General features: G+C 42.7%; 114 protein-coding genes, 1 tRNA gene, 4 pseudogenes and 1 riboswitch. Of the genes and pseudogenes, 22 read left to right on the plus strand and 97 right to left on the minus strand.

Annotation, left to right across the window (positions count from 1 at the left end; translation table 11 throughout):
• Positions 1-240 precede the first annotated feature (240 nt).
• The 3 genes from AB5706_RS11625 to AB5706_RS11635 all read right to left on the minus strand — a co-directional run bounded on the left by AB5706_RS11625 (position 241) and on the right by AB5706_RS11635 (position 3,915).
• Complete coding sequence (locus AB5706_RS11625; RefSeq protein ID WP_368366098.1) at positions 241-1,461, minus strand: serpin family protein; 1,221 nt, start codon at positions 1,459-1,461, stop codon at positions 241-243.
• A gap of 108 nt (positions 1,462-1,569) precedes the next feature.
• The gene (locus tag AB5706_RS11630; RefSeq protein WP_368366099.1) at positions 1,570-2,031 is read right to left on the minus strand and encodes an NUDIX domain-containing protein; all 462 of its coding nucleotides are present in this window, start codon (positions 2,029-2,031) and stop codon (positions 1,570-1,572) included.
• 96 nt (positions 2,032-2,127) lie between these two features.
• Positions 2,128-3,915, minus strand: coding sequence for an aminopeptidase P family protein (locus AB5706_RS11635; RefSeq protein WP_368366100.1), 1,788 nt, complete (start codon positions 3,913-3,915; stop codon positions 2,128-2,130).
• Positions 3,916-4,048: 133 nt separating this feature from the next.
• Positions 4,049-4,145: riboswitch (THF riboswitch) on the plus strand.
• Positions 4,146-4,396: 251 nt separating this feature from the next.
• Between AB5706_RS11635 and folE the strand changes: the two genes are divergently transcribed.
• The 4 genes from folE (at position 4,397) to folK (ending at position 7,245) form a co-directional block, all read left to right on the plus strand.
• Complete coding sequence (gene folE, locus AB5706_RS11640; protein WP_187565518.1) at positions 4,397-4,954, plus strand: GTP cyclohydrolase I FolE; 558 nt, start codon at positions 4,397-4,399, stop codon at positions 4,952-4,954.
• A complete protein-coding gene (locus tag AB5706_RS11645; RefSeq protein ID WP_195700139.1) occupies positions 4,951-5,448 on the plus strand; it encodes an HD domain-containing protein in 498 nt (165 codons plus the stop codon). The genes folE and AB5706_RS11645 overlap by 4 nt, the downstream gene beginning before the upstream one ends.
• Positions 5,449-5,487: 39 nt before the next feature.
• A complete protein-coding gene (gene folP / locus AB5706_RS11650) occupies positions 5,488-6,297 on the plus strand; it encodes a dihydropteroate synthase (protein ID WP_148462230.1) in 810 nt (269 codons plus the stop codon).
• 114 nt (positions 6,298-6,411) lie between these two features.
• Positions 6,412-7,245: a 2-amino-4-hydroxy-6-hydroxymethyldihydropteridine diphosphokinase gene (folK, locus tag AB5706_RS11655; protein ID WP_294425739.1), complete on the plus strand. Its 834-nt coding sequence runs from the start codon at positions 6,412-6,414 to the stop codon at positions 7,243-7,245.
• 212 nt (positions 7,246-7,457) lie between these two features.
• On the opposite strand, the gene AB5706_RS11660 is transcribed toward folK, so the two are convergent.
• The 10 genes from AB5706_RS11660 to AB5706_RS11705 all read right to left on the minus strand — a co-directional run bounded on the left by AB5706_RS11660 (position 7,458) and on the right by AB5706_RS11705 (position 19,575).
• The gene (locus AB5706_RS11660) at positions 7,458-7,982 is read right to left on the minus strand and encodes a hypothetical protein (RefSeq protein WP_173719453.1); all 525 of its coding nucleotides are present in this window, start codon (positions 7,980-7,982) and stop codon (positions 7,458-7,460) included.
• A gap of 122 nt (positions 7,983-8,104) precedes the next feature.
• Positions 8,105-8,956 (minus strand): hypothetical protein, encoded by an 852-nt coding sequence (locus AB5706_RS11665; RefSeq protein ID WP_118581483.1) that lies wholly within the window; start codon positions 8,954-8,956, stop codon positions 8,105-8,107.
• Positions 8,957-8,995: 39 nt separating this feature from the next.
• Positions 8,996-9,622 carry a response regulator transcription factor gene (locus AB5706_RS11670; RefSeq protein ID WP_173716186.1) on the minus strand — a complete coding sequence of 209 codons (627 nt, stop codon included), beginning with the start codon at positions 9,620-9,622 and terminating at the stop codon, positions 8,996-8,998.
• Complete coding sequence (locus tag AB5706_RS11675) at positions 9,570-10,913, minus strand: sensor histidine kinase (protein ID WP_270432310.1); 1,344 nt, start codon at positions 10,911-10,913, stop codon at positions 9,570-9,572. Before AB5706_RS11675 ends, AB5706_RS11670 begins: the two co-directional genes overlap by 53 nt.
• On the minus strand, positions 10,910-12,577 hold the full coding sequence (locus tag AB5706_RS11680; protein ID WP_195700144.1) for a histidine kinase N-terminal 7TM domain-containing protein: 1,668 nt from the start codon (positions 12,575-12,577) through the stop codon (positions 10,910-10,912). Before AB5706_RS11680 ends, AB5706_RS11675 begins: the two co-directional genes overlap by 4 nt.
• A gap of 185 nt (positions 12,578-12,762) precedes the next feature.
• Positions 12,763-13,539 (minus strand): DUF4428 domain-containing protein, encoded by a 777-nt coding sequence (locus tag AB5706_RS11685; protein ID WP_368366101.1) that lies wholly within the window; start codon positions 13,537-13,539, stop codon positions 12,763-12,765.
• Positions 13,540-13,600: 61 nt separating this feature from the next.
• Positions 13,601-14,416, minus strand: a complete 816-nt coding sequence (locus AB5706_RS11690) for a hypothetical protein (RefSeq protein ID WP_118581471.1) — start codon at positions 14,414-14,416, stop codon at positions 13,601-13,603.
• Between the two features lie 324 nt (positions 14,417-14,740).
• Positions 14,741-18,283 (minus strand): pyruvate:ferredoxin (flavodoxin) oxidoreductase, encoded by a 3,543-nt coding sequence (nifJ, locus tag AB5706_RS11695; RefSeq protein ID WP_148462236.1) that lies wholly within the window; start codon positions 18,281-18,283, stop codon positions 14,741-14,743.
• A 202-nt stretch (positions 18,284-18,485) separates the two neighbouring features.
• The gene (locus tag AB5706_RS11700; RefSeq protein WP_118581465.1) at positions 18,486-18,899 is read right to left on the minus strand and encodes an RrF2 family transcriptional regulator; all 414 of its coding nucleotides are present in this window, start codon (positions 18,897-18,899) and stop codon (positions 18,486-18,488) included.
• A 154-nt stretch (positions 18,900-19,053) separates the two neighbouring features.
• Positions 19,054-19,575: a shikimate kinase gene (locus AB5706_RS11705; RefSeq protein ID WP_148462237.1), complete on the minus strand. Its 522-nt coding sequence runs from the start codon at positions 19,573-19,575 to the stop codon at positions 19,054-19,056.
• Between the two features lie 296 nt (positions 19,576-19,871).
• Between AB5706_RS11705 and AB5706_RS11710 the strand changes: the two genes are divergently transcribed.
• Positions 19,872-21,512, plus strand: a complete 1,641-nt coding sequence (locus tag AB5706_RS11710) for an ABC-F family ATP-binding cassette domain-containing protein (RefSeq protein WP_118581462.1) — start codon at positions 19,872-19,874, stop codon at positions 21,510-21,512.
• Positions 21,513-21,666: 154 nt separating this feature from the next.
• Here the strand turns inward: AB5706_RS11710 and AB5706_RS11715 are convergent, their stop codons facing one another.
• The 47 genes and pseudogenes from AB5706_RS11715 to AB5706_RS11935 all read right to left on the minus strand — a co-directional run bounded on the left by AB5706_RS11715 (position 21,667) and on the right by AB5706_RS11935 (position 57,169).
• A complete protein-coding gene (locus tag AB5706_RS11715; protein WP_148462238.1) occupies positions 21,667-22,497 on the minus strand; it encodes a hypothetical protein in 831 nt (276 codons plus the stop codon).
• Positions 22,498-22,721: 224 nt separating this feature from the next.
• Positions 22,722-23,204 (minus strand): Cys-tRNA(Pro) deacylase, encoded by a 483-nt coding sequence (gene ybaK / locus AB5706_RS11720; protein ID WP_118581456.1) that lies wholly within the window; start codon positions 23,202-23,204, stop codon positions 22,722-22,724.
• Positions 23,205-23,949: 745 nt separating this feature from the next.
• Complete coding sequence (locus AB5706_RS11725) at positions 23,950-24,741, minus strand: N-acetylmuramoyl-L-alanine amidase (protein WP_173719455.1); 792 nt, start codon at positions 24,739-24,741, stop codon at positions 23,950-23,952.
• A gap of 31 nt (positions 24,742-24,772) precedes the next feature.
• A complete protein-coding gene (locus AB5706_RS11730; protein WP_202030786.1) occupies positions 24,773-25,111 on the minus strand; it encodes a ribonuclease in 339 nt (112 codons plus the stop codon).
• A 4-nt stretch (positions 25,112-25,115) separates the two neighbouring features.
• Positions 25,116-25,373, minus strand: a complete 258-nt coding sequence (locus AB5706_RS11735; RefSeq protein WP_173719456.1) for a hypothetical protein — start codon at positions 25,371-25,373, stop codon at positions 25,116-25,118.
• A 97-nt stretch (positions 25,374-25,470) separates the two neighbouring features.
• Positions 25,471-25,731, minus strand: coding sequence for a hypothetical protein (locus AB5706_RS11740; RefSeq protein WP_173719457.1), 261 nt, complete (start codon positions 25,729-25,731; stop codon positions 25,471-25,473).
• A gap of 30 nt (positions 25,732-25,761) precedes the next feature.
• Positions 25,762-27,270 carry a tail fiber domain-containing protein gene (locus AB5706_RS23115; protein WP_472515481.1) on the minus strand — a complete coding sequence of 503 codons (1,509 nt, stop codon included), beginning with the start codon at positions 27,268-27,270 and terminating at the stop codon, positions 25,762-25,764.
• A 45-nt stretch (positions 27,271-27,315) separates the two neighbouring features.
• Positions 27,316-27,666, minus strand: a pseudogene (locus AB5706_RS23120) (collagen-like protein); the annotation flags it as partial.
• A gap of 1,191 nt (positions 27,667-28,857) precedes the next feature.
• Positions 28,858-29,802 (minus strand): annotated as a pseudogene (locus tag AB5706_RS23125) (phage tail protein); the annotation flags it as partial.
• Positions 29,803-29,816: 14 nt separating this feature from the next.
• Entirely contained in the window at positions 29,817-30,269 is a 453-nt protein-coding gene (locus tag AB5706_RS11750) for a hypothetical protein (protein ID WP_173719565.1), read from the minus strand.
• A gap of 11 nt (positions 30,270-30,280) precedes the next feature.
• Positions 30,281-31,039: a phage distal tail protein gene (locus AB5706_RS11755; RefSeq protein WP_173719566.1), complete on the minus strand. Its 759-nt coding sequence runs from the start codon at positions 31,037-31,039 to the stop codon at positions 30,281-30,283.
• The gene (locus AB5706_RS11760; protein ID WP_368366103.1) at positions 31,036-37,308 is read right to left on the minus strand and encodes a phage tail tape measure protein; all 6,273 of its coding nucleotides are present in this window, start codon (positions 37,306-37,308) and stop codon (positions 31,036-31,038) included. The genes AB5706_RS11755 and AB5706_RS11760 overlap by 4 nt, the downstream gene beginning before the upstream one ends.
• A 468-nt stretch (positions 37,309-37,776) precedes the next feature.
• On the minus strand, positions 37,777-38,163 hold the full coding sequence (locus AB5706_RS11765) for a hypothetical protein (RefSeq protein WP_173771009.1): 387 nt from the start codon (positions 38,161-38,163) through the stop codon (positions 37,777-37,779).
• A gap of 9 nt (positions 38,164-38,172) precedes the next feature.
• Positions 38,173-38,757: a major tail protein gene (locus AB5706_RS11770; protein ID WP_173771010.1), complete on the minus strand. Its 585-nt coding sequence runs from the start codon at positions 38,755-38,757 to the stop codon at positions 38,173-38,175.
• Positions 38,758-38,760: 3 nt separating this feature from the next.
• Positions 38,761-39,108 (minus strand): phage tail protein, encoded by a 348-nt coding sequence (locus AB5706_RS11775; protein ID WP_173771011.1) that lies wholly within the window; start codon positions 39,106-39,108, stop codon positions 38,761-38,763.
• Positions 39,105-39,530: a hypothetical protein gene (locus AB5706_RS11780; RefSeq protein ID WP_173771012.1), complete on the minus strand. Its 426-nt coding sequence runs from the start codon at positions 39,528-39,530 to the stop codon at positions 39,105-39,107. The genes AB5706_RS11775 and AB5706_RS11780 overlap by 4 nt, the downstream gene beginning before the upstream one ends.
• The gene (locus tag AB5706_RS11785) at positions 39,527-39,874 is read right to left on the minus strand and encodes a hypothetical protein (RefSeq protein ID WP_173719572.1); all 348 of its coding nucleotides are present in this window, start codon (positions 39,872-39,874) and stop codon (positions 39,527-39,529) included. Before AB5706_RS11785 ends, AB5706_RS11780 begins: the two co-directional genes overlap by 4 nt.
• Positions 39,864-40,151, minus strand: a complete 288-nt coding sequence (locus AB5706_RS11790; protein ID WP_173771013.1) for a phage head-tail connector protein — start codon at positions 40,149-40,151, stop codon at positions 39,864-39,866. The genes AB5706_RS11785 and AB5706_RS11790 overlap by 11 nt, the downstream gene beginning before the upstream one ends.
• Positions 40,152-40,161: 10 nt before the next feature.
• Entirely contained in the window at positions 40,162-41,403 is a 1,242-nt protein-coding gene (locus AB5706_RS11795) for a phage major capsid protein (protein ID WP_368366104.1), read from the minus strand.
• Between the two features lie 27 nt (positions 41,404-41,430).
• A complete protein-coding gene (locus AB5706_RS11800) occupies positions 41,431-42,249 on the minus strand; it encodes a head maturation protease, ClpP-related (protein ID WP_173771014.1) in 819 nt (272 codons plus the stop codon).
• Position 42,250: 1 nt separating this feature from the next.
• On the minus strand, positions 42,251-43,510 hold the full coding sequence (locus AB5706_RS11805; RefSeq protein WP_368366105.1) for a phage portal protein: 1,260 nt from the start codon (positions 43,508-43,510) through the stop codon (positions 42,251-42,253).
• Positions 43,511-43,512: 2 nt separating this feature from the next.
• Positions 43,513-45,279: a terminase large subunit gene (locus AB5706_RS11810; protein ID WP_173771016.1), complete on the minus strand. Its 1,767-nt coding sequence runs from the start codon at positions 45,277-45,279 to the stop codon at positions 43,513-43,515.
• Positions 45,276-45,758, minus strand: coding sequence for a phage terminase small subunit P27 family (locus AB5706_RS11815; RefSeq protein ID WP_173718553.1), 483 nt, complete (start codon positions 45,756-45,758; stop codon positions 45,276-45,278). The genes AB5706_RS11810 and AB5706_RS11815 overlap by 4 nt, the downstream gene beginning before the upstream one ends.
• Positions 45,759-45,856: 98 nt before the next feature.
• Positions 45,857-46,219 carry an HNH endonuclease gene (locus AB5706_RS11820; protein WP_233456074.1) on the minus strand — a complete coding sequence of 121 codons (363 nt, stop codon included), beginning with the start codon at positions 46,217-46,219 and terminating at the stop codon, positions 45,857-45,859.
• A gap of 161 nt (positions 46,220-46,380) precedes the next feature.
• Positions 46,381-46,452: transfer RNA gene (locus tag AB5706_RS11825), tRNA-Ile, on the minus strand.
• A 107-nt stretch (positions 46,453-46,559) separates the two neighbouring features.
• Positions 46,560-46,985 (minus strand): DUF1492 domain-containing protein, encoded by a 426-nt coding sequence (locus AB5706_RS11830; protein ID WP_173773930.1) that lies wholly within the window; start codon positions 46,983-46,985, stop codon positions 46,560-46,562.
• A complete protein-coding gene (locus tag AB5706_RS11835) occupies positions 46,957-47,271 on the minus strand; it encodes a hypothetical protein (RefSeq protein ID WP_368366106.1) in 315 nt (104 codons plus the stop codon). The genes AB5706_RS11830 and AB5706_RS11835 overlap by 29 nt, the downstream gene beginning before the upstream one ends.
• Positions 47,272-47,294: 23 nt before the next feature.
• Positions 47,295-47,504 (minus strand): hypothetical protein, encoded by a 210-nt coding sequence (locus AB5706_RS11840; RefSeq protein WP_173773932.1) that lies wholly within the window; start codon positions 47,502-47,504, stop codon positions 47,295-47,297.
• The gene (locus AB5706_RS11845; protein ID WP_368366107.1) at positions 47,497-47,706 is read right to left on the minus strand and encodes a hypothetical protein; all 210 of its coding nucleotides are present in this window, start codon (positions 47,704-47,706) and stop codon (positions 47,497-47,499) included. The genes AB5706_RS11840 and AB5706_RS11845 overlap by 8 nt, the downstream gene beginning before the upstream one ends.
• A 127-nt stretch (positions 47,707-47,833) precedes the next feature.
• On the minus strand, positions 47,834-48,379 hold the full coding sequence (locus AB5706_RS11850) for a hypothetical protein (RefSeq protein ID WP_173773933.1): 546 nt from the start codon (positions 48,377-48,379) through the stop codon (positions 47,834-47,836).
• A 197-nt stretch (positions 48,380-48,576) separates the two neighbouring features.
• Positions 48,577-49,026, minus strand: coding sequence for a hypothetical protein (locus tag AB5706_RS11855; RefSeq protein WP_173771025.1), 450 nt, complete (start codon positions 49,024-49,026; stop codon positions 48,577-48,579).
• A 1-nt stretch (position 49,027) separates the two neighbouring features.
• Positions 49,028-49,273, minus strand: a complete 246-nt coding sequence (locus AB5706_RS11860) for a hypothetical protein (RefSeq protein WP_173771026.1) — start codon at positions 49,271-49,273, stop codon at positions 49,028-49,030.
• Positions 49,263-49,541 carry a hypothetical protein gene (locus AB5706_RS11865; RefSeq protein WP_173771027.1) on the minus strand — a complete coding sequence of 93 codons (279 nt, stop codon included), beginning with the start codon at positions 49,539-49,541 and terminating at the stop codon, positions 49,263-49,265. The genes AB5706_RS11860 and AB5706_RS11865 overlap by 11 nt, the downstream gene beginning before the upstream one ends.
• Positions 49,538-49,855 carry a hypothetical protein gene (locus AB5706_RS11870; protein ID WP_173771028.1) on the minus strand — a complete coding sequence of 106 codons (318 nt, stop codon included), beginning with the start codon at positions 49,853-49,855 and terminating at the stop codon, positions 49,538-49,540. The genes AB5706_RS11865 and AB5706_RS11870 overlap by 4 nt, the downstream gene beginning before the upstream one ends.
• Positions 49,852-50,187 carry a hypothetical protein gene (locus AB5706_RS11875; protein WP_368366108.1) on the minus strand — a complete coding sequence of 112 codons (336 nt, stop codon included), beginning with the start codon at positions 50,185-50,187 and terminating at the stop codon, positions 49,852-49,854. The genes AB5706_RS11870 and AB5706_RS11875 overlap by 4 nt, the downstream gene beginning before the upstream one ends.
• A 34-nt stretch (positions 50,188-50,221) precedes the next feature.
• On the minus strand, positions 50,222-50,653 hold the full coding sequence (locus AB5706_RS11880) for a single-stranded DNA-binding protein (RefSeq protein WP_173771030.1): 432 nt from the start codon (positions 50,651-50,653) through the stop codon (positions 50,222-50,224).
• Positions 50,650-51,480 (minus strand): hypothetical protein, encoded by an 831-nt coding sequence (locus AB5706_RS11885; protein ID WP_173771031.1) that lies wholly within the window; start codon positions 51,478-51,480, stop codon positions 50,650-50,652. The genes AB5706_RS11880 and AB5706_RS11885 overlap by 4 nt, the downstream gene beginning before the upstream one ends.
• A complete protein-coding gene (locus AB5706_RS11890) occupies positions 51,467-51,760 on the minus strand; it encodes a hypothetical protein (RefSeq protein ID WP_173771032.1) in 294 nt (97 codons plus the stop codon). The genes AB5706_RS11885 and AB5706_RS11890 overlap by 14 nt, the downstream gene beginning before the upstream one ends.
• 11 nt (positions 51,761-51,771) lie before the next feature.
• Positions 51,772-51,930 carry a hypothetical protein gene (locus tag AB5706_RS11895; RefSeq protein ID WP_368366109.1) on the minus strand — a complete coding sequence of 53 codons (159 nt, stop codon included), beginning with the start codon at positions 51,928-51,930 and terminating at the stop codon, positions 51,772-51,774.
• A complete protein-coding gene (locus AB5706_RS11900; RefSeq protein WP_368366110.1) occupies positions 51,927-54,002 on the minus strand; it encodes a ParB/RepB/Spo0J family partition protein in 2,076 nt (691 codons plus the stop codon). Before AB5706_RS11900 ends, AB5706_RS11895 begins: the two co-directional genes overlap by 4 nt.
• Entirely contained in the window at positions 54,002-54,808 is an 807-nt protein-coding gene (locus AB5706_RS11905) for a ParA family protein (RefSeq protein WP_173771035.1), read from the minus strand. The genes AB5706_RS11900 and AB5706_RS11905 overlap by 1 nt, the downstream gene beginning before the upstream one ends.
• Positions 54,809-54,826: 18 nt before the next feature.
• The gene (locus tag AB5706_RS11910) at positions 54,827-55,051 is read right to left on the minus strand and encodes a hypothetical protein (RefSeq protein ID WP_173773936.1); all 225 of its coding nucleotides are present in this window, start codon (positions 55,049-55,051) and stop codon (positions 54,827-54,829) included.
• Entirely contained in the window at positions 55,041-55,466 is a 426-nt protein-coding gene (locus tag AB5706_RS11915) for an RNase H family protein (RefSeq protein ID WP_173773937.1), read from the minus strand. Before AB5706_RS11915 ends, AB5706_RS11910 begins: the two co-directional genes overlap by 11 nt.
• A 19-nt stretch (positions 55,467-55,485) precedes the next feature.
• Entirely contained in the window at positions 55,486-56,247 is a 762-nt protein-coding gene (locus AB5706_RS11920; RefSeq protein WP_173773938.1) for a rolling circle replication-associated protein, read from the minus strand.
• A gap of 169 nt (positions 56,248-56,416) precedes the next feature.
• Positions 56,417-56,638, minus strand: a complete 222-nt coding sequence (locus tag AB5706_RS11925; RefSeq protein ID WP_173718572.1) for a hypothetical protein — start codon at positions 56,636-56,638, stop codon at positions 56,417-56,419.
• A gap of 21 nt (positions 56,639-56,659) precedes the next feature.
• The gene (locus AB5706_RS11930) at positions 56,660-56,863 is read right to left on the minus strand and encodes a hypothetical protein (RefSeq protein ID WP_173771040.1); all 204 of its coding nucleotides are present in this window, start codon (positions 56,861-56,863) and stop codon (positions 56,660-56,662) included.
• Positions 56,864-56,986: 123 nt separating this feature from the next.
• Positions 56,987-57,169: a hypothetical protein gene (locus AB5706_RS11935; RefSeq protein ID WP_173771041.1), complete on the minus strand. Its 183-nt coding sequence runs from the start codon at positions 57,167-57,169 to the stop codon at positions 56,987-56,989.
• Positions 57,170-57,284: 115 nt separating this feature from the next.
• On the opposite strand from AB5706_RS11935, the gene AB5706_RS11940 reads away from it, so the two are divergent.
• The gene (locus AB5706_RS11940) at positions 57,285-57,443 is read left to right on the plus strand and encodes a hypothetical protein (RefSeq protein WP_173771042.1); all 159 of its coding nucleotides are present in this window, start codon (positions 57,285-57,287) and stop codon (positions 57,441-57,443) included.
• 178 nt (positions 57,444-57,621) lie between these two features.
• Here AB5706_RS11940 and AB5706_RS11945 read toward each other — a convergent pair whose 3' ends face one another.
• Complete coding sequence (locus tag AB5706_RS11945; protein ID WP_173771043.1) at positions 57,622-57,768, minus strand: hypothetical protein; 147 nt, start codon at positions 57,766-57,768, stop codon at positions 57,622-57,624.
• Between the two features lie 106 nt (positions 57,769-57,874).
• Here AB5706_RS11945 and AB5706_RS11950 point away from each other — a divergent pair, with 106 nt between their 5' ends.
• Positions 57,875-58,036, plus strand: coding sequence for a hypothetical protein (locus AB5706_RS11950; RefSeq protein ID WP_173718578.1), 162 nt, complete (start codon positions 57,875-57,877; stop codon positions 58,034-58,036).
• Here AB5706_RS11950 and AB5706_RS11955 read toward each other — a convergent pair.
• Positions 58,001-58,354 (minus strand): hypothetical protein, encoded by a 354-nt coding sequence (locus tag AB5706_RS11955; protein ID WP_173718579.1) that lies wholly within the window; start codon positions 58,352-58,354, stop codon positions 58,001-58,003. The two genes, AB5706_RS11950 and AB5706_RS11955, sit on opposite strands and share 36 nt — an antisense overlap.
• A gap of 51 nt (positions 58,355-58,405) precedes the next feature.
• The gene (locus tag AB5706_RS11960; protein WP_173718580.1) at positions 58,406-58,567 is read right to left on the minus strand and encodes a hypothetical protein; all 162 of its coding nucleotides are present in this window, start codon (positions 58,565-58,567) and stop codon (positions 58,406-58,408) included.
• A 116-nt stretch (positions 58,568-58,683) separates the two neighbouring features.
• Here AB5706_RS11960 and AB5706_RS11965 point away from each other — a divergent pair, with 116 nt between their 5' ends.
• On the plus strand, positions 58,684-59,349 hold the full coding sequence (locus AB5706_RS11965; RefSeq protein ID WP_313720404.1) for a DUF4145 domain-containing protein: 666 nt from the start codon (positions 58,684-58,686) through the stop codon (positions 59,347-59,349).
• 326 nt (positions 59,350-59,675) lie between these two features.
• Positions 59,676-60,056 carry a helix-turn-helix domain-containing protein gene (locus AB5706_RS11970; RefSeq protein ID WP_243881927.1) on the plus strand — a complete coding sequence of 127 codons (381 nt, stop codon included), beginning with the start codon at positions 59,676-59,678 and terminating at the stop codon, positions 60,054-60,056.
• Between the two features lie 14 nt (positions 60,057-60,070).
• Here the strand turns inward: AB5706_RS11970 and AB5706_RS11975 are convergent, their stop codons facing one another.
• A complete protein-coding gene (locus tag AB5706_RS11975; protein ID WP_255610567.1) occupies positions 60,071-60,196 on the minus strand; it encodes a hypothetical protein in 126 nt (41 codons plus the stop codon).
• Positions 60,197-60,448: 252 nt separating this feature from the next.
• Between AB5706_RS11975 and AB5706_RS11980 the strand changes: the two genes are divergently transcribed.
• The 3 genes from AB5706_RS11980 (at position 60,449) to AB5706_RS11990 (ending at position 62,792) form a co-directional block, all read left to right on the plus strand.
• Positions 60,449-61,162, plus strand: coding sequence for a type II toxin-antitoxin system PemK/MazF family toxin (locus AB5706_RS11980; RefSeq protein ID WP_368366111.1), 714 nt, complete (start codon positions 60,449-60,451; stop codon positions 61,160-61,162).
• A 204-nt stretch (positions 61,163-61,366) separates the two neighbouring features.
• Positions 61,367-61,564 (plus strand): hypothetical protein, encoded by a 198-nt coding sequence (locus AB5706_RS11985; RefSeq protein WP_173771048.1) that lies wholly within the window; start codon positions 61,367-61,369, stop codon positions 61,562-61,564.
• 163 nt (positions 61,565-61,727) lie between these two features.
• Positions 61,728-62,792 carry a tyrosine-type recombinase/integrase gene (locus AB5706_RS11990; RefSeq protein ID WP_173771049.1) on the plus strand — a complete coding sequence of 355 codons (1,065 nt, stop codon included), beginning with the start codon at positions 61,728-61,730 and terminating at the stop codon, positions 62,790-62,792.
• A gap of 208 nt (positions 62,793-63,000) precedes the next feature.
• On the opposite strand, the gene AB5706_RS11995 is transcribed toward AB5706_RS11990, so the two are convergent.
• Both AB5706_RS11995 and AB5706_RS12000 read right to left on the minus strand, forming a co-directional pair.
• Complete coding sequence (locus tag AB5706_RS11995) at positions 63,001-64,011, minus strand: GGGtGRT protein (protein WP_368366112.1); 1,011 nt, start codon at positions 64,009-64,011, stop codon at positions 63,001-63,003.
• A 27-nt stretch (positions 64,012-64,038) separates the two neighbouring features.
• On the minus strand, positions 64,039-64,731 hold the full coding sequence (locus tag AB5706_RS12000; protein WP_118581434.1) for an iron-sulfur cluster assembly scaffold protein: 693 nt from the start codon (positions 64,729-64,731) through the stop codon (positions 64,039-64,041).
• Positions 64,732-65,002: 271 nt separating this feature from the next.
• Here AB5706_RS12000 and AB5706_RS12005 point away from each other — a divergent pair, with 271 nt between their 5' ends.
• On the plus strand, positions 65,003-65,746 hold the full coding sequence (locus AB5706_RS12005) for a TraX family protein (RefSeq protein WP_173771050.1): 744 nt from the start codon (positions 65,003-65,005) through the stop codon (positions 65,744-65,746).
• Between the two features lie 59 nt (positions 65,747-65,805).
• On the opposite strand, the gene AB5706_RS12010 is transcribed toward AB5706_RS12005, so the two are convergent.
• Positions 65,806-65,988: a DUF6783 domain-containing protein gene (locus AB5706_RS12010; RefSeq protein ID WP_373131805.1), complete on the minus strand. Its 183-nt coding sequence runs from the start codon at positions 65,986-65,988 to the stop codon at positions 65,806-65,808.
• Here AB5706_RS12010 and AB5706_RS12015 point away from each other — a divergent pair.
• Positions 65,905-66,231, plus strand: a pseudogene (locus AB5706_RS12015) (DUF6783 domain-containing protein); the annotation flags it as partial. The gene AB5706_RS12010 and the pseudogene AB5706_RS12015 overlap by 84 nt on opposite strands.
• 18 nt (positions 66,232-66,249) lie before the next feature.
• On the opposite strand, the pseudogene AB5706_RS23130 reads toward AB5706_RS12015, so the two are convergent.
• The 4 genes and pseudogenes from AB5706_RS23130 to selD form a co-directional block, all read right to left on the minus strand.
• Positions 66,250-66,669, minus strand: a pseudogene (locus AB5706_RS23130) (LbetaH domain-containing protein); the annotation flags it as partial.
• 61 nt (positions 66,670-66,730) lie between these two features.
• On the minus strand, positions 66,731-68,791 hold the full coding sequence (locus AB5706_RS12020) for a DNA topoisomerase (protein WP_173771052.1): 2,061 nt from the start codon (positions 68,789-68,791) through the stop codon (positions 66,731-66,733).
• Position 68,792: 1 nt separating this feature from the next.
• Positions 68,793-69,548, minus strand: a complete 756-nt coding sequence (locus AB5706_RS12025) for a formate/nitrite transporter family protein (RefSeq protein ID WP_118581426.1) — start codon at positions 69,546-69,548, stop codon at positions 68,793-68,795.
• A gap of 88 nt (positions 69,549-69,636) precedes the next feature.
• Positions 69,637-70,785 (minus strand): selenide, water dikinase SelD, encoded by a 1,149-nt coding sequence (selD, locus tag AB5706_RS12030; protein ID WP_226837910.1) that lies wholly within the window; start codon positions 70,783-70,785, stop codon positions 69,637-69,639.
• On the opposite strand from selD, the gene AB5706_RS12040 reads away from it, so the two are divergent.
• Positions 70,784-70,993, plus strand: a complete 210-nt coding sequence (locus AB5706_RS12040; RefSeq protein ID WP_373131804.1) for a DUF6783 domain-containing protein — start codon at positions 70,784-70,786, stop codon at positions 70,991-70,993. The genes selD and AB5706_RS12040 overlap by 2 nt on opposite strands.
• Before the next feature lie 28 nt (positions 70,994-71,021).
• Here AB5706_RS12040 and AB5706_RS12045 read toward each other — a convergent pair whose 3' ends face one another.
• The 7 genes from AB5706_RS12045 to AB5706_RS12075 form a co-directional block, all read right to left on the minus strand.
• Positions 71,022-71,216, minus strand: a complete 195-nt coding sequence (locus AB5706_RS12045; protein WP_368072622.1) for a DUF6783 domain-containing protein — start codon at positions 71,214-71,216, stop codon at positions 71,022-71,024.
• A 27-nt stretch (positions 71,217-71,243) separates the two neighbouring features.
• Positions 71,244-72,329, minus strand: coding sequence for an aspartate-semialdehyde dehydrogenase (asd, locus tag AB5706_RS12050; RefSeq protein ID WP_118581417.1), 1,086 nt, complete (start codon positions 72,327-72,329; stop codon positions 71,244-71,246).
• A 223-nt stretch (positions 72,330-72,552) separates the two neighbouring features.
• Positions 72,553-73,932, minus strand: a complete 1,380-nt coding sequence (argH, locus tag AB5706_RS12055; protein ID WP_118581414.1) for an argininosuccinate lyase — start codon at positions 73,930-73,932, stop codon at positions 72,553-72,555.
• A gap of 290 nt (positions 73,933-74,222) precedes the next feature.
• Positions 74,223-74,882 (minus strand): epoxyqueuosine reductase QueH, encoded by a 660-nt coding sequence (locus tag AB5706_RS12060; protein WP_173716235.1) that lies wholly within the window; start codon positions 74,880-74,882, stop codon positions 74,223-74,225.
• Positions 74,851-75,732 carry a phosphatidylserine decarboxylase gene (locus AB5706_RS12065; RefSeq protein WP_173771053.1) on the minus strand — a complete coding sequence of 294 codons (882 nt, stop codon included), beginning with the start codon at positions 75,730-75,732 and terminating at the stop codon, positions 74,851-74,853. Before AB5706_RS12065 ends, AB5706_RS12060 begins: the two co-directional genes overlap by 32 nt.
• 177 nt (positions 75,733-75,909) lie before the next feature.
• Positions 75,910-76,548: a CDP-alcohol phosphatidyltransferase family protein gene (locus tag AB5706_RS12070; protein WP_330386377.1), complete on the minus strand. Its 639-nt coding sequence runs from the start codon at positions 76,546-76,548 to the stop codon at positions 75,910-75,912.
• 24 nt (positions 76,549-76,572) lie between these two features.
• Positions 76,573-77,607: a lysylphosphatidylglycerol synthase transmembrane domain-containing protein gene (locus AB5706_RS12075; protein ID WP_179988298.1), complete on the minus strand. Its 1,035-nt coding sequence runs from the start codon at positions 77,605-77,607 to the stop codon at positions 76,573-76,575.
• A 145-nt stretch (positions 77,608-77,752) separates the two neighbouring features.
• On the opposite strand from AB5706_RS12075, the gene AB5706_RS12080 reads away from it, so the two are divergent.
• Together AB5706_RS12080 and AB5706_RS12085 are read left to right on the plus strand one after the other, a co-directional pair.
• Entirely contained in the window at positions 77,753-78,520 is a 768-nt protein-coding gene (locus AB5706_RS12080) for an ABC transporter ATP-binding protein (RefSeq protein WP_173771054.1), read from the plus strand.
• A complete protein-coding gene (locus AB5706_RS12085; protein ID WP_173771055.1) occupies positions 78,513-79,211 on the plus strand; it encodes an ABC transporter permease in 699 nt (232 codons plus the stop codon). Before AB5706_RS12080 ends, AB5706_RS12085 begins: the two co-directional genes overlap by 8 nt.
• Positions 79,212-79,318: 107 nt before the next feature.
• On the opposite strand, the gene AB5706_RS12090 is transcribed toward AB5706_RS12085, so the two are convergent.
• From AB5706_RS12090 to AB5706_RS12165, 16 genes are all read right to left on the minus strand, one after another.
• Positions 79,319-79,816 carry a GNAT family N-acetyltransferase gene (locus tag AB5706_RS12090; protein WP_173716238.1) on the minus strand — a complete coding sequence of 166 codons (498 nt, stop codon included), beginning with the start codon at positions 79,814-79,816 and terminating at the stop codon, positions 79,319-79,321.
• A 14-nt stretch (positions 79,817-79,830) separates the two neighbouring features.
• Positions 79,831-79,893 (minus strand): DUF6783 domain-containing protein, encoded by a 63-nt coding sequence (locus AB5706_RS12095; protein ID WP_368072623.1) that lies wholly within the window; start codon positions 79,891-79,893, stop codon positions 79,831-79,833.
• A 54-nt stretch (positions 79,894-79,947) separates the two neighbouring features.
• Positions 79,948-81,516 carry a recombinase family protein gene (locus AB5706_RS12100; protein WP_368366113.1) on the minus strand — a complete coding sequence of 523 codons (1,569 nt, stop codon included), beginning with the start codon at positions 81,514-81,516 and terminating at the stop codon, positions 79,948-79,950.
• The gene (locus tag AB5706_RS12105) at positions 81,513-81,635 is read right to left on the minus strand and encodes a hypothetical protein (RefSeq protein WP_255610631.1); all 123 of its coding nucleotides are present in this window, start codon (positions 81,633-81,635) and stop codon (positions 81,513-81,515) included. Before AB5706_RS12105 ends, AB5706_RS12100 begins: the two co-directional genes overlap by 4 nt.
• Before the next feature lie 169 nt (positions 81,636-81,804).
• On the minus strand, positions 81,805-82,041 hold the full coding sequence (locus AB5706_RS12110; RefSeq protein ID WP_118581393.1) for a hypothetical protein: 237 nt from the start codon (positions 82,039-82,041) through the stop codon (positions 81,805-81,807).
• Between the two features lie 63 nt (positions 82,042-82,104).
• Entirely contained in the window at positions 82,105-83,475 is a 1,371-nt protein-coding gene (locus tag AB5706_RS12115) for a DUF4832 domain-containing protein (RefSeq protein WP_173771057.1), read from the minus strand.
• Positions 83,472-84,143, minus strand: a complete 672-nt coding sequence (locus AB5706_RS12120) for a DUF4956 domain-containing protein (protein ID WP_118581390.1) — start codon at positions 84,141-84,143, stop codon at positions 83,472-83,474. The genes AB5706_RS12115 and AB5706_RS12120 overlap by 4 nt, the downstream gene beginning before the upstream one ends.
• Positions 84,144-84,249: 106 nt before the next feature.
• Positions 84,250-84,978 carry a polyphosphate polymerase domain-containing protein gene (locus tag AB5706_RS12125; RefSeq protein WP_173771058.1) on the minus strand — a complete coding sequence of 243 codons (729 nt, stop codon included), beginning with the start codon at positions 84,976-84,978 and terminating at the stop codon, positions 84,250-84,252.
• Positions 84,968-86,773: a CotH kinase family protein gene (locus AB5706_RS12130; RefSeq protein ID WP_294432643.1), complete on the minus strand. Its 1,806-nt coding sequence runs from the start codon at positions 86,771-86,773 to the stop codon at positions 84,968-84,970. The genes AB5706_RS12125 and AB5706_RS12130 overlap by 11 nt, the downstream gene beginning before the upstream one ends.
• Positions 86,760-88,229, minus strand: coding sequence for an exopolysaccharide Pel transporter PelG (pelG, locus tag AB5706_RS12135; protein ID WP_173771059.1), 1,470 nt, complete (start codon positions 88,227-88,229; stop codon positions 86,760-86,762). The genes AB5706_RS12130 and pelG overlap by 14 nt, the downstream gene beginning before the upstream one ends.
• A complete protein-coding gene (gene pelF, locus AB5706_RS12140) occupies positions 88,210-89,634 on the minus strand; it encodes a GT4 family glycosyltransferase PelF (protein ID WP_173771060.1) in 1,425 nt (474 codons plus the stop codon). Before pelF ends, pelG begins: the two co-directional genes overlap by 20 nt.
• 84 nt (positions 89,635-89,718) lie before the next feature.
• Complete coding sequence (locus AB5706_RS12145) at positions 89,719-91,560, minus strand: DUF2194 domain-containing protein (protein WP_202030769.1); 1,842 nt, start codon at positions 91,558-91,560, stop codon at positions 89,719-89,721.
• Positions 91,536-92,441: a hypothetical protein gene (locus AB5706_RS12150; protein ID WP_173735151.1), complete on the minus strand. Its 906-nt coding sequence runs from the start codon at positions 92,439-92,441 to the stop codon at positions 91,536-91,538. The genes AB5706_RS12145 and AB5706_RS12150 overlap by 25 nt, the downstream gene beginning before the upstream one ends.
• A complete protein-coding gene (locus AB5706_RS12155) occupies positions 92,438-94,552 on the minus strand; it encodes an NAD-dependent epimerase/dehydratase family protein (RefSeq protein ID WP_173735152.1) in 2,115 nt (704 codons plus the stop codon). The genes AB5706_RS12150 and AB5706_RS12155 overlap by 4 nt, the downstream gene beginning before the upstream one ends.
• 331 nt (positions 94,553-94,883) lie before the next feature.
• A complete protein-coding gene (locus AB5706_RS12160) occupies positions 94,884-95,609 on the minus strand; it encodes a hypothetical protein (RefSeq protein ID WP_173735153.1) in 726 nt (241 codons plus the stop codon).
• Between the two features lie 295 nt (positions 95,610-95,904).
• Entirely contained in the window at positions 95,905-96,645 is a 741-nt protein-coding gene (locus AB5706_RS12165) for a DUF3825 domain-containing protein (RefSeq protein WP_173735154.1), read from the minus strand.
• A 300-nt stretch (positions 96,646-96,945) separates the two neighbouring features.
• Here AB5706_RS12165 and AB5706_RS12170 point away from each other — a divergent pair, with 300 nt between their 5' ends.
• The 4 genes from AB5706_RS12170 (at position 96,946) to rfbD (ending at position 101,237) form a co-directional block, all read left to right on the plus strand.
• Entirely contained in the window at positions 96,946-98,142 is a 1,197-nt protein-coding gene (locus AB5706_RS12170) for a MerR family transcriptional regulator (protein WP_173735155.1), read from the plus strand.
• A gap of 195 nt (positions 98,143-98,337) precedes the next feature.
• Positions 98,338-99,234: a glucose-1-phosphate thymidylyltransferase RfbA gene (gene rfbA / locus AB5706_RS12175; RefSeq protein ID WP_118581363.1), complete on the plus strand. Its 897-nt coding sequence runs from the start codon at positions 98,338-98,340 to the stop codon at positions 99,232-99,234.
• 27 nt (positions 99,235-99,261) lie between these two features.
• Entirely contained in the window at positions 99,262-100,281 is a 1,020-nt protein-coding gene (gene rfbB, locus AB5706_RS12180; RefSeq protein WP_021926781.1) for a dTDP-glucose 4,6-dehydratase, read from the plus strand.
• Between the two features lie 14 nt (positions 100,282-100,295).
• Positions 100,296-101,237, plus strand: coding sequence for a dTDP-4-dehydrorhamnose reductase (gene rfbD, locus AB5706_RS12185; RefSeq protein WP_173718598.1), 942 nt, complete (start codon positions 100,296-100,298; stop codon positions 101,235-101,237).
• A 151-nt stretch (positions 101,238-101,388) separates the two neighbouring features.
• Here the strand turns inward: rfbD and AB5706_RS12190 are convergent, their stop codons facing one another.
• Genes AB5706_RS12190 through AB5706_RS12200 form a run of 3 tightly spaced genes read right to left on the minus strand, consistent with a single transcriptional unit; the run spans position 101,389 to position 105,153 of the window.
• Positions 101,389-102,366 carry a TMEM198/TM7SF3 family protein gene (locus AB5706_RS12190; RefSeq protein WP_173735157.1) on the minus strand — a complete coding sequence of 326 codons (978 nt, stop codon included), beginning with the start codon at positions 102,364-102,366 and terminating at the stop codon, positions 101,389-101,391.
• Between the two features lie 21 nt (positions 102,367-102,387).
• Complete coding sequence (locus AB5706_RS12195; RefSeq protein WP_173769532.1) at positions 102,388-103,632, minus strand: transglutaminase domain-containing protein; 1,245 nt, start codon at positions 103,630-103,632, stop codon at positions 102,388-102,390.
• A gap of 9 nt (positions 103,633-103,641) precedes the next feature.
• A complete protein-coding gene (locus AB5706_RS12200; protein ID WP_173769531.1) occupies positions 103,642-105,153 on the minus strand; it encodes an AAA family ATPase in 1,512 nt (503 codons plus the stop codon).
• A 53-nt stretch (positions 105,154-105,206) separates the two neighbouring features.
• Between AB5706_RS12200 and AB5706_RS12210 the strand changes: the two genes are divergently transcribed.
• Positions 105,207-105,280, plus strand: a 74-nt coding sequence (locus AB5706_RS12210; protein WP_368357444.1) for a DUF6783 domain-containing protein, incomplete at its 3' end; no start/stop codon positions are given.

Here is a 105,280-nt window from a genome sequence, read left to right on the forward strand (position 1 = left end):
ATTTCAGAAGCAATTCCTTGCGACAGCTTGTTTACTATACCACTGCCGCAAGGAATCGTCAAGCACTTTTTACAAAATCTTACAAAAATCTTTTAGATTTTTTCGCAACAATCTCCATATTGCAGCCCAATAAAAAACTCAATCTGAAAAGTCCTATCATAACAAGTACGCCATAATATACATCAAATATATTTTCTTTCATTTTTTAATTAAATTGTTTTCATAATGAAAGAATTTCTGTCACTGTAACGTTAGAACTTTTCCCATAAACAGCACTTCCTCATTTGCACTGTCGTAGATCAGAAATGCAAATGGCCGTGTCAGCTCAACATCTTTTATAATCGGATCCGTATCCATTGCAGACATGCATTCCATTGTCACTGCAGTCACAGCGGCAGCCTTAGTTCCATTTTCGTCTAGTTCCAGCTTTGTTTTCTGTAAAACAGAACTGACATGAACCGCTTTATCTGCAATGCCTGAAAAATCAGCATCGTCTGAAAAAACATTCTCAAGTCCTATTCTGCTGAGGATATCACTTAACTCAGCGGTTGTTTCAAAATTCAACTTAGGCATTTTACAGTTAACTTCATCGTATTCCGGTTCTGATTTCAGAAGTCCTTCAATATCCAGCTCATCAAGAGTAAAATCTCCTTCTGCTTTCGGCAAAATTCCAATGAAGCTCAGATTATTTGCATAATATTTTTCAAATGCTGTTGCCGCATCATTTTCATAGTAATTATCACCGATGCTTGTCATGTACTTTGTTTCTTCGTTATCGCCGAATTTTTCTTTTTCGTCAGAAACATCCCATGGATCCTGGGACCATCCGGATTCAAAATACAATGAATTGGTGAGACACAATTCACTGTTTTCATTAAGCATGTCAGGTTTCATAATTTCCGGAATCAGCCCATCTGTATTTTCATTGCACCATGCATTAATAGTGTTGCATGTGTTTTCTTTATCAGAAAAATCAAGAATTTCAGCCTTTGCTTCAAAATTATCTTCTGCATTTTTTTGAAATTGTTCCTGCAGAGTCAGTCCCCGATTTACCCATAAAGCATCTGCAATTTTTAATTTCGATGTATAACCATAATTTTCGTCTTCTGTATTATAGCTTTTAATTACATTCATATACTTTCTGGCATATGCTGCAAAATCATCGGTTCCTAAATATTCATTTAATGCGTTTTTCGTTTCGCCCTTGGCACCCTCTGCAAGCATACCAAGAGCAAAGTTAAGGCTTGTGGGGCTGAACATTATATTGGAATCCTGATTTTCTTTGGCTATTTCATCTGTAAGGTTAATAGAATTCTGCAGATTAACTGATTTATCAAGATCAATGTTCTTTTCAGCTGCATTTAATTCTGCGTGACTGGCTGTGGCAGCATATACATGGATTGGAGGAGCCATGGTTGTCATGAACGTCAGTGCTCCAGCAAAAAGTTTTATTTTATTCATGTATAACCTCCTTGTACGGTCGATGAAGTCCTTTTTGCAAAGGTTTTCTGCAAGTTTCTGTTTTATTTTAACATATTTGTTTCTTCTTTCTGTTATATTAATTTTCATTTAGTATAAGCGAATTTCCGTATTTACAAGCATTTCTCCCTCATATTGTAGTTTAACAGAGAAAAAACGTTTTTCCTCTGAAAGAAGCAGGTTCAGAAAAACTTTATCACCTTCCCATGTAGGAAGCTCTGGCACTATTTTCTTATCAACCCAGCATAGTTCGCCTTCATTGCATTCAATCAGTTCCCCGGTATATCCATCGGCTGTAAATACACACATAAGCTCAGATTCACATTCGCTGTTTATAAAGGTTACCAGGCCACGAAATTTGTAGGAAATAAGTGTGAGTCCTGTTTCTTCTTTTACTTCACGCAGAAGACATTCTTCAGGGGATTCCTGATCTTCTGTATGTCCACCTACACCAATCCATTTGCCTTTATTTATGTCATTTTGCTTTTTTACTCTGTGAAGCATCAGATATTTGTCATCGTTTTCGATATAGCATAAAGTAGTTATTGTCATTTATTCTCCTTCCCGCAGGCGCTGCTTTTTTCTGTGAAATATAAAACAGGGGCGATGCATATCAGTTTTATACATGCCCCTGTTTACTGTTTTAAATCAGATTTCGCGTGTAGCTTCTTTCAGCCATTCTTTTTCCTCTTCTTCCAGATATGGAGAAATCTTTTTATATACCTGTGCATGATAATTATTAAGAAGTGCCCGTTCCTGCACAGTCATCAGCTCGGGAACAACAGCATCCAGATCAAACGGTACCATAGTCAGATGTTCAAAGCACATAAACTGGCCAAATGAGGTTTTCTCTGCTTTTTTGCATACAAGCAGGTTTTCGTGGCGGATTCCATATTGGTTTTCCACATAGTATCCAGGCTCATCTGATGTGATCATACCCTCTTCCAGTACTGCATTATCTCCCTGAATAATTCTCCAGCGGAAGCTGTTTGGTCCTTCATGAACATTCAGAAGATAACCAACTCCATGTCCTGTTCCATGATTAAAATCCTGTCCCATTTCCCATAACGGACCACGCGCCAGATAATCCAGATTTACACCAGTACAGCCATAACGGAATTTGGCATTTCCAAGGTTCAGCATGCCACGTAAAACAGCGGTAAAATATTTCTTCTGCTCGTCATTCACAGAGCCCATAACAATTGTGCGGGTGGTATCTGTAGTACCTTCGTAATAGTGTCCGCCTGTGTCTGCCAGAAGGAAATTGCCAGGCTCAATGGCAATATCTGTCTCTGGTGTTGCAGAATAATGGTTGATTGCAGCATGAATGCCATAAGAAATAATGGGGTCAAAGCTGTTGTCGATAAAGTTCTCCTGCTGGGCACGGAAGCTGTACAGCTTCTCTCCTGCGCTTAACTCTGTCATTGTAATTCTGCCAACATTTTTCTTTAGCCAGCAGATGAATTTGGTAAGCGCAACTCCGTCTTTGATATGAGCGATACGTTCATTTTCTACTTCTACTGGATTTTTAATTGATTTTGGAAGAAAAGTCAGGTTGGCTTCATCCAGAATCGTTACTTCCTTCGGAATACTGTTTACCAGACGACAGTTGGCTTTCTTTTTACAAAGAAGAACTGTCATGTCTTTCTCAAATGTTTTTACATATTCATAAATGCTGTCATAGGGCAGAATGGTTACGCCATCCTTAGATAATGCGTCCAGAATTGAAGCCGAAAATGCTTTTTCATTTGCAAACAGCCTGATTTCTGTTTTTGTCATTATCAGATAAGAGAGAACAACCGGACAGCAATGTACATCGCCGCCACGAATATTCAGCAGCCATGCAATGTCATCCAGAGAAGTCAGTACAAATCCATCTGCACCTTTCTCTTCCATTGATTTACGGATTCTTGCACATTTGTCAGCACGGGATTCGCCTGCCCATTTTACATCCAGTTCCATAACCGGTTTACAGGAAAGTGCCGGACGATCTTCCCAGATTTCTCCTACCAGATCAGAATCCGTCTGAAGAGTGGCTCCTTTTTTTGCAAGAAGTTCGGTCAGTTCATCTGCTTCTTCGGCGCTGACGGTTCTTCCGTCAAAACCAAGGCACATTCCCTCGCCTAATTTTTCTTCCAGAAACTGGTGCACAGTGGGAACATCTGGTTCTCCCATTTTAAAAAGCTCTACACCCGTTCCCTCCAGCTGTGCGGCCGCCTGGATGAAATATCTTCCATCTGTCCACAATCCAGCCATATCCTGCATGATGACTGCTCTGCCGGCAGATCCGGTAAAACCTGTAATATATTTTCTGCACTTAAAGTATTCTCCTACATATTCAGATGCATGAAAATCATCTGTGGGAACAAGATAGGCATCTATTTTCTTCTCTGCCATTACTTCCCGAAGTGCGGTGATTCGTTCTTTAACTGTCATAAAACTGACTCCTTCCAGTGAATTTTGTCTATTCCTATTATAATATCCACGTTACCCTTTCGCAACCTGTTTAAGAAAAAACACTTTTCTATTCCCAAAAGACGTGATATACTAACTTTCGAAATGAATGATATGCAAAATAGGATTTTATGCGTCAAGTGTTCGGTGAATGGGGAGTTGTCACTGAAACGAAAAGCACGTCTTACGGTATATTATCCGCACCCGTTGCAAGCACTATAAGAGGGATATCTCATATTGTGTCAGAGCCTGCCTGAAAGGGATTTTCTACAAGACGCACGTTGCGATTTGTGGAAACGTTTTTTAACAGGCTCAAGGGAATGTTTTCGACATACATTCTATCACAATTGGAGATATCCTTTTTTGCGTATTAAGCAGGCAGATATTCGAATTCGAAAATCCTTCCCCGGTTTTATCAAAAAAGGATAGTCTCCGCAATCAAATACAAAGGAGGTTATTTTTAATGGTTGACAAACAAAAAGTAGAACAGGCCATCCGCCTGCTTCTGGAAGGAATCGGTGAGGATATTACCCGGGAGGGACTGATTGATACTCCCGACAGAATTGCACGTATGTGCGAGGAAATTTACGGTGGTCTCGATCAGGAAGCAGATCCCCATTTACTGAAGCAGTTTCCAGTAGAAAATAATGAGATCGTATTGGAAAAAGATATTACTTTTTACTCTATGTGCGAGCATCATCTGATGCCTTTTTATGGTAAGGCGCACCTGGCTTATATTCCCGATGGAAAAGTCACAGGATTAAGCAAGCTGGCACGTACGGTAGAGGTTTATGCCAGAAGACCGCAGATCCAGGAACGCCTCACAGTACAGATTGCGGACGCTCTGGAGCGTGCCCTCTCTCCGAAGGGAATTATGGTTATGCTGGAAGCAGAACACACCTGCATGACCATGCGAGGCGTTAAAAAGCCAGGAAGCAAAACAATTACGACTGTAACCCGCGGAGCCTTCAAAGAAGATAAGGAGCTGCAGAAAATGTTCCTTTCCATGGTCGGAAAATGAGCAGTTCTTTTTCTGAAACAAACCGTATTTCTTTAATCTGGCGGCATCCCCTTTATCAAAAGCACTGTAAGAAAATACAGGAGCTTGAAAAAGATCGTATTTTCTGCAGACATACGCCGGAACACTTTCTGGATGTTGCCAGGCTGATGTATATTTATTCTCTGGAAAACAAGCTTAATCTGTCCAGGGAAATCATTTATGCCACTGCTCTTCTTCATGACATTGGCCGTGCGCAGCAATATCTGTCGGGTATTTCTCATGACATTGCAGGAGCTGAAATAGCCGGAAAGATTCTGGCAGATCTGCATTTTACAGAGCAGGAAAAAGAGGAAATATTATCTGCGATCAGTCAGCACAGGACGGATGGATCTGATAATGTGTTGGCTATGCTGCTATATAAGGCTGATAAAAAGTCCAGAAATTGTTTTTCATGTTCAGCAGCTTCAGAATGTTACTGGCCTTCTGAGAAAAAAAATCTGACAATTGAATATTAAGCCTTCTAAAAAATCTAACAGAAAGGATGGTTTCTATTTATGAAAATTGGAAATCGTTTTTTTGATACACAAAATCACACTTATATAATGGGAATTTTAAATATTACTCCTGATTCTTTTTCCGATGGCGGGAAATGGAATCATTTAGATGAAGCTTTGCGGCATACAGAAGCCATGATCGCGGATGGTGCGGATATTATCGATATTGGCGGGGAATCTACGCGTCCCGGACACACGCCGGTCAGTGCAGAGGAAGAAGCTCAGAGAGTTTTGCCCGTTATCGAAGCGGTCAGAAAACGTTTTGACATTCCCATTTCTGTAGATACCTTCAAAAGCAGCGTGGCAGAAAGTGCGATTCAGGCCGGTGCAGATCTGGTCAACGATATCTGGGGATTAAAATATGATTCTGAAATGGGAGCTGTAATTGCCAAATATGATGTTGCATGCTGTCTCATGCACAATAAGTCCAATACAGAATATAACAATTTTCTCATTGATATGCTTTCTGAGACACAGGAATGTGTCAATCTTGCAAGAAAAGCAGGAATCAAAGATGAGAAAATCATTCTCGATCCAGGGGTTGGATTTGGAAAAACATTTGAGATGAATCTGGAAACTATGAATCATCTGGAGCTTTTTAAGAATCTGGGCTTTCCGGTTCTTCTTGGCACCTCACGCAAGTCGATGATCGGACTGGCACTTGATCTGCCTGTAGACCAGCGTGTAGAGGGAACACTGGCTACCAGTGTAATTGGTGTGATGAAGGGCTGTTCTTTTGTGCGTGTTCATGATGTCAAGGAAAACAGACGCGTAATCCAGATGACAGAAGCAATTTTGGGTTGTAATTGAGAGTAAAGAGGACATTCGCAATCCGCTTCGCTACTTGCTCATGAACGCAGTCGCGAAGCGACTGCGTTCAAATTCCTCAAAATTGTAAATAGCCAACAGAAAGGAACAACTGTTATGGATAAAACCAGATTTGATAAAATAGAAATTAAAGAACTGGAAATTTTTGCCAACCATGGTGTCTATCCGGAAGAAAATGTACTTGGACAAAAATTTGTTATTTCTGCCACCCTCTTTACCCACACACGTCAGGCCGGGTTAACGGATGATCTGTCTGCTTCTATCAATTACGGAGAAGTCAGCCACATGATTACAGATTTCACCAGAAAACATACTTTTAAGCTTCTGGAAGCACTTGCAGAAAATCTTGCAGAGATGCTGCTCGACTCTCTTTCCGATCTGGAACAGATCACACTGAAAATTGAAAAGCCCTGGGCTCCTGTTGGTCTTCCACTGAAAACCGTATCTGTGGAAATCACAAGAAAATGGCATACTGCATACATTGCTTTTGGCTCTAATATGGGAGATAAAAAGCTGTTCATCGACAATGGGATACGTGGTTTGAAAAAAACAAAAGGATGCCGGATAGAGGCCGTTTCTGATTATCTTGTAACAGAACCTTATGGTGTTACCGATCAGGATGAATTTCTGAATGGAGTTTTGAAAATGCGTACCCTTCTTTCACCGGAAGAATTGCTGGAACGTCTTCATCAGCTGGAACAGGAGGCAAACCGGGAACGTATTATTCACTGGGGTCCTCGTACTCTGGATCTGGATATTCTCTTTTATGATCAGGAAATCATTGATACTGCAGATCTTCACATCCCCCATCCGGATATGCAGAATCGTGACTTTGTGCTGGCTCCTATGAACCAGATTGCCCCTTACCTCAGGCATCCTGTACTAAATCAGACAATTTCACAGCTTTTAAATATTCTTCTTTGCCGCTAAACGAACATGTCGCCTACCGGCGACATCACATATGAAAGTCAGCTGTTCCGCGCCTATGACGCTCCCACAGCTGCCGACCGCATTCGTAATCCGTGCTATCACGCCACCGTACGGTTCCGTATACAGCGGTTCAACCAACTTAACAAGTGACAATCTAACATTGGGGCTGCCGGAAAACAGGCAGCCCCTTGTGTAATAATTCGCATCTGCTGTCAAGAAGTGAGACGCTGTCCGCAATATTCACAGTTGCACAGGCGGCCTTTTATTATCTGATTCTTTGCACCGCAGCTGGGACAGGTAACTGTAATATAAATCTTCTCATTCACACGTCTGTTTGGTGCAGTAATCAATATATAATTTTCTTCTCTGTCTATCTGAATATTTCGAATATACCCTTTGGCAATCATTTTTTCCAATTTCCTTACAGCATCTTTTCCCATCTCAGTCTCAAACTTCTCAAATGAGAGCGTGCTCTGGGCATAAGATTCAAACCAACAGGCTATTTCTCTGGCTTTTTTCTTCTTCAATGCTTTCTGGATTTCCCGGAAGGTGGGATACAAAAATAACAATCCCAGTATAATCTCCGTTGCTGCCATTCCCCAGCGTCCTTCACCAATATATTTCTCTGCTGCGCCAATAGCTCCCAGAGTAAAAAGTATACAGAAGCCACAAAGAACCCATTTCAGTTTTCCTAACACTCCTGTTTTTTTATTCTTTTCTGTTAAAAAATCATTCATGTCTGTTTCCTCTTTCCCCAATTAATCAATCTCCGTTATATACGAAAGCCTGTTTAAAAAATCATTCCTGCAATCTGCACGCCCTGATGAATCTTCTGTCAGCATATACCAAAATCCGTCTGTCAGCCAGCTCCCAGCAAAAGCCACGCATCGCCTAACGGATCGTAATAATAAACCACATTATCTCCTGCCGCATAATATTTTTCTTTTGTAAAATGTTCCTCATGATCTGTCCCTATAACAAATACCGGACAGTTTCTTCCCTCAATATACTCCTCCGTACCGGTATACCACAGGGACATTCCAAGACCAAGGTAATAACTAACTTCGTCTGTTTGCGCAATCAAGTCCCTGGCAATATTTATATCCAATGAATAATCATACTCTGATTGATACTCATCCCAATCATAATATATTGAAAAATCATAGCAGTAGGCTTCCGCTGCAAGGTGTCCATCCTTTAGCGATACCATAGGATGGTATTGCACACTCATATTCTGCTTCTGCACAGAAACCATTACATTGGAAAAAATCTCGCTCATATTGCAGCGCAGGATAATGACTTCATTTTCCTGCCCCATATACCATGGATTGTTCAGATCTTCCAAATATTCCCCTTCTTCCGTAACCTGAGTCGGATAAATACTGATCTTACAATCAAGTCCTGGAACAATAGCATAGATTTCATAACCTCCTGCATCAACAACAGTTCCATCCTGCAAAAAAGGATAAGCCGCAGCCAATTCTTCCTGCCTGGTATATTCAAGTATCTCTGATGTATCTGCATTTTCATAAGTGTAGCCCAGAAATGCCATTCCAGCCTGGCATTCATTTTCTCTGATAATGTCTTGCAAAATTGCCAGATTCTCTTCTGCCCCAGAAGTTTGGGCAGATACTTCTCTCACACATTCACCGTAGTTACTAAAAGAAAACAGTACTGCGCAAACACATACAGCAATAGAAAATTTTTTCATACTTTTAGCTCCTTCCTGTCAGAATATGCCTATGCCTTTCTATTTCAGTGTGGTTACAATCAATTTACTTTCCAACGCAGCTGCTATCAGATCTTCCTTGCAGCTATATCCTGCCTTGTCAATCATTTCCTGAAAATTCCATCTTACCCCGGAAGTCGAACAATCCATTTTCCTTGCAATCTCCGAATAGGACATCCCATGAATATACAAACGCAGCATCTCCAGTTGTCTTGGACTGATATCACCGCTTGTGATCCAGTTAAGTTCCACCTTTGGCGTTATATCCGGAAATACACGCTCACCATTTAAGGTTCTGTAAATCACACTCCGTATATCCTCTTCACCGTGATCTTTATACCAGAGACTGTCCGCACATCCGCTTTTTGCTCTTTCCAGCACCTTGGGATCGATCAAAGACGTAACAACCAATACCTTTGTATATGGGTACTTTTCCCTGATCATTTTTCCGGCGCTCAGCCCATCGTGATTATGAAATGTCTGAACATCCATGATTACAAGATCTATTACTGAATAATCACAGATTTTTACAGCTTCACGGGCATCCGAAATTGTCTGAACATGTCGAAATTCCGGATCCTGCATAAGAATATATTCAAAATACTTCTGCATGATCTTCTGATCTTCTACTATCAGTACACGTACCATCCAAACTCATCCTTTCTGTCAGCGGCATCTTCAATATCAGACAAAACTCAGGGACAAATAAAATTTGCATTGTGCAGTTCATTGATTCGGCTGCTTTTCTCAGTGCAGACAAACCACCGCCTTCTTCCGCATTTTTTTCAGGCGCATCTCCATCATTGGTGATCCGGATGTTGTATTCATTTGCATATTTGTCTATCTTCACAAAAACAACATTGCCGTGGGCATGTCTGGCACAGTTTGTCACACATTCACGGATTGCTCTGTCTGCCAGAACTCTGTAAGATGGATATAAAGGAAAGTTTCCGCTGATCTGAACCGAAATCCCAAGCTCCTCTGCATGTTTAATCGTATCCTCATACAGCTTTTCCATACTCTCTACGGCAGAGCCGGTAAGAATATAAACCAGATGCTTCAATGCAGACAATTGTTTATCCATTTTGTCCTGATTTTCTTTTCTCTCCAATATTCTGCGTATTGACAGAAGACTTCGCCCAAAATTATCATGGACTTGCATTTTCATAGCAAGTGTTTCCTGCTCTCTGATTTTATCACCGATTTTTTCGTACATTTCCTCCAGCTTATGATTCAGGATTTCCAGCTTTTCATTGTTTGCCCTGATCTTTTCACTATTATAGTAAATTTCTGATACATTAACTGCTACTGTCTGCAGATATCCTGCACAATCCGGCTCCTGCAGACGATATTCCTGAAACATCCAGACAGAATCATCTGGAAAATAAAACACGTTACTGTCGCTGCTTAATCGGATAAGTCCTTTTGATATAATTTCATTGTCCATTGCTTTTCGCAATGTATCATAATCCTGCAGATAAGCCCCCGTCATCATTCTGCACAATTCCTGCATCTTGGTATTACACAAAACAATCCTTCCAAGCGAATCCGAAAAGCATACTCCACACGGAACGTCATCCACAGCTTCATTCACAGACCAGTACGACAAGGAATGATTATATTTGTATCTCTCCTTCCAGATTGCCCAACAAAGATAAAATGTCAATGCAACAATCCCTGCTGCTAAAATACTGGCCGGATAATCCTGGAGCATTGGCTGATATGCACTTTCTCCAATACTATATCTATGCTCATTCATCAAAGAAACCATAAGAGCAAAAGAAACTGCAAAAACAGTTATTGTCGTTATCACTTTCTTTTTCCCGGAAAAACAGGTGATTCTTAGCAGAAAGAGAATAAGTTCCAAAATCAGGCAGATTTCCAGAAGAATCATCAGAAAATTCTGCATTGCTATGCTGCATTCTACAAAACTATTCATCTGCCGCCTCTCTTTCTGAATATGCTGCACCCAACAAACCATTCTTTTTCATCTTCCTGCTGCACTTTAAGGTCCGGTCTTTCTGACATTAAGCCGCACAGATCTGCCTCTGATGCAATGTGAACGGAAATCCGAAGATCATCATCAATCTGCGACACACGGTAAAACATAGACTGCATCACATCAGATAGCCGTTCTGCAAGCCATTCAAAGGTATCATAGCATTTTAGTATATCCTCTGCATTCAGCTGAATATCTCCATTTTCCACATAATAAGCAGCCCGGATCCTGCATAATTTTAAACTGTCACAGGATTCTGCAAGACTTTGCCTGAGATCTTCCATAGTAAGCACATTTCCATCTGATGTATATTGTGTCAATACCAGATTTTTTCTCCGCTTCAAATATGTACCAATAACTACAATTTTACCGAGAAGCAGATCATATCGTTCCCTTGATTCCGTCCTTTCCAGTTCATCCATCAACTGCGACAGCAATTCCAGCTGTCCGGCAGTCTGATTCTGTATCATGTTTAACAGCCGATTCTGTTCTTCTGTTTTTCTTCGCTCCGCTTCTTTCTCATAGGTTTTCTGCAGCAGTCTGTTTCTAGCAGTCAGTTCTTCCTGCTGTTCCCGAATATCCTGATATTGATCCAGCAATATTGAAATATCTTCTGACCAAAACAGATGTCCTCCCCTTATGGGAATATGGTTGATCCGGATTCCCTGTTCCTGCACAGATGATCTGTGAATGATCATTGTACGCATTTCAGGAGAAAGCTTGGGAAAATCACCGGAATGATAATAACGCTGAAAAGAATCATCTGTAATCTCTGCGTCCAGCCCTCCTGAAGTCTGAAATAATTCAAAATATCGATTGTTTGTCTGTATCAATCCGCATACTATACAGCCCTGATAAATTGCTGCCATTAAAAGACAACACACTGCTGTCATATCCCCTGCAAGGGTTTGGATGAAAGACAAATGAAATATATTTCCAACATTCCATCCCAGAAGCAATATTCCTGGAATGACTGGCAGCCAAAACTGTTTCTTTCCCGGAATCCTGCTTTTTCTGATCAGAATAATTTCCATTCCTGTCAGACAACTCAGCATCCACCCCTGAATCACTGCAAAAAGAATACCATAACTATAATCCCTATCCGAAAATGGAGGCTGTTTAGAAAACCGAAACACCAGCTGATGCAAATCATTTGTAAAAACACTTATGATCAATACTGCCGCCACAGTCAAAAGAATTATGATTTGTCTGACCGTTTTTTCTTCATCTTTTTCAACAAAAAACAATGCTGCTGACAGACCTAAAACAGGGATCAAGATCATCGGAATATAATACAGATACCAACATATATGTTCTCCAAGAGGTTCATGAAAAATATGAAATTTCACTGTTCTTACAAAGAACCAGAATACCATCAGACAACCAATTGCAGTCAGACATCTGCGCATTTTTTTATATACTACATGCTTTTCCAGATAGATTACCCAGGCACAGTACAGCCCCAGGTAAATACAATTGCGGCACTGGTCTGCAAAATTTCTTGCAAAAGTATTTTTCGGTCTTACCAGCCTGCAGAAATAAGCCAGAAGCACGCTTATCAGAATTACTCCATACGACAACATCCTCTTTTTATTATATGTCATGAAAATTCCTCTCTCATTGTATACTTTTATAACAAGTATACTATAAAGCTCTGTTTTATTATATAGTTTTTAGAGAAATTGTCAATTTTCAGAGTTTTCCGATTATTGGTCACTGGTTTAGAATGAACAATAACCCTATTATCACGAACAGAGTGAACAATCATGTCCACTCTGTTTTTCATTACTTAAAACGGTCTTGGCTGACCACAATATTCGCAGAACCTTCCCACATTCTCTGCACCACACTGGCATCTCCACGATCCGCTATCAGGACGCATTCCCGTGTTCATGTTCATTCCAGGCTGCATCCCTGTGTTCATGCTCATTCCAGGCTGCATCCCTGTGTTCATGCTCGTTCCAGGCTGTATTCCGGCATCATTTTGTGTCAAAGCCGCAATGATCTGATGTCCAGTCTGCTCCACTTCCATCAATTCGTCTCTCTTTTCACTGCTTATGGAAAAAGTATTCAGACGAAAATCCATATCGTCAAACCAGGGAGTGTTAACCTTAATGCGCATAGTATAATCAAACTCATAGTCATATATTGGCGGCTGATAGCTTACTGTCTTTCCATCCTTTGTATAGGTTTTCTCAATCTGTTGTCGATCCACCTCTACTCTACACTGTACAATAGCGGATAAAGGAACTATATCCGGATTTTCATTGACATCCAGTTTTCGTGCAACAGTAAAATTTCTCTTATGATCATCAATGAAAACAGTATAATTTCTGGTACTGATCTGACGGGTTATGCCAAAATCCATTACTGCCTTTTTGTTATTTTCACGATATTCCAATTGACGTTTTATATCCTCTACCGTACTGTGCCGCCGTTCCTCAAACCATGGTGATAATTTTTGGGCACAGTTTTTACATAGATTTCCGTCATCTAATTTTCGATTCCCCAGTAAACCTATTTTTTCTCCGCAGATATCACAGATTTTCTTATCAAATAATCCCATAGCTTTCCTTTCTTTTCTGCCGCACCAGAATCATGCAATTCTGGTGCGGCAGTATTTTACACTATTCTACAACATCTATTTTGTCAAAATATGTCTTTACGGAGAAGTCCTCCCCATCTGTTTCAGAAGTTTCTTCTTCACTGCCATCAGACTCCGGTTCAAAACACAGTTTTCCATCATCTAATAAACTGAGCCTCATAGTATCACAACTGAAAAGCATAGTTCCAGCCTCATCTCCCGCTGCAGTTTTCAATACCAGAATATTTCCATCCATTTCTCCCTGGAGTTCAGCTCTGCCCTCTTCTCCGCTTTCAATTACGATAAGCTCAGACTTATCTTCCTGAATAGACAACATCATCTCAAATCCGGTCAGTTCAGAATTGACAGGCATCTGCATTCCAAATGCATCCATCAAAGTGCAGATCCATTCTCCTTTGAAATCCTCCATGGTCGGGTTTTCCACCGGTTTGCCTGGTACATATGGCTCATACTCTTCCTTTTCCTGGCTTAGGATCATTGTCGTTCCATCTGCAGTTATCGTTATTTTGCCATCAGCATACTCACATTCTACCGTTTGATCGCTATAAGTCATCAACAATTTATCATTTTCTATTTTCCACTCTGATTGATCTGCCTCTGGTTCTTCCCCACTGTAGGACGTTATGGTTTCCATCTGACCGCCTTCTTTAATATCCACGGTCACTTCCATTCCCATTACTCCTGGATGAAACAAAATGTCTCCACCCATGGAAAGCTCATTTACATACCAGGTTCCAATAACATCCTTTTCTTCAAGTGCATAAGCATTCACGCTCATCAGGCCTGTCATTAAGACTCCAACTGTTCCAGCCACCCACAGTCTCATTTTTTTGTTCATAAAAACATCTCCCTTCTTGTTATTATCGTGTTTTTTGTTATTTTCATTATACGTGAATGCTTTCCTATTTGCACTAGCACTTCTGACAGTAACTGAACTGATCGGGTACATCGAATATTAAGCAACCGCCATATTGACTTGTCTGATTTTTCATCTGCTGCGCCTACGTCAGTCACCGTAGCCACCCAGAATTTAATCCACACAAGAAAAGCCTGTGATACCACCCTTTTCAGGCAGTATCGCAGGCTCACTTTACGCTACGACATAATAAACATTACATGTTTATATTATATATTTATAATGCGGACTTGCCGCGGGTAATTCTTATTCCTCTGTTCCGTACAGAGTGATCAGCTTCTGCAGATACTCGTATCTTGCCTTAGCCTCGGACTGGTTCTTAGCGAACAGTCTGGCAGCTTTCTCAGGATTCTGACGCTGTAAGGAGTTGTAACGAACCTCACCGTTCAGGAATTCCTGATAATCTGTCATATCCGGTGCTTTGGAATCAAGGCTGAACTTGCTTCCCTCAGCAGCTGGATTGAAGCGGAAGTTGTGCCAGTATCCACACTTAACAGCAAGCTCTTCCTCTGTCTGAGCTTTTGACATACCTTTCTTGATACCATGGTTGATACATGGAGCGTATGCAATGATAAGGGATGGTCCCGGATAAGCCTCTGCCTCTGCAATTGCTTTGATAGCCTGGTTGAAGTCAGCTCCCATAGATATCTGAGCAACATATACATAACCATAGCTCATTGCGATAGAAGCCATATCTTTCTTCTTGGTCTCTTTACCGCCAGCTGCGAACTGTGCGATCGCACCTGTAGGTGTAGACTTGGAAGACTGTCCGCCTGTGTTGGAGTAAACCTCTGTATCGAATACCATAACGTTGATGTCACGTCCGCTTGCGAGAACATGGTCAACACCACCGAATCCGATATCGTAAGCCCATCCGTCACCACCGAAGATCCACTGGGATTTCTTAGCAAGGAAGTCTTTCTGTGTAAGAATGTCTTTTGCCTTGTCGCATCCGCAAGCCTCAAGAGCTGCAACCAGTTTCTCTGTTGCTGCACCGTTGGTAGCACCGCATGCGAAAGTATCCAGCCATTCCTGACCAGCAGCTTTAACGTCTGCATTGTCACCGTTAGCTACAACATCTTCAATTTTTGCTTTCAGGCCATCACGGATAGCTTTCTGAGCAAGAAGCATACCATAACCGAACTCAGCATTATCCTCAAATAAGGAGTTGCCCCATGCAGGACCCTGTCCCTTAGCATTTACGGTATATGGTGTAGAAGGTGAGGAGTTACCCCAGATAGAGGAGCATCCTGTAGCGTTTGCAATGTACATTCTGTCACCAAACAGCTGGGTGATCAGTTTTGCGTAAGGTGTCTCACCACATCCAGCACAAGCTCCTGAGAACTCAAGAAGCGGCTGTTTGAACTGGCTTCCCTTAACAGTTGTCTCTTTGAATTTAGCGATAACGTCTTCTTTAACCGGAAGAGTTACACCGTAATCGAAGTATTTCTGCTCTCCCATGTTTGCTTCAAGGTTTTCCATAGCAAGTGCCTTAGCACCTTTCTTGCCTGGGCAGACGTTCGCACAGGAACCACATCCTGTACAGTCAAGAGCGGATACAGTCATTGTGAACTGATACTCATCTTTCATACCAGTCATTGGTAATGTCTTGATTCCCTCTGGAGCATTTGCAGCCTCTTCAGCTGTAAGAGCTACCGGACGGATAACTGCGTGCGGGCAGACATAAGCACATCTGTTACACTGGATACAGTTCTCCGGATTCCATACAGGGATATTTACAGCGATACCACGTTTCTCGTATGCAGCAGCACCGGATGGTGTAGTACCGTCAACATAATCTTTAAATGCAGATACAGGCAGTGTATTACCTTCCTGAGCATTAACCTTAGCCTGGATGTTGTTAACGAAATCAACAACTTCCTGACGTCCTTCTGTAGCGTGAGTCATATGAAGACCCTCGTCTGCAGCATCTTTCCAGCTCTCTGGAACCTGAATCTCAACAACCTGCTTAGCACCAGCATCGATAGCTGCCCAGTTCTTCTGAACAACGTCATCACCTTTACGTCCGTATGTTGCTTTCGCAGCAGCTTTCATAAGCTCGATAGCCTGCTCCTCCGGAATGATTCCGGTAAGTTTGAAGAATGCGGACTGAAGGATTGTATTGATACGTGTTGGTCCCATGCCAGTCTCGATACCGATCTTAACACCGTCGATGGTGTAGAATTTGATACCGTGGTTAGCGATGAATGCCTTAACCTGTCCTGGAAGATGTTTCTCAAGACCTTCCATATCCCATGCACAGTTCAGAAGGAATGTACCGCCGTCAACCAGTTCCTGTACCATGTTATATTTGTTCACATAGGACGGATTGTGGCATGCTACAAAGTTTGCTTTGTGGATCAGGTAGGTAGATTTGATCGGTTTCTTACCAAAACGAAGGTGGGACATTGTAACACCACCTGACTTCTTGGAGTCATAATCAAAGTATGCCTGAGCGTACATATCTGTATTGTCACCGATGATCTTGATGGAGTTTTTGTTAGCACCTACAGTACCATCAGCACCAAGTCCCCAGAACTTACAGTTTGTTGTTCCCTCTGGAGTAGTTACAAGCGGAGCGCCTGTCTCAAGAGAAAGGTTTGTAACATCATCAACGATACCAAGAGTAAATTTCTCTTTCTCAGTATTGTCATAAACAGCTACGATCTGAGCCGGTGTTGTGTCCTTTGAACCAAGTCCGTAACGTCCGGTGAAGATCTTAACGCCGTCAAATTTGCTGTTCTTAAGTGCAGCAACAACATCAAGATACAGAGGCTCGCCCTGAGCTCCTGGCTCTTTCGTTCTGTCAAGAACTGTGATCTGTTTAACTGTCTCAGGAATAGCATCGATAAGAGCCTGTGCGCAGAATGGTCTGTAAAGACGAACTTTAACAACACCAACTTTTCTGCCAGCTGCCATTAAGTAGTCGATTGTCTCCTCAATCGTATCATTTACAGAACCCATAGCTACGATAACGTGCTCTGCGTCTGCTGCTCCATAGTAGTTGAACAGCTTGTAATCAGTACCGATCTTAGCGTTAACTTTGTCCATGTACTCCTGTACGACTGCCGGAAGAGCATCGTAGTATGGGTTACATGCCTCTCTTGCCTGGAAGAAGATATCCGGGTTCTGAGCGGAACCTCTCTGACATGGATGGTTCGGATTCAGTGCGTGATCACGGAATGCCTGAATAGCGTCCATATCTGCCATATCTTTCAGGTCTTCATAGTCCCATGTCTCAATCTTCTGGATCTCGTGAGATGTACGGAATCCGTCGAAGAAATTGATGAATGGAACTTTTCCCTTGATTGCTGCAAGATGTGCTACCGGAGTAAGGTCCATAACTTCCTGTACGGAAGACTCACACAGCATTGCGCAACCAGTCTGACGACAGGCCATAACATCGGAATGATCTCCGAAAATGGAAAGTGCGTGGGAAGCAAGTGCACGAGCGGATACGTTGAATACACCCGGAAGCTGCTCACCAGCGATCTTGTAAAGGTTCGGGATCATCAGTAACAGACCCTGGGATGCTGTATAGGTAGTAGTAAGGGCACCAGCTGCAAGAGATCCGTGTACTGCACCAGCAGCACCAGCCTCAGACTGCATCTCTGTTACCTGTACTTCCTGTCCAAAGATGTTCTTTCTTCCCTGGGTTGCCCACTCGTCTGTAGCCTCAGCCATAACAGATGAAGGGGTGATCGGGTAAATTGCAGCTACATCAGAAAAAGCGTATGATGCATGAGCGGCTGCATGGTTACCATCCATGGTTTTCATCTTTCTTGCCATAGTTTGTTTTTCCTCCTTAAAGGTATGATGAAAATAATATTTCTAGACACAATGTGTCTAAAAGTCCATATGACATTATAGCATAATCTTCCAATGATGTCTATTTTGATTTTTGTACATTATCACATACAAAGATTACCAGAAAGCAGAAAAAAAGCCAGCCAGATACTCCTTTATGGAGTCTGACCAGCTTTTTAGCATATTACATTTCCGGCATGAGAACTTCCTGAAGGGATTTTCTCTTAAGCATTTCCCACACCCCCTGCTGAATCTCACAGAGTTCTCTGTGCATGTAGCAAGGAAGATGATCTCCTTTTCCATCTGTTGGACACTCATAACCTGAAGCCATACATTCTATAATGAACAAATCCGGGTCAATAGCCTTATATACGTCAAACAGAGTCAGTTCACCAAGTGATTTATTCATGGCATATCCACCATGGACTCCGCGATATCCTTTCACAATACCGGCTTTCTGAAGTTTCTTTAGTATCTTATAGGCAAAGGGAGCGGTAATGGATTCCTTCTCGCAGATTTCATTAACGCTAAGGCGAGTTTCCCCTGACAGTGCCCGAAGAACTCTTGCTGCGTAATCGCACTCTCTTGTAATAAACATGTCTGTACCTTCTCCTTACTGGACACAAATCATACTGATTCTTATATTATGTCCTTTTTCTTCTATTCCCCTCCCAGTATGTTCAAATTATAGCAATTTTCAACTTCTATTTCAATAGTTTTTTAATTTTTTTAACATTAATTTCACACTATTTTTAGTTATCGACTGTTTTTAGACGTTTATTTATTTCCAGGCAGATTTCTTCCGCTGTCCGATTGTCTGTTTTTATAACAAAGTCTGCAGCAGCTTCATACTTGGGACGCCTTGCCTCCATCAATTCTTTTATGTATTCCGGATTCATATTTTTTTCCAGAAGAGGTCTGTTGTGGCTGCCTTTCACTCTTTCGTAAACAGTCTCTGGTTCTGCTGTCAAAAGAACAATCGTTCCATTCTTCTTCATCTCATCCACATTGCACTGACGCATTACAGTTCCTCCGCCACACGATACTACGATATTATCCATGGCAGAAATTTTTTTTACAAGTTCGGTCTCCAGATTCCGAAAATATTCTTCCCCTTTTTTTTCAAAAATTTCTGGAATGCTCATTCCCTGTTCCTGAACAATCTGCTCATCCATCTCAATTTTGTCAAAACCGCATACCTCATGCAGGCAATTCAGGATCATACTTTTACCGGTTCCCATAAAACCGGTAAGATATATCTGTTTCTTCGGCATAATTTTTCCTCCAGTTGAATGCCAGGGAAGCAGCACCGTACACCACCTTTTAGAAAAAACTTCCGGTGCTTTTATTCATTCTGGCATTATATTCAGCCATTATAACAGCGGCTTTTTTTTTTGTAAAGTCTAAGGTTTTTGGATTTTGTGAGTTTTCTCCATGTTTCTGCTGTAAAACAGCCTTTAAACAAGAAATAATTGTTGCAAATTTGCCAGTTTACGATAAAATGAAAATCGGCTATACTTATCATTATATGTGTATTTATAAGGATAACGTTTTAATATAGGAGGAAAATATGATTTCAGCAAACAATATTACTTTGCGAGTTGGAAAGAAAGCTCTTTTCGAAGATGTTAATATCAAATTTACAGAAGGAAACTGCTACGGACTTATTGGCGCCAACGGTGCAGGAAAATCTACATTTCTGAAGATTCTTTCCGGTCAGCTGGAGCCTACCAAGGGCGACATTGTGATCACACCAGGACAGCGTCTCTCTTTTTTACAGCAGGATCACTTCAAATATGATGCCTATACAGTTCTCGACACTGTAATTATGGGTAACCTTCGTCTCTATGAGATCATGAAAGAGAAGGAAGCCATTTACGCCAAGGAGGATTTTACCGACGAAGACGGAATCCGTGCCAGCGAGCTTGAAGGTGAATTCGCAGAGATGAACGGATGGGAAGCAGAATCCGATGCTGCTACTCTTCTGAACGGTCTTGGAATTGACACTGAATTCCACTATGCACAGATGGCTGACCTGACCGGTAGCATGAAGGTCAAGGTTCTTCTTGCACAGGCACTTTTCGGAAATCCTGACATTCTGCTGCTGGATGAGCCTACCAACCATCTGGATCTTCCCGCGATTGAGTGGCTTGAAGAATTCCTGATCAATTTTGATAATACTGTTATCGTGGTATCCCATGACCGTTACTTCCTGAACAAGGTTTGTACACAGACTGCTGATATTGATTATGGCAAAATTCAGCTGTACGCTGGTAACTATGATTTCTGGTATGAATCCAGCCAGCTTCTGATCAAGCAGATGAAAGAAGCAAATAAGAAAAAAGAAGAGAAGATCAAAGAGCTCCAGGAATTTATTTCCCGATTCAGTGCTAACGCTTCCAAGTCCAAGCAGGCAACCTCCCGTAAGAGAGCCCTTGAGAAAATCCAGCTGGATGACATGCGTCCTTCCAGCCGTAAATATCCATACATTGATTTCCGCCCGAACCGTGAAATTGGAAATGAAGTTCTCATGGTCGAAAATCTTTCCAAAACAATTGATGGCGTGAAGGTTCTGGATAACATTTCCTTCACTCTTGGACGTGAGGACAAGGTTGCTTTCGTTGGTGCCAATGAGCAGGCGATCACTACTTTCTTCAAGATCATCACTGGAGAAATGGAACCGGATGAAGGTAATTACAAATGGGGAATCACTACCACCCAGGCTTATTTTCCCAAAGACAATACTCAGGAATTCGATAACGATCTTACGATCACAGACTGGCTGACACAGTATTCTGAGATTAAGGATGCCACTTATGTACGTGGTTTCCTTGGACGTATGCTCTTCCCTGGTGAGGATGGTGTGAAACGTGTCCGCGTACTTTCCGGTGGTGAGAAGGTTCGCTGCCTTCTTTCCAAAATGATGATTTCCGGTGCCAACATCCTGATTCTGGATGAGCCTACCAACCATCTGGACATGGAGTCCATCACTGCATTGAACAATGGTCTGATCAAGTTCCCGGGGGTAATTCTTTTCACCTCTCATGATCATCAGTTTGTTCAGACAACTGCAAACCGCATCATGGAAATTCTTCCAAATGGTACTATGATTGACAAGATCACTACTTATGACGAATATCTTGCAAGTGATGAGATGGCTAAAAAGCGCCATGTCTTTGAGATTACTGAGGAAGACGCTCAGGATAATTAAAACGCGTTTGAAAAGTCTTTCCGCAAGATGTACGACACAGATTTTCCAAACACATTCTTAAAAATCTCCTCCTGCCAAATCAACTGACAGGAGGAGCTTTTCGTAGATATTGCTATTTACTTTTCTAGAGCGTATTTGAAAAAGAGTTCAGGGTTTATTTACTGTTTCCTGCATATCCGCTTACCGTAATATAATCAGACGGATAGTAATACGTCACATTGCCTTTCTTCGTGGTCAGAACACCTGTATAGGATCTTCCGGCAGAGCTCTGTGGAATCAGCATAAAATGATACTTGGTTCTTCCATTGGTAGTCAGATATTTTCTCTTATAGAGTTTGCCGCCCTTCTTATTGGTGTAGCGTCTGAATGCCACATACTTGGACTTGAAGCTGTAATTTTCATAAGAGGTTGTATTCAATCTACGATTAATGTTAGCGCCCTTCTTAGCTGCAACAATTAATGGTAAAGTAGAAAGATTGCTTCCGGTTCTTGTCATCTTGATCCACTGACCTTTCTTGATGGTCCTTGTGTTCTTCAGTGGACTATGGCTGGAGCTCTGGTATGCTGCTGTAAGCTTGCTCTTAGCATTCGGTGAGGTAATTTTCACGCTAAGCTTCACAGAACCTGATGTAACCTTAAGGCAGGCGATCATTCCCTGATTGGAAGAGGTGCTGCTCTTAATGTATGTGTTGTTAATGATCTGGCCGGAATCTGTTCTGGCGCCCTTCAAAGCTTCTGCTTCTCCGCCATATGCATATACAATATCATATCTGGTGCCGGAACTCTGCGGCTGAATGCGGTAACTGTAATTCGTAATCGCATTTGACTGAATATTGGTATTCAATAAATGAATACATCTGCCTGCTTTTACTGTGATCGGTTTAAACGATTTAGTTGCCGCTGATACCGGCAAGGTACAAAGCATGGTCATAGCAGCCGCTGCGACCCCGATCAATAGTTTCTTAAACTTCTTTCCTTCTCTCATAAATCCTCCTTGCTGCTCGTCTGGCGAGCTTAATATTATACATTTGCTGGTGGCTTTTGCTTACCGAACCCTTATCAGGAACACTTTATCATTTGTTTCTGATTCGCACTGCCGACTGTGCCAGAGTGTGTTTGAAAAAGGCATTTGACATATAGCAGCATGCAGTGTTTTCTTTATAAATATTTTAGCATATTTCGCTTTGTTTTCTGTAAAATATATGTTTCTTACTCTTCTGCTGTGATTGCAGCCAGTTTGCCGCCTGTCACTTTCAGAAGATCCGCTACCGGCACTTTCAAGGTCAGGCCGATTCTCCCCCCGCTTACATAAATTTCCTGAAAATTTCCTGCCGAAGCATCAAAAACCGTGGGAAAAGGTTTCTTCATTCCAATAGGGCTGCAGCCACCGCGAACATAGCCTGTGATCTTCGTAATATCTTTCACATGGATCATATCAACTGCCTTCTCTCCTACTGCTTTGGCAGCTGCCTTACGATCCACTTCTTTCTCAATCGGAACTACAAATACATAATATCCGCCGCTTTTCCCTTCCATCACAAGCGTTTTAAAGGACTGCTCATAAGGTGCTCCTGTAATATCCGCACAATGGATTCCATCAATAAATTCATCACATTCATAAGCAAGTGTTTCATACTTTACCTTCTGTCTGTCCAGCATTCGCATTGCATTTGTCTTTGCTTCTTTTGCCATTTCGGGTCAACCTCCTGTAATGTATTGGCATAGTAAAGTTTTACCATAGAATTATGTTTTCGTCAATGGAATCTGTCGGGCTGATTTTGCCCCAGAAAAAAAGGAGGGCCAGGACTTATCAAAAAGTCCTGGCAAGTATGAAAAAGAAAATATGATCTATACGATTAAAAAGGTTATCGCCTTTGTTTGATTATTAATATACCTGGAATCTGTGATGAAATTGTGAGGGAGATTTGATGGGTTTGTGAAAATTTCTGTGAGTAGAAGTCAAATTTTAGCACCCACATTATATATTATGCATTCAGAATTTCACCCACATTTTGCCCATACGGAATTACTTATGTGAACAGGACGTGGGCAGGGTCTGCGTGTTGACTTTGCGGATAAAAAATGAGCACCCTGTATTTTGTACAGAATGCCCAATTTCATTGCTACATAGCAATTATAGTTTATTCAATTATTAGAACTTACCAGCCTTAGCAGCTTCCTCAACAGAAACTGTAGTGCCTTATTTTAATGGGTTTTCGCGATTTTTGTTAGCTACCAGTATGTTACGTATTCATTTTTGTATTATTCTATACAGCTTCAACCATGTCATTTTATATAAGAAGAAAAGCCCTCACTCTTCTGCGGGCAGCTGCATGATTGTAAGGACTTTTTCTTATTTGAGGGATATATTTAATGTACCAGATTCTTTCCCATCTGTCACGCACTATCGTGCGAGATAGTACGACGAATTTCGACATTACAGGCTCTTCACCAATACCTGGAAGTCTACTGCCTTCAGTTTCTTTACCACCTTATTGGCAGCCTTCTTTGTTCTGTATGTGCCGACCTGGACACGGTATGGGACGGAGCCGGCTACTTTGCGGATACTTGCTGAAAACCCCTTTTTCTTAAGTACTTTCACCATCACATCTGCATTTTCTTTTGTTCCGTAGGCTCCAGCCTGGATGTAATACTTTGCTTTCGGTTGCGCCGGCGCAATTGTGATCGTTTTTCCCAGAATGCCCTCTGCGATCAGCTTTCCGTGAGCATCCATACCAAGTTTTTTCGCTTTGGCATAATCGTCCTTGTTATCACAGAAGAAAGATTCTACCAGGACAGCTTTTGCCTTGGTCTTTCTGGTCCAGTACAGTCCGGGACGTTCTTCAGCTCCTCTGTCATGCCAGACAGTGCCGAGCTTCGCACTGATCCGCTGGGCTTCCGGAAGACCATTTGCATTGTAACAGTATGCTTCGCAGCCATATGCCTCTCCATTAAAGGCATTCAGATGAAGCTGGACTGACAGATCATAGTTCTGTTTATTCTCTTCTTCAATGAAATACTTGATTTCATCATTCAGGGAATGCAGCTGACCTTCCGGAGCAATACACAAGGTTGCCTCATGTCCTGCTACCTTAAGCCATTTGCACACATAGGGCGCCAGTTCTTTGTTGTATTTATATTCATTCACACCACCCTTGCTAGTACCATCTGCAGATGAGATGACGCCACCGCCATAGTTCGCGTGACCTACACAGATAAAATATTTCATGTCAAAGTTCTCCTTTCAAAAATGAGAGCGATCACTCGCCCTCATATTTTTTGTACTTTGTCTTATCCCAGATTGTCTTTACTCTTTCCCAGCCTCCAGTTGCTACCATATAAATCACGAATGATGCAATAATTGCAGCAAACACATAGTACCATTCAATCACAATTTTAAAATATTCGCAAAAAGCAACCATTGTAGCAGTGCATACAATAAAGGATGTGATAAGAGCAACTGCACTGGTTGGTAATTTTTTGAACCACGGTAGGTCTTTTATTGCCTGCACAATAAGAGACACCACAAAGGCCATCAAGCCAAATGCGATCAGAGCATAGGTTACATAGTTCATAATTTCATTTACATTAATGTTCATACAGTTAATCCTCCTTATGATCATGTTCCAAATCTGCAATTCTATGATTTGCTACCCGAATCTGTTCTTCTGATACAGCCATCCTCTGTTCCAGATTATAAGTTCTCTCTATGGTGTTGTTGTGCTTATCCACTCTTTTTGTAAGCTCTTCCAGCTTGTATTCCATGAGCGCCCTCGTCTTTTCATTCTGGCTATGATTGCTGATCAGACACACTATCAGCGTTACTGCTGCCGATATTGTAGAAGAAATAATTACTTCCATATATGTCCTTTCTCCAGCATTGCGCCGGCGCAATTTTGTAAAAAAATAAGACCTAGTATGGTCTCGCTCTAATTCTCATATTTATTTTCTTCTCCAATCACTCTTCTGTACTGTCAACCTGTCCTTTGTTTGCTATCATCTCGTCCTGCATAGCATATGCAAGCTCCTCGAACTCGTCACGGTCTTTACGGCACTGCGTACGGTTCTCTTTCCGTAACTCCTGGTTAGTGGTAGACTGCTGAATATACATAGTTTTTGGGTTAGCCTCACTGCAAGATGCGGTGTAGGTCTCCACTGTTACTCCGTTGATAACGGACTGTCCTGATAAGTTGATAGATTTAGATGTTGTTAATGCCATGATATTATCCTCCTATGAATAAAGTTTTCTTTAAAGTTCTTCATTTTCTTTTTCTAGCTTATCCACTCTTTGATTGAGCTCTTGCATTGCTTTTACAACATACGCAAGCAACTGCAAATTATTGACAGATTTATAATATGGATGTCCGTCAACTTCTCCGCCTCCATCGACAAGGTTAGGGTCAAGCTGTTCGAGTTCGTCTGCTATAAAGCCAATCTTGTATTTTTTATGAGAATCTTTTCTTTCAAAAGAATGAATTTGCATTGCTTCAATAACTTTTGTTGCGTCTTGTACTTCGGCGTCTCTTATATCGCCTTTTAGTCGAATATCAGAAAGAGCTGCACTACATGCTCTTCCGAGACTAAACCATTTCCATGAACCATCAAGTCTGGTTTGAATCCAAATTGACCCAGCGTATGAATCTCCGTGATAGATAAAAGCTCTACCTCCAGCCACTTGATCGCCAAGATAAACTCCTACAGCAGTCTTCGAACCTGAACCTCCCACATTGAACCCAACGTAAATGTTTCCGAAATTTCCATCAATTGCCAGTGGAATCATTCCATTGTTAGCTTTATAAAAGCTAAAGAAATTTTCATCACCTGTACCTGTTGCCGCACCAAAGCGCCAGTCTACCGAATCTCTATTGGACTGATACTCATATGTTGTATTTATTATGTTGTTACTCTGAATATAACCACCAATGGACATATTGCCATTGGTGGTTATACCTTTTCCGTTATATGCCCGAATCCAATCGGAATCCGTCATATACCAGCCACCACCATAATCCTCACTATACCATCCTGTAGTACCGCGCGATCTAAACCAATTAGATGCATATATGGTATTAGTATTCATGTCTGCAGTCGCAGTTATTGTTTTTCCCTGCACATTGCCAGTAGTGGTAATATCGCCACTGTATAAACTCAGATCACCATACATCGTGACCGTCTTATCAAAAAACTCGAATCCGGCGCCACTTTGTATAGATGTTCCAGTTCCCATTTTTCCTAATTTGATAGACGATCCATCAAAATATAAGATTTTCTGACTGTTTGTGCCGTTAAATATAGAGTATGACTGATTTGCAGTAATCTCTCTAGCAACTATTTTAACACCAGATATAGAACCGGATGCCTCGATGTCTTTTGCAAACAAACTGACAACGTCAATTTTATCAGCGGTAACCGAACCAGCCGCAATTTTTTCAGTTGTTATAGAATTAGCAGCCATTTGAACAGCGGTAACCGAACCAGCGTACAATCGTCCGCCATTAATATAAGTACGATCGTTGTTATAACACCAAGCGGCTATACCCATATCAACAGAATTTGCAAGGGTGTATGCGTCATTCCATGTACTCCATTGCGTATCACTAATACCGATTCGCCATAATTCACGACCATCAATCTTTGCAGTCTGCTTAGGATATCCGCCGGAAGCATCTCGCCATGGCACGCATGTTATTAAAAGACAGAAGTTTTCACCAGTTAGACCAATCGTATTTGCTAATTTCAACTCATTTACTGTGGTCATCGGGAAATTTTGTATATACCAAAGCGGCGTTTGATTTGTGCTTCTAGTGTCTTTGACGTCAAGTCCATCGCCTTTAGGACCTTGAGGCCCCATAGCACCAGTGGCACCGGTCGGTCCCGTGGCACCAGTTGGTCCCTGAGGTCCGGTCGGCCCCTGGTTACCCTGGGGTCCTTGAGGACCTGTCGCTCCGGTATCTCCTTTTGGGCCAGTTTCCCCTTGTATGCCCTGATTACCCTGTGGTCCTTGCGCTCCTGTATCGCCCTTCGCGCCCTGAGCTCCAGTTGCGCCGGTATCACCCTGGGGTCCTTGCTCTCCAGTATCACCTTTCTCTCCTTTTTCACCTTGGGGTCCCTGTGGTCCAGCCGGTCCGGTAGCTCCACCAGCACCATCAACACCCATCCTGGTAGCGATATAGCCTACGGAGGTGGTTGCGTCTGAATATAAGGTGGTCTCTTTTGTCCAGAGATACTGTCCCTGTGGTACGTTAGGCATTGAAGTTAGCCATTCCCCTGTAGGAACATCTGTCATGCTAGTACCAACCTGGTAAGTGTATGTGGTTCCAACAATGGACTTAACGTTATTAACCTTAGTGTCGATCTCAGTAATTGCGCTCTCTACAGTCTTCTTACTCTTACCAAACAAAATATCGCCAGCACTAATTCTCAGGTGAAAGTTCCCGTCATCGCCTTTATAGAACTGAATATACTCATTCGTATCGCCAAATCCTACCTGGCCATCTGAGCCGAGATAGAATCCTCTGGTGGTATTGAGCGCAGAAGTCTTAGCTCCGGAATATATGCAGTCGTGTCCGATATGGTTTCCACCGATGTCAGCACCAAAAGCTACCAAGTCGGTCACCGCCACTTTATCTGCTGTGATACTCTTGGCCTGGATAACAGTACCGTTCAAACTGTTATAGTCAGTCTGCTCCGAAGTTACTCCTGATCCGTTGGTATTAAGCTTGTAGTAAAGGCCATCTTCCCCCTTAATGACCAGCTTATCTGCCTTGATGGTGTTACCCTCGATCAGATCACCTTTGATAGTTACACCGACCAATTCGCCAGTAATAGTCTGGTCGCCGACCACTACATTCTTAATCAAGCCAGATTCTGAATAGAATTTCTCCATAGCCGCTATGCCAATATTGGAGAAATCAATGCTTGCGTATTTCAAATCAGCGTCTGCGGCGTTAATCTTTTTTACATCCAGCTCATTGATTAACGCTTTGTTAGCCGCCAGTTCATCCGTAACGGTACTCTCAAATTCCGCGTATTTAGACTTAATGCTGGTAGTTTCTGCCTCAAGTGCTTTCAGACTTTCAATGGTGGCAAACTTAATATCAGCCTCTTCTGTCTTGATATAGTTTGACTCGATCTGTCCTACCGCCAGTTTCAGTTCTGATAAGCTCCCGTCCAGAGTATTGTACAACCCCTGCAGATTTCCCACCGCACTGCTGCCATATACACCCTCGTCAAAATGCAAAATATCCGATACATTGATAGTCCCCGTGTACCGTCCATCATCACTGATTACGGTGTTAATAATTTCCTGGGCGGCCTGGAGCTTCTCCCTGGCCTCTTCGAATGAGGGAAGCTTATTGGCCAGTTCGCACTCATCTTTGGTATGGTCCTGTGGATATTGTGTAAGCTTGATGATCCGCTGCTTTTCCCGGATCCCGGTGGCGGCATCGATCAGGGTGATTGTATCTCCCAGGGAAAAAGAAAAATCATCGTATCCAGCTCTTTGTTTGGCCAGATCAATAATATCAGCACTGTATGATACTTCCGGCTTTGACAGATCTTTCAGCTTCGCTTCTGCATCCTCTTTCATGGCTGCAGCATCTGTATAAGATTCGTCTTTCCAGATGTAGGTCTTCACCTTATTCGTGTACTGGTAATTTTCCAGGTAATTCTTCCCATCGTTCACGGACTCGATGGTAAGCCCGTCCTGGCCAATAGGGATAATTCTCGTATAATAGTCGTAGGTGCTGCCCTTCCTCTGTAACCGTTTCAGGTTAAGCCCTGTGAGGAAAAAGTTCCCTTTATCCTGGCCAACCTGATCGTAAAAGGATACTGTCTTTTTCTTGGTATCATAAACGACTTCACACATAAATGCAGTACACAGCTTCTGAATTACTCCAAGCGTATTTGTCTGCAATATCCCTGCATTTCTTTTCTTGGTTACGGTACATTCGCCAACCGTCCAGCCGGATCCAGCCAGAGCAAGCTTGGCCGCATCTTCTATTGTGGAATCCGTAATGCCAAAGGAGCTCCAGGGCTTCGCCTCCAGTTCTTCCAGGTTCAGTACCGCAACAAAGGAGAGGAATCCATCTGTGCTTACACTCTTTTCTTTTACTACATACTCAGCATCCTGAGTCTCAATATAATACTCTTCACAGATTTCATGATGTCTTGCCATGTATGTAAAAGAAAGAGTCTGATCGCCAGTTGTAACGTCGCTCGCAACCTTCAGATCCTTGTATTTGACAATATGCCCTATGGCATTGTGGTTCGTATCATATATCTTAAGCATAGGGCCGCCTCCGTTTAGTCTTCAATCATAAACATAAAAATGCCTAATTCCCAACTTCCAATATCAAGCCCATCAAATTCTTCCAGGGATACCTTATGCACCTCAAAATCCATTTCCAGTCCCAGAAGTTCCTGAATCTTTTGGTTGAGCTCTTTTACACTTTTTCCTTCTTTAAGAATGATATCCACATTTCCGGGGGCTCTCTTTTCCTGTTCAGCTCGCTTTTTTTCCTCTTCAATTGCCTTTTCCTCCTGTTCAAGATCCCGGTATTCTTCCATTAACTCCTTACGGGTATCTTCATAAGGTTTTAATGCGTTAAGCAATAAGTTCGTGTTTTTATTAATGGCATAGCTCAGTTTTATCTTTCCAGATAAAATTTTCTTTCCATCTTCTTTATAAATCTGTGCTTCTTTTTCCTGAAAAAGTTTTAATCCGTTATAAGCGTTTAACATTTCCTGGTTTGTCATGTTTTTTCCTCCTACATAAATCTTGGTCTATATTTCACAGTCATGTCTGTCCATGTGCTGTCTAAGGTAATCCTTGTTTCCCCTGGTAAAAGGATCGGCAGGCTCCAAATATCAACATCTGCTGCTTTGTTAGCCCCATTTTCTGTAATCTTCCCACTTTCTCCGTCTAAAATCACAGTACTGTTAGCAGTAAGGCTTCTTATTACCACCCGAAGGTTTTCTCCTGTATCTAGATTTCGGTTTATTCCAGTTATTGTCAGCTGTTCCATTCCCACCTTTGGCGTAATCTCTACCATACAAGGCGTCCGGATGTTCCCAGGATTTGTAACTACTGTCTCCAGCATCCCGGAAGCGGACTCCGAAAACGGTGAACCGTTTGGCTGTTCAGCAAACTCATAGCAGGAAAAATCAACGGTGAGCTTGCTCAGCCTGTTGGATGTCACCTTCAGACGGGCAAGCGGGTTTTCTGTAAAATCATGCTTGCTCATAAACCCGCAAAACTTGTGATCGAACTTATCCAGTTCCAAGGTGACCGACTCGGACATCATATGGGAAAGCAGGGTGCTGCAATTCTGCAAGATCTCATTTCGATCAGAGCCGTATACCAGGAAGGTGATCCGTATTGTCTTCCACCCGATTGATCCATTAATGAAAAACGGCAGTGGGCTTCCCCTCTGCCATTCGCTTTCATTTTCAATATCGGAAAATCCCGGAGTCACGTTCCACTGTTTGGCCTGTGCTCCGGATATGTCCCAGCCATTTATATTCATCTCAGACGCCCCCTTGTGTATCTTGTGGCTGCCATTTCATTTTTTATGTTCATGTCTTCCCTGAGTTCTCCGACCAGCTTATCTTTATCCATGAATACTTTTAAGTTCTTCATGGAGCTTGCCATGTTCTCCATCATGGACTCCATCGTACTCATCATGGAATCCATTTTGCTCAGTATTTCGGAGTTATCACTTCGATAGCTTCCTGATAACTTCGCCTGGTGCTCTGACTGCTGCTGAATCAAACGGTTAAGTTTCTCGACTCCAGCCGCTCCTACCTCCAGGGAAGATCTGGATTCCAGGAACTGATCCGGATTCATGGCAAAATTATAAAGGTTTTCTGCTCCCTGTGGGTTAATTACCTTGTCCCCGGTGAGCATGTTCTGCATGATCGCGCCATCGGACTTACGGAGAACATATTCCTGGGCGTTATTTTCAAATAACCACGCCAGCTGATCCTCTATGACGTTTTGAGTACCGGTCTTCAGGCCGTTCTTTTTCATAGCGGCCAGAATTGCTTTTTTCTGCGCTGATGTAGGCTTTTTGTCGGCTTCCACGCTAAGAGCATCCGCAATCTTTTTAACTGTGGAATCGTTGACGCTCCGGCCGTAGTTCTTAACAATGTACTGCCACAGATCCGAATGCTTCTTTTTCTCAGCATCTGATACTGATTTCTTATGGGCTTTACTTGCATTGATCAGCTTTTGTACTTCTGTAATTTCTGCCGGTTCTTCCGCTACACCTGCGGTCACGGCCTCCAGCTCTGCTTTTTGCGCGGGCGCAATTTCAGATGTTGTCCCAGAGGAAGCTGAGCTTGAAGAAGCAGTGCTGGATGTATCTGTTCCACCGGATCCAGAAGAGGCCGTGCCAGATGCAGTGCTGCCATTCGGAGTTACATTTACGTCAAGCAAAGTTCCACCTGTGCCAGCTTTCTGAATGCCAGCGATCAGGTTACCTACAATATCCTCACCAATCTGGCCAGCCTGTTCCACCAGGGACTGCAAGCCGGTAGATAGTCCCTCATTTAGTTTCGCAACAGCCGAAGCATTTTCAGCTGCCAGATCATCCAGCTGCTTCTTATAGTCTTTCTTGGTGTCACTTATCTGCTGGTCAATAGCATCCCGCGTAGCCTGTGTATCTTTTTTTGCCTGCCGGTCTGCTATCTCCTGCTTTTCTTCCCAAAGCTTGTTAAATTCATCCAGCTGCTCTGCAGTCATCTGATTCAGGCTGTAAATATTGGCGGTTGCTTCTGGTCCTGCGTCTTTCAGTTCCTGCAGCAGCCCCTCTGAAAGTCCCTTTCCGCTCAGTTCCTGCAACTGGGTTTCCCACAGTTTCAGTCCCTCAACCTGGGTATTCATATTGTAAATCAGACGATCTGCAGTATATCCGGAAGCATCCCAGGCATCATAGTTATTCATGGATGAAAGGATGTCTTTCTTCCGATCAGCTATGGCACTGTCCCTTTTTTCTTCCAGATCCTGTATGGTCTCATTTAGTTCTTTTTCAAGCTTTTCCCGCTTATCATTGTAATCTTCATCAAGCTGCAGCTTTTCTTTTTCGTAATCTTCTTTGGCTTCCAGGTACTTTTTATCTGCTTCTATGCGCTCATCCGTACCGGCTGTGAACTGTTTTCTGGCAATATCCCAATATTCCATCTCTGCCCTGGCGGACATGGAATAATAGGTCTGGTAGGTCTCCAAAAGGGATTTCTGTACTGAAGCCTGGGTCTTTGCAGCTTCCTCTCTGGCTTTGGCTACCTCTTCCTGCTTCTCCTGCTTTTCCTCGTAGATCTGAGTGTCCAGTTCCTGGATCTTTTGTGTTGCTTCATACCAGGCATCAGTTCCGCTCTTTAAATTCTTTCGAACGGTGGTCCAGTAATTTTTCTCCTGGGCTAAAGAGGCAGCATGTAATGTCTTGTACTTTTCCAGCCGTTTTTCAGCAGCACTGAGGACTTCAGAATTATAAGTTTCTGCGTCCTTAGTAGTTTTCTTTTGATTATCTCCGGATCCGGTAACTTTTTCTTTGGATACGCCAAAATTGTTCTTTATACTGCTGCTCAGTGCCTTGCTGATCGTGGAACTGCTGTCAAGCTTATTAAGCTGAGAGGTTGCCTGTTTATAGGCTGTGGATCCTTTCACAGCTGTATCACGTATCTGCTGCCAGTACCATTTTTCATTGTCCAGAGAAACTTCATGGCTCTTATTGTATTGCTTAAGCCAGCTGGTGGCGTTTTTCAACACAGCCTTTGACATTTTTCCAGCGGCTGCAGTTGCTACCTTTGTGTTTTTAGTTATACCAGACGCAGTACCTGCAGGTAACTGATAGCCGACTTCTTTCTCAAATTTCTTTGATGGAGAATGGATCTCTGCTGCTGCCTTGGCTGCGGCAATACCTGCATTGATCATTCTTATTGAAGCGCTGATGACCTGGGACTGGCCTGCTGATATACCTTGCGCTACACCAGCAGCCGCGTTGTATCCTGCAGTGTAAAAGCTATTCTGATAGGTTCGAACTGCGGCCGCTGCCTGACTCGCCATTGTTCCGGAAGCGCTGATCGCGCCACTTTTTCCAGAATTTATACCAGTCTGATACTGCTGAGCGGCTACTGTTCCGGCTTTCTCATATTCGCCTTTTTTCTCTTCGGCCGCCTTCGCTCCGGCAGACGCCATCTCGCCACCAGCCTGTTCAACGCCAGACTGCTGATCTTTAATTGAATTCTGGGTTCCTTCTCCTACAGCAGTACCAACATCTTCACCTGCAGACTGTGCATCTGCTGCCTGCTGCTGGATCAGTGCCAGAAGCTCCTGCATAGCGGATACTGCCTGCGTACCACCGGCATCAATTCCTGCCTGGATTTCTTCCGGAATCTGGATACCCGCTTTATTGGCGATTTCTGCCACGCCCTGGATTGTTCCTTCAATAGTCCCGTTCAGCTGATCTATTGCCTGCTGAGGGGTTATCTCACCGCTTGCAATTCCATCTGCAAGTCCCTCTGGGATCTGTACACCACATTCCTGCGCCATCTGTACGGTCTGCATGAGGGATTCCTGGGTGGCTGCTGGAAGCTCAGCCCAGCCTTCCACTGCTGAAGCAACGGCGTTATCAATGGACTCGCGCAAATCAGAAAAATCAATATCTGAAGAACCAAGATCTCCCATTGCCATCTCATAGGCGGTCTTATTAGCTGCCATTACAGTTGCTGTATCTTCTGATATATCCATGGCATCAGTCCACTTTTTGGATATGCCTTTCAACTGTTCTACGCCGTACTCACCCTGATTGTCCAGAGTCCATACCATGTGCTGGAGCATATTAGCCGCATCAGTTCCTTGCTCCTGGATTGCCTGGATAAACTCTGCGGAAAAGATTGCTTGCCCGCTCTCATCTGTGGCTTCTTTAAGACGCTGGAGATTCTGCTGATAGTTCTGGATTCCATCAACCCAGGACTGCAGGTTTTCGTTCATCTGTTCTGTGGTGATATCATCCCCACCATCGAATTTATCTGCAAAACTGATTTTATCCTGCAAATCAGCTTTTATAGATTCCATGGTGGAATTGTATTCATCCAGGATCTGGCGCATGGCTGTCTTGGCAGCGTCCGCAGCTTCCTGGGAACGTTCCATAGTTTTGTTGAACCCTTCCAGGGCTGTGCCAGCTCCTGCTGCCGCCAAGCCGGTTGCTTGGATTGCATCAGCATTATCTTCTTGTGCCTTTGTATTGTCTTCTGTTGATTCAGTATTATCCTTTTTTACTTTTGTAATGTTTTCTGCACTTTTGGCATATCTTTCCTGTTCTTCCGAGCATTTATCAATTGTTTTTTGATTTTCCTCAATTGCTTGAGAATATCCTTCCATTTTCTCTGCACAATCAGCTATGCTCGTAGCTGCTATTCCAGTTGCATCACCATATGCTACTGTTCTTCCATCAATACCATCCAAACGTGAATCCAATTCGCTGCTACTATCGCTTAGATGTTCCATAGCATAATTAAATTCATCCTGTGTTATTGCACCTTTTTCCAATGCCTCTGTATAAAGTTTTGTTTTCTCTGTTGGAAAATCAATATCAACTTGATAGCTTGGATCTACACTGGCCTTCTGTCTTTCCTCTTGGAGCTTTACAATTAATTCTCTCTCTTTTTCCAAGAGTTCCATTCTATCTTCAGTGATTTTTTTCTGTTCCTGTGCTTTATCCAGCTGTACCTGTGCCGCTAAAGACTCATTGATTAAATCCTGTGTGGCTGCAATTACCGCCTGTTGGATTGCTGTTTGCTGATAGTTTTCTACCAGTTTTTCCAGCTCATCATTAGTTACACTCAGTTTATCATTTTCATCATCATAAGCACCAGCCAGTTCTGGAATGGACTCTGACAGTTTATCTACGATAGCCGCCATTTCCTGTTTCTGAACAGCTGTACGGTCTTCGACATTATTCAGTGCTTCCAGTCTGTCAGCCAGAGCGCCTACATTTTCCACGGAATTCAGGGTTCCGGTAAACTGATCGTCAATCGCCTGTACATTATCAGCTACTTTCTGCGAAGACTGTATGACGTCATCATACATCTCTTCCATTGCATCTTTCTGAGGCGTAATCGCGTCTGTCAATCCAGACACAACATCCGTGAGTAATTCCACGCCGTCCTGTAAGGGACCTGAAATGTAATCATACACTGCAATTCCCAGTCCCTCTGTGGCAGAGCTAAGCTCTGTCAGTTTACCCTGCAGGTTATCCTGCATAGTATCTGCCATATCAGAAGCCGCACCTGAACAATTTCTCAGGCTTTCCTCATAGCCAGCCACCTGATCAGCTCCGGTATTAAGAAGCATGTTCAAGCCTTTAATGGAGTCAGATGTAAATGTAGCCATAAGAGCCGCCTGCTTCTGGGCATCTCCCATTCCATCTGTAGCAGACTCTACATCTTTCAATACATCCGTCATGTCACGGAAATTTCCGTTAGAATCCATTACGGTAACAGAAGTATCACCAATGGCGATCTTTCCATCTTTCATCTTGCTGGTCAGATCTCTCATTATAGCAGCAAGAGAGGTACCAGCTTCACTGCTCCGGAGTCCGTTATTTGCCAAAGCCTCCAGGAAAGAGGTTGTAGTCTCAATGTCCTGACCGGCGGCATTCATGTTGGCGCCACAGTTCTTGTATGCCTCGCCCAGCTCTGCTGCTGTAGTAGAACTGTTTGCTTGTGCATATGCCATCATATCTGCTAAATGGGTTGACTGTGAAGCTTCCAGATTAAAAGTACTGATATTGTCTGTAACAATCTGGGATGCATCTGCCAGATCCATATTGGAAGCGGCTGCCAACTGTAGAACGCCATCAATTCCAGAAAGAGTCTGGTTTACAGACCATCCGGCCAGGGACATATTTGTCATCGCGCTGGCTGCTTCCGTTGCAGAGAATTTCGTACTACTTCCAAGGCTCTTTGCCTTATTTTCCAGTGCTTCCAGCTCTGATCCGGTTGCTCCAGAGATAGCCTCCACTTCACTCATTCCAGCTTCAAAGGAACTTCCGACTTCCACCACATACTCTGCTGCTTCCTTTGCCTTATCACCAATTGCCGAAATAGCTTCTCCTGCAAGTTCCAGGCCCTTTGCGGCTAAAGCTTCTCCAAAACCTTCCTTCAAGCTTTCCCCAAACTCTTTTGTGGTGCTAATCACAGTCGTTGTTTCTTTTCCGTACTCATTTATACTCTTTGCACATTTATCTGTAGCATTTTGTGCTTCCTGCAGATACTTCTCATTCTGTTTTAAAGCCTGGTTATTTTTTTCTATATCATTCTCGGCGTCACTAACTTTTTTAGACCAGTCCGATACTTTTCCTTCACACTTCTGGCACTCCAATCCCTGTTTTTCAACAGCCTTCTGAAGGCTTTCCACTTCCTTTGACTGCTGCTGATACTCTTTTGTACCATCCTTTCCAGATTTCTGCATGTTTTCCTGGGCTTTTTCAGCCTCTTTCAATGCCTTGGAAAGTTCTTCATATCTCTGCGCCGCTTTCTGCGATACCTTCTGCGCATTCTCCAATCCTTTTTTCGCAGACTCCGCCCTTTTCTGATAACTCTCAGTCTGCTTTGACAGGTTTTCCTGCTTTTTAGTCAGAAATTCAAGAGAATTGGCATTTTCCTTATATTCTGTGCTGAGTTTTTTCAGTTCAGAATTTAGCATTGCACTTTCTTTTTTCGCATTTGATACACCCTGTGAAAATTGTCTTTCTCCGTCCAGTGCAAGTACAATTCCAATTTTCTTTCCTGCCATAGTTAGTCCTCCCAACAAAAAATCCACATAAAAAGAGCACCTCAAACTGAGATGCTCTTTTTACATGGATTTTTATTTATACTTATTTCTTGGATATTGGGACTTCTTCAATGTGGGTTTTATACACCACCGGTGATGTAACCCATTTGATAAATTTCTTTATCAGAGCCCCTATCAGTATTGCTAATAATAACAATACAAACAATATTACCAACAACATATGCCACCCACCTTTCTGCTTTTCTTAATTATAATCCGCAGCTCTGTAAAATTCAATATCATTTAACAGAGCTGTGAAAGAAAATCAGAAAATGGTGTCCAAATTTAACTCTTCGTCCTTTTTTCTTAATCCGTTATAATCCAGGTACTCATTATAGATTAAATAAAATTTTCGTAATGTCATGCCAAACACTTCTTTTTCACTATAATTAAGCACTTTACACCCAACATACAGCAACCGGGCTACGTTTATAGCCCGGTCTTCTGGTTTGGGTCTTCTTCCTCATCCTCTTCAGAATCCTCACTATCCGGATTTGGCATTGAAAAGCCATATGCTTCAAGCAAAGTAATAGCAAGTTTCTGCATTTCAGCCGGTTTTATAAGACCGTCAATGGTTTCTACTTTTACTTCCTTACCTGTATCTACAGTGAGAAACGCAGCTACAACACTATAAAGTGTTTTTATATCTTCCGAATCGGTTTTATAATCCGCCACTCTCGCAATTGCCGGCATAATATTCACTAATGCCTTATTACAGGTTTCCTGAATTGCTTCAATTGCTCCGATGGTGAACAGGATATTGTATTCCTGTCCACCGATGGTCACTGGAGCTCCGGTTGGTCTCAAATCACTCATACGATCTCCTTACTCAATACCTACCTGTTTGTTCAGCCATGCCTTAGCCTCAGCTTCAGTATTGAATACAAGTTTTTTGCCAACAGACATTTTTCCATTGACTTCTACCGGATATGCCTTTCCTTCGATGGTAGCAGTCTGGAAGTTTGTGGTGTCACCTTTTGTCTCAGCATTTTCTGTAGGCTCGCTATGCTGAACTTTGTAGAGCCAAATTACAGTAAAGCTGGTAACTCCGTTTTTCTTTCTACGCTTATAGAATCCAACTCCAAAGAATGGAGCCTCATCTTCGGTTCCAATCTCAATGCTTTCCGGAGTACCCTCCCCACCAGAACTACCAGCTGCTGCCTTAACATATGTATGTCCAAGCAGTTTTGCCTGGTTTTCCAGAGACAGATCATCAACACCAAGAGAAGTGCCCATGTCCTTCACGGATTTATCAGTCTCTGCTATTCCATCGTCCGCCCAAAGATCAGCATCATTTTTATTTGGGGTTCCTGTAAAGTTAATTGCCTTTGCAAGAACAAATCCATCTGCATATTTGTTTCCCTCTGTCCATGTTGCTGCAACTGGATATTTCATACCAATATGTGCCATGTGTTATTCCTCCATATCATAATCATTTTCAAATTCACATTCGAATACAATGTGTCTTGTTTTATTATCAGGTTCCATCAATACGGTTACATCAGGATACGTTCCACCCTCTTCCAGGATCGCCCTGCGAATTTTTCTTTTTGCTTCCAGGTAATCCTTAGTTGATGGCAGGAAATAATGAATCTGCATTGAGGATATATCCTCTATAGGCTGATCGTCCGCGAATAGTTCTGCACCATCCTTCACATAATTAAAGGTAATATACTCGCTATTTCCACCGCCAAAGAAATCTGATGTCACCGGAATGCCAAGAGGCTTCAACGCTTTTATTATCTTTTGATTTATTGTCATAGCTTGTCCACCTCCGCGCCAATTACCTCTTCCATAACCTGCATTACTGCATTTTCGCTTTGTGCTACTGCTGCCGCGCGTACAGGTCTTGGCTCCTGGCCGTGTGATCTTACACCATATTCCAGATAACCCATTTTTTCAGCATTTCTAAGACCATTTTTATCAGTTCCATTGGGTTTTACCACAGCAAACACTCCGAGACTATTGTCTCTTGCGTTTGTAGCAGCTATGGAAGCTTCCAGTTCGCCTGTTGAATACGGTTTTCCGTATTTATCCCTTCTGTTAGCTGCGGATCTGATCTGTGTTTTCAGGTTTTTTTCGACAATTGGGGCGGCCTTATTCACTGCTTTTTCAGCCATTTCATAAGGATTTGCCAGCTTATTCAACATCTCTTCAACATCTTCAAAACCTGTTATCGTCATCCTTGCCATTGTCCTACCTGCGCTTTTCCACGTTCACGCATCTGACAAGTCAGCTGCACCTTCATGGATTTATTTTTCTGATATCTGCGCTTTATATCATAAATTTCACCTGTAGACTCATCCACCAGGAATGATTCTCCAGAATAATTACACGCCATGATCTCAACAACCTGGTCTGCGGTATAACCATTCTGTTTCGCAAGAACCTCATCATCCCTGGTACTGTCGCGGAAATCTGCCGGAATACCACCGATAAATTCATATGTTTCCTCCATCATGATTCCATTATCATTTATCGTTGGATCATTTTTCTTTACCGGCAGCGAAATACTTTTATTCCACATCCAGGTCACTTCCTTCCAGTGTCATGCGAAAAACTTTTTTTCGGTACAGATCCAGATACATTCGAGTATCTGAGCGGTCATTTCCAAGATATGCCTTTACATATAAAGTCACAGCTGTAAGGACTCTCGGATCATCCGTATCCTTCTTGAGAATATCAGGAGGCACACCGGAGGTCTTCATGTCCTCCAGTGCATCTTCGATGTAATCGCTGATATCCTCGTTATACACTTTAACTCCTTCTGCAATTCCACATCTTTTTTTTATTTTTTCCAGCATTTATTCACCATCATTTCTGCAGAAGATAAGCATTTACAAATGCCTCTTTATCCCTTATCTTAACGTCTTCTCGTTCGATAGCACGATAAATAGTCAGATCTTCCGCGAATGCATTAAGGTCACCGATTGAAGCAATATTGGAAGTCATGATTGTAGTCTTTGCACGGTCAAAGCACCAGATACCTTCCTCCAGATCTCCGATTATAACCGGAATCTTTGTCGCACTGGCCTCATAATAATTTGCAATGTCCTGTTTTTTCGGCTCATCAACTGCTGTATATACCTCTTCCACTTTTGTGTAATAAGTTTTTTTGGCATTTACATCAGTATCTGCCGTTTGCTCATATGTCACTGTGCTTGGTAAATCCCCTTTTGGGATTACCTCAACCGGTACGAATGTACCACCGACCGCAAGTCGCGACTGCATGGTATCTTTTGGATCCGGTGCAAGAAGGTATCTTCCAGTAGAATCTTTTAATGTATCTAAATACTGTAATCCATCATCATTGGTAATGATTCTGGAAGACTGCTTAAATGCGGATCCGAGGGTAACATTGAGAACTTTTTTAATATCATCCAATCCGTTTAATTCTACTTCTTCTTTGGTCTTAATCTGACCCATGATTAGATTATTCTCAGTTACTCTTGCCTCATCTCCAATCCACTCAATAAGTGTAGAAGCGATATTTGCATCACTGTCAGCCAGGAGCTCATTGGTCACTGGGAAATACCCTGCATATTTACCGATTTCATAATCAATACGCTCAAACTGTGGAGTATTTTTTGCACCAATCTTACCGCCTTCACCAACTTTGGTGAATCCAGTCTGCTGAGAGCGCTTTTTAAATGTTCTGGAACCCTTTTCAGTTTTGACAGATTCTTTACGGACCAGCTGGCCTAATGAAAACTTGGACTCTTTGTATTTGTTGATTCTGGTCTGGATATCCTCTGGAACAGTATAGCCTCCATCTGCTTTTGAGCCTTCACTCATGGAATTCTGTACGTGGAACCCTGCTCTGGCAGCCTGTGCAAACTCTGCCGTAGAATCTTTTGGTGTTCCTGCAGGAATCTTACTCTCCGGCACGGCTGCTCCATCGTCCAAGTCTTTCAGAATATCAAATTTATCCTGAAGCTCTTTCAGTTCATCTTTAGCTTTTTTTGCTTCTTCCAGTTTTCCTTCATTGGCAAGGTTCTTAACTTCATCTTTTTTCGCGTTAATCTTCTCCAGAAGGTCTAATAATTCTTTGTTCACGTCTTTTTCTCCTTTCAAAAAGGGAGATCAAACACCATACCGGTCAAGATCTCCCAATAATTCAGCCTTTATCTTTTCTTTTTCCAGATTTCTCTGATTAGCCTCTTTTGCTTTGATTTTTTCCATAACTGCATCTGCAATAGCGTCAATATCCAGAGTTTTATTTTCCGGTTCTTCATGCTGCTTTAATGCTTTTGGGGTCTTTGAATACTCATCAAAGTAATTACTTGTACAAGCTGCTGCCTGTACACTGTCCTCCACTTCAAAATCAAAATAATCAGTGGTATCACTTCCGACCATCCAGGTCTCTTCGTTGATCAGATTATTGATTTCCTCTTCTGTAACCCCTTCTTTGGTCTTCGACATGTATGTCTGCAGGATTGCTTTCTGGCAAATATCCAGAGTATCTGCATCTTTTCTCAGCTGATCTGCGTTCATACTGGTAAAAAAGTAACCATTTGTAGGCTTATGAATCATAAAGGTTCCATTTGCCGGAATCACAATCCGATCACCGGCACATGCAATCACAGAAGCAATACTGGCCGCAATACCATCAATATAGGTGGTAATCCTGGCATTATTGCGTTTCAACATGTTATAAATGGTAATTCCGGCAAATACAGATCCACCTCCACTGTTTATGTGAAGGTTAATCTCCTGTATGTCTTCCAGATTTTTCAGGAAATCTGAAATATCAGAAGGACAGGTATCATCATCACTCCATTTTCCCCAGTCATCAGATACGATATCTCCAAAAATATTCAAATCCGCTGAGATTTCTGTCTGATTACAGATTTCCATCTTTCCCACATTCTTTTTCTGATTTTTCAGCAGTAATACTGGCATTCTACTCACCTCCTTTGGTGTACTGTGTTCCAACTTTTTCAAGCGGAATATAATTTCCATTCACAATCAGCTTATCGCCGTCTGGATCATCTGGCATATCCAGATATCTTCTCGCTTCATTTGGCCTGTATATTCCATTGTTCACAGCATCTTTTAACATTTCCATCTGTGTCTTTGTATCAGTCCTCAAAATCGCTTTTTCATTAAACTTATAAAAATATCCAGCTTCTTCCTCCTTCAAGCTCAGTACCTTGGCATTGATTTCTTCTTCATACATTTTTAATCTGTACAAAGCAGTATCAACTAAAAAAGCCAGCTGCTGAGTTTCACTGTTTGAATAGCTGGATTTTTCATAATTGTTGATCTGATTTGGCTTAATACCGAATGCTCCGGCGATCTGAAGTGCAGAATACTTCTTCAGTTCAAAGAACTGTGCATCCGTAAGTGTCATTTTCAATGGAGTAAGTTGTAGTCCGATTGGGACAGGTATTACCCTACCGGCGTTTTTGGGACCAGACAGCTTATCTGCAAATTTTTTCTGCAACGCTTTTATCTTGCTTTCTTCCAAGTCTCCGGCATACTGCAAAGCCATGCTTGCGCTTAGTCCCTGACGATAAAGGTTATTCATAAAATTCTGGCTTTCCAATGCACCTCCTACGGTATCCTGGAGAATTTCCCTCACAGATTTTCCCATAATTCCATTTAAGGAATACCAGGTTTTAAAGTGCATCACCTCACTGGATCTGAATAAATACTGTTCACCAGTCTTTGGATCATTGTACTGATAGTACAGCTTTCCTTTTCCCCCAAAAACTCCAACGTCATCCATGTATACGGTCACACAATTTGCCTGCATCGGCCAGAGATCCAGAACTTTATAATGTCCTCCATATTTTTCTCTTTCAAAGGTACCACGCATCCAGATATAACCATTTCCATAATGCTGACAATTCATCTCTGTAGTGGTCCACAGAGTTGTCGGTGTCATTATTGTATTTGGCCGCACAGACAAAAGTCTGGTTATCTTGGTCGGCTCTGCTCTGATTCGGCCTTTAGGCGTTTCCTGATAGTACTTTAACGGAACTTTTCCCATGGTTTCACTGAGCATTTTCAAACAGGTATAATAAGTTACCTCTTTCTCAACATCCGGATTGGTTCCAGTTATTCCCAACCATTCTTTCAGCTCATCATCATCATCCATGTATACCGCTGGCCGCGTCAGCACATTCCATGCATTTTTTAATCTATCTAATATCCTCATTGTTACCAGTCACTTTCCAAAAATCGATCTATTCCCTCCTGGTAGCTGGATCCGAATTCGTGATACATTGCCAGCTTAAATCCACACAAGGTAGAATCCACAGGGTCAATTCTTTTTGTTGTAGCATCTTTATCTATCTTAATCAGTCCCTGATTGGTTTTGATCACTGCATTGCTCATTGCAAAGTTCAATACAGGATTGTATTCATACAGTATATTTCCACAATATACCTGCTCACGGAATCCCTGAGTAGCTTCATTCAAGTGCTTGTGGCTCTGGAAAACTTCCTCCACTATGTATCCTTCGTTTGAAAGATCCATCATCAGCTTGCTGGCATTTGCCGGATCGAAGCACAGGCATTCAATGTTCCAGTCATTTTCTGCACATGTATCCAGAACATATTGCATTACTGCATTCTGATCCACAATCGGAGTATCTGTCACTGTAATAAAGCCCATCCTTTCCCATGCATCATAATCCACTTTATCTTTTGCCTTTCTTTCGGCCAGTTTTTCCCGGTTCGGAATAAAAGAGTGGGAATACAATATGTATTTCACAATTTCTTTTCCAGTCTGGTCAAACTCGCCTGATAGAAAGGGAATTACGAATGTAACAGATGTAAGGTCTATTTTGGCCGACATATCAAATCCTACATAAACACTCATTCCATGAGTATCAATAGGGATTTTATCAACCTGGCAGGCCTTCCACTTCGCCATGTCCATATATCCGTTTTCTTTTGCCTGAACCCAGATATTTAACATTTTGGTGAGAAATGCCGTCATCTTTTCCGGTATTTCTTTGGCCACTCTCCAGGCTGTGCGGATCTTATCCGCACCATTCTTATAGCTCATCCTAATTGGATTTGCTTTTTTCCAGATGTTTTCATCTTCAAGGTTTCGGATATCATCCTTGTAATCCTCCGGATCCACTTCGCAGATATCCACCAGATACTCCTCATTTTCCACATCCACATCTGGATCCAGGATCTTAGAGCAGTACTGATATTCCTGGACGTAACAGGGATATGTAAGATCCATCCCTGCAGTGGTAATAATCATCAGCAATGGCTCTTTGGTATTTGCACCAAGCCCAAGGTCATAAAATTCTGTAGTCTTGTGCTGATGGTATTCATCAAGAATCAGTCCGGCTGGATTTGTTCCATCTCCATTCTGGCCATCCTCTTTCGACAATGCCTTTATGAAGCTTCCAGTTTTTCTGTGTATTACAGCATCCCTGGTAATTTTAAAAAGAGGTTTCAGCGGAGATTTATTCAGCATGAGCTTAGCCTCATTCAGAATAATTTTCGACTGATCCCTCTTTGTTCCAGCAGTGTAATATTCATAATTTTCTTCATTCCTGGTGGCCATCACCGATATTTCATAGAGGGCCACACCTGCTTCCATCTGGGACTTGGCGTTTTTTCTTCCCACCTCAATAAAAGACTGCTTGAACCTTTTATAGCTGGTAAGATCTTCGCGCCATCCGTAGAGCTGGCACAAGTTAAACTTTTGCCAGTCCGTCAACCTGATTGGCTGCCCTGCAAGGTCACCTTTTGAGTGACGGAGCATAGCAAACCAGTCTACAATTTTTGACGCTTCCTCTTCATCCCAATGATAAGGCCATACATTAGCCTGTACATTTTTTGCATCCTCTTTCTTGCAATCCTGAAGGAAACGTATACAGGCCCATTTATGTTTCTTTCCTGATATTTCTTCCCCGGCCAGACAACGGTTGGCGTAATCTATCAGTTCTTCTTTGATGGTCATATGTTGCCAAATTTATTTGTGATGGCTTCCCTTGTCTTATCAGACTTCACTGCTGCGGCTTTCAGTCTGGCGTCAATAGTGAGTCCACACAGGGAAGCAAATTTTCTCATTTCCTCTGCATATGTGCGCTGGATATCAACCATTGGATTTTTCACCACAATAACGCCATTCCTGGTCTCGCGATCAATGTAATAGGTCTGATCTTTCAATATCTCTGTAGCCTTAACATAATTTGCAAAAGCATTACAGTAGCCGCCTAAGTTGTTACGGTCCAGGTTCCCGATCAGATTGATTTTTTCCAATTCCTTAACGATCCTGCGCCACTCTTTCTTGGCCACATTGTCAATCAGCCAGGTGGGAGGACGTTTTAGTTGATTTTTGTCTGTAGTCACACTGTCTTCTTCTGCTTCCCTGGTCTGCATTGTGATCACAGTAAGATTTCCCCGCTGCTCTGTCAGCGGCTTCCTCGGCCTTCCCATTCATCCTTCCCTCCTTCCTTTGCCAACTTTTTATGAGTATTTAGAATTTTGCGCAAGCTACAGGGCAGGCGGGGACGACGGCATTTCCTGAAAACTTTTCAGACCGCCCCTCCCGTCTGTGTATAAAAATCCACAAGCATTTTTGCAAGCTTTTTTTCCATCACTGGTCTCTCTTTTTTATACATCTGCTCAATTTTTGAATGTGTATCGTGATGTAATGGCATCAGATTCTGCTTATCGCATCGTTTATCCCATGCTTCTTTTAACGGAATAATATGATGCACTGTATCTGCTGCCAGGATTACTCCTTCCGTCATGTAGACATACACATCAATCCCGCAAGCACTGAGAATATCAGATCTTGTCAGCTGCCATTCCCTTGAATCATAAAATGTTTTGCTTTTCTGATTTCTGGCATTCTGATCATATATCCGATAGCGTTCTTTATCTCTTTGTTTCATGCAGGGACACCTGCTGCCGGACGGAATTCTTTTTCCGCACCTGCCACATCTCTTATATATCATCTTTTTCTCCAATAAAAAACGCCCGGCCGTGCCTGCCAGACGTTTGTGGAAGTATGTATGAGTCAGTATTGTACCAAATATCGGCGGTACTAACCGAGTCGGAACAGATGGAACCGAACCACCGACACGCTGGATATAAGCCAGCTGCTCTACCACTGAGCTATGTTCCGATATACCTGCCAAGCCATAGTGCCTGACAAGTAAGGGTGCAACCGATTGATATTTGATTCATCCATCTGAATCTATTATAGTTATAACACGAATCAAGTATACCATTCTATACCATCTTAAAATTCTTCAATGCTGATGAATGCAGCCTATGTACCTGTGTCCATCCATAGCCCATCTCTGTTGCTACATCATCCCATTTTAAGTCCTTTATATAGCGTAAGCGCAGAACTTTCCGTTCATCTTCTGAATGCATTTTGCGGATCTGATTTTCAATCTTCCGATATTGTTGAACTTTTTTTAACCGTTCTTTCTTTAACAGTTCAATCTGCTCATCCAGTATTGCAATATAATCAGACAAATCAGATTGACTGCTGCCCTTTGGCATACCATCATTTACTACAGAAGGGAACATCTTATCAGCTCTTAATCTTTTGATTTCTTCCAGGATGTCCCGCTCTCTTTTGACTGCTCTCTGATATGATTTTAAATATTCCTTTTTCTTTTCATTTTCTTCCTGCAATCTCCTGTCCATCGGTATCACCTCCTGTTTTCAGCCGTTCCAGTTCCCAGTATGTAGGTGATCTGGTTATGCCGTTCGGTAATTGTAATTGCACTACATGGGGATATAATGCTTTTATCCTGGCTTTCACCTTTTGGGTGATGATCTTCCCGTCACCAGAAGCATAACTGGTTTGTATGATCTGAATAATATCCCCTCTTTTGATTCCATGTTTCTCTTCCAGTCTTCTCTGCTGTCGCTCCCATTTCTCTGCTTCAGCTATCGCCCACTCAGCTGTTGGGTCTTTATATTTTTTCATGGTTCATTACAAGCTTTCACCTCCTACAAGTCTGCCAGTTCCTTTTCATATATTTCTTTTCGCTGCCTTAACCATTCTGCAAGATCATTCTGGAATCTTTCTGACTGTCCATCATCAGTTTTTGGAGAAACAACTTGTACCCAATGATGTTTATTATGTTCTTCCAGGATCCGCGTAATACTTTTAACATCCCGCTCCAACTCTTTTGCCTTTTGTAATGTGTCCTTATCCATTCCGCAATTCCTCCAGTTCTGAAAAATCCCATTCACGCGGTAGTGTGGATCCGCAATGGCTAATCATGGCGCAGCGTACACAATGTGGGTGTTCTGCACAGTACCTGCTTACTGTCTTTATTGCCCACAGCAGCTCTTGATTTGTGACTGCTGCCTGCTCTGCATTAATATTTTCCTTCGCTATTTTCTTTCCCCTACTCATGTATCATCATTCCTCTGCTTTTTCTGTTTTTTTATCGCACATGACGCCCATAGTAATACACCAAATGCTCCAAGCACAGTTCCAATGCCAAATGCTATTAATAAATCAACCATTTTTGATTTCCTCCTCAATGTCCGCTCCGCAGCATACAAAACAGCAACTCTGTCATGGATTTTATTCTTATACCCTGCCTGCATGGCAATACGATTTCCAGCTTCCAGTTTCTGTCCTCGCTTAATGGTGTGGGATCTTTAAATTCTTCCGCTGCTTCTCCCCAGAACGGAATAGGAACCATAACTCCGTAATAAATTGATGAATCTGGGTGTTTTTCGCGCATGTAATTAGCAAATTTACCACTTCTAAAATCTGGCTGAATTTCTTTGTAACACTCCATCGTAGTTACTATATAGTTCTTTTCTCCAAAGAAATTCAAACCATTACCGCTATAAACATCTTCCTTACAACTTTTGATCTCATAGCAAGTGAATATGCCTTTTTCTATTCCGGATACAGAGTATTGATTTGCCGGGCAAAACTCCATATAATCCACTCGTTTTGCCTTTGATGTCCATGGATCAATGCTAACCTCGCTGGCCCAGTGCGAACCAGCTCCACCAATACGGGTAGCTACAAGTAGTTGGCCAAGGAATTTGGTTGTTTCTGCTCTTGTCATTTTCTCACCTCGTTTTAAGGAATTTGGACATTATGCTTTTTCTCCACTGCTGCCATGGTTGCGTTTCCCATTTACTGCAGCTATGGTCATCTCTGATCCAGATTCCTTTCTTGTCACAGAGGAGATCGTCATTGTGCCTGCAGGTCTTACAGGTTCTATCTTCCATCTTGCTATTCATTTTCCATCGCCCCTCGCACCTATTCCCTGTTAAATCCCATTTCTTCATAAATGTTATAATTTGCCAGGTCCTCAAACTCTACATCAATGTCCATTTCCTTATGTGCAAGCTCATAAGCCTTCGCAACTCCAATCCGGTCTACATAATCCATTGCTGCTTTCCAGTTCTTTAGGAATTTTTTGTTTGCTTTTGTAAATCCCCATGAAAACTTAATCGCATACAGGGAAATGATTATATTTGTTATGGTAATATAGTCCTCTGCCCGCTCCAGTTTCTCCTGAGCTTCTCTGATCACAGCGTCTGTTACAGCTTCTGTTTTCTGCTGTTCCATCCTTTTCAAGTATGTTTGCAATATAGAAGCCTGCTGCCCGGTCATCCCTGCTACCTGTGCCACTGTTAGATTAAGGTTCAATGGAACCTGACATTTTTCCTGCATCTTTGCCTGGCGCCTTCTTTCTGCTCGGGTCATACTATTTCACCTCTTCATCAGCAGGCATTACAAATATTCTGATCTTCTCCGGATGCCGGACTGCCACCTGGATTCCGCAGAGTACATGGACTGCTTTGGCTTCTGTACTGTATCCACCAAGAATATCTCCTTCCTTTTTGTCCTTAGTATGTAGCAGGATCTGAAAGGATCCATCTGGCAGGCGGACTGTCGTAGTTACTTTCCCAGTTATGTCTACCAATTGACCACTTTGAGTTCTAATTTTCACAGTTCTGTTTCCTCCATTCTGACAATATCCTGGTTGTATTTACAAGATTATCTGTGTTTTCCTTATATGCTTGTTTTCTCTCAATTCCCAGAAGTATTTGATTGAGTTTCTCCACCTCTGTTTTTGGAATTTCAAAGGAAAAATTAAGGTTGTATGGATTTCCCTTTGGCTTATAGCGTGTTATTCTGCACTTCAATAATTTCAACCATTTGGGCGGATTCTCATGCCAAAGCTCTTTATATTTCTTTTTTCGGATTCTTTTATTCATATCTGTCCCTTTCCTGAAGCGGGGTACAAATCGTCCTCCACTTGTTTTGCTTTACCACTTCTAGCTCTCTTTATAATCTGCAGCCTGGTCAGATCATACTCCAATAGTAGTTTTCGATCCTTCTCTTTACTAAGCTCTACATCCACCGGTCCGATCCGGTATTTTCCCGCTACTTTTCGGCCTTCCATGGCTGCAAGATATAGACTGTCAACCGTCCTTCCAAGAAACTTTGAGGCTTCTTGTATTGATATTGATGGTTCAACTACTTCTCCCTCTATTGTTGTAATCTCATACAGCTTTTTTCTTGCGCTCATAGCCAGTTTCTCCCGAAGATCTTCCGGAACTGTTCCCTGCTACCAATCTGGCTCTCAAAAGCTTCCTGTCCCTGTCTGTGAAGTTCATCCATTACCGCTTTATCCCTATGCACAGCATGTTTACCTGTCGCATGGCATTCCAGGCACAAATATACTTTTAATCCATATTTCTCTGATAGTGTCCGATTCGGACCACCAAATATGTGATGTTCTTGAGTCTGGCCACACCTGCTGCACATGTAACATCTTCCTTTTCGGCTTCCGAGAATGCTGGCCGGATGGGACATCCTTTTTTTCTTCGTTTCTTCTTTTGGAAATTTAAGTCCGTTCATATTTTTCCTTCTTTCATCTTGTCCGAGTCGGACATTAACTAAATGGCAGTTCCTCTTCAATTCCATCCGGGATATTCATGAAACCATCAGGTCCCACATCTGGTGATTGTTGTGGAACATTCTGCTGACTGCTGCCAGATCCAGAGCCTTTGCTTTCTGCAAATTCCTGTTCTTCTACAACAACCTCTGTCGTATAAACTTTCTGTCCATCACGGTTGGTATAACTTCCGGTCTGAATACGACCTGCGATTGTAATCTTCAATCCTTTTCGGAAGTATTTCTCCACGAACTCGGCAGATCTGCCAAATACTACACAAGGAATGAAGTCTGCTGTTGCATCTCCATCTTTTCTGATTTTTCTATCTACTGCCAGCGTGTATCTGGCAATTGCCAATGAATTTTCCCCTGAGGTGTATCTCACCTCTGGATCTCTTGTTAAACGTCCCATTAAAATTACTTTGTTCATCTCTTAGCTCTCTCCTTCCATATTGCGTTCGCCTCCTCTTTGCATCCTCTTTCCATGTAATAATCGTACAGGAACTCTTTCTGCGCTTTTGTGTACTCTCTGACCGAATTCTTTGTCGGATAAGCAATTCCCTGGCTCGGATTGTGTAAGAGAACCCACCCTCTTTCGACGAGCCAGTCTCCTGCTCCAATCAGACCAACATTACATTTTGTCTGCAAGTCAATATCTCCGTCCATTGCTTCCTCCGGGAATTTTTCGTTCATATAATTCTGCGCCCAATCCTGATGCGCTCCCCATTCCACTCCATGAAAAGTTCCGTTCGGTTCTAACCATCCATAGTCCTCTGTGATGTGATCTTCTTTATCCATCATTCGTGCCATGAAACTGTCGAGCGCATCCTGCTGTCTATCCTCCGCAGTCTCTTCTCCAAGTTCCTTTCGTATTGCTCTTTGTGTGCTTTCCGACATGTGGCCCATTGCTACGTCCCATCGTTCGACCATGCGCCGCAGGTTCTCCTCTGCTTTCTTCCGCCTTTCGATTTCTTTCCAGATGTTCATGCTCCGTGGCATCTGTTCTTCTTCTCCCGGTTCGTATATTCCGAGATGATATGTACCTGCTGTCGTACTTCCCTTCAGAGCGGCGCGGCCGAGCAGAATGTCCTCTGCATATCTTCTGATCTGTGCCTCCGGTGTATCTGTTCCGGTCATGCTGTCCATCAGAATTTTCATTACAGTCTCATAGCTTTTCTCGCCTGTGTAAAACCACTCCCTTGTAATCTCTGTAATAAATTCTCCATTAATATCAAATACCAAATTACCCTCTTTCATTTTTCTTTCCTTTCATATTTCTCTCATTCAATTCCACACCTTTCACGATTTCAAGTGCTTCTGTAAGATTAATCATTTGAACATGTTCTTTCCCTTGTTCATCAAACTCATAATAATCACTCGCTTTATCTAACTGCTTCACAACCTTGCCCACATCAAAAGCTGTCGGCTGGCTGTCAATTAATTCGCACAAAGCATTAGCTTTCTCAGGTATATACCCATTCCTTATTGTCATCGCTGCTACCTGCTTTTTAAACAGCTCAGCATCAATCAGTCTCATATTCTTCACACTCACCGTTCTTTCCAGTCAGGCTGCCATTTTCTGCAGCTGTAATCATCTTCTACCAGTATGCTCTTCCGATCACACAGCCCATTATCATTATCCTTGCAAGTCTTATATGTTCTATTTTCCTGTTCTCTGGCCTTACGTCTCATTTCTGCCCTGTTCATTTGCTTTCCCTCTGTACTTCCTTTAAGAATTCAACCAATTCGCTTTCACTATTTGGGAATTTATTGTATCTTCCATGCTGTGTCCATTTAGGTATTCCTGATTTTCTTTCCGGTTCAGGTCCTCCGATCAAATGCATGTAATATGATTCTGTATAATCTGATACCCACTGGCTATGAACAGTATCCCGACCATATTCTTCTGCAATAAGTCTTGCACCATTTGCAAAATCATATTTGTAGTATCTGACGCCAATATGTTCATCTGTATACCAAAGACCCCAATCCTTATAATTTCTCAGCCATTCTTTTCTCTGATCATTATTTCTCATCACCGGAAGTGGCAACTGCTCCATGACGCTCTTTCCGTCATCTATATTTTCATCATCCAGACAATCTCTCACCAGATTCTTGATCATTCTGAGCCCACCGGCAATGAGCTGATATTTCAATATCGTTTTTCCCGGAATTCCCTGATCAGCCACTGAAAGATAGTTTTTCAACTCTTCTTCGGCATCTTGCAGAATATCATCCATTGCAATCATTGATGGAACCGGAATATCTTTAAGCTCCGGTGGCCAAGCTTCCGGTATCAGTTCTATTATCTGCTGCTTTTCGTCCACTATTTTCTTGTTTTCCGCTGCGTTTTCGCAGCGTTCGCAGTTGTCCGAATCGGACATATCTGATTCTTCAATAACAGAATCTTCCGGTACTATCCGTTTTTGATATTCTGCTGCCATGCGTTCTCTTGATACGTAGCAGACTTTTTCGCCCTGTTCATCGTAAAATACGAAATCATCTTCCTTTGGTCTTTGCACTGCAGCGAATTCCGTTCCCATTACTCTGAAACGCCTTGTATTACCTGGTCCCATGCCTTTATATGCATTTTCCAGGAATACATTTATCATCCTTGCTATGTCCGGCAGAAATACTTCATTTGCATCATAGTATGGACATTCTTTTTGTGGTTCTGGCATAGGTGCAAGCTTCACCGCTTTTTGTTTCTTTCCATACTTCTCTATCAGCGTTTCAGCCAACTGCTGCCATGTAATCAACTTTTCATCCCCACTACCAGGATTAAACAGGATTCCATTTGATTTTCCCTGATAATTCAAATATCCATTTCTAATCCGCACATCATTGTATATAATGCTGAGCATATAAATGGACATGTTCTTATCCCTCTTCTGGATTCGTTCTGTTGTTGATTTCTTTAAGCTTTCAAAGAATCGTTCGATCTGAATGTCAACATCAATTACCGTTCCATCTTCCGGCGGTCTTCTTCGTCCAATTACTTCATCAAGTGTCAGCTGTCCAGGAATCTGACGTCCTACTTCCTGTTTTTCTTTCAAAGCTTTAACCTCTGGTAGCGTAATTGTTTCATTCTTTTTGTACAACCCCAGAGCCTCATCCTGGTGTTTTTCATCCAGATCTGTCAGTTCCCTTGCCACAGATATATTGATGTTTCCATTTCGAAACTCTTGCATGAACTCCTGACTTAATTTTTTCTGGATTGCATGATATCTTTCTAACTGTGTCCCCGATGTTCCAAGAGTTGCCTGTACCATGCTTCTGGTTGTTCCCTGCAGGTCAACCAGATCACGAAGCTCCTTAATTACCTCTTCTGTGATAAGCGCCTCCTGCATTTTCTCCCAGTCACTTTTTTCACGGAACCGGTTCGCCTGGATGATTCCCAGCTTATTGATCAGCTGTTCCACTTTTCCATCTTTATCTTCTGGGAACTTTTCTGTATTCAGATTCACTTTGGTATATTTACAGTTAATCTTCCGGAACTCTTCATGCCCCTCTTCCACCAGCATCCTGCAGCACATTGTCCTACAGTGCCCTGATATGATCCTGTCTTTACCATCCACGTCCTCAATCAGAACGTCCTGCATAACCCCGAATAAAAGAATTGAGTTCTTCAATCCCTGCAGTTTCTCCGGATCTGTGGAATAGAAATTATCTTTCGACGGCTCCAGTTCAAACACATCCCGATACACTGTATCACTGATATTCTCAGTCTCCGTGGACTTTTTACGATTATTTACCATGTCGGCCAGATTGAATGCCATCAGGCTTCCCTCCCTTCCGTCCATTTGTCCATCATAACTCCTGCTGCCACCAGATACTCTTTCACCAGGCATTCATAATCTTTTGCGGCTAAAGAACGCGCGGAATACAAAGGGATAGGTTTTCTTGCATAAGTACTCTCTGATACTTTTCTGGAATATCTTATCTTCGTCTTAAGCATTGGATATCCTGCTGCCTCTATCATTTCTGTTCCCTGTGCCTGTGCAAGGTTGTTTTTGTCATATTTTGTGATAAAGACCCAGTAATTTTTCAATTCTGGGTTCAGTTCCTCTTTTGTATAACCAATCTGATTCACCAATTCCGGAAGCCCTTCCGTTGTGTTATCATCAATTTCTACCGGAATCAAAACATCATCACAGGCTGTCAGAGCATTGATCGTTGATACGTTGATATCCGGTGCATTGTCAATTATGCAGAAATCATACTGATCAGCCACACATGCCAGTGCATTTTTTATCCTATACTGCTGCGGTCGTGTCTGATCGAACATTACTTCCTGGTTAGCCATCAAAAGACGCATATTTGCCGGCAATACATCCATGTTATGGAATTCCGTATGTCTGATCAGTTTTTTCATCCAGTCTTCCGGGTGTCTTGCGGTCATGATCCGATCTATTCCTTCTCCATCCTGTGTTCTGCAGTTCAATCCTCTCGATGCATCTCCCTGCTTATCGTTATCCACAATAAGCACTTTATTCCCCTGGCTTGCCAGAATATAGGCAACACTATTGGTGGTAACGGTCTTGGCCACGCCACCCTTTAAATTAATCACTGCAATTGTTCTCATACTCTTCCTCTTTTCTTTTTATTTTTTCTTATGTGCCCTATTTCTCAATTTTCTGTCTGCTCTTTCCATCCAATCAGGCTTCCCACCTTCCGGTTCATTATCAAAATAGATTTCTCCATCATCATCTCTGTAATAGTGAAAATGCATACCTGCTTTTGTTATTGTTCCAAGATATGTCATTGCCCTTGGATCCTGTTCTGTGCGCAGACTCCATCCTTTTCCCCACAATTCTTTAGTTTCCACGTTTTATCATCTCCTCCTGGAGCCATTGCGAATATGAATGTACTCCGGCCAACGAAGAAACTTTCAATTTCAACCGGTTAATTACTTCATACACCTTTTTCCATTCATCTGCATTTTTGATATCTTTTCCCTTTGTATCTTTAAAGGCATCTGCTGCCAGATCTGAGATTCTCAATACTCTGGATGTCACGAAGGTATCTCTGGTATATATGCAAATCTCACATGTAGAACGAAATCTCGAAAGGGCTTCTATAAGTGCCTGTAAGTTACACTGATGATATGTACTACTACTATTTCCGAAACCTTCTCTGGTCTCAGTCCTGCCAGCGTACACGGCTTCTATTACATATCCGTATCTGCGCCGAACTCTTGCCTGGCACTGTTTATCTGTTTCCAGATAAATATTGACTTTCACAGCTTGATTCCCCCTTTCTTTAAATTCGTCTGTTCAATCTGATCAATGTGTAATGGCGGTAATTGTACCCAGTTACCGGATTTTTCCCCTCAAAGAGCTCTGCTATGTAGTAGCCTTTCTTAGGCTTCACTTTCTTAGGCCAACGTTTCAGCTCCTCTGGCTTTGGCTCTGGAAGCGGCATGTTCCTGGAATGGCTGTAGTTTGCTTCACTAAGTCTGGGCTTTGCCAGGGTTCCGTCTTTTTTCTTTTCCCTGGTTTTCTCATCCTTGGTGATGTAATCAGCCAGCTTCTGGAAATCCTCTTCCGGGCACTTACTCTTCCTGATCTGAGTTACATATACTCCACCATAGGGCCAAGCCCTTTCAACAAGACTTGCCGTATTTCCAATATCGTTGATAATACAATGTATATGCCAGGCTCCCTTCGTCCCCCGCTCAATGTTCCGGATCCAGAAGAGCACCCTGCCTTTTTTCCTGTAAATCTTTCTTAGCTTGTCCATCATTTTCAAAAACTGCTTCTTGGCAGTGTCCATATCTGGAGGTCTGTTCTCTGGCTTGTATGTAAATGTCACCCACAGATCACCTGGTGAAAAATATTCCATCAGTCTGAGTCTTGCCCTCTTGGATTTATTCCAGGCGTTTACTCTCTGAACATCTTCAGGAGTGAGCTTTCTCTTAGGCAGTCTCTCCTTCCCCTTAGCTCCATACTTGCCATCATGATTCTCTTCCACATACAGGATATCCTTCTTCTGCAGATACCAGGTTTTACGCTTTGTTTTCATACCAAAAGGCTCCTAAGTTTAATATCTTAATCGAGTACTAAACAGGGGAATTTCACCCCTGATTTTTCTTACATTCTTGACTTTTTAGTGGCCCAATGATATTATGTAATTGGTTGATTACATATGGACCTGAGTCGATGCGCCCCTTGCATCGGCTCTTTTCTTTAGTTTACATAACTTTCTTTTTTCTGATCTGTTCCAGCTCTTTTTCAACATCTTTTCCGCTGTATTCTGTCAGAAGCTTTCCAGAGATGTTATAAGTCCACTTGGTGGACATCTTAATCGCTATTCCAATCGGCAGTTTTCCCTGCTGCATCGCAACACGTACAAACTGCGGGGACGTGTTGAGAATTGCAGCAGCTTCAGTTGTCAATATTTTTCCTGTGTTCATTTTTCGCATCCTGCTTTCTTATTATTCCATTGATAAATCCGTAATCGGTACATTTGAAATAACCTCTGATTGATCCTGCTGCCCCCATGTGATTTCGATTGTCATATGAATGCTCTTTCTGGTGTTTTTCACCTGTCTCTCCATTTTTCTAATGAGTTTGCTCAAGAAGCCATCCTGCAGTGCTATCTCATGAGGTATTTTGCATACGATTTTTATATGTTCCATCTTTACACCATCCTTTTCTTCCCATCACTTTTAACCAGCAGCTTTCGCTATAGCCAAAACTAATGCGATTATTGAAATTACTAATGAAATTGTTTGTAGCTTCATTCCAGGCTGTTTCTGAAGCTATAAAAAATCTTCGTAGCTAATTTTGACTAATTCACCAACTTTTGTGTCCTGTGCGATTTTTCTTTTTACATAATCTAAAATCGCATAGGATTGCTCTACAGATATTTCTTTTTTATGGAACATCTCAATTATTGCTTCACATATTTCATAGTTCTGTTTTTCTGCAAGCATAAATCCCATCTCATACCTCGCTTCCCTGTTACTTTTCCAATTACATTGACTTTTTATTTCTTTTCTCCTATTCTTTAGGTACAGGGCACTGGCATGCCCGAGTATTATGAAAGGAATTCTTTATATGACAATTCACGAAGTCATTGATCTGTTCAGTCACGAAATGATCAACGAAATCTATCACTCCTCCGCTGACGAACTTTCCAAGGATGAACTTGTCAATGCAGTACATGAAGTTGCTTCTACTGTCTTGAAAACTTATGAAGCGCAAACCAAGAGATAAGCAGCATGGCAGTTATTCTTATTGCAGTAAGGGTAACTGCCATTTTGGTTATTGCTTCTTTTTCTTCTCTGACAAGCTTTTGCGTCTGCTTCCAGATTCTGTCATCGTGATATCTTACAAATCCTTCAAGTGCAAATCTCCTGTCTCGGTCACTTTCCATCTTTTCACCTCGCTTCTGTTATCCTGCTTTCTGGGTTTCTACTTCCATTGCATCTCTGGCTCTCAGGAGTTCTGAGTTATTCTCCATCAACTTAAGACTTACAATATCCATCTGTTTCAGATTCTGTACGATTACTGTGATACGCTCTTTCTTTTCTTTGGTCATATTTTTCGCCTACCTTTCTGTCAAACTTGACTTTCTTTTTATTCTCTCCTATTCTTTAGGTACAGGGCACTGGCATGCCTGAGTATTATGAAAGGAGCAAGCTACCATGGATAAAAAACAAGCGCTTAAATCTATAGAACACTTTACTGAAGCTTCTCTTTCTGCCGTCTATGATGGCAACGCACCTGCTACCAAGTCTGATCTTCAAAAACTCAGATCCGACATTGCGCAACTAGCTAAAGAACTCTTGGATGCTTTTTCCAAGTAGTGTCTTTCCCCTGTTCTTTGGAGCAGGGGTAATTTCTATCATGCCAAGTGCTTCCAGACTTTTATAGCTATCTACAATTTGCATCTGAGCTACTCTCATATTTCCCAAGATCTTATCCATTTCAAATCCATCTACCTCAAATTTCTTTTCAATACTCCCATCTGCTGAATATTTGAATTTAATTTCTGTCAGAGTACTAAGCTGTCCTGCAAGATCTATTATTTTATTTTTCTTTTCTTCAATGTTCTCTAATGTTTTCTCTATTTCTCTGACATCTTTGATTTCTCCTGCATTAATTCTAAATCCAAATAATTTCATTTCTTTCTCACCTCGCTTTCTTTTTCGTTTGAATACAGTATAGTTGCTTCTTTATCCAGCTTTCTTTCCATCATCTTTTATACTCATAACCGCTTCCAACATCATCCCGAACACAGTTCGCTGACTTCCTTCATCCAAATAAGGAGCCATTTTAATAATGTTGTCTAAAGGATTATCTGTCATGTTGATTTCTGGGATTGTTTTAACTTTCATTCTCTCGCCTCTCTTTCTCATGTTGGTTATAAATGTAGCATTGACTTTTTTCTCTTTTTTCTTATTCTTAGATTATTAGGTACTGGCATGCCTAAATCTTACCTAAGGAGGTTTTTATGAAATTCATTACTAAATCTGCATCTTCCTTCTACTCTTCCTTTTCGTTTAAATATCAAAAGCCTGCAATCTGTCCGCATTGTGGTTTTGGAACTGACGCTATTGTGAAAGAAAATAATTATTATTCTTTCAATGATGGCCGTTTGCTCACATCTGTTTGTGAATGCACTGCCTGTCATAAATTTTTCTTTTTCGCCTGCGAAAACCCTGGAACAAATACAGATGATGCTCCAATGGTCTGTATGTATCCTTCTACTCAAATTGAGCCATACAAAAACGAAAATTTAGCCGCTATATCAGAACGTTTTATTGACATGTACAACCAGGCATTGCAAGCTGAATACAATCAAAATTTCGAATTAGCTGCTATAGGTTTCCGTTCCTCGCTTGAAATTTTGGTAAAAGATTATGCAATACAAGAACTTGGAGAACCCGCTGAAACCGTTGCTAAACAATCCCTTTGTAACGCTATTGCTACATACCTTCAGCAAGCAGATCTTGTTAATACTGCCGATGTTGTCCGTATCCTTGGCAATGATTACACTCATTACAAAAGAAAATACCCAGAGCATGATTTTGTGCTTCTAAAAAAATATATGGAGATCTTCTTATCTCAAATAGAAGTCAAATACATGATCAAACATCCGCCGGTTGCTCGTTCTTAGTTGTATGCGAATCTCTTTCAGCTAACAATTGACCTTCCAGGCTCCAATACTGTACAACCTGTCTGGATAGATCATCCAGTGTTCCTTTCCCTCTATTACTTTTTGTTTCAATTACTTGTATAACTCTTGCACTGTCAGTGCCATTTGGTCTGACAGTGCTTTTTTTACCTTCCATGTCTTCTCACCTCGCTTTCATTTGTTCCTTACATAGACATGATAGTGCATTAAATGGTTTTTGTCAATATTTATTTGTCTATTTAATGAACTTTTTTATTGACTTTGTAATCAGAGGGTGCTATATTGGATTCATAAGAAAGGAGGAAATAATGATGACGCAAGGCGAACGTGTCAAAAAGGTTCGGAAAGCCCGTCAACTTACTCTCGAAAAATTCGGTGAGCAAATTGGTTTAAAAAAGAACACTATGAGCGCAATCGAAACTGGCCGCAATAGTTTGACTGAAGCTAACGTACTCTCCATCTGTCGGGAGTTTGGTGTAAATGAAGTTTGGCTCCGAACTGGGGAAGGCGGGGATGACAATATGTTCACTAAGATGGATGAGGATGACCGCTATTCCATTAATCTTGGAAAGCTCAGTAAAACAGAAAACCAAATGGCAAGAAATATGCTGAATGCTATTGCAGAAGCTTCTCCAGAGAAGTTAAAACATATCGAAGAATTTATGAAAGCTTGCCTGGGCATAGAATAAGAAAAGAGCCAACCTCAATGGTCGGCCCCTATCATGGTAATTATTATTAAGTAGATCCGCCTCAGAACGGATTCTTCTTTAATCAAGTTTACCAACTCAATTATTTTGCCCTTGTACTCTTCTTTATCATTCTTCATCATATGTATAACCCCTCCGTTCTCGTTTGTTCGAACGTTTGTTTGTTTTTAATATACACCATTTATATTTGAAGTGCAATATATTTCACAAACATTTGTTCGTTCAGCATTATCTTTTATACTTATTATACGATAAACAGAGGGATTAATTTGCTTCGGCGTTTTAATAAAATCTAACCCTAAGGAGGTGGTCGATTGTCTCGTCCTATAACCAAAGAGGATGTTATCCAAAACAAAAAGAAGGCCATAAGATCCATGAACAACATACTTGAAGCGTTAATCAATGATTCCTCTAATAAACATTTGAAGAAAGCTGATTTAATTTCTTATTGGCTGCAGAGCTATGCCGAGTTCATCCGTTTTGAGGAAAAATTTAATCCATCAAAACTATTGGCGTATACACGTGGCGATATTATTCGTGTTAATTTTGGTTTTCGCGTGGGTGCCGAATTAGGGGGCTTGCACTATGCTGTTGTATTGGATAAAAAAAATCCTCATAATGCTAATACTCTCATGGTTGTCCCTTTATCTTCCATTAAGCCAAATAAGGCAGTTCATGAGCGTGATTTGTCACTTGGTACTGAATTTTATAGCCTTGTATCTACTAGATTTGGCCGACAACTGATTGATGCCAAAACCAAATTAAGCGAATTTCGTTCACTCTATGAGGTTTTTGCAAAAATACCAGAGTCTCAACAAACGGCAGAAGTAACAAATGCTTTGAATAATCTCACAGAGCAAATAGGAGAGCTTGAAAAGACAATCTTTTTGCTAGAAAGAGATAAATTTGAAATTGAAAATATGAAAACAGGAAGTATTGCGAAAATTGAGCAAATCACTGCAATTAGCAAAATGCGTATTTATACTCCCAAAAAGGCGGCTGATTTCTTATCCGGTATCCGTCTTTCAGCGAACACAATGTCTCGCATTAATAAAAAAATAAAAGAATTTTATATTTTTGATGAATAAGTCTTGACTATGAGGCATATACTGAATTATAATAACTTCACAAAACAATTGTTTTGTATAATTGCGCCTACAGGGCATTAATAGAAGATTGAAGTTATTATTGTGAAGACCTCGTAGAAATACGGGGTCTTTTACGTTATAAACAAAACCGCCTCAGTGTTACCTGCGCCAGAGTGGCACATTTTTTGAAAGGATGTGATTATCATGCTCCAGGCCTCATTACGTGAAAGCAAACTTCTGTTGAATAATCATGTTGATGCTCCTGAGTACTGGCATAATAAAATCGAGGAAATAGAGCCTGATGAAGTCGATCTAATGTTATTAGATGAAATCCGTAAGAATCCTGAGTGTCACGAATTTGTTTCTCAGGAAGAGCTGATGAAAGAACTTGAAATGAACTAAATAAAAATCGCCCCAGTGTTACCAGCACCAGAGCGATCTGTTGAATAATTTGCAGTGTAAAGAAAACTGCTATAATCATTCCATAGCAAGATTATTATAGCACTTTTCTTTACACCTGCAAAGGTGTATTTTTTATACTCTTTTTTAGAAGAAAGGTGATGTTATGAAACTTCCAAATGGATTCGGATCTATATATAAACTATCTGGCAAACGACGGCGGCCATGGGTAGCTGCAAAAACCTTCGGATGGCAATTTGATGAGGAGGGACAACGAATCAAACAGAAGAGGCAAGTAATCGGATATTTTGCTACCCGGCAGGAAGCTATGACCGCCCTGGTACAATACAATGAAAATCCTTACGATCTGGATTCTAATAAAATAACTTTTTCTGAAGTATACGAAAAATGGTCGGACAAGTATTTTCCAACTCTGGGTAATCCCTCCAGTATCCGAACAATCACTGCGTCCTACAAGTACTGTTCTTCCCTTTATGATATGCGAATGAAAGATATCCGAGTCGAGCATCTGGAGGGAGCTATCAAGGATGCTGATGTTGGATCCAGCACCAAAGGACGAATGAAGAGCCTCTTTAATCTCATGTACAAATGGGCTATGAAACATGATCTTGTGGATAAAAACTATGCTGCTTTATGCGATGGTGTGAAACGAGAACGTCCGAAGATCGTCCGCATTCCTTTCTCTGATCAGGAAATTACAGCTCTTATAGAGCATCCTGAAATACCATTTGCAGATATGATCCTGATCGGGATTTATTCCGGCTGGCGTCCTCAGGAGCTGGCAGTTCTGAAAATTGCAGATGTGGATCTGGATAACATGACATATACTGGCGGACTGAAAACCGATGCTGGCCGTAACCGTCTAGTTCCAATTCATCCACTGGTTGCTGATCTAGTTCGTAAAAATTACGAAAATGCAGTTAATATGGGAAGCGATTATCTTTTCAATGATCCAGACGGCCAACAAGGCACTCACCTTACATATGATAAATATCGCGGACGCTTCAAAAAAGTCATGTCCAGGCTTGGAATGGATCACAAACCTCATGACACCCGACATACTTTTATTACAAAAGCCAAAGATGTGGATATGAATGAATACATTTTGAAAATGATCGTTGGGCATGAAATCGCTGATATCACAGAAAAAGTTTATACCCACCGTACTGTGGAAGATTTGAAAAGAGAAATGGAAAAGATAACAAAATGATTAGCAGCAGGCATTGTCCTGCTGTTTTTTCGCGGTAAAATTGTTAGCTACGTGTTAGCTACGTCTGTTAGCTACTTGTTAGCTACTTGTTAGCTACCGTCATTTTTTCATGTGTTTTCATACTGTTTTGAGCAAATTTCCGAAAACTAAAAAAATGCCGTAAACTCTTGAGTTTACGGCATTTTCAACGCTTTTACACTTTATGGAATTAGAACTTACCAGCCTTAGCAGCTTCCTCAACAGAAACAGCTACAGCAACAGTAGCACCAACCATCGGGTTGTTACCCATTCCGATAAGACCCATCATCTCAACGTGAGCCGGTACGGAAGAGGATCCAGCGAACTGTGCATCAGAGTGCATACGTCCCATAGTATCTGTCATACCGTAGGAAGCAGGACCTGCTGCCATGTTGTCTGGGTGAAGAGTACGTCCTGTACCACCGCCGGAAGCAACGGAGAAGTATTTTTTACCCTGCTCGATACATTCTTTCTTGTATGTACCTGCAACCGGATGCTGGAAACGAGTCGGGTTAGTGGAGTTACCAGTGATGGAAACACCAACGTTCTCGTGATGCATGATAGCAACACCTTCCTGAACATCATCTGCACCGTAGCATTTTACAGTAGCACGAAGTCCGTTTGAATATGGCTTCTCATAGATTACGTTTAATTTAGCTTCTTTGTAATCGTATTTTGTCTCAACAAATGTGAATCCGTTGATACGGGAAATGATCTGGGCAGCATCTTTTCCAAGTCCGTTCAGGATAACACGTAATGGTTTCTGACGTACTTTGTTTGCTTTCTCAGCGATACCGATAGCACCCTCAGCAGCTGCGAAAGACTCATGTCCTGCTAAGAAACAGAAGCACTCGGTCTCTCCCTCAAGGAGCATTTTACCAAGATTTCCATGTCCAAGACCTACTTTTCTGTGGTCAGCAACAGATCCAGGAATACAGAAAGCCTGAAGTCCTTCTCCGATAGCTGCAGCAGCGTCAGCAGCTCTCTTGCAGCCTTTCTTGATCGCGATTGCAGCACCTACTGTGTAAGCCCATGCAGCATTCTCAAAGCAGATCGGCTGAATTTTCTTAACCTGGTCATATACATCAAGACCAGCGTCTTTTGTGATTTTCTCAGCTTCTTCGATAGAGCTGATTCCATAGCTATTTAATACAGAATTGATCTGAGCAATTCTTCTCTCATATCCTTCAAATAATGCCATTTCTGTTCGTCTCCTTTCGCTTGTGGCTTACTCTTTTCTTGGGTCAATAATCTTAACAGCATCAGCTACACGGCCATACTGACCTTTTGCCTTCTCCCATGCAGTGTTAGGATCATCACCTTTTTTGATAAAGTCAGTCATTTTTCCAAGAGAAACGAACTGATATCCGATTACTTCGTTGTCTTCGTCAAGAGCAATACCTGTTACATAGCCCTCTGCCATTTCCAGGTAACGAACTCCTTTTTCCTTGGTAGCGTACATTGTACCAACCTGGGAACGAAGGCCTTTACCAAGGTCCTCAAGACCTGCACCAACAGCAAGACCGTCATCAGAGAAAGCACTCTGAGTACGTCCGTAAACGATCTGAAGGAACAGTTCTCTCATTGCTGTATTGATTGCATCACAGACAAGGTCTGTATTTAATGCTTCAAGAATTGTCTTACCCTGAAGAACCTCTGCTGCCATAGCTGCAGAATGTGTCATACCGGAGCATCCGATTGTCTCAATAAGGGCTTCCTCGATTACACCATTCTTAACATTTAAGGACAGTTTACAGGCACCCTGCTGAGGAGCACACCAGCCTACACCATGTGTAAAACCAGAGATATCTTCAATTTTCTTTGCATGGACCCACTGGCCTTCTTCCGGGATCGGAGCTGGCTCATGTTTTGCACCCTTAGCTACTGGGCACATGTTTTCAACTTCAGTAGTGTAAATCATTTTAAGACTCCTTTCAGTGTTGATTACTTAATCGTTGTTAAAGACCTAACAACCTAGTGTTATTTTCTCACAAAATTCTTCATTCGTCTAGTCATATTTTGCAAAATTTACGAAAAAATTGTCGGTACCATTTATTGGACTTGTCTTGTAGAAATTTTATTTTCATGATAAACTACATAAGAACATTCCGATCACAGCTGCTGCCCGGAACTTTCATAGCCAAAAGTATCCAGCAATACTCTATATTCAGAACAGGAGGACTTACATAGATATGTCATTGCAAACTTCAACTTCTTTTATGCCCGAAAAACTGAGAATCCTAAGCGGAAGTGCCCTGAAGATGCTGGCTATGGCGATTATGCTGATCGACCATACCGCTTCTTTCCTTCTGCGTCACTACCCGCCAGCCATTGCGCCCTGGTTTCAAATAGGCAGCACCACTTATTCCCTATACCGGGTAATGCGTGACGTGGGGCGTGCAGCTTTCCCTATTTTCTGTTTCCTGCTTGTGGAAGGGTTTCTTCACACCCACAACCGCTTTAAATATGGAAGAAATCTTCTGATTTTCGCCTGTATTTCAGAAATTCCATGGAATTTTGCACAAAATGGCACTCTGCTGTATCCAGATAAGCAGAACGTTTTTTTCACCTTATTTCTGGGATATCTTGCATTCTGCCTGGTCGAACACTTTGAAAAAAATGCTTCCATGCAGCTTGTCTGCATGTTGTTGCTTCTTGCAGTCTCCTATTTTCTCAAAGCAGATTACGGATATAAAGGCTTTGTATTTCTCCTGATCATGTACTGGCTGCATCAGCACAAACCTGCACAGGCAGTTATTGGAAGCTACTGGCTGATCTATGAATGGAAGGCTTGCTTTGCTTTTATTCCTTTGAATATGTACAATGAAAAACGGGGATTTATTCAGGGGAAATGGGTAAAATATCTCTTCTATGCTTTTTATCCGGTACATATTGCTATACTGACCGTAATCCGCAAGATGTGGTTTGGAATTTAGAACAGCTATGATATAAAAATTATTTATGGACATGTCCAGAAAAAACGGCTTGACAGAATTCATTTTCTGCCAAGCCATTTTATTATACTAGAGCCTGTTTGAAAAATCATTCCCGCAATCTGCACGCCCCACTTTGCGGGAGATTTCACCCGAATTCGGTTGCCGTAGCCCGCTACGGCGCCCTCATCCGGGCGAAATCTCCCACAAATTGTGACGCACATCTTGCAGAAAGCCTTTTTCAAACACGCTCTAGTTTAATTCTTTGTTACAATCTCGTCTTTATTCTTATAAATGCTGTTTGCCGGAACGCATCCACGTACTGGAGAAAGCGGATAAATGTTAGTGTTTCTTCCAATCACAGTTCCCGGATTCAGAACCGAACCACAGCCAACTTCTACATGATCTGCCAGCATGGCACCAAACTTCTTAAGTCCTGTCTCAATCTTCTCCTCGCCGTCTTTTACAACAACCAGTTTCTTGTCTGACTTTACATTGGAGCAGATGGAACCTGCACCCATATGGGATTTGTAACCCAGTACAGCGTCTCCTACATAATTGTAATGGGGAACCTGCACATTGTTAAAAAGGACTACATTCTTAAGCTCTGTGGAGTTTCCCACTACACAGCCCTCTCCTACAAGAGCTTTGCCGCGGATAAATGCACAGTGGCGCACTTCTGTATTCTTGCCGATGATGGCTGGTCCGTTAATGCAGGCGGTAGGTGCAACCTTGGCAGATTTCGCAATCCAGATATTCCCCTCCAGATAGTCATATTCATCTGGATCCAATGTTTTTCCCAATTTCACAATGAAATCACCAATCTCCGGAAGAACTTCCCACGGATAGGTTTTCCCCTGGAAAAGCTCTCCTGCGATGGTCTGGGTCATATCCAGCATGTTTGCGATGGTAAAATCTTTTAACATAATACATCCTCCTCATATAAATCTAATTTAATGAATGATTTCCTTTATTCCCAAATCTGTATCAGAGCGTGTTCTGCCTTTTTTTCATAGCAGTTTCCCGCTCCGGCTTCTTATAAAACTGCGCAGCTGCATCAAAAAACTGCCTCAGCGCATACTGAAAATGACTGTCCTCCACCTGTTTGGTACGAATCCTTACAAAGTGCTCCAGCTTATCCATATATTCCTGCTCTGTAATAGATCCCTCTGCTACATAGGTAAGTCCCTTCTCCCAGCTGGCAGTCAGTTCCGGGTTCAGAAGCTGACGGATAGAACAGTTTACCACATCATAAATCATTTCCCCCTGAAGGGTAGGTGTGATCACCTGGGTTTTCTTATTCAGAGACAGATATCTGATATTAAACAGCTTCTTCAAAATCTCTGCTCTGGTGGCGCTGGTACCAATTCCGCTTCCCTTGATCTGTGAACGAAGATCCTCATCCTCGATCAGCTGGCCTGCATTCTCCATTGCCAGGATCATAGAACCGGAATTGTATCGTTTCGGTGGAGATGTCTCTCCTTCCTTGATACCAAGACCATTTATGTTTAGTATATCACCCTTTTTCAGTTTCTGCAATGCAGCTAACAAAGCTTCGTCGCAGGAAACCTCACCTTCTCCTTCACTTTCGGGAGTTTTTCCGGAAACTTCTGCCATACTCTTTTTTGCAAAAGAATTTGCAGCAATCTTCAGATACCCTTCACTAAGCAAAACTTTAAAAGAAGAAAAGAAAGATTCATTCTCCATTTTCGTCACAAGGCTTACCTTCTGATAAACAGCCGGTGGATAAAAAATGCTTAAAAATCGTCTCACAATCGTCTCATACACCCGCTGTGCTGTCAGAGAAAGTCCCTTTAGTGCGCCAAGTCCCTGGCCAGTAGGAATAATAGCATAATGGTCTGTAATCTGTTTGTCATTGGTGTAACGTGTCTTCGCGATATTTTTGTATGCGCCAAGCTCTAACGCACCTTGCGCAGCTTCCCCGGCCTGAGGATAATTCCGAAGCCCGGAAATATTCTTATAAATCTCCTTTGCCACAGCTGTCGATAAAACTCTGGCATCTGTTCTGGGATATGTGACCAGTTTCTTTTCATAAAGATCCTGCACAATGGAAAGAGTCTCATCCGGACTGATCTTGAACAGTTTGGAACAGACATTCTGAAGCTCTGCCAGATTAAACAGAAGAGGCGGATTCTTATTTTCCTTCTTTCGCTCAATCTTCTCCACCGTACATATAAGAGGCTGCTGTGTACTTAATTCACAGATCAGCTTCTGGGCATCTTCTTTTTTCTTAAAACCATTTTCTTTATATAAAACAGGGGACTGGAAATAGCGGCTGCCTTCTACAGCTCTCCACTCTCCTTCAAAGCTTTCTCCTTCAAGAGCAATGCTGCTCACAACTCTGTAAAAAGGTGTTTTCACAAATGCGCGGATTTCCCGCTCGCGGCGAACTACCATCCCAAGGACACAGGTCATAACCCGTCCAACGGAAATTGCCTGGTATTTGCCTCCAAGATAATTGGTTACGCTGTTTCCATAACGCAAAGTCAGTACACGTGAGAAATTAATTCCCATCAGATAATCTTCTTTTGCCCGAAGATAGGCGGCTGCGGCAAGGTTATCATATTCTGAGATGTCCTTTGCCTCACGGATTCCCCGAAGAATCTCTTCTTCAGTCTGGGAGTCGATCCACACACGCTTCTGCGTCCTGTCCTTCACTCCCGCCATCTGTGCTACCAGGCGGTAAATATATTCACCTTCACGCCCAGAGTCGGTACACACATAAATGGTATCAATATCAGGTCTGTTTAAAAGCCCTTTCACGATCTGGAACTGTTTTTCCACGCCAGGTATCACTTCGTATTTAAAATCATGCGGCAAAAAAGGCAGGGTATCTAAACTCCACCTTTTGTATTTCATATCATATTTCTCAGGATAGCTCATGGTGACCAGATGTCCCACACACCAGGTCACCACGCAAGTATCAGACTCGATATAGCCATCCCGTCTTTGTCCGCCAGATTTTAAAGCTTTCGCAAATTCCTGAGCCACGCTGGGCTTCTCTGCTATGTATAAAGCTTTTGACATATTATTTATCTGCGCTCATCTTTCTTAATGGCCATGCCAGTAAAAGAGCACCTCCCACCATATTTCCAATGGTTACGATCAGCATACTCTTCAGCATGAGACCAACGGAAAGGCCATCTACCAGACCAAGGCTTACTACAAAAATTCCCATGTTTGCAATGCAGTGCTCAAATCCGCTGAAAACGAATGCAGAGATACACATTACGATCATAAGGAATTTACCGGTTTCACTTTTCAGCTTAATTCCGCAGAGTACACCAAGACATACGAAGAAGTTACACAAAATTGCACGCATGAACATCTGTCCCATAGGGATCGTCAGCTTGTTGTTAATAAAGCCTGCGAAATAATCTGCTGAGCCGGATGCACCTGCTCCTACAAAAAGAAGTGCCATAATTGCACATCCAACGAAATTGCCAAGGTAGCTTACCAGCCATACCTTGCCTGCATCCCCCCAGGATACACTCTTGTCGAAGGCGCCGAATGCCATTACCATGTTATTACCGGTAAACAGCTCGCCGCCAACCAGGCTGATCAGAAGAACAGCAATGGAGAACACTACAGCTCCAAGAAACTTGCCCCAGGCAGGATCTGATCCTGAAAATACACTTCCTATAACATTGCTGTAAATAACTGCCACATCAATAAAGAAACCAGCCATTACAGCCCGAAGAAAGTACTTCAGGAAATTGCCGTTCAGCAGCCCGATTTTGTTTTTGGCTGCGTTTGAAAGTTTTTGCACATCTTCATAGTTCATAAAAAACACCTCCGTATTGTTTTTTACAATTATAACACTTTGATGTATTTTTCACAATAGAAGTTGATAATTTTTTATCAATTAGGAACTATTTCACAAAAACAAGATGTTTCTTTTGTAAATTAATTACCCGTCCAATCACAGCACAGGGAAGCGACAGAGAAGACAGTCGACTAATTGCCTTGCCCGCATCCTGAGAATCTATACTCAGGAGAAGCCCTCCGGAAGTCTGCGGGTCAAATACTATATCCTCACGGGCAGCAAGCTCTGCTTCATTTATGATGGTTTCACTTCTGCCTGTTTCATTTTCCACAGCTTCACACCTGGTCTTTTCCAGCCAGAAATTCTCACTGCTTTCCCCACTGTGATTCTTCCATGAAAACTCGCACTCTCCCCCTGCAAATTCCCGATTGCGGTATGCACCTACAGGAATAAATCCCATAGAAGCATAGTCAAGTGCTCCTTTCATAATCGGCAGGGAACCAAGAGAAATACAAAGGGTCTTCCCACTTCCCTTCGCCATTTCCAGGGCATGTCCGGCAAGACCAAAACCTGTTACATCCGTGCAGGCATGAATCTGCAGATCTGCCACTTTATCTCTGGCATACCTGTTCAAAGTCGCCATCACAGAAGCTGCATAGGCAGTCTCTTCCTCAGATGCCATCTCTCCTTTCACTGCAGTAGAAAGAATTCCGGTTCCAAGAGGCTTGGTAAGGATCAGAACATCTCCGGTCTCTGCTCCAATATTTTTCCACATTGAGGCAGGATTTACAAATCCGGTAACGCACAAGCCATATTTCGGCTCATCGTCCTGAATCGTGTGTCCTCCCGCAAGAGAAGCACCAGCCTCCATTACCTTGTCTGCACCTCCCCGCAGAATCTCGCCCAGAATCTCCGGATCAAGACAATTAGGAAAGGCTGCAATATTCAATGCCAGCTTAGGCTCTCCACCCATAGCATACACATCACTTAACGCATTTGCCGCTGCGATCTGTCCGAAAGTATAAGGATCGTCCACGATCGGTGTAAAAAAATCCACGGTCTGGATCATGGCCAGATCATCAGATATACGATATACAGCAGCATCGTCGGAAGATTCCGTTCCGACCAGTAAATTCGAATCATAAAACTTCGGCAGCTTACCCAGAACCTGGGCAAGGGTCCCCGGACCTACTTTCGCCGCTCAGCCAGATGTATGAGAATACTGGGTAAGGCGGATTCGCTCTCTGTCGCTCATGGACTCACCTCCTGTCAGTTCTAGAGCGTGTTTGAAAAAGGCTTTCTGCAAGATGTGCGTCACAATTTGTGGGAAATTTTGCCCGGATGAGGGCGCCGTAGCGGGCTACGGCAATCGAATTCGGGTGAAATCTCCCGCAAAGTGGGGCGTGCATATTGCGGGAATGATTTTTCAAACAGGCTCTAACGTGCTATCTATTTTAACATGAATCTCCCCTATCGTAAACGGTCAGTTTTTTATTTTAGTTGTTTATCTGCTACTATTCTTGAAAAAGGTGCAAGATGTACGTCACAATTTGCGGTAGATTTCACTCGAATTCGTCTGCCGTAACGGGCTACGGCAGACGAATTCGAGTGAAATCTACCACAAAGTGGGGCGTGCTGATTGCCGGCAATCCCAAAAAGGGAGAATGCCACCACATCCGGCAGCATTCTCCCTGCATTTATTCACTCTTCAATTTATTTCGCCTGGATATATCCCTGCGCCTTCAATGTCTCTGCGCAAAGAACAGCACCACCTGCAGCACCTCTTACAGTGTTGTGGGAAAGTCCAATGAACTTCCAATCGTAAACAGTATCCTCGCGAAGTCTTCCGATTGATACGCCCATTCCGTTCTCGAAGTTCACATCCTCTGTAACCTGTGGACGATTATCCTCCTCAAGATACTGAATGAACTGCTTCGGTGCGCTTGGAAGATTCAGTTCCTGAGGAACTCCCTTGAACTCTACAAGTGCTTTTACAAGCTGCTCTTTCGTAGGTTTCTTTCTGAATTTTACAAATGCAGCTGCAGTGTGTCCATTCAGAATCGGCACACGAACGCACTGACATGTGATAACAGGCTCTTTCGCCGGAACAATCACGCCGTCCTCAACTTTACCCCAGATACGAAGTGGCTCTTTCTCGCTCTTTTCTTCCTCGCCACCAATATATGGAATGATGTTATGCTCCATTTCCGGCCAGTCCTTAAATGTTTTTCCAGCTCCGGAAATTGCCTGATATGTAGTAGCAACTACTTCATATGGCTCAAATTCTTTCCATGCAGTAAGTGCAGGTGCATAGCTCTGAATAGAACAGTTTGGCTTAACAGCGATGAAACCTCTCTTTGTTCCCAGACGCTCTTTCTGATGTTTGATAACTTCGAAATGCTCTGGATTGATTTCCGGAATTACCATCGGCACATCAGGTGTCCATCTGTGAGCGCTGTTGTTGGAAACAACTGGTGTCTCAGTCTTGGCATATGCTTCCTCGATGGCTTTAATCTCGTCCTTGGACATATCTACAGCAGAGAATACAAAGTCAACAGTTGACGCAACCTTCTCTACCTCATTTACATTCATAACAACAAGCTTTTTCACTGCTTCCGGCATTGGAGTATCCATTTTCCATCTGCCTCCTACAGCGTCCTCGTAAGTCTTTCCAGCACTTCTCGGGCTTGCTGCAACAGTTACAACTTCAAACCATGGATGATTCTCTAACAGGGAAATAAATCTCTGACCCACCATTCCGGTAGCACCTAAAATACCAACTCTAAGCTTTTCACTCATAATATTCTCTCCTCATTCTTTCCTCTGCGTACATGTGTATTTCTATGACATACTATACCATGTTCTGAGAAAATGCAAGTACTTTCTTAAATTTTATCATATTAAAGCAATAAATTTATCTGATTTACCAAAAAAATCCTGTAAAACAAGATTCTTTCGTTACTTTCCACCGAACTGCCCAGAGCATGTTTGAAAAAGGCTTTCTGCAGGATGTGTCCTCTTTTCAGTTCGCTTCCAGATACTTTTTATTTCCTGCAATTACCTGCTCCATCACATCCGGACCGGGAGCTCCAAGAGTCATACGTTTCTCCACACAGGTCTTCATGCTGATAGCCTCATAAATATCCTGTTCAAACACAGGACTGATTTCTTTATACTCTTCAAGGGACAGTTCATCCAGGGAAATTCCCTTTTCAATACATTTCAGAACCAACTGCCCAACGATTCCATGCGCATCACGGAAAGGCACGCCATGATTTACCAGGTAATCTGCCGCATCAGTAGCATTGGTAAAGCCATTCTTTGCGCTTGCTTCCATGTTCGCCTTGTTAAACTGCATGGTGGATATCATGCCGGTAAAAAGAGCCAGACAACCTTTCACAGTATCAATAGCATCAAATGTAAGTTCCTTATCCTCCTGCATATCCTTATTGTATGCCAGCGGAATTCCCTTCATGGTAGTAAGAATTGATGTCAGTGCTCCATAAACACGTCCTGTTTTTCCTCTTACCAGCTCAGCAATATCCGGGTTCTTCTTCTGAGGCATAATACTGCTTCCGGTACTGTATGCATCATCGATTTCCACAAAACGGTACTCATTGGAATTCCAGAGAATAATCTCCTCGGAAAAACGGCTGAGATGCATCATAACCGTAGAAAGTGCGGACAACAGTTCAATCACATAATCTCTGTCAGATACAGAGTCCATGCTGTTTCTGGTTGGCTCATCAAAGTCCAGAAGCTGTGCGGTGTATTCTCTGTCCAGCGGATAGGTAGTTCCTGCAAGAGCTCCCGCGCCAAGAGGACAGGTGTTCATTCTCTTGCGGATATCAAACAGACGTCCTCTGTCACGGCGGAACATTTCAAAATATGCTCCCACATGATGCGCCAGCGTAACTGGCTGGGCTTTCTGGAGATGGGTAAAGCCGGGCATATACGTATGCACATTCTCTTCCATGATCTTCTGAAGAGCCTCAAGCAGTGATTTTACTTCCTGGTCAATCTCATCGATCTCATCACGCACATAAAGCTTCATGTCCAGTGCAACCTGGTCATTACGGCTTCTTCCCGTGTGAAGCTTCTTACCCGGATCACCAATACGGTCGATCAGGTTTGCCTCTACAAAACTGTGGATATCCTCATATTCTGATGTGATTGCAAGTCTGCCTGCTTTCACATCTGCCAGGATTCCCTCCAGTCCTTCTAATATCTGATCTCTCTCTTTCTCTGTCAGAATCCCCTGTTTTGCAAGCATCTTTACATGTGCCTTGCTGCCACGGATGTCCTGTTCATAAAATTTCTGGTCAAATGAAATGGATGCATTAAAATTATAAACCAGTTTATCGGTTTCCTTAGTGAAGCGTCCGCCCCAAAGCTGTGCCATAATATTTTCCCTCATTTCCTGCAAAGTTCCACGAATTTTTCAATATTTTTATTCCAAAAGCAAGATGCTTAAGAATTTTACAGAAATACACTTTGAAGTATTATAGGAACCTTACAAATTCTTTCTAACTTTACTACAATCAAGTGCTAGTTTATCACACTTTCTGCTAATTGCAAAGAGTCTTTCATTATGATTTTCGCTATACATTACTGCATCAAACCGTTTTGCAATGCACAAAATTCATGCAAGTGCATGACTCTGCACTATTGTTTGCAAAATATCAGATGGTTTCACTGACAGTCCATGCAGCTCTGTTGTTTCTGCTTTTCCCGCTCCATGCTCTCCCGCTTAGAAAACACACACCCGCAATAATTCTGCCGATACAGCCCATATTCATGGGAAAGTTCTATAGACCGCTTATATCCGTTCTTTTTCTTGAAATCAGACGGAAGATGCTCCACTTTATAGATTTGTGCAAGTTCCTGGCCTATCTCATTGATCTTTCCTGCATTTTTTAAAGGACTGATGGAAAGTGTGGTGGTAAAATAATCATATCCGCCCTCCTGAGCCAGCTTTGCTGCTGCCTCCATTCGAAGCCGATAACATTTGAAACACCGTTCTCCTCCCTCCGGTACATCCTCCAGCCCTTTTGCCATGGCATAAAAATCCTCTGGTCTATACGCGCCTTCCACCAGATCGACTGGATGAAGAAACTCCATCTCGCTGATCAGCCTGCGGATTTCTGCCACCCGCTTCTCATATTCCTCCTTGGGAGAAATATTGGGATTATAAAAAAATACTGTAACAGAAAAAAACCTGGAAAGATATTCCAGGACATAACTGCTGCAGGGCGCACAGCATGCATGAAGAAAAAGTCTGGGAACCTTTCCTTCTTTCTCATGCTGTTCGATTAATTTTTCAAGCTCTTTTTGGTAATTTACATTTGCCAATTCTCTCACCCATTCTTACAATCGTTTCATATCCATTCTCAGAATTCTCAATCAGGTCAGAATCCATTCTTACCTTTCCATGCTGAAGAAGCAGGACAATGGTAGAACCTCCGAATTCAAAATAACCTTTTTCTTCACCCTTTTTCACTTCGCAGGCACCAGGTTTCAGATTGGTAATTTTCCCCACCATCATAGCTCCGACTTCCATCATAGCAATGGTTCCAAACTGCTCTGTTTTTAACAGGCAATACTCTCTGGTATTCTCATGATAAATCTGGCATACGTCATTAGCAGCAGGATTTACCGTATGAAAAACACCGGGGATCTTTACATCCGGAGATTTCTCTCCGTCTGCCACATAGCAGTAATGGTGATAATCATCGACTGTCAGCCTGAGGATCACTGCATAACCGCCAAGATACCGCTCTGCCAGCTTTTTATTCCTCAGCAGGCGTTCCAGAGTATACAGAGTATCTTTTATATAAAACCTGGAATCACTGCCAATACGGCTTACTGTAACCTTTCCGTCACAAGGACTGACCAGTACGCTGTCATCCGCTGCCACAGGCCGCTGCCCCTCTTTAAGCCTGCGGGTAAAAAAGTCGTTATAGGAAGCAAACGCCTGTCTGGTGCAGCCGGAAAGATCAATGTGATTGCGCTCCACAAATCCAGAAATCATCCTCGCAGAAAGCCTGGTATTCAAAAACCAGCCGCCCAGTCTGGTAACAAAAGGCTGTATTATGATCTTCAGGCAAAGACGTCCGCCCCAGTCATTATACAGATGGCGCAAAAATTTATCCTGTCTGTTCTCCTCTATTGTGATGTTGCCTTTTCTGTCTATATATTTCATAATACCTCCCCTGCATTTGCTATAAAAGTTCCCGATGGCATCCACAAATGAGCCATGCCTGCATAAGCGAATTCATGGATATCGTCTGGCGACAGCCCGGATTACGAATGCAGCCGGCAGCTGCAGGAGCGCAACAGGCGCCAGACAGCTGACTTTCATATATGGTGAATATCCGTTTTATAACAGATGAAACATCATGGAAAGCGCCAGTGCCACAAGGGCAACCAGAAGGATCACCATTGGATTCTGAGGTTTTTTCACCTTAAAATCACTGATAAACAGCACTCCGACTACTACCACTGCCACATGGATCACCAGAAGGAAATTTTTCCCGCATCCTCTTCTCAGCAGATAAAGGAACGGAAGGATGATCGCCATCGAAGTGATTGGCAGACCCTGGTAATAGTGACGAAGCTCGGAGGTCTCGTTCTGTCTCTTCTCTTCCATTACGTTAAAGTAACCCAGACGGATTACAGAAGCTACACAATACAGGCAGAGAATGATCACTCCTGGGATATGGTTCATTCCCAGACAATAACAGATCATTGCCGGAAACACACCAAAACATACCACATCACACAGGGAATCGATCTGAATTCCAAATTTCTTCTCATCCTCTGTACGGTTCTTCTTTGTACGGGCGATTTTCCCGTCAAACATATCACAAAGTCCGGACAGTGCCAGACACAAAATTGCAACTTTGAAGTCTCCCTCCAGTGCTCTTGTCATTCCAAATACGGAAACAGCGAGACTGATGTATGTAAGCACCACCGTATAATCATAAAATCCAAGCATATCCTGTTTCTCCTTTTTCAAACGTTCTTCCTTCATTGCAGTTAATTACATCCTTTGTATCTCTTCGTTTTTCCTTCCAATGGTAAGATGTGCCACACAGGTCATAAGTGCACTGATCAGCATCTGTCCGTAATAGGAAATTCCACGGCTGAGCAGCATAGATGGCAGCAAAAGCGGTCCAAATACGGGCACAAACATCACCATATATAAAGTCTCGCTGATTCCCATGCCTCCCGGAAGAGGAAGCATATCCACAGATACGGAAATCACCGCCTGTAAAATAGTAACGGTCAGGATTCCATACTCATGGAGTCCCAAAGCGCGGTACACCCAGTAAGTGACCGTAAACAGAATACACCTCTGCACAAATGTAATGATAAATACATTCAGTATGATCCGCTTATGGCTGGCCCAGAAGGCTGCCGTTGCGTGATACTGGTCCATGGAAGCCTCCAGCTTCTCAAGCCTTGCTTTTTTTGGCTTCAGAATCCGGACATGCTCAATGATCTTCAGACCTTTTACCATGATCCATTTCGCAAGGCCTGGGGCAAACACCAATATCATCATAAAGGTAACACAGAACACGTTCAGACCCACGCCTAGATAAAACACCCACATATAGTCCCCAAGATAGCCTCTCAGGAAATCACCGCCCAGAAAACAGATCAGAACACCGATCACTACAAGAACTGCCTTGTAGGTGATGGTAACGATCATCAAAACCAGAGTGGTTACCGGAATAGGCAGTTTATCTTTTTTCATGTAAAAGATCTGCATGGGCTGTCCGCCTGATGCAGACGGAGTAATACAGCTGAAAAAAAATCCAACAAAGGAATACAGTGCACAATGAGTCATTTTCACACTGGCTCCAAGTGTTTTCATCATATAAAAAATGATAACCGATTCGCCAAGAATAAAAAATACCACGCACACAAGACTCAGAAGCAGATATCTTCCATCAGCTTCCCTGGCAGTACGGATAATATCCCCGATGTCCTTGCCGCGAAAAACCAGGTACACGGTAAGACCGAAAACGATCACCAGAAATAACAGGTTGAAAACCGTTTGCTTTTTACTCATAATATTATTTTCTTTCTAAAAAAATTGTCGGTACAGAAACCGCGAACTCCTCTTCGCTACACTCTGCACATAGATAAATCACTTCATTATAACACACCCCACCCCAAAAGCATATCATAAATTATACGAAAATGGAGGTTTGATTATGAATCCGCTTCTGGAAGTAAAGGATGTGTGCCTTTCTTACCATAGCTTATCCGGGGAAACGGCTGCCCTTTCTCATATATCTTTTCATCTTATGCCAGAAGAGTTTCTGGCTGTCGTGGGGCCTTCCGGTTGTGGAAAGTCCACTTTGCTGAATCTGATCTGCGGGCTTTTACATGCGGAAAGCGGAACCATTCTTATGAATGGAAAGCCACTGAACAAGGACAGCGCCCGTATTGGCTATATGCTTCAAAAAGACCACCTTCTGGAATGGCGCAGCATCTACCGCAATGTTCTCCTTGGACTGGAAATACAAGGCGAACTCACAAAAGACAATCTTTCCTATGTAGATGAACTATTAAAGCTTTATGAGCTGGACAAATTCCGTGACAGTCGTCCAAGCCAGCTCTCCGGCGGCATGCGACAGCGGGCGGCACTGATCCGCACCCTTGCATTAAAACCGGATCTTCTGCTTCTCGACGAACCATTCTCCGCACTTGATTACCAGACACGGCTGAACGTAAGTGATGACATTGGAAAAATCCTGAAAAAACAACGAAAGCCGGCTATTCTTGTCACTCATGATATTTCCGAAGCCATCAGCATGGCAGACCGGGTACTGATTCTTTCAAAGCGTCCTGCCACTGTAATAAAGATTGTTCCCATTGATCTGGATATGAAAGACCGCACGCCCCTTTCTTCGAGAAATGCCCCGGCTTTCAAATCCTACTTTAATCTGATCTGGAAGGAGTTGAATCAGAATGCATGAACCTTCCCCCACTCAAAAAGCATATCTTGCCCGTCAGAAAAGGGACCGTCGCCTTGTTGTAAGCGCAAGGCTTCTGGTCTTTCTTATTTTTCTGGCACAATGGGAAATCCTGGCAAGGGCTGGCTGGATCGACTCTTTCATCTTCAGCAGCCCCTCCATGATCTTCAAAACCTTTATGGAGATGGCCCAAAACCACTCGCTGTTCATCCACATTGGCGCCACCCTGAAAGAAACTCTTCTTAGTTTCCTCTTCGTAGTAGTCCTGGGTCTTGGCATTTCCATTCTGCTGTGGGGATGCCCCAGACTTGCAAAAGTACTGGAGCCTTATCTGGTAGTGCTGAACAGCCTTCCTAAGTCTGCCCTGGCCCCCCTTCTCATTGTATGGCTGGGTGCCCGTCAGCGGACCATCATTGTTGCAGGTATGTCTGTGGCAATTTTTGGATCGATTCTGAACCTGTATACAGGCTTCGGGGAGATCAGCCAGGAAAAGCTGAAGCTGATCCGCACACTTGGAGGCGGTAAAAAAGAAGAACTTTTAAAAATTGTTTTGCCCTCCTCCGTGCCCCTTATTCTTGCAAATATGAAAGTAAATATCGGTCTTTGCCTGGTAGGGGTGATCATAGGCGAATTCATCGGTGCAAGACAGGGGCTTGGCTACCTGATCATATATGGAAGTCAGACATTCCAGTGAGTACGCATTCTGACAGTTTCCCCAAAATGCTGTCCTCTTCTCTTTCCAATTTTCTATAACGAAGTGCAGTCCCGTATTTCTTCAAAAAAGAAATTTAATTTTATTTTTCAAAGCCACTCTTTCCGACAGTCAAAGGCAATCCTCTCCGCCCCTCTTTCCAGATGGATCACACCGCATTCCCTGAAACCAAATTTCTTCAAAGCGCCCTGCATGGGCTTGTTATCCTCATGGGTATCAATGCGCACATATCCGCTTCTCTCCAATCCATAAGAAAAAGCAGCCCTGGTCACACCCTTTGTTACTCCATTGGAAGCGACTCTGTGAATCACGCCGTAGGGCTCCCTGTCGCTGTGCCATTCACCATTTTCGATCACACGGTAAGTAGGATCCTCTCCTGTAAAAAATACAAATGTTCCCACAATTCCCCCATTTTCCACGCATACATAGGAAATTCCTGTTTTTATATCATTTTCTACCGTTGAAACTTCCGGGTAGCGGTCCTCCCACTGGTTTGGATTACCGTTGTTTTTCATAAATTCCCGGGCAATTTTATATAAGTTCAGTATCTGTGGCAGATCCTGAAGTGTAGATTTTCTGATATTCATAATACTGTTCCTTTCTACCTGTTCGGACAAAATATACCGCACAGCAAGGCGTGCAGATTGCGAGAATGATTTTTCAAACAGGCTCTAAGTAATGTCTGTAACTGCAGACATGACGGGCAGTTACGATTTTTTCAGTATAGCATATCAAAGGTCTCTGCCGCAATAATGCATTTTCCCTGTTTCTTTACCACTTTCAGATGATCCGGATAAATCAGGATTTTCTCCACCATTTTTAACTCACATAATACGTGGGCCTTTAGAATCACATGATGTTCTTTTAAAAACTGCTCTGTCTCCCGAAGCCTTTTTTCCACTTCTTCCTGTTCCTCTGCCAGAAAATCCCTGTTCTTCTGCCTGCACGTTCTGCTGCCGGTGTTGTTCTTTAATTTATTTTGCAGTTCCCTTTCCTTGATCTGGTAAAGAGATTCTTCCACCAGGCCTTCCAGATATTTGTCCAGCAAAAGCTGTTGCTGGTATTTAATCTTTTTTTCCAGCTGTTCGTACTTTTCCAAATTCTTCTTTTGGTTTTCTTCCAGACTTTCCTTCAAAAGCTGCATGAAAGAATCCGTAATCTCCCTTTCCTGATCTGGCAGGATTTCTTTTCCTCCGGACCTTTCCAGAAGAAGAAACAACTTTTCCTCTTCCAGATGGATATTGGCACAGCCGCCTGGCTTTTCCTCCTTTTTTCTCCCCTGTTCCAGATAAATTTTGCATTTCCATTTATGGATTTTATAGTTTTTTCTCTTTCTTGTTGTCCGGTAAAAAGGGGCCCCGCACAAACCACAGACCAATTTTCCGCTAAACACATGCTTTCCCGGATTTACTCCAAAGCACCTGGCCGTTCTCTCCTGGTTTCCGACAGGTTTCTTTCTTTTGTCGATTTCTTCATTGGCAGCCTTCCACAGTTCTTCTGACACAATTGCCGGAATCCGGTTTTCATAAATATAAAACTGTTCCTGTGGATTTTTTACCACCTGCCTGGTATCAAAATCATAATGTTTCCGGTTCATGACCACAGTACCTTTATTGACAGGATTTCGGATCATGCGGCGGATATCAGAATCGGTAAAAAAGCTTCCATTTCGTTTCTGCACACCATCCTCCCGCAGGATCCGGGCGATACATCTGCTGCCAAGACCTCCTGCACAAAGCTCATACATTTTTCTTTTCACCTGTGCCTCTTCCTCTATGATCGCCAGGCTTTTATCTGGCAGCTTCCGGTAGCCATAAGTATTGGAAGTAAGCATCAGGGCACTTCCAGTCTTTTGCCGGTTCCGGTGGGCGTTATTGATCTTACGGCTTAATTCCCGGCTGTATTCCTCTGCCAGAATTGCCTTGATTCCAGTGATCAGACTGTCATCGGCACTGTAAAAACGGTTTTCCAGATAGAGATACAGTCGTTTGCCACAAGTCACAAGCCGATCCACAAAAACATACCAATCCTTTGTGTTTCGCATCAGTCTGTCCTGGGATTTTATCACTACAATCTCAAATTTATCTCTAAGAAGGTCAGAAAAAAGCCGCTGGTACTGTTCCCGTCCCCGGGTGCTGGTACCGGACCTGCTTTCTATATATTCATCCTCTAAGGACCAGTTCAGGCGGCAGACGCATTCTCTTGCCTCCGCCGCCTGTCTTATAAGCGCATCCTTCTGGCACTCCTCTTCTGTACTGCACCGGCAGTAGATCACTGCCCTGGTCATAAAGTGCCACCGTATTTTTCTATTTTTTCCTTCAAAACCAACAATTCAGCTGAGGTAATCCATTTTTCCTCTGCAAGAATATCTGCGATTTTCTTTAATAATTCCTTTTTCTCTGACAATTTTAAATTTTCCTGATTTTTCCGGTTGGTAACAGACCGTGAAAAAACGGATGTGCACTGCTCTTCTTGCTCCCAATTTAAGGATTCCGCCAGACTCATACTATCAACTCCGGTTTTCATGCCTTATGGTATAATATGCAGTTCTTCCTGTCTCTGCCGTAATTTTTTTCTATCTTCCAGGCGGATTGTCCAGCATATGCCACTCCCACTCCGGATCAATAACGGCATCCGCACTTTCCATAACTGCACAATCCTTATCACAGCCATCCACTGCACAGGAACAGGCCATACCCGCTTTCTCAAAATGCCCTGGCACACCTTCATAACGCACGCACCATAATCCACGGTAGTGCATCCGTTTACACAGGCCATATTCATACTCGTATTTCACTATTTTTTCTGACATTTCTCTACCTCTTCCAACTTTTTATTACCGGTTCTTCCGAAAACAAAGGGACCGAAAGCCACTCTATTTTTCCTTCTGCCATAGTATATTTCTGCCATTCTGGTAAGCACATTCCATTGCCAGCCTTACGCCAGGCTTTTCTGTCATGGGATCTTCAATTCCCACAGACAGAGCATATCCCTCCTTCAAAAGTGCCGGAATATCCCGGGTTTCAAATACAGTCCGAGTAATAAGCTGTGTATCTGGTAAAACAGAAGAAAGAAGCATATTGATTTCAGTCTTCTCCACTGTATTTCCAGAGGGATCCTCCAGATACAGATATACTGGCCAGTTTTTGTAAAACGGAGCAACGCCGTCATTATTCCAGGTCAGGCACAGGCAATTTTCCTGCCCCTCCCTTTTCCAGGCAGCTTCTGAGATCCACAGGCGGTACCCCATATTCAAAAGCACTTTGTCATAGCCATCTTTATACTGACTGTCTGCATATTTCGGACCTAAAAATGTAGTGTGAGACTTCCGGACCAATTCTACAGTCTGTTCCAGATCTGTCACCAGCATCTGTTCCATGGAAACAGAGCTGGTAAATTCACCGCCCGATGGAGCTGTCTTCCAGAAGTCTGGCATACTGCCAAGCGCATCTTTCTCCTCTGCCTGTCCATAATCTCCACCTTCCTGAATCCAGGTCAACCATTCTTCTGTGGACTCTTTATGCCCGGTCATATCATTATAAAGCCCCATTCCATAAGCTTCTGCAATATGAAAAGGTCTTCTCATAAGCATGTTTACGCCGGGAAAAGCTTCCAGCCAGGGCATAATATACTGGTTTCTTACAGCTTCCTCAGGGATTCTCGTAATCCCCTCGCTGTAATTTACATGCCACTCTCCCCAATGTCCAAGACTTCCCAGCTCAATATAACTGATCAGCCCGTCTTTTCCAAAATGCTCTCCAAGGGCTTTGATTGCCTTCTCATGCTCTTCTATAAAAACCTTATTGTTGTAATCCGGTGAATATCCTTTTCCATATTCACCGTCATACCAGGTTCCGTCTTCCCCCGTCTTCTCATACAGCCACCGGGGGATATCCATATGTTTCTCATCACCTGGAATGTCACAGACAAAACGAAGGATCAGATGCTTTCCTTCTTTTTTCCACCTGTTTATCTGGTTTTCCTCTTCTATGGAATCCCAGGCATACACCCCTTCTTCCGGCTCTAATTCTGCCCAGGTAATGTCCATATACAAAAGCGAAATATCCTCTGACACATTCTCATACCAGGCACTTGGTGCATATCCCATAAGCGGATTTCCAAAAATCTCCTGGGATTTCTGAAACTGCTTTTTGTTTCCATTTCCGGAAGACCACCATTGATAACCTGCGCCAGCTGCCAGAATGACTATCAGAATCAGCAACATTGCTGCCAGAATCTTTTTCATCCGTGATATTCCCCATTATACTGAATCAGAGTGACATCTTCTACATCTTCAATGCTGCGGATTTTTTCCATAAAATCCATGTCATTTTGTCGGCAGTACAATTCCACTGCCATCTCTGTTTTTTCTTTGCGCATGGTCTTGGATTTGACAAAATACTTTCTTTTTCCAAAGCAGCGGATTACCTCATCCCCTGCCTGGTCTCCTGTATAGTGGATCACTGCAATATAGATTTTTCCTCTCTGCTGTTTGTGATAAAACAATACAATCATCAGGATCATAATCGCAGCCGCCAGAAGCGCCAGGACATACATTCCCGCTCCAGCCGTAATTCCTGTGGTGATTGCCCAAAACAAATACAAAAGATCCATAGGATCCTTAATTGCTGTACGAAAACGGACAATGGACAACGCTCCTACCATACCAAGTGAAATTACCACATTGGTACTGATAGCCAAGGTTACCATACAGGTAAGCACTGTCATTCCAACCAGAGTAACAGCAAATGTTCTTGAAAAAACAACTCCTGCGTAAAACTTCCGGTATACCAGATAGATCAGCGCCCCTAACAGCAGAGCCGCCGCAAGAGCTGTGAGAATCCCCGGAACATCATAATTGGTAAACGCTCCGGATTCCAGAACTGATTTTTTGATCATGTCCTTTACACTCATAAAAAATTCCTCCACTTATCTCTTTGTGCTTTTTTGTAATTATTCAGAAGGCAGTATTTTGCGAGATATTTTTTGTGAACATAGTTCACAGTTATACGTTTTCTTTTTATGTCTCATACCAGTACTCGAATCCATTCATATACCTGGTTTTCTCATAACAGAGTACATATTTGGAAACTGCTGTAAATTCCGCTGCTGGCGGTGGCAGAACATCGCGTAAAAGCTGGGGAAGCATTTCTGTAAACTTCACTTCCAGAATCAGTTTTCCAGGTTCCAGCACAGACAAAGCAGGCAATCCAGGATCAAAAATATCATAACTGCCAATAGCCGCTCTCACATCTGAATCAAAGGTGATCCTTACCGTTCCGGCATCCAGGATCCAGGGAATCCGTTCGTAATCCACAATGGTCCTTGGCCGCATCATATTGCAGGCACATTCTATGTAAAATTCCCGGCATAGAGAGTGGGGACTGTACAAAAGGAACGCATAGTCCCCCTTCAGGATTTTCTCCACCTCTTCTCTTGTAAGCGGTGCACTCTCTTTGTAAATATAACTTCCAAACTTCTTTTTCCGCTCCAGTTTGATAAATTTGTCATTATTGTTATAAATCCGGATCCTGTATTTTTTTCGCATCAGTACACCGGCTTCCTTTTCCGCATATGCACTATTCCAGTAATCGTCAAAATACAGACTGCGGATACAATATCCCCCTTCCCCGGCATGGGGATCCGGCTGTAGAAATGGCTTCAGCCTGAGCATAAGCATTTCTTTTTCACTGATACTGATCAGATACTTCCATTCATTTCGAAATGCTTCCCTGCTTTTATTCCTCATAAATATCTTCCTCGATCTGACCATCTTCCGTTACATAAATGCACCTCATGCCATACTGCTTTCCTTCATCTGTAACATAATAGTCAAAAGCATCCTGTGTTTTTCCCTTTTCATTGGTTGCACGCACACGGATAAAATACTGTCCTGCTTCCGGAAGCTCCAGCTCCGTTTCCGGGATCAGAAGACCATCCTGTGTATAGATCACATCCTGAAAAAGATAATCCTTTGCTATCTCTACAGAATAAGTAATATCCTCCGCGTCAAAGGAATAGGAATTATCCCAGTTTATTTTCATTTTATTTCCCTCTGCAACAGGAACACCAATAAAAAACGGCATAGGCTTACTAAGACTTTCTACATAGAGCTGATAATTTTTTTCTATTTCTTCCGGAAGTGATGCAGCAATCTCATCATATTGTTCACTGGTAAGAGGTGCATAAAACACATCCGGCATCTCATAAAGATACGGCTTCACCACAGTCTTGTATTTTTCAATCATAGTGCCCAGTCTCTCTTCACTGAGATATTCTTTCAGATCCAGAATGGCTTCATCCAGCTTTTCCCGGAAACGCTCTGATTTCAGGCATCTCTGGAACAGTACATTTCCCCAATAGTTACTAACGCCGGATTCCCAGCTTTTCTGATCACTAAAACCGGTTATCTTATATTCAGGTCTCATCAGACTGCCATCATTATCCCAGGGAATAAAATACCAGGTATCAGAATTTAATGGACTATATAAATACACGTTTCGGCTCTGGGTATCCACATTTCCCATCAAAATCTGGAATCCCATCCAATATGTAATATTTTCCTCATCAAAGTATTCTTCCAGAACCGTATCAATTGGAATACTGTAGTCATTTACTGCTTCAAGCATCTGAATCAGTTTCCTATGATCGGTACTTCCCTTTATCTCCAGCAATTTTTCAAAAGCAGCACTGTCGTAGGATGGATCATCCTGGAGTTTTATCACATCTTCATATCTGTAAAATTCAAAAGAATTAATTTTATAAAGCTGTCCATTGGAATCCAGTCCATGATTCTTCAATCCAGTCTTATTCAGCTGCTCTACCTGGGTATACAAGCCATAGTCCTCAAATTTCGCGTCAGCAGAACCATCTGTAGTATCTTTTACATACAGATGGACGAACTGTGTTCTCAGACTGATCAGCTGGGGAATGCCCTTCAGCAGGTCATAGGCGAGCTTGTTCCGAAACCGCATTCCTTCTGTCATATGCTTGTTCAGATTAATGGTTCTCTGCCCGCGCCAGGTTCCTTTATTTTTCTTCAGCTCAATCTTATAGTTTTTCTGGGCATTCCGGCTTGAAGTCTGCCCACGGATCTGTACCGTGGCATTGGGAATATTCTCCCCATATCCTACCATTCCCTCTGTCGGACCATTCTCATTCCCTATCTGTAAAAGTGCAGCCGCCTGATATCTGTCTACTCCCATCTCTTCATAATCATAGACAGAATAACTATTGATTTCTTCCCATGTATGATCTGTATTTTCTGAAGAATTCCCCTTTGAAACAGTGAGGTACATGGTAACCACGCTGGTATCGTCATCGTTTTCATAAAGACTGTCCTTATCTCTTAAATGAACCTGGTCAATATCCCGGGATTCTGCTTTTTTTATCTCCTGTGACGTTTCGGATGCTGTCGGTTCTTCTGTATCTGTGCTCTCATTTTTTTCTTCCGGCACTACATCTCCATTTCCTATACAGCCTGCGAATAAAGACATGGTCATACTTCCGGCAAGAATACATGCAAGTTTTCTATATTTTTTCACTGTTCTGACTCCTTTCCAGTTTTTTGCTGAGGAAAAAACCAAGTCTGGAAAACTTTCCTCTTTTTTCCCTGGCCACCACAGGCTGTACACTCAAAATATAATAGGGCAGCCTCTTTGTGTAATAGTCCAGACGAAAGGCTGCAATCAGAAAAAACACTGCGCTGCCTGTGAGAAACCCGAAACCATAATATACTCTTGGGAAAAACAGGGATATTACTGTAAACAGCACAGTTCCTCCTGCAAAACATCCGGAGGCCGCCAGCGCTCCTTTGTAATCTGTAAAATATAAAAGCAGCAGAAGTATGGTATTTGCCACTGCATAAATGCCATATCCCACGCAGAGGGTTCTGAAATACCCTTCCATAAGATCGTTAAATCCAAGCGGCACATACTCCAGGAGCAGTCCGCCAAGAGAAATAGCAAGTGCTGTAGCAAGGAGCTGCTTCAAGGCCGTGTATTTTAATTCCACATTCAATACCTTTAACATTTCCTCACCAGCCTGGGTAATATCTCCTACAGCACCTTTATCATTAAATAAACTGTAGTAGTTTTTATATTTCGGATAAAAATTCACCTCCACAGAAACCACAAAGTTTACTGTTGTTACCAAAATTGTAAGAAATGCCACAAGAGCTGGCACATCATGGTAGGGTGCACCAACAAACAGTCCCTGCACCTGTACCTGAAGCGGTCCGACCCACATGATCACCAAATGGGCAAACAGTCCAATATTGATAAAAAGCCCGGTAAATGCCAGAGGCAGAAACTGATCCACCCATCTTAGGAAAAGGAAGGCACCCTTTTCCCCTTGGGGAAAATACTGATACAAAAGGATCACATCCCACAAAAGCATCACTCCGTATCCCACAGCCACTGCAATCAGAAGAGCTTCCACATGGGGAATCCCCAGCATCAGCAATACCCAGCCGGATATAAATGTGATCACAATAGCAGCTGTAAATGACAGCATGATTCCTCTGTAATCTTTGATTGCAGTGAGATAACTCATTGCATTCCAGGTGACGGTCAGCTCTCCAAAAAGCCACAGACACAACAAGCTGTCCATAAGTCCTGCTCCGGAAAAGATAAGAAAAATTCCATACAGAATCCCGCCGGCCACCAGCATGATCCCTGTAGAGCCCCAGAAAGAAGGCAATACCATATCATATTTTTCTTCGTACAGCATATCCGCAATAAACCTGGTAACTACCATAGACAAAAAACTGGTAACTGTCAGGGAAAACAAAAGGGTATACGTGATCATACACACCAGAAGTTCCCGGCTGTGTCTGCTGCCTCCTGTTTTATCACAAAGATACATAACACCAAGAAGCAATACAATTCCAAGAAGCATTGGACCGGTACATACGACTCCCGCATATCCGTAAGCTCTGAAGGAAGCAAACAGTCCCCGGCTGTTAAACAGTTTTTTTAGTTCAAATCCGATTCCGGCCATTTTTTTGTATCACCTCCTCATAAAGCTCCCTGTACAGACGGATCATGCGTTCCTGTCTGTAATAAGCCTTTACCCGTTCCTGTCCATTTTTTCCCATACGAAGCCGCCTTCTTCTGGATTCACACATTTTCTCCATGGCAAGAGCCAGTCCGTCACGATACATAGGTGCCACATAATAGCCTGCCTTTCCATATACATCCTCTTCCTTTCCTTCCAGAAGTTCCCGACAGCAGCCGACATCTGTGGTAACACAGGGACGTCTTGCAGCAAAGGATTCCAGCACAGACAGGGGCTGTCCTTCTGAAATGCTGGTAAGGATGGTAAAATCCAGTTTCTCCATATATTTTACAATGTCCACACGCCCTGTAAATATAATGTTTTCCAGCTTCAGCTGTTTCACCAGCTCGTAACACTCCTGTGCATATTCTTCATCATCGACTCCTCCCATAATGTGAAGGCGTACATTTTTTACATGTGCAGACAGTTCAAAAAAAGCGTAGATCATGGTCTTGATATCTTTGATAGGAGCAAGCCTTACTACTGCTCCAATATCCACCCAGCCATCCTCTTCTTTCAGGGGGATTCCAGACAACCTGTCATAGTCGATCCCATTTTCGATAACCCGGCACTTCCCAGGTGCACAGCCCATCTGAATCTGAGTGCGCATTGCATTTGTAAAAAGACAGGTCACACGAAATGCCCTCTGATAGATCATATCTGACAGCATATAAAAGAAAGCGATCCACTGTTTCTTAAAGGATGGAACCACCCACTTGGCACGGATAATCTCCTCCTCTCTTTCCCTTGTATAAATTCCATGTTCTGTAAGAAGAACATCCTTTTTGTACACATAGCCGCCCAGACAGGCCAGAAGTCCGCCGTACCCGGTACATATGGCATGATACACATCCGCCTCTGGCACTTCACTTCCCATAAGATACAGAACAGGAAGAAGCATGGAACGCATGGTGTGAAAGGCATCTGCAAAAGCAATATACGGATACTGTTCTTTACAGATTTTTATAAGGAGATCAAGGAAAGTCTCACTTTTCAAAAAAGCCATAGGGTTTAAATGTTTATCATGATACAGGGAAAACAACGTCTCCCAGTCCGGTCTCCTCATCTGCATCAGCTCGCTCAGACTTTCTAGTTCTTTTTCGGAAAAAATATGGGACATTTTCCCCTTTTCTTTCACCTGGAGAGCATCATCCAGAAAAACCTCATGAACCTCCACAACATTCTCTGGAAGTTCATAGACAAATTTTCCTCTTTTTTCTGCATTTGCACCAATAACCCAGAGCACAAATTCATGCTCCTGCATCTGATTGATATACTGGTGCATCCATGTGGAAACACCGCCGAACACATAAGGATAACACCCTTCCAAAACCAGACAGATTCTCACTGTTTTCTCCTTTTATCTGCATTTTCAATACATATGTTTATGTTACCAATAGTAAAAGACCTTTTGACACTGCTGTCATTATATTTATTCGAACTCAATGTACACATCTTCCTGTTCTGCGCTCAGCAAATACAGATTCCCAGCAGCCTGAGTCAAGTCTCCACCAGTCACACGCACCGGAGTTCCTTTATTCATTCTCACCATCAGATACGCCTGATCGTAAAAATTTCCCAGATGAAGATGCACTTTCTTGTCTGTAATGTATTTCTCCACGGTCAGGGCACCATATCTTTCAATGGCACCGGATAGCTGGGAGCCTGTAAGATTTCGAAGTGCCGGTGCTGCTTCATTCAGCCAGGTCATGTATTCATCCAGACGTTTTTTCAGCTTTTCCCAGCCAAGGGCAGCGCCTCTGTCCTCATCCAGAAGGTCATCCGGATGCATAAAATGTGTATTTACAAAATGCATATTCAACTCAGACAAAGCAGCCATCTGCATATAATCGTCAATGATCGCACCGGAAATAATACGCGGCTGTTCTACGATTCCATCTTCAGCCACTTCAAACTCCTGCACATAAGCATAGTCGCCGGAAAAATAATTGCTGGCAATAGTACGGATCTTGGGATACAGGGAACCCAGCAGTTTCCTTCCCGCTTCTGACAAAACATTAGAAGGAGGAACATAAACAGACATGGTAGTCTCCGGAAACATTTCCTTTCCAAAATCCATCAGCTCTTTCATTGCTTTTTCCATGGCAGAAAAGCTTGTCCAGGTCTTATAGGGAAGTGCATCTCCATAATCCGTGTCTGACAAGCTGAGCGGCTGATGATTATAACCGTGATAACCCAGTTCCCCGCCCTGATGAAGGATCATATTTCCAAAATACTGGAACCGCTGTACATCATCCTGGCGTTCCGTCTCTCCGTCTGTTTCATCCTCATAATTTTCTATTATAACTCCTGTATATTGCACATTGTGAGCCGTAGCAAGGGCGATCATATCCGGCCACCAGATATTGGTATAGAAATCTGCAATACTGGTGCCATAATCCCTTTTTACATAAGTTCCATCTCCATTTGGAACAGGGGAGGGAAAATCATCCAGATAAAAGACGGATCCGTTGATCACCGGATATACCCCCACATCTGTAAGAAGACTGTAGGATGCAGCAAAAAAGCCTCTGAAAGCTTTTTCATAAAACCCAAAATTATCTACTACAAACTTTCCGTTTCCATAATCAGCTTCCCAAATCAAAGGAACGCCTGACGTATCATCTGCCCAGGCGTATACCCTTGCACGCTGACTCAGCTCCACTGCCCAGGCCGATTCGTAGCCGTCTGTGACTTTGTATGCTTTTCCGCCTCCGACGAGAAACTCACTGTCGAAATAAATGCTGTTTACCATGGCATCTGTGTAACCTGAGGATACAATTCCAAGCTTCTGCTCAATAAGGGATACATAAGTATCCTTTTGAAGAGTAAGGGCGAACATGGCACTTCCGCCTTCTTTTACCCAGTCGCTGATCTTCAGCACATTTTCTTTCAGCGGACTTAAATCGCTTAAAAGAACGACCACAGTCTCATAATCAGACAGATCATCCGGTATACTTTCATGATTTACATCAACCAGATCAGTACCCACCTTCATGTCCTTAAAGATCTGCTCGAACTGGATCCACGCCATGGTGCTGTTCGCCTGACTGCTGTCTGTAAGAACAAGGCAGGTTGGCTTTAGTGTCTTTATCGCAGTTTCTTCCGTAACCACTTTATCTGCATCCAGATAAGTCAGTTTCTTTGCCTTTTCCCGGTAGGACAGACCGGATCGTTCTGCAAACAGAATGGCTCCTATAAGCAGAAAACAGCCCAGGATCACCAGAATTCCCTTAAATTGAAAAGCTTTCACTTTTTTGATCCATCCAGCCAAAATCCCAGTGCCTCCTTTCCTCTGGAAGAAAGATAGATATGCTCTTCCTTCAATGCCTGTAAGCTCTGTTTCAGTTCTTTCCCCATTTTCCGTTCTGCCAGATACCGAATTTTCCAGATCCAGTATTCTTCACCTCTGTGCCAGTTCTGATCCATGATTTTCAATATTTTTTCTGCCAGAAAAAAATCCCTTTGCACCATAAGATTTTCCATCAGGCAGACACAGGTATGGAGATTCACCTTTTGTTCCAGCTGTTTTAACAAAAGCTGGGTATACTGGTTTCTGTAAATCTGTTCCATCTGCTTCTCCATAAAGCCCTGACTCAGATATTCTTTCAGGAAATCACAGTACTCCTCCAGAATAACAGGATCATCTGGATCATTCGTATATTTTTTCTCAATTTTTTGTAATCTGTAATCATATTCTTTGAACAGTTCCACCATGGCTGTAATCGCATAATGGACTACCTCCACATCCTCATTCATTCGTGCCTGCTTTAATAATTCCACATATTCCCCCGGGTTATCATTCAGAACGTTCATGATCAGTTCCCGGCGCCTGGAAGAATCATTCAGAAGAAGGGCCTCCTCCAGAGGAACCACATCCCTGTCATTTTCCTCCATGGCCGGAAACATGTTCTTATAAATTTCCTCGTTAACCCTGAGCTTTTCAACTCCCACTGTTTTCACCTGATCCGTACCGGAAAAAAGCTGAAAATGTATGAGCAGGACACACACCGGTCCCCAGACTGGTACAAATACGGCAAGAGACAGCATGTACATCTTTGCTTTCAGAAATCCTGTGCGTATTCCTGACCAGATCAGTATGCAGATGATCAGATGAATCGCCAGTGCCGTGATTCCAATTGCTGTTTTTGTCATGATTCCACTCCTGCTGTCTCTTTTCCTACCGGAACATCAAGCACCTTTCCCTCAAATCCATTTCTTTTCAGACGTTCAAGGATGACTGGCAATGCCTTGTCATCTGCCTGGGTCAGGATCAGATACAACTCCCCTTCTGGAGAAATACCACGGATATCGTTTTCTCTGATACAGCGGTCCAGTGCCTCATCCGCATCCTCAATGGTCATATTCCCATACTTCAGTTTCAGAAGGATATAGGATGCCATCTTCTGCTCACGCATAGAATGCTGAAGTTCCAGACTTTTTTCAAAGTATTCCGGCTTCAGGATCCTCGTATTCTCTACATATTTCTTGTATTCCGTGGCTTCCTGATATTCAAGAGCACGTAAAAGTGATGTTTCTACCAGACCACATAAAATCTGAAACAGATTCATATAGTATAAAGTCAGCTGTCCGTTTTTTACCTCCTGAATACAGATCAACATCACCAGACTGCCTTCTTTCCGGATACCAGCCATATACATGGGATAACCTTTTATAAAATCCCGATTTGCCCATACCTGCCCTTTTTCCAGGGTTTCCAGGGCAAGCGTATACTCACTTAATCTGACAGAAGCAGAGTACATTCCCTGAGACTTGGGAGATGCAGCTTCCAGCCTGCCATAGCCGTTTTTCTGACTGAGGGAATAAAACGCAAAGGTTTCATTCTCCAGAACCTCTTCCATAATGTGCATCGTTTCAATAAACAATTCCTCTGGCTGTACAATATCCAGCTTCCTGGTAATGTCAAAAATCTTTCCAAAGCTGTCTTTACTGCCCAGAATTTGTTTTTTGTATCTTTTTTTGTCCTGAAGGGTCGCCTGGTACAGATCACGCATAAAGAGAAATTTTTCCCGGATCAGCTGATTCTCCTCTGATATAAATTCCAGATTTTCCCTGTTTTTCATTCGCACATAACCACACACGGCACCTGCAGCAAAATAAAAGATAAATGGGATCCAGTTAGCTGGTTCGTAAAAAAGGGTATACCACTTTGTTCCCTGGCTTTCATATGCCAGAAGCAAGGATACTGTCTGGGCTGCTGCTCCGGCAATTCCATATCCCAGACCGTAAAGACTTCCAAACAAGACAATAAACACAAGACGCAGATCAATCATCTTAAACTGAGCCTGATTTCCCAGAAGACGCTGCAAAAATTCGAACGCCAGAAAGCAGACCACAAACTCACATACCCGCAGCCATCTTTGGTTCTGATTGAAAAGTCTGGTAAGCCAGCTTACTTTTCCCCCATTGTTTTTTGTGTATTCATTATATTCTTTATACATTTCCGAAATATGATCTAATACTGAAATCTTTGGAAACCAGTTATAGTTTGTTCGGATCTGTCTGTCGTCTTCTTTTATTTTTTCTACAACGGCACTGCTTTTATAGATAATGGAGACCGGGGATAAAACCTTTTTCAGTTCTTCGGTCACATCCTGAAAACAGATGTCAAATACATCTGGAACATTCAATACCTCTTCCTCATCATTCCAGTTATCAAAAAGCTTGTACATCAGTTCTGCCAGATCCATAGAATATAAAAAACAGGCTTTCTGCTCCGGAGCTTCCTGGAAAAACAGCTTCTGGCTCTCTTTCGAAGCTTGGAAAATTCTGTAAAAGAAATCTTTTTTATAGGTTCCGGAATATAAATAGGGTACTCGCAGTATTTTCACCGTCAGACCGTACAGTCCCGCATAGCGTCTGCACACATCCTCTGCATTTTGTACCAGCAGAGTCTTACCTGTTGGTACATCATACATTCCCTCTGGTCCTGTCACGTAAAGGAAGTGGCTTTGAACCCCTTTCCTGCAGTATTGCAGGATCTTGCGCAGATTCTCTGCTTCCCCTTCCAGTTCTCCATGTAAGGTCAGATAATTAGAAAAGTATACCACAGCTTCAAATTCGTATGTCCGAAAAATATCTCCAAATTCCAGTTCCGTCCTGGGAAATGGTCTGGAAATGAGTTCCCTTCTCCGGACTGTCTTTAGCATTTTATTTCCAAGTACCATCACCTGACATTCTGGAAATGCTTCTTCTACAAATTCTTCTGTCACATAACCGGTATTCCCGGCCAGCAAAACCTTCATATCCTTCTCTCCTGTTATCCTTTAAAATCTCTTCTGTCTGTTTAGGATACCTTATTTCGGTCAAATATCCTATTGACATTTTTACGAAATTTTTTCTAAATTTTACATAATTTTTCTTTCAGATTGCAGACGCACTTCTTCAAGCTTACCTGGGTGCTGATGTCCATTGTGGTTTTGTGTCTGATTGCCATGGGGCTATATGGAGTTCTCTCTTTTATTGAAAAACACTATCTGAAAAAGCTTTGATGTGAAATGCACCCAGAAAATCCGGCCTATTTTTACAGAAAAAGGAAGGGGGACGCGGCAGCTTTCACACGTCTCCCTTCATTATTTACGATAATTCTTCTGCCAGTTTCGTCAGCCATTTCACTGCATTCTCCACATTCTCTGAATTAGCGAGAACTCCGATCTTAACAGGCTCATAGGTCACCTCAAGTTCCTCTGCCAGTTCATCAGAATCAATGGTAATGCTGTATTTGTCATCCTGCTCCCCAAATACCTGGTAAACATCCTCTGGCAAAAGCTCTGTCAGATCCATAAAATACTCATCTTTGAACTCAAAACCGTCCATATAATCTTCGGAACCAATAAGCACATCCACTGCCCTGGCAGATACTTTGGTGGTAAAGGCCATCTGGCTGTAGGATTCCAATGCAACTCCGTCTTCACCGGTGCGCAGGCTTTCGTCTACTGTGACGATTTCATATGGATCATCCTGGATTCCCAGCGCTTTCTCTACCTTTTCTTCGGCTTCCTCCTGCTTCGTTCCGTAGGAGTCAATTACCATAACCGTAAGTGCTGTATGGATCCTGGAATTTTCGTAAAGATCTTTTACAAAAAAGGCTATGGCGATCACCGCCACAATGGCTGCCATCTGAGGCTTATAATAGGCCCAGATATACTGAAGCTTTCCCTTCCAGCCCATACTGGCAAGCTTCATTTTCTCAAGTTCACGCTTCTCTTTCTTCGTCAGATCGGTCTCGTGTTTGTAACGGATGTCGTTCTCATCAATTTTCTGCGGTTCTTCCTGATTTTCGTCTTTTAATTCGATTCTCATACATTCTCCTGTGTTCCATAAGAAAATCCAAGGTCTGATTCCTGCCTCTCTGATCGATCCAGGACTTGCTGTCTTATGTAGTCCTTACCTCTGATTTTCTCTCTGTGATAGTTTTATATTGTAACACGTTTTATATATTTTGAACAGTTTTTCCGAAAGAAAGTCACAGTTCTTTCACACTCTTTATCCCTGTTCACAATCTGCCCCATAACAGCAGGACATTGCCAGGAAACTGCAGCTTTCCGATTACTGTTCCAATATCCTCTTTGAAGGTATTTCATTTTCTCTAACTTCTTCACGCCCTCAGCCAGCTCCCGTCCAGCCTTGCAAGCAGTCTGGCATTGTGATAGGCCATCCGGAGAGTCAGACAGGTTCGTCCCAGATATTTGGTCCCATCCGGAGTTTTCATACAGGCCAGTGCCAGATCCGGAATTCCCGGATTCTGAAGGCAGATTGGGATTAAAAGCTGAATGGAATGGTTATAATACTGAGGAATGGCAGCCTTGTAGTCTGACTCCAGTATCCGTCTGGTCTGCTGTAAGGCTCCATCAAAAAGCTGTACCCGCATGCCGCTCTCCCTCACTGCGGAAGGAAGCCGCTGCACATTTTCCTCATCATCAAAAATATGCTCATACTGAGGCACCACCGGCAGCTTGGTATCAAACACCAGATCGGAAGGATTTTCCACATAGGAAGCCCTGGGCGGCAGATCCGTGATTTTTATTTTTAAAAGCGAGTAGTCTGTATAAAATCCTTCCAGATACCATTTCTGTCTGTCCGGTACTACATTTGGAACAAAATAAGCATAAATTGGCTGATAATACTGATTAAAGAGTCCTGTATGAAAAAGGGCATATTCTTTCTCTTCCCGTACTTTTCCTTCCTCATACAGTCTGCGGAATGTATTTTCCAGATAACCTTTCAGGATCCCGTTATCCCCGGACTGCCCAAAACTCCACTTCTCAGGGGATATCCTGGCCAGGTTCTGGATCTGCCGGTTATAATTACCGCAGTAGGTAAAATCGAATAGGTTCATGTTAACCTCCTGTCCTTTTTTCTTCTCTTCCTTACATTTTATTGTGGAAAAAGACTGACAGAACTGCCAGTTTTAAGATTCATCTTCGGCCCCGCTGACCTTGCTTAAAGGGTAGCACACAGATAAAAAAAGCACAAGGAAAAGCGTTCGCCTCTTTGCGACAGGATCTGCCAGTAATATTCCGCAAGCTGTTCTTTTGTAAGTGTAATAAACCATAACCTGCCTCAAACTTTCCATTGCACCCCAGATAAATTTTCCCTATAATATAATATAACATTTGGCAATCCAGGAGGTGTTTTTTTGAAAAAAGACGGCTACTACTCTTCCGGTCAGTTTGCCCGGATGGCTGGAGTAACACTGCGGACCATCCGCTATTACGACCAGCACGATATTCTGAAACCTTCTCTTGTATCCGAGTCCGGCGCAAGATTTTATACTGACACGGACTTTGCAAGGCTGCAGCAGATCCTGCTGCTAAAATATCTTGGATTTTCCCTGGAGGATATCCGGGAGATGACTATCGAAGACCCGGACAGCCATTTTATGCTCAATGCCCTGAATGTACAGCTGAAGCTTGTACAGGACCGGATTGAACAGATGCAGCTTGTGGAAAAAACACTGAAAGATACTGCCCAGGCCATTTCTGAGGAACATACCGTGGACTGGAGCCGTATGCTGGACCTGATCCATCTGACTGTCATGGAAAAAAGTCTGAAAAATCAGTACCAGAATGCTTCCAACATTTCTTCCAGGATCAACCTGCACAGTCTTTATTCTGTAAACCAGGAAGGCTGGTTTCCCTGGATCTGCCAGCAGTGCCAGATTCATGAGGGAATGAATATTCTGGAGCTTGGATGCGGTGACGGAGCTCTCTGGACCCAGAACTTATCAAAACTGCCAGGGAACATACACATTACCCTTTCTGATATTTCCGAGGGTATGCTCCGTGACGCCAGGCGTGCCATTGGCGGAGAAGATCCCCGTTTTTCTTTCAAAGCTTTTGACTGTCACAACATTCCTCCAAGGATTGGCACCTTTGATCTGGTCATTGCCAATCATGTACTTTTTTACTGTGACGACATTGGAAAGGTGTGCAAAAATGTAACAAAAATCCTGAAGCCAGGCGGACGTTTTCTTTGCAGTACCTACGGTTCCAGACATATGCGGGAGGTAAGCCTTCTAGTCCAGTCCTTCGATGAAAGGATTGCCCTCTCCGCAGATAAACTGTACGAACGCTTTGGCCGGGAAAACGGGACGGATATCCTTTCCCCTTATTTTCAGAAGATCACCTGGAAATCCTATGAAGACGAACTGATCGTTACCGATGCGGAGCCTTTAATCTCCTATATTCTCTCCTGCCACGGCAATCAGAACCAGTATCTGCCAGACCGTTACAAGGATTTTCGCGCCCTTGTTAAGAAAAAAACAGAAAATGGATTCCATATCACCAAGGATGCAGGGGTATTTCTTTGTGAAAAAGTAACAAACTTGAAATAATTGTAAAAAAGGTCTTGAAGGTAACGTAAGGTCACCTTTTATAATGTAGCTACAGACTCAGGTCAGGGCAAACAAATGCTGCCCAAAATCCGGCAGCATTCATGAACGACTACGAAATCATGCACCTGACAGCATAAATCAGATATTGTTCACAATAGGAACAATATCGCAAATCCAACAAAGGAGAACGAAATTATGAAGGGAATTATTTTAGCCGGTGGATCCGGTACCAGACTTTACCCATTGACTATGGTCACATCCAAGCAGCTGCTTCCAATTTATGATAAACCAATGATCTACTATCCAATGTCCGTTCTTATGAACGCAGGGATCCGTGATATCCTGATCATTTCCACTCCACAGGATACCCCACGTTTCAAGGAGCTTCTTGGTGACGGTCATCAGTTCGGCGTATCTCTTACTTACGCTGTACAGCCAAGCCCGGATGGACTTGCACAAGCATTTATCATCGGCGAAGAGTTCATTGGAAATGACACGGTTGCCATGGTTCTTGGAGACAACATTTTCGCAGGACACGGTCTTAAGAAGCGTCTAAAAGCCGCTGTTGAGAATGCAAGCTCAGGAAAAGGTGCTACTGTATTCGGCTACTATGTAGACGATCCGGAACGATTCGGTATCGTTGAATTCGATCAGGAAGGCAAAGCCATTTCCATCGAAGAAAAACCAGAGCATCCGAAGAGCAACTATTGTGTAACAGGTCTTTACTTCTATGACAACAAAGTTGTTGAGTATGCAAAGAACCTGAAACCAAGCGCCCGCGGTGAGCTGGAGATCACAGACCTGAACCGTATTTACCTGGAAAAAGGTCAGTTAAATGTAGAGCTTCTTGGTCAGGGCTTCACATGGCTTGACACAGGTACACATGAGAGTCTTGTAGACGCAACTAATTTTGTAAAAACAGTAGAAACCCATCAGCACCGTAAGATTGCATGCCTTGAGGAAATTGCTTACTTAAACGGCTGGATTTCCAGAGAAGAAGTTATGGAAGTTTACAACGTGCTGAAGAAGAATCAGTATGGTCAGTATCTGAAGGACGTACTGGATGGCAAATATATGGACGTACTTCACTAATTATAAAAATCAAAGGAGAATTATATCATGAATATTATCGTTACCGGCGGTGCCGGATTTATCGGAAGCAACTTCATTTTCCACATGTTAAAAAAATACCCGGACTACCGCATCATCTGTCTGGACTGCCTTACCTATGCAGGTAATCTTTCTACTCTGGCACCGGTTATGGACAACCCAAACTTCCGTTTTGTAAAAGAGAGCATCACAGACCGTGAAGCAGTTTACAAGCTTTTTGAGGAAGAACATCCGGATATGGTTGTAAACTTCGCGGCTGAGAGCCACGTTGACCGTTCCATCGAGAACCCTGAGGTTTTCCTGAACACAAACATCATCGGTACTGCTGTTCTTATGGATGCCTGCCGTAAATACGGAATCAAACGTTACCATCAGGTTTCCACTGATGAGGTTTACGGTGATCTGCCACTTGACAGACCGGACCTGTTCTTCACAGAGGAGACTCCGATTCACACAAGCAGCCCATACAGTTCTTCCAAGGCATCTGCTGACCTTCTGGTACTTGCTTACCACAGAACCTATGGACTTCCTGTATCCATCAGCCGCTGCTCTAACAACTACGGCCCATATCATTTCCCGGAAAAACTGATTCCACTTATGATTGCCAACGCATTAAATGACAAGCCACTTCCTGTTTATGGAAAAGGTGAGAATGTTCGTGACTGGCTGTATGTTGAGGATCACTGCCGCGCTATCGACCTGATCATCCACAAAGGACGTGTTGGTGAGGTTTACAATGTAGGCGGACACAACGAAATGAAAAACATCGACATCGTTAAGATCATCTGCAAAGAACTTGGAAAACCAGAGAGCCTGATCACATACGTAACAGACCGTAAGGGTCATGACATGCGTTATGCGATCGACCCAACCAAGATCCACAACGAACTGGGCTGGCTGCCAGAAACCAAATTTGCAGACGGTATAAAGAAGACCATCCAGTGGTATCTTGACAACAAGGAATGGTGGGAGACCATTATTTCCGGAGAGTATCAGAATTACTACGAAAAAATGTACGGCAACCGCTAAGGAGGGCTGTTTTTATGAAACTGTTTGTAACAGGTGTGGCCGGTCAGCTTGGTCATGATGTAATGAACGAACTTAACAAACGCGGATACGAAGGGGTAGGCTCTGACCTTGCCCCGGAGTATAGCGGAATTCAGGATAGTACTGCTGTCACCACAATGCCTTATATTTCTGTAGACATTACAGATGCTTCCGCTGTGGAAAAAGCCATTACAGAAGCAGGCGTGGACGGCGTGGTACACTGTGCAGCCTGGACAGCTGTAGATGCAGCTGAAGATGAGGACAAACAGGAAATCGTCCGCAAAGTAAATGTTCTTGGTACTGAAAATATTGCAAAAGTCTGCAAAAAGCTGGGCATCAAAATGATGTATCTTTCCACAGACTATGTATTCGACGGTCAGGGCACCACTCCATGGGAGCCAGACTGTAAAGCCTACAAGCCTCTGAATGTTTACGGTCAGACGAAACTTGACGGAGAGCTTGCAGTTTATAACAATGTTGACAAATTTTTTATTATCCGTATTGCATGGGTATTTGGTAAAAATGGCAAGAACTTTATCAAAACCATGTTAAACGTTGCCAAAACGCATGATACCTTAAAGGTTGTCAACGACCAGATCGGTACTCCAACCTACACCTATGACCTTGCCCGCCTGATGATCGACATGATTCTCACTGACAAATACGGTTACTATCACGCAACCAATGAGGGTGGTTATATCAGCTGGTATGATTTCACTAAGGAAATCTTCCGTCAGGCTGTTGAGCTTGGACATACCGAGTATGCCGAGGATAAAGTAACAGTTCTTCCTGTTACCACCGCTGAATACGGAGTTTCCAAAGCAGCACGCCCATTTAACAGCCGTCTGAACAAAAAGAAGCTGGTAGAAAATGGATTCACCCCTCTTCCAACCTGGCAGGATGCTCTGGCAAGATATTTAAAGGAAATCGAATTCTAATTCACAAAACAAAGCGCAGTCAATTTCAAAATCAATTGACTGCGTTTTCTTTATACGTCAAAAATCCCGGAGCATTATTTGCTCCAGGATTTCATAGTTTTTATTTGTTTTCTTCAGCATCCCTCTCTGATGTCTCAGAAATGGATTTCACCTATCTGTTCTTCTGATAAGGGCTGGCGCTGTTTTTTCGCTTGCTCTTGTTTTTACGGCTTTTCTGCGGTGTCCTCTTGTTCTCACCATAATAATCTTCCAGATATTCCTCAATCACATCTTCCTCGTCCACGCCATACTCATCCAGAATCTCATCAATCTCTTTATCATCCGCATCAGACAGATCATCATCTAAATCATCTTCATACTCTTCCGGGCACTTTCTGTACTGCTCCCTGGAAGGATTCTTTTTATCATCACGCTCTTTTTTCCCTCTGCGCTTTGTCTCGCTTTCAGCCTCCTCCCAGTCAGCTTCTTCCCATTTCTGTCGTCTTTCTGGTACTTTCCCCTGATCCTCATCTTCCTCGTCATCGTAATCATCGTCATATTTCGGCTTATTAATGGCAAACTGGATCAACATTCCCACAAGGGCGAACCCAATGGAAAAAATGATTCCAAAAGGAATTTCCTCCATTTTTGCCAGCTTGGCAGTAGAAAAGCCACTTAAAATACCACCCAGAATACTGGTTCCCACAATGATCACTTCTCTTTCGTAGCGAAGCGCCAGCATTCCAAGACCTGCTCCCGCCAGAAGACAGATGAAAAAGCTGAAAGAAGTAGTCGGATGGATAATATATACAGTAATCGTCAACCCGATTCCTGCTCCCATAATAAAAATACCGGCCTTAAACACTGCAAAGGAAAGAATGGCAAGTAACAGTCCTACTCCGATCATTCCCACTGCATAATACACCTTTTCCCCGAATCCAATCTGATGAATGGCAAATAATCCGATTCCTGCTCCAATGAGAAATCCAAAGATCATCATCCAGAATCTTAAAAGACGGTATCCGAGTACACAGTTCATAATTCCGAACACAAGCACTACTCCAAATAAAACCATGGACAAAGTACCTGCGATCTGCATATCCCGAACTCTGTATGCAATATTCATAATATTTTTTAAAATATCAACCATATCTGTTTATACCTCTTTCTTTTAAAACATATAATAGATAGTTTTCATATTTTCCAGAATTCCATAATGATACTCTACCTGACTCATTCCATATATAGTCATATAATATCTTGCAGCCTCCTGAATGGCATCTCCGTTGATCCAGTCTGCTCTGGCCTGTTCAAAAGCTTCCTGCGATGAGAATTTAAACCTTACTACTGCAGCCCCATTATTCAGCCTCATCTGACAGTATGCCAGGATCTCCTGATAGTCATAACTGTCAAAGCATCCCTGGTTCAGCACATAAAAATTCATATCTGTTGCAGAACACGCCGGAACCGTAAATTCAGCAGAGGGTGTATATGTCGTCTCATACTCCTCCGGGAACGGACACAGATAATCATACAGGATTGTCTTATGTTCTGCAAGCTGGACTGCATCGCCCTCCAGAAATTCCGGCTGGTCACCGTTGGTCGCATCAAAATAGTAATCATTTCCGTTCAAAGTGATAATGTTCCAGGCATGTCCCTCTGTACTTCCGGCAGTACTGCCTTCCACGTAAATACAGGGCACTCCAAGATATTCCAGAAGATACTGGGCAGCCCCTGCATATCCGGCACACACTGCCTGCTTCCTCCAAAAGATTCCTGCCATGCTCTGATCGTCCTCAGACTCCTGATATTCGGCAGTATCGATCAGATAAGTATAAACTGCTTTCGCCTTTTCATAATCATCCGCCCCCTCTGAAACCAATGCACTTACCTCCTGACAGGCATTGTCAGCTGCTGCCTGTATCTCCTGGATTTCCTCATCCGTATAACTGTAGCCGGGAGAAAACATACAATAATTGGCGTTTGAGAAGGTTGTTTTATATACCTGCTTCCGGTTATGCACCCAGAACAGCTCCGGATGATCCATAAGCACCGCATGGTAAACCTTATTTACGGTGTCATCCTCATAGATCGTAAGGTAAAATTCTTTCTCTTTTGCCCGGATTCCTTCTATTATTTCCCGATAGCCCCGCTGTTCTTCTTCATTCAACTGACCAAAATAGTATTCCTGGCGCAGTCCCTGTGTGTCGGTATCTGCCACCTCCTGCTTCCGCAGTTCCCGGACTTCTTTCGGCTCTCCTGAAAAAATCTCCGGAGCGTTATCCAGAATTCCCTCTCCTACCTTCACAAACAAATCGTCCGGCTCATACTGCTGCTGATAAACATAGACTCCCAGGGAAATTGCCACTGCAAACAGAAGAATAAAAATAAATTTCCATGGTTTTCTTTTTCTCATTCAGCCTCCTTATCCAAGCTGCCGGATCCGTTCCAGAATATCTCTGGTGTTTTCCCGGAATAAAAGTTCCTTATTGTAGCGGTAATATCTTTCACAGGAATATTCCTGAAGAAAAGCCACCGCAGGACTGCTGGTATTCAGTTCTGTAATAAACACCACCAGTTCCTGTCCACCCGCAAAAGCACTCTCCATAAAATCAAAAGCATATTCAAGCTGCCTTGCCGCCTTGTCAAAACCATTGTCATATGCTTCTTTTTCCGCATTAAACCAGACTCTGAGAAGGGAAAAAGCAGACTCGCCATCCTGTACATTCTCTTTCTTCAGATCCATCACATATTTTTCCAGGGTATCCAGAACCTGCTGGTCATGATGGATGTCCTCCCTGGACAAAAGCCCTGCTTTCTTCTTTGCCAATGAGTCTGACTGGAAGCGGTTCTTTACATCCTCCAGATAAACCAACGGCTGCTCCTTCTGCGCTCCCATAAGAGGTTCTTTCGCCTCTTTTAGAACATCAAAAATGCTGGCAAGCTTCTCTTCCTCTTCCTGTACATTTCCAAAGACTTTGTTCAGTCTGGAAAGAAGAAGTCCGGTGACACTCAGCTTTTCATCAAAGGAAGCATGTGCGGCTTTTTTTACCAGAATATCATCAATATGGCCGCTTAAAACCTCATCGATCTGATAATCCGTACGGTACTTGTAGAAAAGCTCCAGATAGCTGGCGAAATCTCTTGCAATCTGCGGATGCTGGATATACTGGACTACCACGTCCTTATCCACGGTTTTCTCCAGTTTTTCATATACCTGTATCAGTCTGGACAGATCCTCCCATCCTCTTGGAGTAGCAAAATTTTTGCCATCTACTGTGCTCTCCATCTTATAAAAATTAGCCGGTCTTGTATTCAGATAGGAAATCACTGCAGGGTGAACGCCTTTTGCGTAAGCATACTCTCTCCATGCGTCAAAATCCGGCTCCACCTGGATTTTCTTCACACGGTCCATGGTCACCACATCAAATTCACGGACCGATTTATTGTACTCCGGTGGATTACCGGCAGCTACGATCAGCCAGCCTTCCGGAATCTTGTGGCTTCCAAAGGTTTTACACTGAAGAAACTGCAGCATGGCAGGTGCCAGTGTCTCGGAAACACAGTTGATCTCATCAATAAACAAAATCCCCTCCCGAAGGCCGGAATCCTGGATTTTCTCATAGATGGATGCCACGATCTCGCTCATGGTATATTCTGTAACTGCCATCTCTTTTCCGTCAAAATTCTTTCTGGAAATAAAAGGAAGTCCAATTGCACTCTGTCTGGTATGGTGGGTAATGGTGTAAGAAACCAGTCCCACCTTACATTCCCGGGAAATCTGCTCCATGATCTGTGTCTTGCCGATTCCAGGTGCGCCAATAAGAAAAACAGGGCGCTGGGCCATAACCGGGATCTCGTACTCCCCGTATTCATTTTTCAAAAGGTAAGCTTCTATTGTATTGCGTATTTCTTCCTTCGCTCGCTTGATGTTCATAATATTATATTCTCCTCGTCTTTACAGATTGGCTGTACTATTCTAGAGCATGTTTGAAAAAGGCTTTCTGCAAGATGTGCGTCACAATTTGTGGGAGATTTTGTCCGGATGAGGGCGCCGTAGCGGG

Origin of the sequence: Ruminococcus sp. RTP21484sp1_RTP21277st1_D2_RTP21277_210401, from assembly GCF_040924225.1 — a bacterium.
GTDB classification, from domain to species: Bacteria; Bacillota; Clostridia; order Lachnospirales; family Lachnospiraceae; genus Blautia_A; species Blautia_A faecis.

What these genes read in the sequence shown, in the direction of transcription:
- AB5706_RS11985 (WP_173771048.1), top strand. Translation starts at nt 61,367, where the DNA reads ATGCTCCAGGCCTCATTACGTGAAAGCAAACTTCTGTTGAATAATCAT.
- AB5706_RS11845 (WP_368366107.1), bottom strand. Translation starts at nt 47,706, where the DNA reads ATGAGTAGGGGAAAGAAAATAGCGAAGGAAAATATTAATGCAGAGCAG.
- rfbA (WP_118581363.1), top strand. Translation starts at nt 98,338, where the DNA reads ATGAAGGGAATTATTTTAGCCGGTGGATCCGGTACCAGACTTTACCCA.
- AB5706_RS11990 (WP_173771049.1), top strand. Translation starts at nt 61,728, where the DNA reads ATGAAACTTCCAAATGGATTCGGATCTATATATAAACTATCTGGCAAA.
- AB5706_RS11855 (WP_173771025.1), bottom strand. Translation starts at nt 49,026, where the DNA reads ATGACCCGAGCAGAAAGAAGGCGCCAGGCAAAGATGCAGGAAAAATGT.
- AB5706_RS11870 (WP_173771028.1), bottom strand. Translation starts at nt 49,855, where the DNA reads ATGAGCGCAAGAAAAAAGCTGTATGAGATTACAACAATAGAGGGAGAA.
- AB5706_RS11740 (WP_173719457.1), bottom strand. Translation starts at nt 25,731, where the DNA reads ATGGCATTAACAACATCTAAATCTATCAACTTATCAGGACAGTCCGTT.
- AB5706_RS11625 (WP_368366098.1), bottom strand. Translation starts at nt 1,461, where the DNA reads ATGAATAAAATAAAACTTTTTGCTGGAGCACTGACGTTCATGACAACC.
- AB5706_RS11670 (WP_173716186.1), bottom strand. Translation starts at nt 9,622, where the DNA reads ATGGTACGTGTACTGATAGTAGAAGATCAGAAGATCATGCAGAAGTAT.
- AB5706_RS11635 (WP_368366100.1), bottom strand. Translation starts at nt 3,915, where the DNA reads ATGACAGTTAAAGAACGAATCACCGCACTTCGGGAAGTAATGGCAGAG.
- AB5706_RS11700 (WP_118581465.1), bottom strand. Translation starts at nt 18,899, where the DNA reads ATGTTTATTACAAGAGAGTGCGATTACGCAGCAAGAGTTCTTCGGGCA.
- AB5706_RS12005 (WP_173771050.1), top strand. Translation starts at nt 65,003, where the DNA reads ATGTCATTGCAAACTTCAACTTCTTTTATGCCCGAAAAACTGAGAATC.
- AB5706_RS12065 (WP_173771053.1), bottom strand. Translation starts at nt 75,732, where the DNA reads ATGAAATATATAGACAGAAAAGGCAACATCACAATAGAGGAGAACAGA.
- AB5706_RS11805 (WP_368366105.1), bottom strand. Translation starts at nt 43,510, where the DNA reads ATGAGGATATTAGATAGATTAAAAAATGCATGGAATGTGCTGACGCGG.
- AB5706_RS11760 (WP_368366103.1), bottom strand. Translation starts at nt 37,308, where the DNA reads ATGGCAGGAAAGAAAATTGGAATTGTACTTGCACTGGACGGAGAAAGA.
- AB5706_RS11955 (WP_173718579.1), bottom strand. Translation starts at nt 58,354, where the DNA reads ATGAAATTATTTGGATTTAGAATTAATGCAGGAGAAATCAAAGATGTC.
- AB5706_RS11865 (WP_173771027.1), bottom strand. Translation starts at nt 49,541, where the DNA reads ATGAATAAAAGAATCCGAAAAAAGAAATATAAAGAGCTTTGGCATGAG.
- AB5706_RS11690 (WP_118581471.1), bottom strand. Translation starts at nt 14,416, where the DNA reads ATGAACAAAAAAATGAGACTGTGGGTGGCTGGAACAGTTGGAGTCTTA.
- AB5706_RS12045 (WP_368072622.1), bottom strand. Translation starts at nt 71,216, where the DNA reads ATGCTGCCGGATGTGGTGGCATTCTCCCTTTTTGGGATTGCCGGCAAT.
- AB5706_RS12150 (WP_173735151.1), bottom strand. Translation starts at nt 92,441, where the DNA reads ATGACAAAAACAGCAATTGGAATCACGGCACTGGCGATTCATCTGATC.
- AB5706_RS11770 (WP_173771010.1), bottom strand. Translation starts at nt 38,757, where the DNA reads ATGGCACATATTGGTATGAAATATCCAGTTGCAGCAACATGGACAGAG.
- AB5706_RS11895 (WP_368366109.1), bottom strand. Translation starts at nt 51,930, where the DNA reads ATGAACAGGGCAGAAATGAGACGTAAGGCCAGAGAACAGGAAAATAGA.
- AB5706_RS11630 (WP_368366099.1), bottom strand. Translation starts at nt 2,031, where the DNA reads ATGACAATAACTACTTTATGCTATATCGAAAACGATGACAAATATCTG.
- AB5706_RS11810 (WP_173771016.1), bottom strand. Translation starts at nt 45,279, where the DNA reads ATGACCATCAAAGAAGAACTGATAGATTACGCCAACCGTTGTCTGGCC.
- asd (WP_118581417.1), bottom strand. Translation starts at nt 72,329, where the DNA reads ATGAGTGAAAAGCTTAGAGTTGGTATTTTAGGTGCTACCGGAATGGTG.
- AB5706_RS12200 (WP_173769531.1), bottom strand. Translation starts at nt 105,153, where the DNA reads ATGAACATCAAGCGAGCGAAGGAAGAAATACGCAATACAATAGAAGCT.
- rfbD (WP_173718598.1), top strand. Translation starts at nt 100,296, where the DNA reads ATGAAACTGTTTGTAACAGGTGTGGCCGGTCAGCTTGGTCATGATGTA.
- AB5706_RS11775 (WP_173771011.1), bottom strand. Translation starts at nt 39,108, where the DNA reads ATGACAATAAATCAAAAGATAATAAAAGCGTTGAAGCCTCTTGGCATT.
- AB5706_RS12195 (WP_173769532.1), bottom strand. Translation starts at nt 103,632, where the DNA reads ATGAGAAAAAGAAAACCATGGAAATTTATTTTTATTCTTCTGTTTGCA.
- AB5706_RS11900 (WP_368366110.1), bottom strand. Translation starts at nt 54,002, where the DNA reads ATGGCATTCAATCTGGCCGACATGGTAAATAATCGTAAAAAGTCCACG.
- AB5706_RS11890 (WP_173771032.1), bottom strand. Translation starts at nt 51,760, where the DNA reads ATGAGACTGATTGATGCTGAGCTGTTTAAAAAGCAGGTAGCAGCGATG.
- AB5706_RS11880 (WP_173771030.1), bottom strand. Translation starts at nt 50,653, where the DNA reads ATGAACAAAGTAATTTTAATGGGACGTTTAACAAGAGATCCAGAGGTG.
- AB5706_RS12025 (WP_118581426.1), bottom strand. Translation starts at nt 69,548, where the DNA reads ATGAACTATGAAGATGTGCAAAAACTTTCAAACGCAGCCAAAAACAAA.
- AB5706_RS11850 (WP_173773933.1), bottom strand. Translation starts at nt 48,379, where the DNA reads ATGACAAGAGCAGAAACAACCAAATTCCTTGGCCAACTACTTGTAGCT.
- AB5706_RS11885 (WP_173771031.1), bottom strand. Translation starts at nt 51,480, where the DNA reads ATGAAAGAGGGTAATTTGGTATTTGATATTAATGGAGAATTTATTACA.
- argH (WP_118581414.1), bottom strand. Translation starts at nt 73,932, where the DNA reads ATGGCACAGCTTTGGGGCGGACGCTTCACTAAGGAAACCGATAAACTG.
- AB5706_RS11715 (WP_148462238.1), bottom strand. Translation starts at nt 22,497, where the DNA reads ATGAGAGAAGGAAAGAAGTTTAAGAAACTATTGATCGGGGTCGCAGCG.
- AB5706_RS12115 (WP_173771057.1), bottom strand. Translation starts at nt 83,475, where the DNA reads ATGAAAAAGATTCTGGCAGCAATGTTGCTGATTCTGATAGTCATTCTG.
- AB5706_RS11980 (WP_368366111.1), top strand. Translation starts at nt 60,449, where the DNA reads ATGAACAACATACTTGAAGCGTTAATCAATGATTCCTCTAATAAACAT.
- AB5706_RS11945 (WP_173771043.1), bottom strand. Translation starts at nt 57,768, where the DNA reads ATGACCAAAGAAAAGAAAGAGCGTATCACAGTAATCGTACAGAATCTG.
- ybaK (WP_118581456.1), bottom strand. Translation starts at nt 23,204, where the DNA reads ATGGCAAAAGAAGCAAAGACAAATGCAATGCGAATGCTGGACAGACAG.
- AB5706_RS11725 (WP_173719455.1), bottom strand. Translation starts at nt 24,741, where the DNA reads ATGAAATATTTTATCTGTGTAGGTCACGCGAACTATGGCGGTGGCGTC.
- AB5706_RS12085 (WP_173771055.1), top strand. Translation starts at nt 78,513, where the DNA reads ATGCATGAACCTTCCCCCACTCAAAAAGCATATCTTGCCCGTCAGAAA.
- AB5706_RS11750 (WP_173719565.1), bottom strand. Translation starts at nt 30,269, where the DNA reads ATGACAAACCAGGAAATGTTAAACGCTTATAACGGATTAAAACTTTTT.
- AB5706_RS12075 (WP_179988298.1), bottom strand. Translation starts at nt 77,607, where the DNA reads ATGAGTAAAAAGCAAACGGTTTTCAACCTGTTATTTCTGGTGATCGTT.
- AB5706_RS23115 (WP_472515481.1), bottom strand. Translation starts at nt 27,270, where the DNA reads ATGACCACAGTAAATGAGTTGAAATTAGCAAATACGATTGGTCTAACT.
- AB5706_RS11765 (WP_173771009.1), bottom strand. Translation starts at nt 38,163, where the DNA reads ATGAGTGATTTGAGACCAACCGGAGCTCCAGTGACCATCGGTGGACAG.
- AB5706_RS12090 (WP_173716238.1), bottom strand. Translation starts at nt 79,816, where the DNA reads ATGAATATCAGAAAATCTACACTTCAGGATCTGCCACAGATACTGAAC.
- AB5706_RS11730 (WP_202030786.1), bottom strand. Translation starts at nt 25,111, where the DNA reads ATGAACATTAATGTAAATGAAATTATGAACTATGTAACCTATGCTCTG.
- pelG (WP_173771059.1), bottom strand. Translation starts at nt 88,229, where the DNA reads ATGGCCGGAATCGGATTTGAACTAAAAAAACTGTTTAACAGCCGGGGA.
- AB5706_RS12125 (WP_173771058.1), bottom strand. Translation starts at nt 84,978, where the DNA reads ATGAGGAATAAAAGCAGGGAAGCATTTCGAAATGAATGGAAGTATCTG.
- AB5706_RS12160 (WP_173735153.1), bottom strand. Translation starts at nt 95,609, where the DNA reads ATGAGAATCGAATTAAAAGACGAAAATCAGGAAGAACCGCAGAAAATT.
- folK (WP_294425739.1), top strand. Translation starts at nt 6,412, where the DNA reads ATGGATAAAACCAGATTTGATAAAATAGAAATTAAAGAACTGGAAATT.
- AB5706_RS12165 (WP_173735154.1), bottom strand. Translation starts at nt 96,645, where the DNA reads ATGAACCTATTCGATTTTACCTACTGCGGTAATTATAACCGGCAGATC.
- AB5706_RS11675 (WP_270432310.1), bottom strand. Translation starts at nt 10,913, where the DNA reads ATGAATAGTTTTGTAGAATGCAGCATAGCAATGCAGAATTTTCTGATG.
- AB5706_RS11920 (WP_173773938.1), bottom strand. Translation starts at nt 56,247, where the DNA reads ATGAAAACAAAGCGTAAAACCTGGTATCTGCAGAAGAAGGATATCCTG.
- AB5706_RS11815 (WP_173718553.1), bottom strand. Translation starts at nt 45,758, where the DNA reads ATGGGAAGGCCGAGGAAGCCGCTGACAGAGCAGCGGGGAAATCTTACT.
- AB5706_RS11790 (WP_173771013.1), bottom strand. Translation starts at nt 40,151, where the DNA reads ATGCTGGAAAAAATAAAAAAAAGATGTGGAATTGCAGAAGGAGTTAAA.
- AB5706_RS11665 (WP_118581483.1), bottom strand. Translation starts at nt 8,956, where the DNA reads ATGAAAAAATTTTCTATTGCTGTATGTGTTTGCGCAGTACTGTTTTCT.
- AB5706_RS12080 (WP_173771054.1), top strand. Translation starts at nt 77,753, where the DNA reads ATGAATCCGCTTCTGGAAGTAAAGGATGTGTGCCTTTCTTACCATAGC.
- AB5706_RS12100 (WP_368366113.1), bottom strand. Translation starts at nt 81,516, where the DNA reads ATGACCAGGGCAGTGATCTACTGCCGGTGCAGTACAGAAGAGGAGTGC.
- AB5706_RS11830 (WP_173773930.1), bottom strand. Translation starts at nt 46,985, where the DNA reads ATGGACAGGAGATTGCAGGAAGAAAATGAAAAGAAAAAGGAATATTTA.
- AB5706_RS11960 (WP_173718580.1), bottom strand. Translation starts at nt 58,567, where the DNA reads ATGAAAGTTAAAACAATCCCAGAAATCAACATGACAGATAATCCTTTA.
- AB5706_RS11925 (WP_173718572.1), bottom strand. Translation starts at nt 56,638, where the DNA reads ATGAACACAGGAAAAATATTGACAACTGAAGCTGCTGCAATTCTCAAC.
- AB5706_RS11780 (WP_173771012.1), bottom strand. Translation starts at nt 39,530, where the DNA reads ATGACGATAACAGGTTTTGAAGATGTTGAAGAGATGTTGAATAAGCTG.
- AB5706_RS11930 (WP_173771040.1), bottom strand. Translation starts at nt 56,863, where the DNA reads ATGGAACATATAAAAATCGTATGCAAAATACCTCATGAGATAGCACTG.
- rfbB (WP_021926781.1), top strand. Translation starts at nt 99,262, where the DNA reads ATGAATATTATCGTTACCGGCGGTGCCGGATTTATCGGAAGCAACTTC.
- AB5706_RS11875 (WP_368366108.1), bottom strand. Translation starts at nt 50,187, where the DNA reads ATGAACGGACTTAAATTTCCAAAAGAAGAAACGAAGAAAAAAAGGATG.
- AB5706_RS11800 (WP_173771014.1), bottom strand. Translation starts at nt 42,249, where the DNA reads ATGCCAGTATTACTGCTGAAAAATCAGAAAAAGAATGTGGGAAAGATG.
- AB5706_RS11935 (WP_173771041.1), bottom strand. Translation starts at nt 57,169, where the DNA reads ATGGGATTTATGCTTGCAGAAAAACAGAACTATGAAATATGTGAAGCA.
- AB5706_RS11785 (WP_173719572.1), bottom strand. Translation starts at nt 39,874, where the DNA reads ATGTGGAATAAAAGTATTTCGCTGCCGGTAAAGAAAAATGATCCAACG.
- AB5706_RS11645 (WP_195700139.1), top strand. Translation starts at nt 4,951, where the DNA reads ATGAGCAGTTCTTTTTCTGAAACAAACCGTATTTCTTTAATCTGGCGG.
- AB5706_RS11835 (WP_368366106.1), bottom strand. Translation starts at nt 47,271, where the DNA reads ATGAAAAAATATAAAGACCCAACAGCTGAGTGGGCGATAGCTGAAGCA.
- AB5706_RS11840 (WP_173773932.1), bottom strand. Translation starts at nt 47,504, where the DNA reads ATGGATAAGGACACATTACAAAAGGCAAAAGAGTTGGAGCGGGATGTT.
- AB5706_RS11940 (WP_173771042.1), top strand. Translation starts at nt 57,285, where the DNA reads ATGACAATTCACGAAGTCATTGATCTGTTCAGTCACGAAATGATCAAC.
- AB5706_RS11995 (WP_368366112.1), bottom strand. Translation starts at nt 64,011, where the DNA reads ATGGCATTATTTGAAGGATATGAGAGAAGAATTGCTCAGATCAATTCT.
- folP (WP_148462230.1), top strand. Translation starts at nt 5,488, where the DNA reads ATGAAAATTGGAAATCGTTTTTTTGATACACAAAATCACACTTATATA.
- folE (WP_187565518.1), top strand. Translation starts at nt 4,397, where the DNA reads ATGGTTGACAAACAAAAAGTAGAACAGGCCATCCGCCTGCTTCTGGAA.
- AB5706_RS11755 (WP_173719566.1), bottom strand. Translation starts at nt 31,039, where the DNA reads ATGAATATAAATGGCTGGGACATATCCGGAGCACAGGCCAAACAGTGG.
- AB5706_RS11705 (WP_148462237.1), bottom strand. Translation starts at nt 19,575, where the DNA reads ATGCCGAAGAAACAGATATATCTTACCGGTTTTATGGGAACCGGTAAA.
- AB5706_RS11975 (WP_255610567.1), bottom strand. Translation starts at nt 60,196, where the DNA reads ATGATGAAGAATGATAAAGAAGAGTACAAGGGCAAAATAATTGAGTTG.
- AB5706_RS11710 (WP_118581462.1), top strand. Translation starts at nt 19,872, where the DNA reads ATGATTTCAGCAAACAATATTACTTTGCGAGTTGGAAAGAAAGCTCTT.
- AB5706_RS11685 (WP_368366101.1), bottom strand. Translation starts at nt 13,539, where the DNA reads ATGGGATTATTTGATAAGAAAATCTGTGATATCTGCGGAGAAAAAATA.
- AB5706_RS12040 (WP_373131804.1), top strand. Translation starts at nt 70,784, where the DNA reads ATGGACTCACCTCCTGTCAGTTCTAGAGCGTGTTTGAAAAAGGCTTTC.
- AB5706_RS11820 (WP_233456074.1), bottom strand. Translation starts at nt 46,219, where the DNA reads ATGAAACAAAGAGATAAAGAACGCTATCGGATATATGATCAGAATGCC.
- AB5706_RS12120 (WP_118581390.1), bottom strand. Translation starts at nt 84,143, where the DNA reads ATGAGTGTAAAGGACATGATCAAAAAATCAGTTCTGGAATCCGGAGCG.
- AB5706_RS11965 (WP_313720404.1), top strand. Translation starts at nt 58,684, where the DNA reads ATGAAATTCATTACTAAATCTGCATCTTCCTTCTACTCTTCCTTTTCG.
- AB5706_RS12020 (WP_173771052.1), bottom strand. Translation starts at nt 68,791, where the DNA reads ATGTCAAAAGCTTTATACATAGCAGAGAAGCCCAGCGTGGCTCAGGAA.
- AB5706_RS11905 (WP_173771035.1), bottom strand. Translation starts at nt 54,808, where the DNA reads ATGAGAACAATTGCAGTGATTAATTTAAAGGGTGGCGTGGCCAAGACC.
- AB5706_RS11680 (WP_195700144.1), bottom strand. Translation starts at nt 12,577, where the DNA reads ATGACATATAATAAAAAGAGGATGTTGTCGTATGGAGTAATTCTGATA.
- AB5706_RS11735 (WP_173719456.1), bottom strand. Translation starts at nt 25,373, where the DNA reads ATGGAAGTAATTATTTCTTCTACAATATCGGCAGCAGTAACGCTGATA.
- AB5706_RS12190 (WP_173735157.1), bottom strand. Translation starts at nt 102,366, where the DNA reads ATGGTTGATATTTTAAAAAATATTATGAATATTGCATACAGAGTTCGG.
- AB5706_RS12000 (WP_118581434.1), bottom strand. Translation starts at nt 64,731, where the DNA reads ATGATTTACACTACTGAAGTTGAAAACATGTGCCCAGTAGCTAAGGGT.
- AB5706_RS11660 (WP_173719453.1), bottom strand. Translation starts at nt 7,982, where the DNA reads ATGAATGATTTTTTAACAGAAAAGAATAAAAAAACAGGAGTGTTAGGA.
- AB5706_RS11970 (WP_243881927.1), top strand. Translation starts at nt 59,676, where the DNA reads ATGATGACGCAAGGCGAACGTGTCAAAAAGGTTCGGAAAGCCCGTCAA.
- nifJ (WP_148462236.1), bottom strand. Translation starts at nt 18,283, where the DNA reads ATGGCAAGAAAGATGAAAACCATGGATGGTAACCATGCAGCCGCTCAT.
- AB5706_RS12155 (WP_173735152.1), bottom strand. Translation starts at nt 94,552, where the DNA reads ATGAAGGTTTTGCTGGCCGGGAATACCGGTTATGTGACAGAAGAATTT.
- AB5706_RS11950 (WP_173718578.1), top strand. Translation starts at nt 57,875, where the DNA reads ATGGATAAAAAACAAGCGCTTAAATCTATAGAACACTTTACTGAAGCT.
- AB5706_RS12110 (WP_118581393.1), bottom strand. Translation starts at nt 82,041, where the DNA reads ATGTCAGAAAAAATAGTGAAATACGAGTATGAATATGGCCTGTGTAAA.